Raw genomic sequence first — 114,256 nt, forward strand, 5'->3', positions numbered from 1 at the left:
CGTTACATGGGTGCATGTAACGGCGTGTTGGGACCCCTCGATGACTCTGTCGGGGCAAAGAGAAAGGGCCGGCACCCGAATGGCCGGCCCTTCATCTAAACCCCGAGTCAGGGCGACAACCCGAATATCGCCCTGACTCGCCCCCAAAACACTCGCCCGCTTACCCTAGTCGGCGAGTGATTGGCGGTGTAACTCACGAGGAGAGACACCTAGCAATAACTATATTGACGCTACTCACAGAAATTGCAAAGTCGTCATTTTGGAGGACACATGGGGGACATTTCTCCGTCGGTCTTCGGAATCCTCCGCGAGATCGCGGGTGTGCCACAAATGGGGGGTGCCCCAATCGGGGTACACAAGACTCTTGCGCGAAAGGCCGAAGCTCACGCAGGCGCCAAGCCGGCTCAAACCGAGAACGACCGCCACGCGCCCTCGCCGGGCTGCAGCGGGGTGCGCAGCGACCGCTGACTGCGGGCCCAGGCATCCTGAGCTCCGGCCACGTCGTCCTCCCGCGCCGCCGCCTGCTGCTCGGCGGCCGCGGCCGTGAGAACCGCCGTGACCGCAGCGACCTCCTCCGGAGTCACGTTCGCGGTGACGAACCGGATCTGCTCGGGCTCGAGAGTCGTCACAGGGGGATGTTCCCGTGCTTCTTCGGCGGCATCGACGCGCGCTTGGTGCGGAGCGCCCGCAGTGCCTTGACGACGGAGACACGCGTCGCGGCGGGTTCGATCACGCCGTCGAGCTCGCCGCGCTCGGCGGCGAGGAACGGGCTGGCCACGTTGTAGGTGTACTCGTTCGCGAGCTTCGTGCGCACGGCGGCCACGTCTTCACCGGCCTCCTCCGCGCGCTTGATCTCGCCGCGGTAGAGGATGTTCACCGCGCCCTGACCGCCCATGACGGCGATCTCGGCGGTCGGCCAGGCCAGGTTGATGTCGGCGCCGAGCTGCTTGGAGCCCATCACGATGTATGCGCCGCCGTATGCCTTGCGGGTGATGATCGTGACGAGCGGCACCGTGGCCTCCGCGTACGCGTAGAGGAGCTTGGCGCCACGGCGGATGACACCCGTCCACTCCTGATCGGTGCCCGGCAGGTAACCCGGAACGTCGACCAGCGTCAGGATGGGGATGCTGAAGGCGTCGCAGAAGCGCACGAACCGGGAGGCCTTCTCTCCCGCGTCGATGTTCAGCGTTCCCGCCATGGCGCTCGGCTGGTTGGCGACGATGCCGACCGACCTGCCTTCGACCCTGGCGAAGCCGATGACGATGTTGGGCGCGAACAGCGGCTGGATCTCGAGGAACTCACCGTCGTCCACGATCCCTTCGATGATCGTCTTGACGTCGTACGGCTGGTTGGGGGAGTCGGGGATGAGCGTGTTGAGCTTGCGGTCCGCATCCGTGACCTCCAGCTCGGGCTCCGACTCGAACACCGGCAGCTCGGCCAGGTTGTTCTGGGGCAGGTAGCTGAGAAGGGCCCGCGCGTAGTCGAGCGCGTCTTCTTCGTCGCTCGCGAGGTAGTGGGAGACGCCGGAGATCTTGTTGTGGGTGAGCGCTCCGCCGAGCTCCTCGAACCCCACGTCTTCGCCCGTGACGGTCTTGATCACGTCGGGGCCGGTCACGAACATGTGGCTGGACTTGTCGACCATGATGACGAAGTCGGTGAGCGCCGGGGAGTACACCGCGCCGCCTGCGGCCGGGCCCATGACGATGGAGATCTGCGGGATGACCCCGGATGCGGCCGTGTTGCGACGGAAGATCTCGCCGTACTTGCCGAGCGCGACCACGCCCTCCTGGATGCGGGCGCCGCCGGAGTCGAGGATGCCGATCATCGGCACGCCGGTCTTCAGCGCGTGATCCATGACCTTGATGATCTTCTCGCCGGCGACCTCGCCGAGGGAGCCGCCGAAGATGGTGAAGTCCTGGCTGAAGACGGCGACGTTGCGGCCGTGGATGGTGCCGACGCCGGTGACGACGGCGTCACCGTAAGGGCGCTTGTTCTCCATGCCGAACGCGTGGGTGCGGTGGCGCACGAACTCGTCGAACTCGACGAACGACCCGTTGTCGAGCAGCAGGTCGATGCGCTCGCGGGCGGTGAGCTTGCCCTTCGCGTGCTGCTTCTCGATCGCCGCCTGCCCGCTGGCTGTGACGGCCTCGTGGAACCTCTCTTTGAGGTCGGCCAGTTTTCCGGCGGTGGTGTGCGGGTCGGGGGACTGGCGGGGTTCTGTGTCGGTCACGCGTTTCACTCTACCGGCCACCTGTTGGGGCGCGGCGTTGATGATTCCCTACAAAAACGGGCGTCCGCGCTGGCAGACTGTGGCACATGGACTTCCGTCGCAGCCGAACCATCGTGCCCGTGCTCGAACACCTCGAGGAGGCGGGCTCGACGAACGATGTGCTGGTGGGGCGGGCATCCGATCTGCCCGACCTCTCGGTGGTGGTCACGGGCAATCAGACGGGCGGACGCGGACGCCTCGGCCGCGTGTGGGTGTCGCCTCCCGGCAAGGCCCTCGCGATCTCGATCCTGATCAAGCCGATAGGCCTGCCGCCGCAGAGCTTCGGCTGGTTCCCGCTGCTCGCCGGGCTGGCGATGAGCCGCGCGGTGGCGCAGTTCGTGCCGGGACGGGTCGCCGTCAAGTGGCCGAACGACGTGCACATCGACGGCGCGAAGGTGAGCGGCACGCTCGCCGAGCTGCTCCCCGACCTCTCGGGCATCGTGATCGGCGCCGGCCTGAACCTCACGCTCACGCGCGACGAGCTGCCGACCGAGACGTCGACGTCGCTGCTCGTGGCCGGCGCGGCCGACATCGACCCGGATGCGGTGCTCGCGGCATACCTCACGGCCTTCACCACTCTCTATCGTGAGTTCATCACCGCCGGGGGAGACCCGGTCGCCAGCACGATCCACGACGCGGTGGTGGAAGGCTGCGAAACGGTCGGGCGGTCGGTGCGGGTCGAGCTGCCCGACGGCGACGATCTGCTCGGCACCGCGATCGGCATCGACGACGACGGCCGGCTGATCGTGCGCTCGGATGTGGGGATCACGGCTGTCGCGGCCGGAGACGTCACACACCTGCGGTATTAATAGGGCATGAGCAACACGCCTGAGGGAGCGCCGGCCCAGCCTCCCGAGAGAGTCGTGGCGCGCCTGCGCCCGAACGCTCGCGCTTTGTTCTGGCCGAGCGTCTTTCTGATCGCGACCTGCGGCGCCCTCGGCTATTTCGCCGGAAGCGTGGACGAGGTGTGGGAGCGCGTGCTGGTCTGGTCGGCCGCCGCTGCGAGCGTTCTGCTGCTCTTCCTGCTGCCGCTCGCGTCGTGGCTGAGCAAGCGGTACACGATCACCTCCCGCCGCATCGTGCTGCGCCACGGGTTCTTCGTGCGGGTGCGCCAGGAACTACTGCACAGCCGCGGCTACGACGTCTCCGTCAAACGCAACTGGCTGCAGAGCGCTTTCCGGTCGGGGGATGTGCGCATCAACTCGGGCCTGGAGCGACCGGTCGTCTTGAAGGACGTGCCGAAGGCGGACGACGTGCAGCGCGCCCTGAACGATCTGATGGAGCACTCGCAGACGATCGTCGCCGTGCGCCGTCAGCAGTCGGAGTCAGTCTCCGATGAGACCACGGTCTGGGGCTCCCGCTAGAGCGACGGCCCGGGCACGGTGAGCGCGCTTCGGCGAGAAGACCCACCAGCGGTAGAACGCGAAGCGGAAGAGGGTTCCGAGCAGCAGCCCGATCACGTTGTTCGCGATGTTGTCGGCGAGCAGCGAGGTGAACCCGAACACGTAGTGGGAGAGCCACACGCAGAACAGGGGGATGCCCATGCCGGCCAGGCTGACGACGAAGAATTCGACCCCTTCGCGGGCGGCCTTCTTCTGACGCGACGACGAGAAAGCCCAGTAGCGGTTTCCGACCCAGTTGGTTCCGATCGCGACCACCGTCGCGATGATCGTCGAGTAGATGGTCGCGTGGGGCACGCCGGAGAAGACGGTCAGCATCAGACCGTTGAACACCGCGAGGTTGACCACGAATCCCACCGCGCCGACCGCCCCGAACTTCACGAGCTGCGGCAGGAGCCGCGCCTTGTGAGCTGCTGGGGTGTGTGTAGTCATGCGTCCAACCGGGTGGGATACGGGAAGATAGAGAGTGCGCACGCGAGCATACGCGCCCGCACGAGGGAGAGTCTGGGAGTTGACCCAGCACCGTTGAAGGATATCGAGGAGAGACTGTCGATGGCGAAGAACACTGTCGGAGTGATCGGCGGGGGCCAGCTGGCGAGGATGATGATCCCTCCGGCGATCGAGCTCGGTGTCGACATCCGCGTGCTCGAGGAGGCGCCCGGGATGAGCGCCGAGATCGCGGCGACCGGCGTCGGCGACTACCGCGACCTGGAGACGGTGCTCGCCTTCGCCGAGACGGTCGACGTCGTCACGTTCGACCACGAGCACGTGCCGCCCGCCATTCTGCGTGAGCTCGTCTCGCGCGGCATCCCCGTGCATCCCGGGCCCGACGCCCTGCTGTACGCGCAGGACAAGCTGCAGATGCGCGCGAAGCTGAGCGAGCTCGGGCTTCCCGTTCCCGCGTGGGCGGCCGTGGAGACCGCGGATGAGCTCGGCGCCTTCCTCGCCGACCACGGCGGGCGTGCCGTGGTCAAGACCGCACGCGGCGGCTACGACGGCAAGGGCGTGCGCGTGGTCTCCGACGCTGCGGGGGCCGACGACTGGTTCCTCGCGCTCGCCGAAGACGGCCGCGGCGGGGCGCTGCTCGTCGAGGAGCTCGTCTCGTTCCGGCGCGAGCTGGCCCAGCTGGTGGCCCGGCGTCCATCGGGCGAGACCGCCGTCTGGCCCGTGGTCGAGACCATTCAGCGTGACGGGGTCTGCGCCGAGGTGATCGCGCCCGCGCCGCAATCGGAAGGGCGGATAGCCGACGTCGCCGCCGACATCGCGCGCACGGTCGCGACCGAGCTCGGGGTGACCGGCGTGCTCGCGGTCGAGATGTTCGAGACGACCGACGGCAGGGTTCTGATCAACGAGCTCGCGATGCGCCCGCACAACAGCGGGCATTGGTCGATCGAGGGAGCCGTCACGAGCCAGTTCGAGCAGCACCTGCGCGCGGTGCTCGACCTCCCCCTGGGTTCGACGGAGGTGCGGAACGACTGGTCGGTGATGGTCAACATCCTCGGCGGCCCGGCGGAGGGCACGCTGCAGGACAGGTACCCGGCGGCGCTCGCCGCGCATCCGGCAGCCAAGGTGCACGGCTACGGCAAAGAACCGCGGCCAGGGCGCAAGGTCGGCCATGTGACCGTCTGCAGCGACGATCTCGGCGACGCGGTCTTCTCCGCTCGGAGTGCCGCCGCGTTTTTCGAAGGCTGAGCCCTAGCATTGACGGCATGTCCGTCACGTCCACGAACCCCCGAGTCGCCGTCGTCATGGGCTCGGATTCCGACTGGTCGGTGATGCAAGATGCGTCGCAGGTTCTGACCGAGTTCGGTGTCGACCACGAGGTCGAGGTGGTCTCCGCGCACCGAACTCCGGAGAAGATGATCGCCTACGGCCAGAGCGCTGCAGGCCGGGGGATCGGTGTCATCATCGCCGGTGCCGGTGGTGCGGCGCACCTGCCCGGTATGCTCGCGTCGGTCACGACCCTGCCGGTGATCGGCGTTCCGGTTCCGCTGGCCAGGCTCGACGGGCTCGACTCGCTGCTGTCGATCGTGCAGATGCCCGGCGGCATCCCGGTGGCCACCGTGTCGATCGGCGGAGCGAAGAACGCGGGGCTGCTCGCGGTGCGCATCCTGTCCACGGCGGACGCGTCGCTCGCGACCGCGCTCGCCGACTATGCCGCCGACCTCGAGCGCACGGTCGAGCAGAAGAACAGGGCGCTCAAAGACCGCCTATGACAGTCGCGAGCCCTCTCCGCTTTCCGGACACCGCATCCGCGCCGACGATGACGAAGCGCGGCTGGTGGCTGGTCGTCATGAACATCCTGCTGCCCGGCTCCGCCCAGGTGCTCGCGGGCAACCGCAAGCTGGGCCGGGTCGGCATCGTCGCCACGCTTGTGCTCTGGCTGCTCGCCATCCTCACGCTCCTGACCTACCTGATCTGGCCGAGCACCGTTTACACGCTCTTCACGCAGACGTTCAGCCTGTTGGTGGTGCAGATCCTGCTGGTCGCCTACGCCGCCCTCTGGGTGGTGCTGACGCTCGACACGCTGCGCCTGGTGCGGCTGGTCAAGGCGGCGCCGAACGCCCGGGCCTGGATCGCAGCCTTCTCCGTCGTGGTGCTGATCGGCCTGACCTGCACGGCCGGGTACGCCTCCGTCGTGGCGGGTTCGGCGCGCGGCGCCCTCGGCGACATCTTCTCCTCCGGCCCCTCGCAGCCTCCTGTCGACGGCCACTACAACATCATGCTGCTGGGCGGCGACGCGGGGCCCGACCGGGAGGGGCTGCGACCAGACAGCATGTCGGTCGTCAGCATCGACGCCGAGACCGGCCAGGCGGTGACGATCGGCCTGCCCCGCGACCTCAACCCGGTGCCATTTCCGACGGACTCGCCCCTGCACTCCCTGTACCCCGACGGCTACGGCTACGAAGACCGCTGCGATGTCGACGTGTGTCAGCTGAACTCGATCTACACCGAGGTCTCCCTCTACAAGCCGGAACTGTATCCCCAGGCCGAGAAGCAGCACAGCGACCCGGGCATCGAGTCGATGCGGGATGCGCTGGAAGGGGCGACCGGGCTCAAGATCCAGTACTACGTGCTCATCGACATGCAGGGCTTCGCCGATCTGATCGACTCGCTCGGCGGAGTCGACGTCACGGTATCGGAGAAGCTGCCGATCGGCGGAGACGAGAACCTCAACGGCGTCATCGACTGGATCGAACCCGGCAAACAGCACCTCAACGGCTACTACGCCCAGTGGTACGCGCGCTCCCGGCACGGTACGAGCGACTACGACCGCATGGCGAGGCAGCGGCAGTTGCAGGATGCGATCCTCAAGCAGGTCAATCCGGTGAATGTCGTCAGCAAGTTCCAGGGCATCGCCGACGCCGGAACACAGGTGGTCAAGACCGACATCCCGCAGTCGATGCTCGGCTATTTCGTCGACCTGGGGATGAAGACCCGCAAACTCCCGGTGAAGCAGCTGGAGCTCGTTCCGCCCACGATCGACCCCGCGAATCCGGACTACTCGCAGATCCACCAGCTGGTTCAAGAGGCCCTCGCTCCGGCCACGCCGACGCCCACTTCTTCGAAATAGCACACAGGTGACCCCTGAACGGGTCACAGGTTTCGTGGATGCGCAAGGGGTACCGTCTTACCCCTATGTCGAGTACTGGTGTGAATATGAATGCGAAAACGAGTGGGCGGCTGGCCGCCCTCGACGGAGTGCGAGGGCTTGCCGCGCTAATCGTTCTCGCCCACCACTCGCTGTACACGAACGCCGCGTTCCCGGGAACACCCGGGGCCGTGAGCGTGCCCCAGGGCAGCCCGATGTGGTGGATCAGCTACACTCCGCTGAAGCTGGCGTCGGCCGGCTGGGAGTCGGTGATCGTCTTCTTCGTGCTGAGCGGTCTCGTCGTGACCCTGCCGGTCGTGCGGAAGCGTGGATTCGACTGGGTCGCCTACTTCCCGCGCCGTGCGGTGCGCCTCATGGTCCCCGTGATCGCCTCTGTGCTGCTGGCCGCCGTGTTCGTCATGGCCATCCCGCAGAAGAGCACTCAGGCCGACGGAACGTGGCTGAGTGACTCGTCGACCCCCAACTTCAGCTGGGAGTACATCGTCAAGGCCTGGGATCTGCTGGGTGGCGACGGCCAGATCAACAACCCCCTGTGGTCTCTTCGCTGGGAGCTGATCTTCTCACTCGCGCTGCCGGTCTTCGTGATCGCGGCGCTGGCCGTGCGCAAGTGGTGGCTCGGCGGTCTCGCGGCGGCGGTCGCCCTCACCTGGCTCGGCGTGCGCACCGACTCGGGTGCGCTCAGCTACCTGCCCGCCTTCTTCGTGGGCGCGGTGCTCGCCGTGCGGCTCGAAGCCGTGCGCAACTTCGCCGACCGGGTCAACGCCCGCCGGTGGCGCCACCCGTTCTGGTTCGTGATGGCCTTCGGCGGTGCGACGCTGATGATCGCGCCGTGGCTGTTCGGCCCCGGCATCGCGGACGCCAAAGAGCTGGGGTTCGCGCTGAAGGGCCTGGCGCCGTTCGGCGCAGCCGCGATCGTCGTGGCGGCCATCGGATGGGCGCCGTTCCGCGCGCTCTTCGAGTCGAAGCCGCTCCAGTTCGCCGGCACGATCTCGTTCAGCCTCTACCTGGTGCACGTGCCGATCATCATCTTCTTCACCTACCTCTTCGCCGGTCAGGTGTGGTGGATGCCGTTGCTGTTCGCCGTGCCGGCCGCCATCCTCGTTTCGATCGGGTTCACCTGGCTGGTGGAGAAGCGCAGCCACGGGTGGTCGCGCGCCATCGGCGCCTGGGCCTCCGATCGCTACCGCGCCTCGTTCGGCCGGGAGCAGGAGTCCGAGCGCGCCGAGACCGCGGCCGACACGGCGGCCGTCGCCGCGCAGGGTCGCCGCTGACGCGGGTGCGTGCGTCGGCTCAGAGGTCGGCGTGCAACTGCCAGACGCGCTCGGCGGAGTCGCGCCAGCTGAACGCGCGGGCCCTGTCGGTGGAGAGGATGCCGAGTCGCGCACGCAGCTCGTCGTCGTCGAGCACGCGGCCGATGGCGGCGGCGAGCCTCTCTGAGTAGAGGTCGTCTTCGGCGGGGCTCGACGGTCGCTCCACGAGCAGGCTCGCGCCGGCCGCGACCTCGACCAGGGCGGGGTCGTCCGAGTGGATGACCGGGGTGCCGAACTTGAAGGCTTCGACGATCGGAAGACCGAAGCCCTCCGCAAGGCTTGGGAAGACGAACACGGTGGCGCGATCGAGAGCGACCGCGAGATCGGCATCGTCGAGCTGTCCGAGCGGGCGGACCCTGTCTTCGGGAAGGCCCGCGGCCGCGGCCACTCCGGTGGCCGAGCCGTCGCCGAAGCGGTCCGGCCCCGCAATGAGGAGGGGCAGGTCGTGCACCTCGGGTCGCGCCATGGCCCGAATGAGCGGGGCGACACCCTTGCGCGGCATGATCGAGCCGAGGGTGAAGGCATACGCCGGGGGAAGCCCCAGCCGTTCGGCGCGCCCGTCGGCGTCGGCCGGCAGCCGCAGCGTCGTCGCCGACGCGCCGCCGATCACCCGGATGCGGTCGCCGAAGTCGATGTGCTCGGCCAGCTGGTCGGCGACGGCGTGGGTGGGCACGACCACCGCATCCGCGAATTTCCGTGCGCGCTTCGCCATGGCCTTCTGCCACAGCACGCTGGTCGTCGGCAGCGAATCCGGATGGGTCCACGCCAGGGCGTCGTGGATGGTGACGGTCACCTGCTCCCCGCCCTCGCCGCGCGAGTGCTTGCGCAGGGGAGCCAGGAGGCCCGGCGCGTGGACCATCCCGCGGGCGCCGGGGAGGGCGAGGCCCGACTGCCAGGCGACAGTGAGTTCGCGTCTGGCCAGGGGAAGCCTGTCGAATCCTGCGATACCGGGCAGGCGAGCGGTCAGGTCGTCGAGGGTCTCGGGGGAGACGTTCGACACGATGCCTTCGACGTCGCAGCCCGGCGGGGCCGTCGCGATGATCTGACGCGTCAGCTCTTCCGCGTACCGGCGCGCACCCCCGGCGACATCGCCGATGACGTCGTCAACGACGACTCTCAGGGTTGTCATGCTGCTCCAACACTCCGTGACGGGCCGCGTCGGCCAGTGCTTGCTTCCAGTCCCGCATCGGCGGGAGCCCGGCGGCCTGCCAGGCAGAGTGACCGAGAACCGAGTACGACGGACGAGGCGCGGGCCGCACGAACTTCGTGCTGTCGGTCGGTGTGACCCTATCAGGGTTCAAACCGGCCTCGCTGAAGACCGCCTTGGCGAACTCGTACCAGGTGGCTTCGCCCGAATTCGTGCCGTGATACACGCCGGCGGGCGCGTCGGCGTCGAGCATGGCGACGATGCGCCCCGCGAGATCTCCCGTCCAGGTCGGCTGCCCGCGCTGGTCGTCGACCACGCTCACGGTCTCATGGCTGCCGGCGAGCTTCACCATCGTCTTGGCGAAGTTCGGGCCGTCGGCTCCGTAGAGCCACGCGGTGCGCACGATGTACGTTCCGTCGGGATGCGCTTCGAGCGCCAGCTCCTCGCCGGCGGCCTTCGTGCGGCCGTAGGCGTTGATCGGGTCGCGGGGCGCGTTCTCGGGGTACGGCTCCGTTCCCACGCCGTCGAACACGTAGTCCGTCGAAATCGTGACCAGCTTCGCCCCGTGCTGCTGCGCCGCGACGGCGAGGTTCTGCGTCCCCGTCGCGTTCACCGCGTACGCCTCGTCCTCGTGGGTCTCCGAGTCGTCCACCTTCGTGTACGCGGACGCGTTGATGACCACGTCATGGCCGGCCACGGCGGCGAGCACCGCATCCCTGTCCGTCACGTCGAGGTCGGCGCGGCGCAGGGCTGTGACCTCGCGACCGTGCAGCGCCCGCTGCAGGTCCTGGCCGAGCATGCCGGCGGCTCCGGTGATCAGGTAGCGCGTCATCGTGCGGCTCAGTTGTCCAGGGCGGCGCGCGCCTTCAGCGGCTCCCACCACGAGCGGTTGTCGCGGTACCACTGCACGACGTCGGCCAGGCCCTGCTCGAACGGAACGAGCGGCTGATAGCCGAGCTCCGACTCGATCTTGGAGATGTCGACCGAGTAGCGCAGGTCGTGGCCGAGCCGATCGGCGACGCGATCGACGTACGACCAGTCTTTGCCCGTGGCGTCGAGCAGCAGCTGCGTGAGCTCCTTGTTCGTGAGCTCGGTGCCGCCGCCGATGTTGTAGATCTCGCCGGCGCGCCCGTTCACCAGCACCATCGCGATGCCGCGGGTGTGGTCGTCGACGTGCAGCCAGTCGCGGATGTTGTTGCCCTCGCCGTACAGCGGAACGTGCTTGTCGTCGATGAGGTTCGTGACGAACAGCGGGATGACCTTCTCAGGGAAGTGGTACGGGCCGTAGTTGTTCGAGCAGCGCGTGATCGACAGGTTCAGGCCGTGCGTGCGGAAGTAGCTGCGCGCCAGCAGATCGCTGCCGGCCTTCGACGCCGAGTACGGCGAGTTGGGCTCGAGCGGGCGGTCTTCTGCCCACGATCCTTCCGCGATCGACCCGTAGACCTCGTCGGTGGAGACGTGTACGAAACGCTGGAGGTTGTTGCGCAGAGCCGCGTCGAGCAGCTGCTGGGTGCCCAGCACGTTCGTCTCGACGAAGATGGAGGCGTCACGCACGGAGCGATCGACGTGGGACTCTGCGGCGAAGTGCACGACCGCGTCCACCGACGGGAACAGCTCGTCGAGCAGGCCGCCGTTGCGGATGTCGCCCTTGATGAACGTGTAGCGGGGCGAGTCGGCGACGGGCGCCAGATTCTCGAGGTTGCCCGAGTACGTCAGCGCGTCGAGCACGACGACCTCAGCGCCCTCGAGCCCGGGGTATGCGTCTTCCAGCGTGCGCCGGACGAAGTTCGAGCCGATGAAACCGGCTCCGCCGGTGACGAGAATTTTCATAGAAAGGTAGACCTGCCTCGTGGGTTTCTGGTTGCCGGGGAGATTCTACCGGGTGGCCTCCTGAGAGGGTTCGCAGTCCTCCTCCGAATGCTTGCATTCCTGCAACGAGCTGTGATTGGTTGGCAGGATGGGGAACACGGGGGAGCGCACCGGAGCGCGCAAGAATTTCATCGGACTGATCGTCACCGGCCTGGTCGTCGCGGGACTGCTGACGCCGCAGGTGGCGCTGGCCGACACGTCGGATCAGACCGCGCAGCGGGCGCAGGAGTACTACGCGGCGCGAACGGCAGCGGCGCAGCGCGACGGACTCGAGCATGTCGACAAGTCGGAGGCGACGCCGAAGCTCACCGCGCAGGCGCAGTCGGTCACCGCGACCGGCTCTGTCGACAAAAGCCTCTTCGCTGCCGGCAACCTGATGAGCGACGCGGTCTTCTTCAACGGTTCGGCGATGACGGCGACGGACGTGCAGTCTTTCTTGAACACGCAGGTGGGCACGTGCAACCCGGAGCACAAGCCCAACGTGCAGCCCTGTCTGAAGAGTTACACCACGGCATCCGCCGCTCGCCCGTCCGACGAGATGTGCGACGGCTATGCGGCGCTCGGCTCCGAGACCGCCGCCCAGATCATCGCCAAGGTCGGCGCCTCGTGCGGCATCAACCAGGGCGTGCTCATCGCGCTGCTGCAGAAGGAGCAGGGCCTCGTCACCGACGACTGGCCGTCGGCGACGCAATACCAGTTCGCGACCGGCTATGCCTGCCCCGACGATCCCGACGTCGGCTGCGATCCCGACACCGCAGGCTTCTTCGCCCAGGTGTACGGCGCCGCCTGGCAGTTCAAGCGCTATGGCAACCCGACCGGAACGGACGACTACTTCACCTGGTATCCGGTCGGCCGGGTGAGCAACATCGCGTACTCGTCCACCCCTTCGCTGAACTGCGGCACCGCGCCGATCGCGATCTGGAACAAGGCGACGGCCGCGCTCTACTATTACACTCCGTACACCCCGAACCAGGCGGCACTCGACAACTTCTTCGGCACGGGCGACAAGTGCTCGGAGTACGGCAACCGCAACTTCTGGGGGTCGTACACGCAGTGGTTCGGCAACCCCAACGCCGGTACGGTTCCCGCCGTGAGCCGGGAGGCCGGCGTCGACCGGTACTCGACGGCGGTTGCAGCCTCTCAGTCGGCGTACCCGAGCCCGGGCACCGGAGTGGCGGCCGCATACATCGCGAACGGCCTCGGCTTCGCGGATGCGCTGGCCGCGGCGCCCGCTGCGGGCGGTGGCGGGGCGGCCGCGCCGGGTGGCGGCACGGAGGGGCGGCAGGGTCCGTTGCTTCTGGTGCAGCAGAACGGTATCCCGGCCCCGACGCTGGCCGAGCTAAAGCGGGTCAAGCCGAAGACGATCTATGTGGCAGGCGGCGCCGGAGTCGTGAGCGATGCCGTGCTGGCGCAACTCGCGAAGCTCGCGCCGAAGGGCGCGGTTCGCCTGAGCGGCATCGACCGCTACGCCACCGCGCGGGCGGTGGCCCTCGCCTCGTTCGGTACGACCGCCAGCACGGCCTACATCGCGACGGGCCTCGACTATCCGGATGCCCTGTCCGCCGGAGCGGCCGCCGGCGCCCAGGGCATGCCTGTGCTGCTGGTGAACGGCACGCAGAGCGCGCCCGACGCAGCCACCCTGCAAGCGCTCGCCGACATGCACATCACCACGATCAAGCTGGTGGGCGGCACGGGTGTGGTCTCCGCAGGGATCGCGTCGGGGCTCGTCGCCGCGCACTTCTCCGTCTCCCGGCTCAGCGCCATCGACCGTTACGGAACGAGCAACGCCGTGAACCAGGACGCCTTTCCGACGGCACCGCCGAAGACCTACTTCGCCACGGCCTTCGGCTTCCCGGATGCGCTCGCCGGGGCGGCCGCCGCCGGTCACCTCAAATCGCCGCTCTATGTGAGCCGTCCGGCTTGTGTCTCGGCCGACGCGGCGGTCGGTGCGCTGCGCTCGCAGTCGATCGCCCTGCTGGGCGGACCGCTGGTGCTCGGGCAGGATGTCGGCAAGCTCAGCGTCTGCCGATAGACTTTGCTGATGCAAATCCGTGAACTCGCCATCCCCGACGCGTATGAGATCACACCCAAGCAGCACGCGGACGACCGCGGTGTGTTCTTGGAGTGGTACCGCTTCGACCGGCTCGAGGAGACGGTCGGTCACAGCCTCAACCTGCGGCAGGGCAACACCTCCGTGTCGAAGCGTGGCTCGGTGCGCGGCATCCACTTCGCCGACATCCCGCCGAGCCAGGCCAAGTACGTCACGGCGCCTTTCGGTGCGGTGCTCGACTTCGTGATCGACATCCGGGTGGGCTCGCCGACCTACGGACAGTGGGACAGCGTGCTGCTCGACGACGTCGACCGCCGCGCCATCTACGTGGCGGAAGGCCTCGGCCACTGCTTCGTCGCGCTCACGGACAACGCGACTGTCAGCTATCTCGTGACCGACGTCTACAACCCGACGGCCGAGCACGGGATCAACCCGCTCGACGCCGACATCGCCCTCGTCTTCCCCGTCGAAGCGGGAGACCTGCTGCTGTCGCCGAAGGACACGGATGCTCCGGGTCTGGCCGAGGCGGCCGCATCCGGGCTCCTGCCCACCTGGGAGACCGCACGCGCGTTCTACGCGACGCTCGACAACGGAGGAAAGTAGCACCCATGCGCGGAATCATCCTGGCCGGCGGCTCCGGCACGCGGCTCTGGCCCATCACCAAGGGCATCTCGAAGCAGCTGATGCCGATCTACGACAAGCCGATGATCTACTACCCCCTGTCGACGCTGATGATGGCGGGCATCCGCGAGATCCTCATCATCACGACGCCGGAGTACAACGAGCAGTTCCAGGCGCTTCTCGGCGACGGGTCGGAGCTCGGCATCCGGCTCGAATACGCGTCGCAGCCGTCGCCCGACGGCCTCGCCCAGGCGTTCATCATCGGGGAGGAGTTCATCGGCGACGAGTCGGTGGCCCTGGTGCTCGGCGACAACATCTTCCACGGCGCCGGCCTCGGGTCGTCGTTGCGCGACCACAACGACATCGACGGCGCGCTGATCTTCGCTTACCACGTGAGCAATCCGACCGCCTACGGTGTGGTCGACTTCGACGACGACTTCAAGGCGGTCTCGATCGAGGAGAAGCCCACCGTTCCGAAGAGCAACTACGCGGTTCCCGGGCTCTACTTCTACGACAACTCCGTCGTCGAGATCGCGAAGACCATCGAGCCGAGCGCTCGCGGCGAACTCGAGATCTCGACGGTGAACGAGCGCTACCTCGACGCTGGTCGTCTGCAGGTGCAGGTGCTCGACCGCGGAACGGCCTGGCTCGACACCGGCACATTCGAGTCGATGATGCAGGCGTCCGAGTACGTGCGCGTGATCGAAGATAGGCAGGGCTTCAAGGTCGGCTGCATCGAGGAGATCGCCTGGCGCGCCGGCTGGATCGACGACGCTCAGCTCGCGAAGCTGGCCAAGCCGCTCGTCAAGAGCGGGTACGGCACCTACATGGCGGCGCTGCTCGACGGGTAGCCCGACGGCTCGGCCGGCACGACGGCCGGCCTCGAGGCTCAGCGCGAGCGCTGGGCTTTGGCGATCAGATAGCGGGAGCGCACGGCCAGCCCCGCCCGCAGCGTCCAGCGCAGCGGCGCCAGCACCGGCCCCGCGTACTTCTTGCTGAGGTAGCGGTATGCGCTGTCATGGTGCACCTGGATCATGCGCGCCGACTCGGTGGTCGTGGAGTGGGCGCCGGTGTGGATGACCTCGGCGCTCGGCACGTACACCGACTTGTAACCGTGCTTGCCGAGCCGGTAGCCGAGGTCCACGTCCTCGAAGTACATGAAGAAGCCTTCGTCGAAGCCACCGAGGGCGTCGAACGCCTCGCGGGAGACCATCACGAACGAACCGGAGAGCCAGCCGACGACGCGCTCGCGCCCCGACCCCTCCTGGTCTTCGCGGTAGGAGCGCGTCCAGGGGTTCGACGGCCAGATGCCGCTGAACACCGCGTGGCCGACGCCGGTGCGCAGCGACGGGAGCTTGCGGGCGGAGGGATACACCGTTCCGTCTTCGTTGAGCACCCGCGGGCCGACGGCGCCCGCCTCGGGCAACCGTTCGAACGCGCGAACGAGTTCGGTCACGGCGCCCGGCTCGATCATGACGTCGGGGTTCGAGACCAGCACGTAGCGGATGCGCTCCGGCATCGCGCGCACGGCCGCGTTGACCGCACCGCCGTAGCCGAGGTTCTCACCCAGCTCGAGGAGCTGCGCGTCGTGCTCCTGGGCGAACTGCCGCGTCTGCTCGATGTCGCGCGAGCCGTTGTCGGCGACGATCACCGTCAGGCTCGCATCCTCTCCCGCGCGCAGCGAAGAGAGGAAAGGGCCGAGGTGCGAGCTCGAGTTGTATGCGACCGTGGCGACCGCGACCGACTCGAGAGAGGAGGGAGACATCGAACACAAGCATAAGGTGCCCGGATGGGGACGCCGGATGCGGGCGGCCGCCTGAGGGCCGCCCGCATCCGGAAGTCGCCCATCCGGAGTCGCCGCTCGTCAGCTGCCGACCGAGCGCCGCTTGTTGTAGACGTCGAACGCGACGGCGGCGAGCAGCACGAGGCCCTTGATCAGCAGCTGGTAGTCGCTGTCGACGCCGAGAATGGACATGCCGTTGTTCAGCACGCCGATGATCAGGCCACCGATGATGGCGCCGGGCACGGTGCCGATACCGCCGGTCACCGCTGCGCCGCCGATGAACACCGCCGAGATGGCGTCGAGCTCGAATCCGTTGCCGGCGCTCGGACTCGCCAGGTTCAGGCCCGCCGTGAACACCAGGCCGGCGATGGCCGAGATGACGCCCATGTTCACGAACAGCAGGAACGTGACGCGCTTCGTCTTGACCCCCGAGAGCTGGGCCGCGGCGAGGTTGCCGCCGATGGCGTAGATGTGACGCCCGAAGACCGACCTGCTCATGATCGCGGTGTACCCGACGACGAGCACGCCGAGGATGAGCAGCACGATCGGGGTGCCGTTGTAGCTCGCGAGCAGCAGCGTCACGATGAGCACGAGCAGTACCAGGAAGACGACCTTCACCACGAACCACCAGATGGGCTCGTCTTCGAGCTCGTATTTGCGGCGCACGAGTCGCTGACGAACTGCGCTCGCCACGATGGCGACGGCCGCGAGGAGCCCGAGGATCAGGGTGAGCGGCTCATAGCCCGAGGTTCCGAAGGTGGGCAGGAAGCCGGAGCCGATCGCGCGGAACTCCTTCGGGAAGAAGGAGATCTGCTGGTTGCCCAGAGCGATCTGGGCCGCGCCACGGAAGACGAGCATTCCGGCCAGCGTCACGATGAACGCAGGGATGCCGAAGTACGCGATCCAGAAGCCCTGCCACGCGCCCACGATGGCGCCGAGCACGAGACAGAGGATCACAGCGAGCGGCCACGGGATGTGCCACGACGAGATCATGACTCCCGCCATCGCGCCGATGAAGGCGACGACACTTCCGACCGACAGGTCGATGTGCCCGGCGATGATCACCATGACCATGCCGACCGCGAGAATCAGGATGTAGCTGTTCTGCACGATCAGGTTCGACACGTTGATGGGCGCGAGTGTGATCCCGGCCGTCGTGATCTGGAAGAAGACGACGATCACGATGAGCGCGATGAAGAGACCGATCTGCCGCAGCTGACCGGTCAGATAGGTGAGGGCGTTCGTGAGAGCTTTCATGCTGTTGTCTTCTCGCGTTCCTGGGTCATGAATTGCATGAGGTATTCGGCGGTTGCCTTCTCGCGAGGCACATCCGCGGTGATGCGGCCCTCGCTCAGCGTGTAGATGCGGTCGCAGATGCCGAGGAGTTCCGGCAGCTCGGAGGAGATCACGATGATGCCTTTGCCCGAGTCGGCCAGGCGCTGGATGATCGTGTAGATCTCGTACTTCGCTCCGACGTCGATGCCGCGTGTCGGTTCATCGAGGATGAGCACCTCGGGGTCGGCGTACATCCACTTGGAGAGCACGACCTTCTGCTGGTTGCCGCCGGAGAGCTTGCCTGCGACCGCCAGCACGCTCGGCGTCTTGATGTTCATGCTCTTGCGGTACCCCTCGGCGACGGCGCGCTCTTTGAGGTCGTTGACCATCTTGAACCAGTCGGTGAGCTTGTCGAGGGCGGCGATCGAGATGTTCCGCTGGATGTTGTCGATGAGGTTGAGGCCGTAGCGTTTGCGGTCCTCGGTCGAGTACGCGATGCCGTTCGCGATGGCTTTCGAGACCGTGCTCACCGAGATGGGCTCGCCGCGCTTGTAGACCTGACCGCTGATGTTGACGCCGTAGCTGCGCCCGAAGATGCTCATCGCGAGCTCGGTGCGGCCGGCGCCCATGAGACCTGCGATACCCACGATCTCGCCTGCCCGCACCGAGAGGTTCGCGCCGTCGACGACTTTGCGGGTGCGGTCGAGCGGGTGGTGCACCGTCCAGTCCTCGACCCGCAGCAGCTCTTCGCCGATGTGCGGCACGTGGTCGGGGAAGCGGCTCGCGACATCCCGGCCCACCATGCCCTTGATGATGCGGTCTTCGCTCGCGCCTTCGCCGCGCATCTCGAGCGTCTCGATCGTCTTGCCGTCGCGGATGATCGTCACCCGGTCGGCGATCGCTTTGATCTCGTTGAGCTTGTGGCTGATGATGATCGACGTGATGCCGTGCGTCTGCAGCTGACGGATGAGCTCGAGCAGGTGCGCCGAGTCGTCGTCGTTCAGTGCCGCGGTCGGTTCGTCGAGGATGAGGATGCGCACCTCCTTCGAGAGCGCCTTGGCGATCTCGACGAGTTGCTGCTTGCCGACCCCGATGTCTTTGATCTTGGTGATCGGGTTGTCGTTCAGCCCCACTCGCTTCAGGAGCTTGCCCGCTTCGAGGTTCGTCTCGTTCCAATCGATGAACCCGCCGCGCTGACGCTCGTTGCCGAGGTAGATGTTCTCGGCGATCGAGAGGTAGGGGGAGAGGGCGAGCTCCTGATGGATGATCACGATGCCGGCCGATTCGGAGTCGTTGATCGAACGGAACTCCACCGGTTCGTCGTCGAGCAGGATCTCGCCCTCGAACGTGCCGTGCGGGTAGACGCCGGAGAGCACTTTCATGAGCGTCGACTTGCCGGCGCCGTTCTCGCCGCAGATGGCGTGGACGGAGCCCGCCTCGATCGAGATCGAGACATCCTGCAGCGCTTTGACGCCGGGGAAGGTCTTCGAGATGTTGCGCATCTCGAGGATCGGTTTTGACATGGATGTTCCTTGCTTCGTCACGGAGGGTGGGCGCGGCCGGTGACCGCGCCCACCCTGGTACGGGCGGCGGGCCCTACTTGAGGTCGGATTCCTTGTAGTAGCCGCTGTCGACGAGCACTTCCTGGTAGTTGTCCTTGGTGACGACGACCGGCTGGAAGAGGAAGCTCGGCACGACCTTGGTCTTGTTGTCGTAGCTCTTCGTGTCGTTCACCTCGGGCTTCTTGCCGGTGAGGATGTCGTTCGCCATCTTCGCCGCCTCGTTGGCCAGCTTGCGGGTGTCTTTGTAGATCGTCGAGTACTGGGTTCCCGCGATGATCTGCTTGACGCTCGCCACCTCGGCGTCCTGCCCGGTGATGATGGGCAGCTGCTTTCCACCGGAGCCGTAGCCGGCGCCTTCGAGCGCGCTCAGGATGCCGTCGGAGAGACCGTCATAGGGGGAGAGGACGCCCTGCACGGCTTCGCCGCCGGAGTACGACTTGGCGACGAGGTCCTGCATGCGCGCCTTGGCGGTGGCCGGGTCCCAACGGAGGATGGCGACCTGGTTGAACGCGGTCTGGCCGCTCTTGACGACGAGGGTTCCGTCGGCGATGTACGGCTTCAGCGTGTCCATCGCTCCGTTGAAGAAGAACGTGGCGTTGTTGTCGTCGGGGCTTCCGGCGAACAGCTCGATGTTGAACGGGCCCTTCTTGCCGGTCTTCTTGCCGTCCGCATCCAGAACCCCGAGGCCGGTGAGCAGCGAGTTCGCCTGGAAGACGCCGACCTTGAAGTTGTCGAACGACACGTAGTAGTCGACGTTCTTGTCACCGGTGAGCAGGCGGTCGTAGGAGATCACCTTGATGCCGGCCTTCGCCGCTGCGTCGAGCTGGTCCGTCAGCGAGCCGCCGTCGATCGAGGCGATGATGAGCACCTTCGCGCCCTTGGTGATCATCGTGTTGATCTGCTGCACCTGGGTGGGGATGTCGTTGTTGGCGTACTCGAGGTCGACCTTGTATCCGTTCTTCTCGAGGTCGGCCTTGACCGCGTTGCCGTCGGCGATCCATCGCTCGGAGACCTTGGTGGGCATCGCCACGCCGACCAGCGCCCCCTTGTTGTCCGACGAGCCCGCCGACGATCCCGTGCCGGGGCGGCCGCCTGAGCAGGCCGCCAGCAGAACTGCCACGCCGATGGCGACAGCTCCTATCGCAATTCTCTTGAGCTTCACTGTGATTCCTTTCGAGCGGTGAGGTGGTCCGCGCGCCGATATCGCGCGGCTTCCAGCCGACCTGGAACGGTCATCCGGTGCTCGGGATGGGCGTCAGCGGAGTCGTGGAGCGAATCGCCTCCTCGCGAATCGTCGTCCAACATGGTGCGACTCCCTCGTCGTCCGCTAGGTTGTATCCCGAATATGTGACCGGTCCCAGAACGGTAGAAACTTATGCCTCAATGGAGCGGTCCGTCAAGCACTGAAAACAAAATGACTCGGAAGGCGCTGCCGCGGGCGGCGTCCTAAGATCAGCACAGGACCGTGCGCGCGGGCATCGCCGCCCACCGCCGACGACCCGGAGACCACATGACGGAGAACATCGAAGACGGGGCTCCGCGGCGTCTCTCCATCCGCGACATCGCCCGTCTGGCGGGAGTGTCACGCCAGACGGTCTCCCGCGTGCTGAACGGCGAGCGGTACATCAAGCCCTCCACCGAAGCGCAGGTGCGCAAGGTCATCGACGACCTCGGCTGGCGCCCGAACAGCGCGGCCAGAGCGCTCGCGACCTCCCGGTTCAAGGCGATCGGGTTGCTCGTGTCTGCGCGCTCGCACTACGGGCCGTTCAGCGCGGCGGCCGCCGTCGACGAGGCGGCGCGGGCCCGGGGGTACACGATCATCTCGGCCACGCTGGCGCACGAAGACGAGGCGAGTCTCGCCGACGCGCTCGACGCCTTCCTCGCGCAGGGCGTCGACGGCGTCGTCGTCATCGCGCCCCAGCAGCGGGCGCACGAAGCGCTGGAGCGCGTCTCCATCGGGGTGCCCTCCATCAGCCTCCAGTGGCGGGACGGACCCGGAGACCGCGCCGTCGCCTTCGATCAGCGGGGCGGCGCACGGCGGGCGACCAGACACCTGATCGAGCTCGGGCACACGCGCATCCTCCACGTCGCGGGGCCTCAGGACTGGAACGAGGCGGAGGAGCGGATGCGCGGCTTCCTCGAAGAGCTGTCGGCGTGGGACATCTCGGCCACGGCCCCGGCGCTCGGCGACTGGACCGTCGACCAGGGCTACGACCTCGGGCTGAAGCTGCTGCCGTACCGCGAGTTCTCCGCGGTGTTCGCCTCGAACGACCAGATGGCGCTCGGCATCATGCACGCGGCCGCCGACCTGGGGCTGTCTGTGCCGCACGACCTCAGCGTGGTCGGCTTCGACGACATCCCCGAGGCCAAGCATCTCAATCCGCCGCTCACGACGGTGCGGCAGGACTTCGCGCAGCTCGGCGCGAGCGCTCTCGACCTGCTCCTGGCCGAGATCGAAGGGGGTCTCCCGCCCGAACCGGTCGAGTTCTCGACTCCGCAGCTCATCGTGCGCGACAGCACTGCCCCGTACTCGGGGCCCTGACCCGGCCGCGCCGCACCGGGTCAGGAGCCCTCGGGGAACGCACATTGGGCGATTGCTAGACTTACACGCTGTCCGGCCACGGTGCCGGACACCCGGCCACTGACTAGGGGAGACGATTGAGCGCGTTCGGCAGAGGGTACAGAGTGCTACGTGAGCAGGGGCCCCGAGCACTCTTCGCCAAGACGACGAGGCTCGCGCTGCGGCCGTTCCGCATCCTCCGCGATGAAGGACCGCGCGCGCTCAGCGCACGAGTGCTTCGCAAAGCGCACACCCGTCTCACCGTGAACACGCCCATGATGCTGGTCGCCGCCGACGACGCCGAGGCCGTGGACTGGACGGAGCCCGCTCCCCAGCTCGCCGACCCCATCGTCGTGAAGGAGGGGCCGGTCGACATCGCGTGGATCATGTCGCCCCCCGGCAAAGAGTCGGGCGGGCACCAGAACCTCTTCCGGTTCATCGACTTCGCCGAGCAGGCCGGTCACCGCTGCACGATCTACCTCTACACCTCGAGCGAGGGCCAGGTCAGCATCCCCGAGGTCAAGGCGATGCTGTCGTCGACGGATGCGTACCCGCACCTCTCCGCCGACATCCGCATGTTCGACCGCGACAAGGGCGTGCACCGCGAGACCCAGGCGCTCTTCGCCACCGGCTGGGAGACCGCGTATCCCGCGTACCTCGACAGCAGCCTCGCCCGCCGCTTCTACTTCGTGCAGGACTTCGAGTCGTCGTTCTACCCGCTCGGCAGCGAGTCCCTGCTGGCTGAGAACACCTACAAGTTCGGCTTCCACGGCATCACGGCCGGCGGGTGGCTGTCGCACAAGCTCAGCACCGAGTACGGCATGAAGACCGACCACTTCGACTTCGCGGTCGACAAGTCGCGGTACAACGTGACGAACACCGGCCGCCGCTCCGAGATCTTCTTCTACGCCCGCCCGGTGACCCCGCGCCGCGCGTTCGAGCTCGGGCTGCTTTCGCTGGCCGAGTTCGCCAAGCAGAAGCCCGACATCACGATCAACCTCGCCGGCTGGGACGTGTCGAACTGGAACATCCCGTTCGAGCACAACAACCTTGCCAGTCTCGAGATCTCCGAGTTGAACAGCGTCTACAACCGCTGTGCGGCCGGCCTCGTGATGTCCCTGTCGAACATGTCGCTGCTTCCCCTCGAACTGATGTCGAGCGGCGTGGCCCCCGTTGTCAACGACGGGCCGAACAACCGCATGGTCTCCGACAACCCGTTCATCGAGTATGTGCCGGTGTCGCCCCGCGCCATCGCCCGGCGGCTCGTCGAGGTGGTCGAGCGCGAAGACGCCCCCGAGCGCGCCGTCGCGATGTCGGAGTCGGTGTCGAAGATCGACTGGAAAGACTCCGGCGACCAGTTCGTCGCCGCGTTCGAAAGAGCGATGCGTGGCTAAGGCGGTCGTGATCGGAGCCAACGGGTTCATCGGCTCCCATCTCGTCGACGGCCTCGCTTCCGCGGGCCACGAGGTGCGCGCGTTCGATCGGTACAGCTCCCGGCGCCCGACCTTCCGCACGACAGACGCCGAGGTGCGTGTCGGCGAGTTCCTCAGCCGGTCCGACATCGAGAGCGCCGTGCGCGGGCAAGACCACGTTTTCCACTTCCTGTCGACGACGACACCGGCGACCGCGGAGTCCGACCCGACCCTCGACATCCGCACAAACCTCGCACAGACCGTCGAGCTCCTCGAGTCCTGCGTCGCCGCTGGGGTCGGGCACGTGTACTTCGCCTCCACCGGCGGTGCGATCTACGGGCAACAGGGCAAGGGCGAGTACGCGGAAGACGACCGCACGCTGCCCATCTCTCCCTACGCCATCGGCAAGCTCGCCATCGAGCGCTACCTCGGCTATTTCAAGGCCACCCACGGCCTCGACTCGACGATCTTCCGCATCTCGAACCCGTACGGGACCCGTCAGCACCCGAACAAGAAGCAGGGGCTCATCCCGATCGCCCTGCGGCAGATCATCACGGGGAAACCCGTCATGCAGTTCGGCGACGGCTCGATGGTGCGCGACTACGTGTACGTCGAAGACCTGGTCGACATGATCGTTCCGATGACCGGGCGCGACACCGCTCACGACCTCTACAATCTCGGCAGCGGCGCCGGGCATTCGGTGGCCGAGGTGCTCGACTCCCTGCGGCGGGTCACCGGCATCGATTTCGCCGTCGAAGAGCGCCCCACCCCTCCCACGTTCGTGGACAGGGTCGTGCTCGACACGAGCCGCTACCGCGGGGAGTTCGGCAGCCAGCCGCTGACGTCGCTCGACGACGGCATCCGCAAGACGTTCGAAGAGATGAAAGAAGAGACCGGTGCCTGAAACGCCCGCGCCCGAATCGCCCGTGGCGACCGTCGCCATCCTCACCTACAACGGCGAGAAGTACATCGACCGCATTCTGAGGAAGCTGCGCAAGCAGGACTTCGACCGCCCGTTCGAGGTGCTCGTCATCGACTCCGGGTCGACCGACGCGACGCTCGACATCGTGAAGAAGTACCCGGAGGTGCGTCTGCACACCATTCCGAACGAGGAATTCGGTCACGGGCGCACCCGCAACCTGGCCGCTCAGCTGGCCAACGGCGAGTTCCTTGCCTTCCTGACGCACGATGCCGTTCCGAGCACGAAGCACTGGCTGGCCGAGCTGCTCGACCCGTTCGAGCGCTTTCCGCAGGTCGTCGCCGTTCTCGGCAAGCAGGTCGCGCGTCCGAGGGCTTTCCCGTTGCAGCGCTACGAGATCTACGGGATGTTCCGCAACCTCGGCCCCGACTTCGGCACGACGCTCTTCTACCGCACCCCGGAGCTGGCGCAGAAGCCGGCCGTGGTGGATGCGATGTCGTACTACTCCGACGTGAACTCGGCCGTGCGCCGCGACTTCCTGCTGAACGTCATCCCGTACCGCGACGTGCGGTACGCGGAAGACCAGATGTTCGGCCGCGACGTGATCGAGGAGGGATACGTGAAGGCGTACTCCCCGCGCGGCTCCGTCGAGCACTCCAACGACCTCACGTTCCAGGAGTACGGACACCGGATCTTCGACGAGACCGTCGGCCTGCGCCAGAACGGACACGACATCCCGAAGATCAGCCGCTTCGCCGTGGTGAAGTACGGCCTGCACGGGTCGCTCGGCGACGCGCTGCGCATCGTGCGCGACAGGGCGTACAGCCCGCAGCGCAAGCTCTACTGGCTCGTCGTGAACCCGCTGTACCACCTCAAGAAGTGGAGCAGCTACCGGGCGTCGACACTGGTCGACCTCGACGACCACGGTGCCATCAAGGCCGGCTCGCTCGAACACAAGCGCAAGCTGCACCACGAGTCGCGCTCGAAGACCGAAGCGTCCGCTGGAGGCAGCGCCTCCTGAGCGGCCGGGCGGGTCAGCTGCCGGTGCGCACCGTGACGTCGGCGCTCACCGACGGCGTCAGGCGCAGGACGCCGTTGCCGTAGTCGTCGCCGGGGATGTCGAACGTTCCCGCCGGAGTGGCCAGGTCGAAGTTCTTGCCTGCCTTGTTGCCGAGCCCGATGTTGATGAGGTACTTGCCCGGGCCGAGGCGCACATCCGGGATCTCGAAGACGAGCTCGTGCCGCCCGCGGGTGTTCGGCAGGGCGGGGCCGTCGAACGTGGTCATGTTGTAGAGGCGCATGCCGAGCGGCGTCTCGATCGAGAATCCGACACCCCAGCCGGGCGTCGGTTCGTTGATATCGACTCCGAGGCGAGCGGTGAGGCGAGCGGTGTCGCCCCGCATCTCGGTCTCCACGTCGAACGAGCCGATCTCGTACGCCAGCTTGCGCCGCGTGCCGTCGGGGTTCTTGAGGAGAGCCCTGCGCTCGTCTTCATAGCCGTCGCGCAGGATGCGGATGCCCTCGCCGGGGTCTCCGTCGTGCTGCACGCTGCCGCCGTCGAGCACCACCACGCGGTCGCACAGCGAGCCCACCTGCTCGGCCGAGTGGCTGACCAGGATGATCGTGCGGCCCTCGTTCTGGAACTCCGCGATCTTCTCCATGCACTTGCGCTGGAACGGCTCGTCGCCGACGGCGAGAACTTCGTCGACGAGGAGCAGATCGGGATCGACGTGCACCGCGACCGCGAAGGCCAGACGCACGTACATGCCCGAGCTGTAGAACTTCACCTGGGTGTCGATGAAGTTGGCGATGCCGGAGAAGTCGACGATCTCGTCGAAGTACTTGTCGGTCTCCTTGCGGGAGAGCCCGAGGATGGCGGCGTTCAGGTAGACGTTGTCGCGGCCGGTGAGGTCGGGGTGGAAACCGGCTCCGAGCTCGAGCAGGGCCGCCATCCTGCCGCGCCGGTGCACCGAGCCCGACGACGGCTGGATGATTCCGCCGATGACCTTGAGCAGGGTGGACTTGCCCGAGCCGTTGTGGCCGACCAGGCCGACCGTGCTGCCGGCTTCGATGTCGAGGTCGATGTCGCGGAGCGCCCAGAAGTCGTCCCGGTGCTTGCGCGAGGCGCCGAAGTTGACGATCCGCTCTTTGAACGACTTGTCCTTGTGCAGCAGGAAGCGTTTCGAGACGCCGTTGACGCTGGCGATGATGGGGGCGGCCATGGATCAGAGCTCCTGAGCGAAGTTGCCCTGGAGGCGAGCGAACGCACGCTGCGCGAGCCAGAGGAGGACGAGGCTGATGGCGAGGGTGATGACCAGTCGCAGGCCGAGTCCGGGGGGCCAGACCTGGGCCATCGGGCCCGTGGAGGTGTCGCCGGCGGCCCAGAGAGCGCGCTGCATGCCCAGAATGGCGGTCGTGACCGGATTGGCCAGATAGAGCTGTTCGAGCCAGTTGCCGTGCAGCAGCTTGTGCAGGTAGGTGTACGAGTACACGACGGGGGAGGCCCAGAACAGGATGACCAGGGCGATCTCGACGATGTGCTGCACGTCGCGCAGATACACGTTGACGGCGGAGAGGAAGAGCCCGATCGCCGTCGAGAAGACGACGAGGGTGACGACCGCGAGCGGGGCCAGCAGCACCTGCGCGCTCCAGTCGAACGGCGACGACGACAGGAAGATGATCGCGAGCGTCAACACGACGAGCTGCACGAGGAAGTTGAACAGCGCCCCGCCGATGGAGCTGAGCGGGAAGATCTCCCGCGGAAGGTACACCTTCTTGACCAGTCCGGCGTTGGCGAGGATCGAGGTCGTGCTGCTCTGCACGATCTCGGCGAACAGACCCCACATCGTGAGGCCGATGAAGACGAAGATCGCGAAGTCGGGAGTGCCTCGCGCGGCGCCGAGGATCTGCCCGATGGCGAAGAAGTAGATGAGCAGTTGGGCGAGCGGCCGGAACAGGCTCCACACCACGCCCAGGCTGCTGTCTTTGTAGCGCGCCTTCAGCTCACGGCGCACCAACAGCCCGAGCAGTTCGCGGTGTGCCCAGATATCGGCGAATGATCCTAACGTGCCCCGGAAAAGGCCGGAACGCTGGCCGACGGCCTCCAGCGGCTGGCTCTCGATGAGCGCTGCGCGCGTCTGCGCCGCAGTTGTAGTCATAGTTTTCCTCGGGCGGACGGATGCCGGCGGCCGCAGCCGGGTGCTGAGTGAAACCAGCCGGAGTCCATTGGACATGTTAACCCAGGCTTCCTGGACGTACGCGCCGTGCTGACCCCGTTCTGGGGGGTCCGCCCGCGCACGATTCCCCCCACGACCCGCACGGGTGCCGATAGCCTGGAACGGCCCGCGGCGTACATCCGCGCACTTCTCCAACCAGGAAGCCTTCATTTTGAGACTCCCGCGCCAGAACCGTCTCGCCGCATTCGCGGTGTTCGTGAGCGCCGTCGCGCTCGCCGGCGGACTGACAGCCTGCACCGCAGACAGCCCGGTTCCGAGCTCGTCGACCACCCAGCCCGTGCCCTCCAAACCGGCGCAGACCCCTAGTGATGTGCCGACAGAGGGTTCTACCATCGAACCAGTGCTCGTCGTTGCGAGCGTCGATGTGGACGGAAAGCACGTGTCGGCATCCGGGTACATCCAGGGTGTCGTGGAAGACGGCGGCTCGTGCGTCTTCTCCTATGAGCGAGAGGGAAAGACGGTGACAGCACAGCAGCAGGGCACCGCAGACAGGATGACGACGTCGTGCGGTCTCGTGCAGTCGCCGATCGAAGACTTCGTGCGAGGCAGCTGGACGCTGACCCTCTCCTACGAGTCGAAGGGCGAGAAGTACACGTCTCAGCCCGCCACCGTGGAGATCCCGTGAAACGCAGAGTCGTCTTCCTTCCCGCCCTGGCGATCGTCTCGCTCGTCGCCGGGCTGCTCGGCGTCTTCTCGACGACCGCATCCCAGCCCGCGGCCGCAGCGGCGGTCGGCTCGCAGTTCGACGCGGGCAACATCATCAGCGACGCGCTCTTCTTCAACGGCTCGGCGATGTCGGCGAGCGACGTGCAGGCGACGCTCTCCGCCAAGGTCCCCTCGTGCCGGGCGGGATACACCTGCCTCAAGGACTACCGCCAGACCACAGCGACGAGGGCCGCGGTCGCCGGCCGTTGCGACACGTACACCGGTGCGGCGAACGAGCTCGCCTCCACGATCATCGCCAAGGTCGGCGCCGTGTGCGGCATCAGCCAGAAGGCCATCATCGTGCTCCTCGAGAAGGAGCAGAGCCTCGTCACCGACACCTATCCCGGCAGCGGACAGTATCGTTCGGCCACCGGATACGGCTGCCCGGATACAGCCGCCTGCGACTCGCAGTACTACGGCTTCTTCAACCAGGTCTACAACGCCGCCCTGCAGTTCAAGCGCTACGCGGCCAGCCCCACCAGCTGGAACCACGTCGCCGGCCGGGTGAACGCCATCCGGTACAGCCCCAACGCCAGCTGCGGCTCGTCGAACGTCTACATCCAGAACCAGGCGACGGCCGGTCTCTACAACTACACGCCGTACCAGCCGAACGCTGCGGCGCTCGCCAACCTGTACGGAACGGGCGACGGCTGCAGCGCATACGGCAACCGCAACTTCTGGCGCATCTACACCGACTGGTTCGGTTCGACCACGGCGGCGACCAGCCTGCTCCGCACGACGGGCAACGCCACGGTCTACATCGTCTCGGGCGCGAACAAGTACCCGGTGACGAGCCAGGGCATGCTGAACACGTTCGCGCCACTCGGCCAGGTGGGCTACGTGTCGCAGTCCTACCTCGACGGCTACGCGACCATGCAGCCCGCCGGCCGCGTGCTGCGCTCGCCGAACGGCACGATCTACTTCACGGATGCGAGCATCAAGCTCCCGTTCGGCTCGTGCGGTCTCGTCGTCGACTACGGCGGCAAGTGCGACACCAGCGGCTTCGTGCAGCTCACCGACGACCAGCTCTCCGGATTCGCGAACGGCCCGGCCATGGGTCCCATCCTCGGCACGACGACGGGCTCGCGGTACTACGTCACCTCGGGCACGAAGCGCGAGATCCTCGACAACACGTCGCAGGCCGCCGCCGGCCTGCCGAGCGGGTTCAACGTGCTCACCGAAGACGCCGTGTCCGCACTGCCGTACGCGGCTCCGATCGTGCGGGATGCGGTCTTCGCCACGCAGCGCGGAACCTCGAACTACAGCTACCTCGGCAACAGAGCCGCCTACCCGGTGGACGCGGGCGCCCTCGCCGGCGCCGGGCTCCCGGGTTCGTCGGTCGGCTCCCTCAGCGCGAACAGCATCGCGATCATCCCGAAGGGTTCGGCGTTCACGGGCATCGTGCAGGTGCCCGGATCGGCGACCAAGTACGTGCTCGCCGATGGCGGGAGCTACGTCTGGAACACCGGATCGACGGCGGCGCTGCCGGCCGTGTCGGTGCCGCAGGGGTTCCTGACGGCCTACCCGTCGAAGGGCACGATCGTGGCCGGTTCGATGATCAAGACCCCGACCTCGGCGACCGTCTACATCGTGATGGCCGACAAGCTGCTCCCGGTGGGCGCGTGGGAGTCGCTCGTCGCTCTGGCCGGCGGCAAGACCCCCGTCATCTCGACGGTGCCGGATTCGCTGGTCGCCGCCATCCCGAAGGGCCCGGTGGCGCTCACAAGCAACACACTCGTGCTGTCGACGAACAGCGCGACCGTCTACCTGGTGAACGGCGTGACCAACAAGATCGCCCTGTCGAACTTCGCGTTCGCGAACGAGGCGGGCATCACCGGATACAGCTTCACGACGCAGGCGAGACTCGACGCCTATCCGACATCGACGACGCTCCTCGGCTTCGGGCTGACCTGCGGCACGACGGACTACGTCAGCGCGGGCGGAAGCGTGCACAAGCTCGACCCGAGCCTGAAGGCGCTCTACCCGTTCACCTTCGTGCCGCTCGACAGCTACACGTGTCAGTTGCTGAAGGTCGGCGCACCGGCGACCAAGTTCATCCGCACCGCCGACGGTTCGATCTACTGGCTCGACGGCGGCAAGAAGCGACCGATCAGCTCGATGCAGCGTTTCCAGGAGCTGAGCCAGGGCGCGACGTACCTCAACGTGCACGCCCTGTTCGGCTCGGCCATCCCCACCGGTCCGGCGGCCTGACCGCGGCTCCCGGCGGACGACCGGCGGCCAGCGCTTAGGATTGACTCGCTTTGGTTCGCACATCAGCGGGAGTAATGAATAGATGAAGATCGCGGTAGTCGCCCTGGGGAAGATCGGTCTTCCTCTCGCCGTTCAGTTCGCGTCCAAGGGCCACGAGGTGGTCGGCGTCGACGTCAACGCCGCGGTGGTCGACCTGGTGAACGCGAGCACCCCGCCCTTCCCTGGGGAGGCCGGGCTTGCCGAAGGGCTCGCCGACGTCGTCGCATCCGGAGCGCTCCGCGCCACGACCGACTACGCAGCTGCCGTGCCCGGCGCGGACGCGGTCGTGATCGTCGTCCCCCTCTTCGTCGACAAGGAAGCCCGCCCCGACTTCGCCTGGATGGACGCGGCCACCGAGTCCGTCGGCAAGCACCTCACCCGTGGAACCCTGGTCTCGTACGAGACGACGCTGCCCGTCGGCACGACGCGCGAACGGTGGGTCCCGCGGCTGGAACAGGAGTCAGGCCTCGTCGAGGGCACCGACTTCGACGTCGTGTTCTCGCCCGAGCGCGTGCTCTCCGGCCGCATCTTCGCCGACCTGCGCAAGTATCCGAAGCTGATCGGCGGCCTTCGCGAGTCCGGGGCGCGTCGCGCCCAGGAGTTCTACGAGGCCGTGCTCGACTTCGATGAGCGCAGCGACCTCGCGCGCCCGAACGGCGTCTGGGACCTGGGCTCCGCCGAGGCCGCCGAGTTCGCGAAACTCGCCGAGACCACCTACCGCGACGTCAACATCGGCCTCGCCAACCAGTTCGCCCGCTACGCGGAGCGCGCCGGCATCGACGTCTACCGGGTCATCGAGGCCTCGAACTCGCAGCCGTACAGCCACATCCACCGGCCGGGCATCGCGGTCGGCGGCCACTGCATCCCGGTCTACCCGCGTCTCTACCTGTGGAATGACCCCGAGGCGACGATCGTGCGCGCGGCGCGCGAGGCGAACGCCGGGATGCCAGCGCACGCGGCGAGCATGCTCGAAGGGGCATACGGCGATCTCAGCGGCGTGCGAGTCGCGGTTCTGGGCGCCGCTTACCGTGGCGGGGTGAAGGAGACGGCGTTCTCCGGCGTGTTCCCGCTCGTCGAGGCACTTCAGGCGCGGGGAGCCGTGCCCCTCGTGCACGACCCGCTCTACTCCGACGACGAGCTCCGAGCCCTCGGTTTCGAGCCGTACGCCCTGGGCGAGCCCGTCGGCGCCGCCGTCGTGCAGACCGACCACGCCGAGTACCGCGACCTGACCCCCGAGCGCCTGCCCGGAGTGAAGGCGTTCATCGACGGTCGTCGCGTCAGTTCGGCAGACGTGTGGCCGGGCGTCGTGTACCGCGTGATCGGTGTGGCCGTCCGATGATCGGAGTGGCAGCCGGATGATCGGCCTGACCAAGCGGATCGGTCGATCGACGTGGATGACCGGTCTCCTCGTTTTCGTGGGGCTCATGCTGATGTCCGGCACCTGGGCCGTCACGACACCTTTGTCCGCGAGCCCGGATGAGCCCTCCCACATCATCAAAGCGGCCGCAGTCGTGCGCGGTGAACTGATCGGAACACCGACCGAGCGCTCCGGCCGCACCGACGTCACGGTGCCCGACGGCATCGCGAGAGTGTGGAAGTTCACCTGTACAGCGTTCAGCAACACCACGCCGGCGGGGTGCATGGGGGCGATCGAGGGAGGTTCGGCGAAGGAGGTCACCGCGGAGACCTCCGCCGGGCTCTACAACCCGATCTACTACGCGCTGGTCGGTTGGCCCACGCTCATCACGAGCCACTCGTTCGCCGCAGTGTTCTCGATGCGCCTGCTCACAGGGCTCATCTGCTCGGCGCTCTTGGCCATCGCGTTCTCCGCACTCTTCCTGCTCCGCCGGTCGGCGGTGACCGGTTTCGCCGCCCTCGCCGTCGTCACGCCGATGACGCTGTTCCTCAGCGGCTCCGTCAACCCGAACGCGATCGAGATCGCGTCGGGCACGGCTCTGCTGGCCCTCCTCCTCCTCCTGGTGCGCGGACCTGCGCTGCCTCGGCCCGGCTGGGCACTCGCTCTGGTCGCCGTCAGCGGCGTGCTCCTGGCGAACACCCGGGGGCTGTCGCCGCTCTGGATGGTGCTGATCGCGGTCATCGCACTGGTCGCGGCCGCTCCGGGGCGGGTTCGCGAGCTGTTCCGCCGTCCTTCCGCCTGGGTCGCTCTCGTCGTGCTCGCGCTCGGCGGCGGCTTCGCGACAGTCTGGATTCTCGCCACGAACACCCTGGCCAGCATGGGGCATTACGGTGGCGCCGGCGACAGTCCGACACTGGCCTTCGCGACCATGCTCCTCGACAAGACGTTCGACAACGGCCTGATCGGCCTCTTCGGCTGGGTGGACACGGCCGCACCAGGCTATGCGTACTGGGTCTGGTCGTTCCTGTCGCTCGCCACAGTGCTGGCTGCGGTCATCGTCGCTCGCGGGCGCCTTCTTGCTGCCGTGCTGATCGCGGTCGGAGGCTTCCTCTTCATCCCTGCAGCGGTGCAGGCGGCGTCGGTTCAAAGCTCCGGGTACATCTGGCAGGGCCGCTATTCCCTCATCGCGTACGCGGCGGTCATGGTGGTCTCCGCGGTCGCGATCGTGCTGTCCGACACGTCACGCATCCGGGTGCCCCGAGCCTTGATCATGCGGGGCGTGATCATCGTGGGCGCGCTCGTGGCGATCGGCCAGACCTACTCCATCATGTGGGTGCTGCGACGGTATGCGGTGGGCATCCACGGCTCCTGGTCCGGCTTCCTCAAACACCCGCAGTGGCACGCGCCCGGCTCGAACGTTCTCTGGATCGTGGCCGGGTTGATCGGCGCGATCGTCGTCTCCTACGCGTGGGTCGCGCGATCGTCGTCGGAACCGCTCACTCGAACGGAAGCAGGTTCGGAGTCGACGGACTCGCCTGGATATCCAGCTGAAGCGCGCTGATCAGCATCTGAGAACCGAGGATCAGCGGGAGAGCCGCCAGCATGACCGTCGCGGCGGTCGCCACGGCGGAGGCGGCGATCTGGAAGCACACCCACACCGCGACGCCGAGCCCTGCGACGAACAGGATGAGCCCCAGGAAGAGCAGCAGCGCGATCGGCGAGAACGACCAGAGCACGTAGCGGTACCAGATGCGACGCCAGAACCCGCGGGTGAGCAGGGCGAGCAGCTCGGGGACCACCTTCGACAAACGGATGCTCGACACCTCATCGCCGTAGACCGCCGGGATCGGGACGTCTGTGGCCGGCACCTGCAGGATGTTGAGATGGATCAGGAGGTCGTTCTCGAAGCTGTAGCGCTTCGAGACGTTGTCGAGAGGAACACGTTTCAGCACCTCGGCCCGGATGGCGGTGTAGCCGTTCTGAGGGTCGAAGAGGTTCCAGTACCCTGACGCCAGCTTGGTCATGAACGAGAGCACGATGTTGCCGAAGACGCGGTGCCCGGGCATGCCTTGGAAGGACTCGGGGGAGAAGAACCGGTTGGCCTTCGCGAACCCGTAGCCCTCCTTCGTGACCGCGTCGAGCAGCGGCGGGAGGTAGTCGGGGTTCATCTGCGCGTCGCCGGCCATGATGACGTTCACGTCGGCGCCGAGCTCGAGCGCAGTGCGATGACCTGTGATGATCGCGCCGCCGACGCCCTGGTTGACCTCGTGGCGAACAAGCGTGACGCGAGGGTCGCCGACGCTGCGCACCACGTCGCTCGTCGCGTCGGGGCTGTGGTCGTCGACGATCACGATGTGGTCGACGATGTCGGGCATCGTGGTGATGACCGTTGCGATCATCGCCTCTTCTTTGTAAGCGGGCACGACCGCGGCGATGCGGGCTCCGTTGTACACGGTCAGGTCCTTTCGGTGGACGGCGACTCTGGCTGCGATACAGGTGGCCGCGGGTCGGCGAACACCCAGTATCGGTAGGCGAAGTAGTTCCAGACGGTGGTCACGACGGTGGCGACGACCTTGCCGCCGGCCCAACCGAGCACAGACGAGTTCACGAGGGAGACGATCACGATCGTGGCGACCGTGTTGAATGCGACCAGCAGCGTGTAGCGCACCACCGCGCGGCCGTGCGGAGCAGTCGACCCGAAGGAGAACATCCGCTGGATCGTGTAGGTGAAGGCGAAGCTCAGCAGGAACGACACTCCGCTCGCAAGCCACACCGGCCAGAGGAGCACGTTGTGCAGCAGGGCGAGGAGACCGAAGTCGACGAGAAAGCTGAGGCCACCGGCGATCAGGTAGCGCACGCCGGAGTGGGAGAAGAGCTTTCTCAACGGCGAGGGCGACGTGTCAGTCATTCCTGAGCGCCGCTCCCGGTTCGATGGTGCGGTCGGCTGACGAATCGCGGGCGCACCACAGCGCGAAGAACACGGCGGCGGCGAATGCGGCCGAGCCGATCAGCCACACGAGCATGGGCGACACCGGTCCGCCCCACCACCACTGCGCGCCCGAGTTCAGGTTGATGTCGGTCACCTGCAGACCCGTGACGTAACGGCGGATGGTCACGTGCAGCGCCGCAGCGCCCGCCATCCCGAGCGCCACCGTCGCCACGACGATCTGCACCCTCGTGAACGAGATGCGGCGCCCGACCTCGATGAGGGCGATGCCGGCGAACATCAGCAGCAGTGGGAGCACGTAGCGCGGCTGCACTTCCTGGCCGACGGTTGCGCTGCCCTTGAACAGCACCCAGGCCGGCACGGCGAACATCATGACGAGAGCGAACGCGAGGGCGATCAGCTTGCGCCACGACGCCGAGCGCAGACCCGCGAAGGCGAACGCTCCGAAGACGCCGACGGCGGCCACCGACACCAGCGCAGGCATCGGGATGTCGAGCCAGCCGATCGGCCACGTTCCCAGGCTGCCGGCCCAGAGCTGGGGGAGTTCGAGCACGTAGTCCCACAGGTATTGGGCGGTGGTCATTCCGGCCACGGCCTCGTGGCTGCCGGAGAGGCCGGAGGAGCCGACCGACTGGTTGGCGCCGAAGTAGAACAGCGCGGCGACGATTACGAGCGCGGCGGGGAGGATCGCCTTCAGCCAGAACACGCGGGCGCGGCGTACCGCGAGGATGCAGGCGACGGCGAGGCCGAGGATCGCGTAGATGGCGGAGTCGGCACGAGCGCCGGCACCCATGATCGTGAACACGACGGTGAGGATGCCGAGCCCGATCGCTCGTTTTCCGCTGCTCTCGAACCAGCCGAGCGCGGCCAGCCACAGCGAGCCGCCGGCGATGATCGCCCAGGAGCTCGGGTTGTTCGACGACAGCAACGAGAGGCCGAGGGGCACGACACCGATCGTCCACATCCAGAGCAGGGTGCGCCGCCGGCTCGGGTTGAGGAACAGGTAGAGCAGCGAGGTGAGGCCCACGAACAGCACGGCGTTGACGATGCGCATGACGATGGCGGAGACCGCGTACTGGCTGCTCGCGAACACGCCCATCACGGTGTAGAAGACCGGAGGATACGTGCCCGCGAAGTTGCCGCGCTCCGTCGGGATGAGCGCCGTCGGCGCCTGATCGGGGTCGACGTCGCACTTCACCAGTTGCGTCGGATACTCGCTGTTGCAGAGCACCTGGGCGACGCCCTTCGGCAGTGCCCGTTCCTCCGGATGCCCGGGAACCGCTTCGCAGAGACCCGGCCTGTCGCCCAGGGCGCACCAGGCGCTCGCCAGGTGGTAGTCGTCGTCAGGACTCGAACCGACGGGGGTCGCAACAGCCCAGGTGATCAACGCGATGAGCGCGAAGACCGGGACGAGGAAGATCAGGTTGCGTCGACGGCGACCGGACTGATCCGTTCGGGAGTTCTGCACTCCGAAAGCTTACCTGCCGGCACCTGAGCGGCCTCGCGACTGGTCGCACGCGATCGCCTTCAGCGCCCCGGCCGACTCGGGTCTCCGTGACCCTCGTCGAGAGCGATGTGTTCTGACCCCGCCATTTTTCACAGGGCGAGCGGCCTGCGGCCGACTTCGCGGAGGCTCCATCTCGTCGCCGGGGTCGCCGACACAGAGGACGCAGCTGTGTCACCCCTCCCGATTCAACTCAGCGGCGACCGGACCGATCCGTTCGAGGGTTCTGCCGGGCCGCGGTTTTGCTGCGAAGATGGAAGGGTGCCCGCAACCGAACTCGCACCAGACGATGTGCGGGATGTCGCCGCCGACCTGGTCCGTGTACAGCGCGCCGCCTACCTCGTCGAAGCGGCCCTGATCGGCGACGACCGTATCCCCGCTCTCCACGAAACCGAGGACGACCTCGTTGCGGCGAGACTGCACTGGCTCCTGCACATGGAGAACGGCGAGATCGTCGGCGCACTCGGGTACACGGTCGACGGTGGCGTCGCAGACATTGACCGCCTGGTTGTCGATCCTGCCTATCACCGGCGCGGTATCGGGGCCAGACTCGTGCGAAGCGCACTGACGGTGGCACCCCGGCTGTCGTGTCCACGGGCCGGGACAACGCTCCCGCGAGGCGGCTGTACGAAGGCGCCGGCTTCACGCACCGGGAAGACCGCGACGTGCTCCCCGGCCTCACGGTCAGCGACTACACCTTCGAGAAGACTCCGTAGCTCGATCCTCAAACGGACACCTTTTAGAAGCGCATCAGGGTCGCCACCCGCTCCCGGTGTCTGTCTATACAGCGGAGGCCTATACAGCGGAGGCCGATTTCCGCCAGCACACCCTCCCGCGGCCTAGTTCACTCACAAGGGAAGCGAAACACGCAACCAACGACCGACTCGGGGTCGGTCTGGTCGGCCGGCGACGCCATGGTGGTCGTCACGTTCACAACGGCACTGTCCCGTGGTGACGCGCCGACGTCCTTGAAAGGATCGTCTTACCGGACGGCCCAGCGACAGGCTTCAGCCTCGTTCGCGACCCGGCAGAGGTGCGCCGGCGAGGAAGGCGTCGTACTCGGCGCGCACGTCGTCGTCGACGACTGGGGTCTGGTGACGGTAGCGGGAATCCGTTCTGTCCCTTTTCGGTCCGGAGAGCCAGTAACCCTCGTTGGTTTCCACGTCGTAGAAGTTGGCATCGAAGTTGGCGTAGGCGGTTCCCGTTACTCGCCGCAGGGTGCGTCCGTGAAAATCTGCGGTGCGCCACGTCTTGGTGAAGGTCACTCTGCCGATCCAACAAGGCCCGGCATCGGTGTCGTATCCAGTCTTCAGCTGGACGAACATGATGCGTTCAGGCATGCGTGGATTGTAGAACACTCGACACCTCAGCTTTTGGCCGACGACTAGAACTGCCCGTTGGGCGACCGTCTTCGGGGCAGCGCTGGGGCATCCGCTTCTCGCTGGGACGATGGAATGGTGCATACCGAACTGGATTCGATCAACTTCCGACCGGCCGACCTCACCGGACCTGACAACGACGCTGTAAGTCGCCTCGTTGAGGCGTACTTGAGGCAGACCGAAAGCGAGAAGGTCTTGTATCTGGGCGAAACGCATGTTGGAGCAGCTCTTCCCGGGCGCTGTCGGGCTGAAGTCAACGATCCTGCGCGCGCGTACGAAAACGCTGTCGTCTACGTCGCGGAGTTGAATCCTCGAACTACTCGATCGCTACGGCGTCGGGTGGATCAAACGCCAGAACGATAACCCGGGCCCAATCTTGTACGAGGATGAAGTTCAGGTCGTCGTAGTCCCGTTCTCGTAAGCGGATCGATCAGCGTGCGCCTCAGGCGTGGAAGAGAGCGAGGACCTTTGCGTCGGTGTCGAGGATCTCAACGATCGCGACGAAGCTCGCAGTTTCGCGGTCGCACTCCGTCGCGGTCACCGATGGGCCAAGAGTCAGGTGGGGGCGATATCCGTCTCGCCAGTACGCCGGTTCTTCAGCGGCGAAACCGGGGAGGGATTCGAGGTGATCGGCAACGCGGCTGTGCACGCTGACCGCCTGTTTCGATTCCACTAGCCGGACTCGCACATCGTGGTTCGGTCCGAACAGTGCGTGTTCACCGAAGCGCACGCTCAGCGGTTCCGCTGCCGGGGCTGCTTCGGCCACGACCTCGGTTATCTGGTCAGCGGCCGCGGCAGCGGTGAAGTTCGAGGCAAGCGTGACGTGCCCTGGCCATGCGTGGCGACTGATAGTGGTGCCGATGTCGAGCGGATTGAACAGTGCGACGACGGCATAGCTCTTCATGAGCCGACCCTATGCCAACGGCGGGGGTCCGTAAGCGGATCGGCTTGCGGGCAGCGGGGATGACAAATAGCGCTGTCAGAACATGGTCACTTATCGCTGCGATTCACACGTAGCTGGACTACTGGTGATCTCCGCAGTCGTGGTCGTTCTTCGTGAGGCTCGGGGTCGGTGCCCTAGCTGTCCGATCACGCGGTAGCGACCAGAAGTTCGCGTCGCAAGGTCGCGTCGTGGACCTACTACTTAGAGCAACAGCTCGGCGACGGCGTCGGGTGCCTCGCGCATTGCATCGTGGGCGGTAGGAAGTTCGCTGACGCGCCACGAAGGGTCGGCTTCGAGGCGGTCGCGGAGACCGGTGAACGGTGTGCCCTCCCATCCCGAGCAGTAGATGAACTCGCGGTGGGGCACCCGGGCGTGCGCTCCCGTGAGTCTGACGGACTGCACGAGCGAGGCGAACGGATGCGGCCGGCGGCGCGGATCCCGGCCGGGCCGGTCGGGTGGCAGCACGGCGAAGCCGGTCTCCGAAGCCCCCGCCACGAACGCCTGCCGGTAGGCCTCGGTGGTCGACGACCAGCACGATTCGCCGTCGAGGGGAACGTAGGCGTCGAGATGTACCAAGCGGGACACCCGGCCGCGGGCCCGGTCGGCGGCGGCAGCGATCACCATCCCGCCGTAGCTGTGGCCGACCAGTGTCGCATCGGTGATGCGCGCGCGATCGAGGAGCGCCAAGACGTCGTCGGCGTGGGTGTCGAGGTTTGCGCTCGCGACCGTCGCATCGTCGTCATCGGTCCGCAGCCCGGTCAGGGTCAGAGCATGAACCGCGTGACCGGCACGCTCCAGCAACGGCACGACGGACTCGAAGGCCCAGGCGCCGTGCCAGGCGCCCGGAACGAGGATGAATGTCTGCATGGAAGTTTCTCCTTTGTTCACGCTCCAGAACAGCAGGTCGACCAGGTGGCGCGCCACCGGTAAACTGCCACACCATGATGGTTCGCCGCCAAGCCGCAACGGCCGTGCCCACCGCGTCGCACATCTGGCCGTCCGGCGGCCGACACCAGTGGGCATCCGGTGGCGTGAGTGAACCGCAAGCGCATGCCCGCGGGCACCTGGTCTACGCGGCCACGGGCGTTTTGGCGGTTCACACCGATCGCGGAACCTCGGTCGTACCCGCGAATCGGGTTGCCTGGACTCCCGGCGGGTTCACGCACCAGCACGAAGCGCATGGCGACACCGATATGCGGATCGTCTTCGTGACGGCCTCCCTGGCACGGCACCTGCCGCCTCGGCCCGCCGTGTTCCTCGCCTCCGGGATAGCGCGCGAGATCCTGCTCGCCGTCACCGGCCCCGGCAGCGACCGCTACGACCGCGCTGCGCCGGACGGCAGCACCGCCGCGGGCTCGCGCCTGCTTCGGGTGCTCGTCGACGAGCTCCGGGAGTCGCAGGAGGAGCCGCTGCACCTGCCGGAGCCAGCGGACGACAGGCTGCGGTCGATCGCGCGGATGCTGACGGAAGAGCCGTCAGGAAACGCGTCGCTCGCCGAGCTCGGCCGAGCCGTCGGCGCCAGCTCCCGCACCCTCAGCCGGCTGTTGCACCGCGAGCTCGGCATGACGTTCTACGAGTGGCGCACCCAGCTGCGCGTCTACCGTGCGCTCGTGCTGCTGGCCGACGGCTACGACACCACCCAGACCGCGCACGCCTGCGGGTGGGCGAATCCCAGCAGCTTCATCGAGGCCTTCGCCGCCATCATCGGCACGACACCGGGTCGCTATCGGGCCACGCGCGCGGACGGACCCCGCGGTCGCGGATGACAGAATGTGGGGGTGGACTCCGCACTCAAGACCCCCCGTGTCACGCACGTCAACGACTGCGCGTTCGTCGGGAGGGCGCTCGTGGATGCCGCGGCGCGCAGCGGATTGACCTGGGGGTACCTGCCGCCTGAGAAGGTACGCCCGTCGGCCGGGTTCGGCGGGGGAGCGGGCCGGCTCGCCGAGATCCCCTACGTTCTGCGTCATGCTCGCGCCGCCGCGACCAGCGACGTGCTGCACGTGCACTACGCGACGACCGTTCCGTTGTTCCAGAAGCCGTACATCCCGAAGCGTCCCTACCTGTTGCACCTGCACGGCACGGACATCCGTCGCCAGTGGAAGGCGCCCGAGACCCACGACCTCGTGCAGCGGGCGATCGACGGCGCGAGCGCCGTGTACTACACGAACCTCGACACGGTCGATGAAGCGACCAAGGCCCGCCCCGACGCGCGATACATGCCGGCGTTCGTGGAGCCCGAGCGGCTTCCTGCCTGGCGCGCTGCCACCGGCACCGGGCCGCAGACCGTGCTGTTCGTCTCCCGCTGGGACGACACGAAGGGCGTCGAGACCCAACTCGAACTGGCGGGCGCTCTGCGAGCTGCGCTGCCCGCCGAGGTGCGTCTCGTCGGCCTCGACTGGGGTCCGGGTGCCGCGGAGGCCGCCGCGCGCGGCGTCGAACTCGTGCCGCGACGTCCGCACGCCGGATTCCTCGATCTCGTGGCCGGCGCCGACGTCGCCATCGGACAGGCCGCGGGCATCATCGCTGTGAGTGAACTCGAGGCCATGGCGATCGGCCCGGTCGTGCTCTGTCCCGTCACCGAGTTGCAGGACGGCGGCGACCCGCCGCCGGTGCTGACCGGCACCGTGCCCGAGGTCGTCGAGCAGACCGTTGCGACCCTTGCCGACCCGATCGGAGCCTCCACGGCACTGGATGCGCGAAGCTGGGTTCTGAACAAGCACACGCCCGACCGATGGGTGCCCGTGCTCGAAGCGGCCTACCGCCAGGCCGCAGCCGACTGAAAGCAGAAAGCCGCATGTCCCACCGCCCGTCGCTGCTGATCCTGTCGTTCTCGCCCATCCGGTCCGATCCGCGGGTGCTCAAGCAGGTGAAGCTCTTCAGCGACCTCTACGACGTCACGACCTGCGGGTACGGGGATGCGCCGGACGGCGTGGTCGATCACGTCGAGATCCCGCGTGAAGCGCGTGGGTGGGTCGACGACAAGGTCGCGGTCGCCACACGTCGCTACCGGCGTGCGTACTGGAACACACAGGCGGTCGCCGACGCCCGGCCCAAGCTGACCGGCCGTCGGTTCGACGGCATCCTCGCCAACGACCTCAACGCCGTTCCGCTCGCTCTGGAGTTGAAGCCACGTTTCGGCGTGCACGGCGACCTGCACGAGTTCGCGCCGAAGGAGAAGGACGACGATCTGCGCTGGCGCCTGACCGTCGCGCCGTACACCCGGTGGCTGTGCCGCACCTACCTCAAGCAGTTGGCCTCGGTCACGACGGTGGCGCGCGGCATCGCCGACCAGTACGAGGCGGATTACGGGGTGAAGGTGGGCGTCGTCACGAACGCCGCTCCCTATTCCGAGCGCGAGCCCGCCCCCGTGCACTCACCCATCCGCCTGATCCATTCGGCGGCCGGTCAGCGCTATCGCAAGCTGGAGAACTTCATCGAACTGATGAAGGATGCGCCCGCGAACGTCACGCTCGACATGATCGTCATGCCGAACGAACCGGACTACGTCGCCGAGCTGAAGGCGCAGGGTGCAGGCGTGGCAGGGCTCACCTTCCGCGATCCCGTGCCGTACGACAGACTCGTCGACACACTCGCCGAGTACGACGTGTCGATGACCTTTCTGCCGCCGACCAACTTCAACCTCGCACACGCACTGCCGAACAAGTTCTTCGAGGCGGTGCAGGCACGACTCGGCCTCATCATCGGGCCGTCGCCCGAGATGGTCGCGATTCTCGAGCAGTACGGGCTCGGCGAGGTCGTGCCGGACTTCTCGGTCGAGTCGCTCCGCAGCGTGATCGCCCGGCTGACCCCGGAGTCGGTCGCGGCCTGGAAGGCGGCCGCTCACGCCGCCGCACGCGACCTCTCGTCGGAGGCTCAGCAGAAGGGCTGGGAAGACGCGATCGCCGCCCTGTTCGCGGAGTTCGTGCCCGGGGACTGAGCGGCGCCGATCCCGCTGCTAGAGCAGCGCGGACGCGGCCATGAAGCGGAGGGGGCCTTCGACGGCGAACAGGCCGCGAAGGTCTCTGGTGACAAGCGTCGAAGGAAGCCCGAAGCGTCGCCTCGCGCGAGCAAGCTCGCCGATGTGTGCGGCGTCGGCGTCGGTTCTCGCCATCGCGTCGATCGTTCGGCGATCGGCGATCGAAAGGGGGCGTTCGAATGCGGGCGCAACGGAGCGCAAGCGCTCGATGACACGCACGATGGTGGAGTGATCGTCGTCGTCGAACGCCCCGGCGTCGATTCGAGCAAGCGTGGCGGCGAAGATGTGGATGCGCACGAGCTTCACGGCGAGCGCCGCTCGCGAAGTCAGGGGCAGCGCGAGGTACCACGGATCGCCGATCAGCTGCTCGATGAACGCGAACTCGGTGTGAAGCGCCCTCGGGGTGGTGCTGACCCGGGTCGCCGCGTCCGCACCGACGACGTACCTCGGCGTCGAGGCGGCATAGCGAAGACCTTCGCCCTCGAACCAGAGGCGTGCGGAGAAGCTCTGGTCCTCGCCGGTCGGCAGGCCGGCGGGGAATCGCAGAGTAAGCCTGTCGATCGCTGCGCGGCTCATCAGACCGAGAGGGGCGGTGCGATAAGCCAGTCTGTCGCGCACGGCATCCAGGTCTCCCCGATGGAACTTTCTGACCGGTGGCGTGCGCACCGGCGATCCGCTCGCATGCACTTGAGGTGCGATGACCGCATCGGCGGTCCGCCCGGAGGTGAACTCGAGCCACGCTGCAAGCGCGCCCGGCTCCAGTCGGTCGTCTGATCCCATGATCGAGACGTACCCCGCCGTGGCTGCTTCGATGCCGGCGTTGAAGGGTCCTGCCGCACTTGCGATGCCGTCCTCCAGGTGGAGGAACCGAAGCCCGGGTCCCTCGAAGGCGGTCAGCTGCCGGCTGATCGATTCGACGGGCAGATTGTGGCACACGACGGTTATCCGGAGGCCGTCGCCAGCCCGAAGGCCCGATCGCGTCAGTGATGCCACAGCCCGCGCGATGGGACGCGACGGGTCATGGACCGCGATGACCGCGTCGACGATCGGATCATTCCTCATCGATCGGCCGAACGTCCGCGTCGACCGGTCACGTCGTCATAGATGCTGTCGAACTGCGCCCCGACCGTGGCGAGACTGAATCTGTCGCGGATCGGGTCGGCCAACGTGTGCGGATCGCGTGCGGCGAATCGCGCCTCGGCGGCGAGTACACCGCGACCGTACGCCTCCGGCGAGTTCTCACGCACGATGACCGAGTTCGACTCGTCGACATAATCGTCGTATCCGCCGACGAGAGGCACGACAACGGCACGTCCCGTGGAGAGCGCTTCGGCCGCGGAGGTGAAGAAGTTCTCTTGTGCGGTCGGAAGAAAGAAGAGATCTGCTTTCGCGATCGCCGCGAAGACCTCGCGCGGCGGCAGGTTTCCAACCAGCGTGAGGGCCCCTCCAACGCCCAATTCGGCCGCCAGCTCCTTTGCTGCGGCTGCGAGTTCGCCACCTCCGACCCACGTCAAATGCACCGGCCGCGAGTTGGCTTGCAACCACCGGAGCGTCTCGACGGCCATGAGCGGTTGCTTGCGGGGGATGAGCGCGCCAACGGCGACGAGTTCCAAACGTTCACCGAACCGGGCAGGAGTGATCGGAGCGGTGTTCTCCACGACGCAAGGAACCACGCTGGCGGCTCCGGGTCTGCCGAATCGCGCGAGCACTGCCGTCAGTTGGCTGGTCACCCCGGTCAGACGATGAGGGAGGCGCAGAACGTGGCGGAGCCAGGCGAGTCGGGGCCACAGCCCTCCCACGCTCGCAGGATTGCTGACGCCGTTCCAGTGCTCGGTGTGCACCCAAGGGCGGCGGCTGAACGCGTGGGCCGGGGCTGCTACGAGGGCCGACGAGAACGCCATGGTGTGCATCACGTCGGCAGAGCGTGCCGCCCGCCGGATCTCGCGCCAGGCGCGCAGCATCCCCACCGGGTGCCGAGGAGAGAACGGCAGCCGTCGAACGCGCACACCCTGGTAAATCTCGTTCGACGGGCTCGCCGCACCCGACAGCGACAGGTGGATGACACGCACGTCGTGCTTCAGCGCGATCGCGCGAACGTGCTCCAGGTTGAACGGGGCCTCACCCGGGCGTTCATCGCTCGGGAACCAGGTGGTGACGACGAGGATCCGCACGTCGCTACCCCGTCATCCCGGCCAGGGCGGCCTGCTCGGCGAAGGCGGGAACGGTCTTCACCAGTTCGTCGAACGTGCCGCTCGCGGTGATTCTGCCGTCAGCCATGAAGTAGATGCGGTCGGCGTGACGGATGGTCGAGAGCCGGTGAGCCACGAGGATCACGGTGACCTTGCCGTGCAGTTCGCGGATGGCCTTCGCGACGGCCGCCTCGGTCGCCGTGTCGAGCGCGCTCGTCGCCTCGTCCATCACCAGCACGAACGGGTCGACGTAGAGGGCGCGGGCGATCCCGAGCCGCTGCCGCTGGCCTCCCGACAGTGCAAGGCCGCGCTCGCCGATGACGCCGTCGAGTCCGCCGTCGCGTCCGGCGATGACATCCCAGAGTTGTGCCTGCTCCAGGGCGGTCTTCGCGCGGTCGGGGTCGACGTCGTTCGACCAGGTCAGGGCGACGTTCTGGCCGACGGTGCCATCGAACAGCGAGACGTCCTGAGGAACGTAGCCGACCCGGGAATGCCACGCCGACGCCACATGACGGAGCGGTGTGCCGTCGATCGCGATCGAGCCGGTGGTGGGGTCGACGAGGCCGAGGATCAGGTCGACCAGCGTCGACTTGCCCGCGCCCGACGAGCCGACGAAGGCGACGGTGGAGCCGAAGGGGATGGAGAGCGAGACATCGCTCAACGCATCCGGAGCGCCGGGCGAGTATGCGAACGACACGTTCTCGAGATCGAGCGTGGTCGGATGCTCGGGCAGGTGTCCCGTGTCGAGGCCGCCCTTCGCCTCCTCGTTCTGCTTCTCCATGAGCTTGATGTCGGCGATGACGTTCTGCGCGTGCGGCAGGTTCGCCGTCGTGGTGCCGATGACCGCCTGGAACCGCGTGATCGACGGCGCCATCCTGAACCCGGCCAGGCTGAAGATCGAGACCGCGGTGATCGCCGCGGTCAGGCCGCCTCCTGTGATGAATCCAACGGCACCGACGAGCACGATTCCGCCGATGACGGCCGATTCGAGGATGTACCGGGGCACCAGGCTGAGGAACTGGATATTGGCTCGCGCCTGCGAGGTCTTCACTCGATTCGCGTGAACCACCGCCGCCACTTCGGCCGACTTGTTGCGCAGGGTGACCTCTTTGAGCGCACCGATCATCTCGGTGAGCAGGCGGGACACGGTGTACGAGTAGTCGCGGTTCACCCGGCCGGCGACCTGCGATCTCCGCGAGACCCAGAAGTAGAGCGCCAGCCCGACGAGGCCGAGATAGATCACCGCCGTCAGCGCGATGACCGGCTGCGCGACCACGAGCACGAGGAACACGACGATGAACGTCGTGGCCTCACCGATGAGGGATGCGGCGGGCAGCAGCACGCCGGCGATCGTGTTGGCGATGCCCCAGTCGGCGAGACGCACCACATCCGCCGAGTTGCGTTTGAGCCGTTCGACCCACGGAGCGGCCAGGTAGGCGTTCAGCAGCCGGTCGCCGATGCCGAGCTCGAACGCCGCGAACCGGCGCGTCGCGAAGTACTGGATGAGCGAGGCGAGAACGCCCTTCACGATCACGATCACGCAGACGAGCACGAGGATCCACACCAGGCCGGTCGTGTCGATCGTGCCGAGCACCGGAACCGTCAGCGAGCTGCCCGACAGCAGCGGAGTGATCACGACGGCGAGGAGTCCGAGCGAGACGGCGTCGAGGATGGCGAGGAGCCCGACGAACCACGAATAGAACCTGAGGTAGCGCTGCCCTGCCTTCGGCAGCAGCGGAATGAGCTCGCGCAGGGTGCGCCAGAGGGCCTTCACAGCTCGGGCCGCGCGTGCCGCATCGACTCGGGCACACCGGAGAGGGGGATCATCATGGCTCGTCTCTGCACCCGCCGACCGCCGGGTGTCGCGGCCCAGTTTACAGAACGCGTCCCGAGCGTCGGCCGGGCACCGCGCAGGAACTCAGGTGGCCACGCGCGTGATCGATTAGGGTTGCGGGGTGCGTGTTTTGAGTGTGGTGGGCGCTCGCCCCCAGTTCGTCAAGTTGGCTCCGATCGCCGCCGCGATGGCGGGTAGAGCGGAGCACATCGTCGTCCACACCGGCCAGCACTACGACGAGCTGATGTCCGACGTGTTCTTCCGTGACCTCGGCATGCCGCAGCCGGACGTCAACCTCGCGATCGGCTCTGGTGCGCACGGCAAGCAGACGGGTGCGATGCTCGCCGAGCTCGAGCCGGTCATCGAGCGCTACCAGCCCGACTGGGTGCTGGTCTACGGCGACACCAACTCCACGCTCGCCGCCGCCGTCGCGTCGGTCAAGCTCCACGTGCCGCTCGCGCACCTGGAGGCCGGTCTGCGCTCGTTCAACCGTCGCATGCCCGAGGAGCACAACCGGGTTCTGACCGATCACGCCGCCGACCTGCTGCTGGCGCCGACCGAGGTCGCGATGCAGCACCTCGCGCACGAGGGTCTCGCCGACCGCAGTGTTCTCGTCGGCGACGTGATGACCGACGTGCTCTACTCCGTGAGGGATTCCGTCGTGGCTCGCGGCGCGGTGACCGACCCCGGCGCCGGCTACATCGCGACCATCCACCGCCCTGACAACACCGACGATCCTGAGCGGCTGGCCGCGATCGTGGATGCGCTCGCGGGCCTCGACCGGCCGGTGCGCCTGCTGGCGCATCCTCGTCTGGTGGCCGCTGCGGAGGCCGCACGCGTCGACCTTCAGCGTGGAGCGATCGAGCTCGCGGCGCCGCTCGCCTACCCGGATCTCGTCGCCGCCGTGATGGGGAGCGCCGGGGTCGTGACCGATTCCGGCGGTCTCCAGAAGGAGGCCTTCCTGTTGAGAGTGCCGACCACGACCGTGCGTCCGGAGACGGAATGGGTCGAAACCGTGGAGCTCGGCTGGAACGTTCTCGTCGGTTCCGATCTCGCCGCCTTGCCGGCCGCCGTGCAGCGGCCGAGGCCGCCCGAGACCGACGCTGCTCCGTACGGCGACGGTCACGCCGCGGGGCGCGTGGTGGATGTTCTCGCGCAGCGAGCGGCGAACCGGGGCTGAGCGCCGGATACCGCTAGTCGGCAACGAGCAGACGCTGGGCGGCGAGGCGACCCGAAGCGGCCAGCGAGGTGTTGGCTTTCGCCCAGTCGACTCGGCCATCCCGAAGCCGTCGGGTTTCGCCGGCCTGTTCAGCGTCAGCGGCGGCGAGCATCGCTTCGGCGATCGCCGTGGGCTCGAAGTCGCTTCGCCAGCCGAGGCCGTTGTCGGAGACCAGTTTCGCGCCCGCTCCGATACCGGCGAACACCACCGGGGTGCCGCACGCGGCGGCCGCGTAGGTCTTCGTCGGCTTGGCGAAGTCGTAGCCGACCCCGGGTTTGATGCTGGCGAGCGCGGCGGTCGCGCCGCGGATCCACTCGGCCGTCTCGGCGGGCGGGATCACACCCCCGAGGTGCACGTGATCCGTCAGCCCGAGCCGTTCGGCCGCTTCACGAATGTGCGGCTCCTCGACGCCCTGGCCGAAGTAGCGGATCGAGGCCGTCGGATGCGTCTGCCGCACGATCGCGAGCGCCTCGACGAAGATCGCCGGCCCCTGCCACTCCGACATCGCGCCGGTGTAGACGTAGGTGGGCTGTGACAGCTCGGCACGGGGACCGTCCGGCGTGAACACGTCCATGTCGACGCCGTTGCCGACGGTCGCCACGGCCGACGGATCGACGCCGAAGGCGACGACCTTCTGCGCGACTTCGTCGGAGACCGCGATGACGGTCGCGGCGTTGCGCATCACGAAGCCCTCGACCGCTCGCATGATGCCGACCAGAAATCGCGGTGCGCCGAGAGCGATGAGGCCATCCGTCCACACGTCGGCGGCGTAGTAGGCGTACGGCCGCCGCCGCAGCCAGCTCGTCACCGCGACGACGGCGCCGGTGGTCGGCGGGGGTTCGGAGACGACGAGATCACCGCCGGTGAAGAGCAGGCGGAAGAAGAGAGGGATGTCGAAACTGAGGTACTGCACATACCCGCGCACGTTGCCTCCGCGGTCGCGGAGAACCGGGAAGCGGGAGATCGTGACGCCCGCATCCGGGGCCGGGATGGCCGTTCCGCGGGGCGGCACCGATGTCACCACGCGCACCTTCACGCCCTCCGCGGCGAGGCCCCTGGCCAGAGCGCGCAGACGGAACGCGGCGGCTCCGACCTCGGGCGCGTAGAGGCGAGAGGCGATGATCACCCGCCTCATGCGCTGGCTCACGCCGAGATCGTGATGGTCGAGGCGCTTCTGGCCGACTCGAGCACCGCCTCCGCGACCCGAACGTTCTCGAGCCCTTCGCGCATGGTGACGACGACAGCCGCGGGCGGGGTGACGCCGAGGATCGCATCCCGGAACGCCTCGTGCTCCGACCTGAGCGGCTCGCGCTTGGTGATCGCGTAGCGCACCATGGTGCCTTCGGAGACTCCGCGGAAAGCCATCACGGAGTCCCACTCGGTGCGCACGGTGCCGTTCTCGAAGAACGTGAGGTCACCGCTGACCGTGTCGGCGACGAGGGCGCCGCGTTCGCCGGTCACGATGGTGACGCGCTCCTTCATGGGCGACAGCCAGTTGACAAGGTGGTTGGTGATCACGCCGTTCTGCAGGCGAGCCGTGAACGACACCATGTCTTCGAACTCGCGGCCGCTGCGCAGGGTGGTCTGCGCCGACACCGTCGCGAACCGGCTCTGGGCGAGCCAGGAGGTCAGGTCGATGTCGTGCGTGCCGAGGTCTTTGACGACGCCGACGTCGGCGATGCGTGACGGGAAAGGCCCCTGCCTCCGCGTGGCGATCTGGTAGACCTCGCCGAGGTCTCCGCTCTCCAAGCGTGCCCGGAGGCTGAGCAGAGCGGGGTTGAACCGCTCGATGTGACCGACGGCCCCGACCAGGCCCCGTGACTCGAACGCCTCCACCACTCGGGTGGCCGAGTCGACGTCGCCCGAGATGGGCTTCTCGACGAGCGCGTGCACACCGGCTTCGGCGAGGCGCAGGGCGATGGCCTCGTGCATCGCGGTGGGAACGGCCACCACGGCAGCGTCGATGCCCAGCGCGATCAGCGCGTCGACATCGGGTGAGACCGCGAGCTTGCCGGCGACGCCGTGCGGGTCGCCGAGGGCATCCGCCACTCCGGCGAGCGTGATGCCCTCCGTCTCACGGATGACGCGCGCGTGATGACGCCCCATCATGCCGAGACCGACGAGTCCTACGCGCAGCTCGGCCATCAGGCACCCGCTCCCGCGAGGGCGTTCACAGCGGCGACGATGCGGTCGAGGTCGGCCGGGGAGAGCGACGGGTGCACCGGGAGCGAGAGCACCTCGCGCGCGGCCCGCTCGGTTTCGGGGAGGTCTTCGGTGCGGGCGAACGACGGCAGCCGGTGGTTGGGGATGGGGTAGTACACCCCGCTGCCGATGGCGTACTCCTCGCGTAGGGCGGTCGCGAACCCGTCCCGGTCTTCCGGCACCCGGATCGTGTACTGGTGGTACACGTGCGTCGCGTTCCCGGCGACGGCGGGGATGCCGACGCCGCGGAGGTTCGCGTCGAAGAACGCGGCGTTCTCCTGGCGCTGCTTCGTCCAGCGGCCGACCTTGGTCAGCTGAACCCGGCCGATGGCGGCGTGGAGGTTGGTCATGCGGGCATTGAAGCCGACGATCTCGTTCTCATACTGCTTCGCCATGCCCTGGTTGCGCAGCAGGCGGAGCCGGCGCGCGATCTCTTCGTCGCCGGTGGTCACCATCCCGCCCTCGCCGGAGGTCATGTTCTTCGTCGGGTACAGGCTGAACATCGCGAAGTCGCCGAAGGAGCCGACGGGGCGGCCGTCGAGCTGCGCGCCGTGGGCCTGGGCCGCATCCTCGAACAGGCGCAGACCGCGTCGGGTCGCCAGCTCGCCGAGAGCGGCCAGGTCGGCGGGATGCCCGTAGAGGTGCACGGGCATGATCCCGACGGTGCGCTCGGTCAGCACGGACTCGACCGCGCGGGCGTCGAGAGCGTAGGTGACCGGGTCGATGTCGGCGAAGACCGGGGTCGCGCCGGTGAGGGCGACCGAGTTGGCCGTGGCAGCGAAGGTGAACGACGGCACGACGACCTCGTCGCCGGGGCCGACGCCCGCGGCCAGCAGCCCGAGGTGGAGCCCGGATGTTCCGGAGTTCACCGCCACGGCGTGACGGCCGTCGACGAGCTGCGCGGAGAACTCGTTCTCGAACGCGGCGACCTCTTCGCCCTGGGCGAGCATGCCCGAGACGAGCACGGCGTCGACCGCCGCACGCTCGTCGTCCCCGATGATCGGTTTCGCCGCCGGGATGAAAGCTCCGGTCTCTGTCATTGGTTCACCTCGGTGAGTTCGTCGTTTGTTTCTCGGTACTGCTCGCCGGTGCTGGGGCACACCCAGAGATCGCCCTCACGTTCGAGGGGCACCCCGGCCTTGCCGACCCACCGGATGCGCCGCGCCGGAACACCGGCGACGAGCGCGAAGTCGGGAACGTCTTTGGTGACGACGGCGCCTGCGGCGACCGTCGCCCAGCGACCGATCGTCACCGGGGCGACGCACACGGCGCGGGCGCCGATGGAGGCTCCGTCGCCGATCGTCACTCCGACAGGCGTCCAGTCGTGGGCGCTCTTCAGCTCGCCGTCGGGCGTGATCGCGCGCGGATACGTGTCGTTCGTCAGCACGACGGCCGGGCCGATGAACACACCGGTGCCGAGCACCGCCGGCTCGTAGACGAGGGCGTAGTTCTGCACCTTGCAGTTGTCGCCCATCCGAACGCCCGTTCCGATGTATGCGCCGCGCCCGACGATGCAGTTCTCACCGAGCACGGCCTCCTCGCGCACCTGCGCGAGATGCCAGATCTTGGAGCCGTCGCCGATCGAAGCATCGGACGAGACATCGGCACCAGGTGCAACGAAAGCCAACGCCGTATCGTCCTTTCGAGAAGCGGATGCGCCTGTATCGAACCGCAGAGCGCGCAACGAAACTATCACGGGCCCGGCGGGCTCCCCTGGGAGAGGCTGTCGTCCAGCCGGCACCGATGCGGCGGAGCTAGTATGGATCAGCAATTCCGTATTTCTTTCGCGCGCCAGAGCGCGTGCCGATCTGGAGGCGACCGATTTCCGCTGCCGAGAGCAAGACCTGGCTCGTGATCCCGCTTTTCAACGAGGCGCCGGTCATCCGTGCCGTGGTGGAAGACGCTCGCAAGGTCTTCCCGAACGTGGTCTGCGTCGACGACGGCTCCACCGACGGGTCGGCCGACGAGGCTCGTGCCGCCGGGGCGGTCGTGGTGAAGCATCCGATCAACCTCGGCCAGGGCGCGTCGCTGCGCACGGGGCTCGACTGGGCTCTCACCGACCCCGGTGCGGAGTATTTCGTGACGTTCGACGCCGACGGCCAGCACCAGGTCTCGGATGCGGTCGTCATGGTGAACATCCTGCAAGACCAGCCTGTCGACGTCGTCGTGGGGTCGCGCTTCCTCGACGGTCGCACGACGGTGTCACCGCTGAAACGTCTCGTGCTGAAGACCGCGGTCGCGTTCGAGCGGCGCAGCACCGGAGTGCATCTGACCGACGCGCACAACGGCTTGCGCGCGTTCAACCGCCGTGCCGCGTCGTCGATCGCGATCACCCAGAACAGAATGGCTCACGCGTCGGAGATCGTGTCGGAGATCTCCCGCAACGACCTGCGCTGGGTGGAGGCGCCGGTGCACGTCGTGTACACCGACTATTCGAAGGCCAAGGGCCAGTCGGTCTGGAACTCGGTCAACATCCTCAGCGATCTGTTCGTGAAGTAGGAGCAGCACCATGGACGCCGGTCAAACCGTGATCAAGATCATCCTCGTCGTCGTGCTCGCCGCCTTCGCCGTCTTCCTCATGATCCCCGGTCGCGGGCAACGTCACGTCGCCATCCGCCGCCTGGTGATGCTCGTGCTTCTCGCTCTGGTCGTGCTGGCCGTGATCTTCCCCTCGGCCGTCACGTCGGTCGCCCATCTCGTCGGGGTCGGCCGAGGTGCCGATCTCCTGCTCTACGGTCTGATCGTCGTGTTCGCGGGCAACTCGATCCTGGTGCAGCGCAGGCACCGCAACACCGAGCGGGAGATCACGATCCTGGCCCGGCAGCTGGCCATCCTGCAGGCGCCCACCCCCGAACAGGCCGAAGCCGAGCGCCCGGCCCCCACGGCAGATGGGGCGGATGCGGAGCCGTCAGACGCGCAGACGGAGTCCAAGGGCGTCTCGTAGACTTCGGCCCATGCGAGTTCTCGTCACCGGCGGCGCCGGCTATATCGGCGCGCACGTCGTCCGCCTGCTCCAAGAGCGTGGCGACGACGTCGTGATCGCCGACGATCTGGTCACCGGGGATGTTCGCCGCGTGCCCGGAGTCGAGGTGCTCACGGTCGACCTCGCCTCGCTCGACGCGATCGACGTCTTGTCCGCCGGCCTCCGCGAGCAGCGCATCGACGCGGTGCTCCATTTCGCCGCCCGAAAACAGGTCGGTGAGTCGGTCGAGCGTCCGGCCTGGTACTACCAGCAGAACGTGGGCGGGCTCGCGAACCTGCTCATCGCCATGGAGAACGCGGGCGTCGCACGCCTGGTCTTCTCCTCGTCCGCCGCCGTGTACGGGTCTGCGAGCGGGGCCGCCATCACCGAAGACGCGCAGACGGTGCCGGTCAATCCGTACGGGGGCACGAAGCTCGTCGGAGAACAGCTCGTGGCGGATGCCGGCCGGGCGTTCGGTCTGTCCGCCGTGAGCCTGCGCTACTTCAACGTGGCGGGCACCGGCGCGATCGAGCTCGCCGACCGCGCGCGCCTCAACCTCGTGCCGATGGTCTTCGAGCGCATCGACCAGGGTCTGCCTCCGCTGATCTTCGGCGACGACTACGACACCCCCGACGGCACCTGCGTGCGGGACTACGTGCACGTGCTCGACGTGGCCGAGGCCCACCTCGCCGCCATCGACCACACGGTCGGCGGGCGTGGCGACCACGAGGTGTTCAACATCGGAACGGGGGAGGGGACGAGCGTTCGCCAGATGGTCGACGCCATCCTCGAGCTCGCGGGCTCCTCGCTCGAGCCCGAGGTCGTCGAACGCCGGGCCGGAGACGCCGCCGTCGTCGTCGCCTCGGCGTCGAAGATCGAGGCCGAGCTGGGCTGGCGTGCGGCGCACGGGCTCGACGAGATCGTCGGGTCGGCGTGGCGGGCGCATGTCGCGGCCAGGGTCGACGGCCGAATGCCCTAGCGTGATGCCCGTGCCCGCATCCGATACGCCGGCGAAGGTTCCCGGGCGGTTCGCCCGAAAGTTCTGGATCCCGTTCGCCTTTCTCGCCGCTCTCTCGACCCTCTGGGCTCTGGCGAGCCCGCTGTTCTCCATCCCGGATGAGAACGCTCACGCCGCCAAAGCGATCGCGCAGGTGCGCGGTCAGGTCATCGGGTCGGTCGAATCCGGGGCGAAGTACCTGGTCGTCGACCTCCCGCCGGGGTACCACTACAACCACTCGACGATGTGCTTCCTGTTCAAGCCGGAGTCGTCGGCTCACTGCGCGGTGCACTTCGGCGACGGCTCGGGCTCGGCGACGTTCGACACCTGGGTCGGCGCATACAACCCGATCTACTACTACCTCGTCGGCTGGCCGAGCCTGCTGACCGACAACGGGGAGGTCGGCGTCTACGCGATGAGGATTGCCAGCGCACTGCTCGGAGCGCTGCTTCTGGCCTGGGGTTTCCAGGCGGCGCTGTCGTCGCGCCGCACCCGCTGGCTCCCGCTCGGTCTGATGCTGGTCGCGGGCCCGATGGTGCTGTATCTCACCGGCTCCGTGAACCCGAACGGCGTCGAGATCGCGGCGGCGGCGGCCCTGTGGGCAAGCCTCCTCCGCCTGCTGGAGCGACACGATCCCGCGTCGACCGATGTCGGTCTCTCGCGCGGATACCTGTGGACGATCGTGACGATCTCCGGCATCCTTCTGGCCAATGCCCGGTCGGTCGGCCCGCTCTGGCTCGTCATCGTGGTCGCCGCTTGTCTCGCCGTCTCGGGGCTGCGCAGCGCTCGCGCGTTCTTCACCCGTCCGGCCAATTACATCTGGATCGGTGTGATCGCCGCCGGCACGCTCTTCTCCGGCATCTGGACCCTCGCGACCGGCGGCGCGGCCGGCCAGGCGGGCGTGGCTGACGCGCCACTCGTCGGGGCGAGCGCCTTCTCCGGGGTCACGGCGATGCTGAAGCTCACACCCGGCTTTCTCGAGCAGAGCCTCGGCGTGTTCGGCTGGCTCGACACCCCTCTGCCCTGGATGCTGTACGCCGTCGTCGTGATCGCCATCGGCGTTCTGCTGATCCTCGCACTGACCGGCGCCGGCCGCCGGGCGACGATCGTAATCGCCTGCGCGATCGTGGGGGCCCTGATCATCCCGGCTCTCGTGCAGGGCGTCACCGTCTCGCGCACCGGGCTGATCTGGCAGGGCAGGTACGGGCTCTTCCTCTACCTGGCGGTGCCGCTGCTCGCGGCCTGGATGCTGTCCCGGCCCGAAGGCTCCCGGCTCGATTTCGTGTCGAGCCGCATCACCGCGATCGGTCTGGGGCTCTGCTCGCTCTTCGGCTTCTCGGCCTTCCTCTACGCCCTCCGGCGCTACACGACGGGATTCGAGCATCCGTTCAACACGATGCTGCACCCCGCCTGGCAGCCGCCTCTTGGGTGGCAGACGCTGACCGTCGTCTACGCCCTGGTGACGGTGGGCTTCGCGGTGTGGCTCGGGCTCCAGGGCGTCGACCGACGTGACCGTGCGCAGACGGTGGAGCAGGAGCAGCGGCCTGAGCTCGTCGCGGACTCCGTCGGTGCGTGACATGCGCATCGCCATCGTCTACGACTGCCTGTACCCCCTGAACACCGGCGGAGGCGAGCGGGTCTACCGCCGCATGGCCGAACTGCTCGTCGATCGCGGTCACTCGGTCGACTACCTCACGCGCGACCAATGGGGCGACGCGGATGCGCCCGCAGCGCCGTTCACGGTCGTTCCGGTCTGGTCGGGCGAGATCTACGACGCGGAGGGGGGACGCCGCGCGGCTGCGGCGGCGGGCTTCGCGCTCGCCGTGTTCCGCGAGCTCCGCCGCCGTCGCGGCGAGTACGACCTCGTGATCGTGAGCGCGCTCCCGGTGCTCAACGTCTTCGCCGCCCGGGCCGCGACGATCGGCACCCGCACGCGACTGCTGAGCGACTGGCTCGAGGTTTGGACCTGGCGCAAGTGGCGGGAGTACTCCGGGGCGCTCGTCGGTACGATCGCCTCGGTTCTGCAGTGGTTCGCGCTCCGGCTCACGGCGGGCGCCACGGTCAACAGCTCGTTCACCCGCGACCGGGTGAGGCGCTACCGTCGCAGGCTGCGACCCATCGTGCTCGGCCTGCTCGATCTCGCGGGGGAGCCCCGCCGCCCGAGCGCGGTCGCCTCCCGGCCGGGGCTTGTGCTCTTCGCCGGCCGGCACATCCCCGACAAGCAGCTCACTGCGCTGCCGGCCGCGATAGCGGTCGCGCACGACGCCGACCCGGCGGTGCGAGCCGTCGTCGTCGGTTCGGGGCCCGAGACGGAGGCTCTCCGTCGCGCCGTCGCCGAACACGGGGTCGGCGAGCTGTTCGACATCCGGGGCCGTGTCGACGATGACGAGCTCGAGCGGCTGTTCGCCGAGGCCGCGGTGCTGGTGAACCCCTCGCGCCGGGAAGGGTTCGGCCTCGTCGTCGCGGAGGCCGCGGCCGTCGGCACCCCGAGTGTCGTCGTCGCCGGCGATGACAATGCCGCTGTCGATCTGATCGTGGAGGGCGTGAACGGGTTCGTCGCCGCCGACGCCGGCCCGCAGGCGCTCGGCGGCGCCATCGCCCGGGCCGTGGCGGGCGGCCAGCAGCTCAGAACGTCGACGGCGGAGTGGTTCGTGTCGGCGAGCCGGTCGCAGAACCTGTCGCGCTCGGTCGACGAGATCCTCGAGCGTTACGGTTCGAGCGCCCGCTGAAAGCTCGCGGCGGTGAGCCGCGCGGTCGTCGCCCAAGAGAGCTCGGCGGCGCGGGCGAGCCCGGCGGCCGACCGACGCTGCTGCTCGGCCGGATCGGCCAGCAGGCTCCGGATGCGCGCGGCGAGACCGTCCGCATCTCGCGGATCGACGTAGGTGGCGGCGCCCCCGCCGACCTCGTGCAGCACCGGGATGTCGGAGCAGATCACGGGGCAGCCGCGAGACATCGCCTCGAGCACGGGCAGCCCGAAGCCCTCGAAGAGGGTGGGGATGACGACCGCGGTCGCCTCGGCGTACAGGCGTTCCACCTCGGCGTCGTCGACCCAGCCGAGCAGCGTGGTCGTCGCCCCGATGCCGAGCGAGTCGACGAGAGGGCGAAGTGGGTCGTCGCCGTGGGATCCCGTGATGACCAGCCGGGGCCGTTCGCCGGCTGGAATCCGGGCGACCGCCGTGAGCAGCGTCTCGAAGTTCTTGTGGGGCATCCGGTTGCCGAGGCTGAGGATGAGATCGGCCGCTCGCCCGGTGGCGTTCGACGGCGCTGTGCCGGGGCGTCCCGCGAGAGGCACGACGTCGATGCGGTCGTCGGCGATCCGCAGAACCTTCCGCAGGTCGTCGGCCGACTGACGGCTGACGGTGATCACGCGTTTCGCGTGGCGCGCGGCGCGGGAGATCAGGCCGCGCAGCACAGGGGAGTACGGGCCGGGCACCCACTCGGGATGCACGAAGGGCAGCAGGTCGTGCACCGTGAGGACAACGGGCACGCGTGACCGCACCGGGCCGATGTTCGCGGGCGCGTGGATGAGGTCTGCTCCGGCGTGCCGGGCGGCGGCCGGAACCGTGGTCAGCTCGCCCCGGGCCCACGAGACACGGTTGTCCCCGGTGATCGGGGCGGAGACGAGCTCGCCGGGGAACCAGCCGAGGTCGAGCTCCTGCGCCTCGCGCGGTACCAGCCCGACGTAGTCGAAACCGCCGCCCGCCGTGCCGAGCTCTCGGTACAGGTTGCGCGCGTAGGACTCCATGCCGCCCTTGGTGCCCGTGTAGAAGAGCAGGTCGACGAGCACGCGCGGCACGGCCGTCACGCCTTCCGCGCGCGGGCGGTCTTGCGTCGCCGCGCGACCTCGTAGAGAGCGGCCTGCAGCAGTTCGCCGAGGAGCAGCACCGCGAAGATCCAGCCGAGTTGCTGCGTCGCGACGACGGCCGCGGCCGCGGCGAACGTGATCGCTGCCACGACGCCGCGCAGGATCGTCAGCAGTTTGGCTTCGCCCATCCGGCGCAGCGAAGCGAACGGGATGGTCGTGGCGAGGGATGCGGCGCGCCACAGGCAGGCGATGAGCAGCGGGAGCGCCGTCGCCTGCAGGGTCCAGCTCTCGGCGAAGATGTAGCCGAAGACCCCGAGGAACTCGCACACGAAGATCACCACGACCGCACCCGTCACTGCGGCGGCGGACACGACGATGTCGAGGGTCGAATGCTGTTTGAGCAGACGCAGCCGCATGAAGTTCAGGGGGATGGCGAGCACGCCGGAGACGGTCGAGATGGAGGTGAAGAGCACCGACTGCAGCGGCCCGAGAAACGCGAGGATCATGCCGTTCAGCAGCGGGTAGACGCTTCCGGTGATCGCGACATCGGTCACGACCCAGCCGAGCACGTGCGGCTCGGGGGCGCTCGCCTTGTGCTGAACGGGAAGCGAACGGATGAGCGTTGCCACGAAGATCCCGGCCACCAGGGGGATGAGCGCCCACTTCAGCCCGGCGAAACCCGCGAGCACGCCGGCCAGCGCTCCGACGCCGACGGCGATCGCCGCACCGATCTCGCGTGCGTCGAGCCGTTCGGCCACCGACACCCCGCGGCCGACCTCCAGAGAGGCGAGCAGCACGGGAAGGGCGACGCAGAGCACGACGGCGTTCTCGAACTGCACCGCGACGGCGATGGCCGCGAGCAGGGAGAGCCCGGCGAGCCAGAGCGGAAAGGTCACCCGGCGCTCGGTCGCCGCCGAGCTCAGCCGCGACTCGACGACGACGGCGAAGGTCAGTTGCCCGACGAACGTCGCGACCATGACCATCACGGCGATGCTGCCCTGTTCGGCGAGCGAGAAGATGCGCGACGAGATCGAGATCGTCGCCGCGGGGATCACAGCGAGGGAGACGCCGCCGACGAGGGTGATCAGCGACATCGCCGCCTGCTGGAGGCGCAGCTCGGGGGGAAGCTCGGTCGTCATGCTCAGGCCCGCCTGTCTCCGACGCGCAGCCGCAACGACCGCACGAATCCGATGCCGGTGTCGATGCCGGGGATGCGGCGCGGTCGCGCTGCCGCGGCGGCGCCGGCCTTCCAGCCGGCGAGACGGCCGCTCGTCGACGCCAGGTCGCGGCTGAGCACCAGATCGCCGGCGCACACGATCGCCTCGGTGAGCAGCGCGCGCGCTGCGTGGCGGGTGCGCAGCACGCCGTACGCCCGCAGCAGGTATCCGCGGCCGAAGCCCGCACGGCGCCGCTGCTGGGCCGAGCCCCGGCCGGAGGTCGCGCCGCCGAGGTGAACGCCGCGCGACTCCGAAACGGCGATGGCCCCCCAGCCGCCGGCGCTCAGCCGCAGGGCCAGATCGAGCTCTTCGCCGTACATCTGGATGCCCTCGTCGAGGTTCCCGACCTCGTCGAGCGCCGTGCGCCGATAGGCGGCCACCGCGCCGTACGGCCCGAGGAGCACCGGCGCCGGTGTTCCGTCTTCGACCGCATCCGGCGTCGCGCCGTTGTACCGCACGAAGCCTGCGACGGTGACGTCGGCGCAGATGCCGAACGCGTCGACCCTGCCGTCGGGTTTCAGGAGGAGAGGGGATGCGCTGCCGAGCGTCGCGTCCGCCAGGAGCGGCGCGATGAGAAGCTCGAGCATGTCCGCTTCGGCTTCGACGTCGTTGTTGACGAGCACGACGATCTCGCCGCTCCCTGCCTCGATCCCCCGGTTGCAGGCGCCCGCGAAGCCCAGGTTCTTCTCGAGCGCGATGACGGTCACCTCAGGGTAGCCGGCGCGAAGCCGGGTCACGGTGTCGTCGGGCCCCGCGTCGTCGACGACGATGACGCGGTGGGGAACGGTCTGCTCGGCCAGCCGGGCGAGACAGCGTTCGGTGAGATGCCAGTTGCCGTAAACGGGGACGACGACGTCGATTGTCGTCCCGCCCGCGTTCGTCACCCGTCAACTATCGCAGAAACGGCAGGAGGTCCGAACGCATCGGCTCCGTACGGATATGATCGGCTTCATTCATCCCGACTGAACAAGGACTCATCCACCTCCATGACGACCGTGCAGGCGATAGAACTCTCGATCCTGATGCCGTGCCTGAACGAGGCGGAGACCCTCGCAGTCTGCATCGACAAGGCACAGGCGTATCTGCAGCGAAGCGGGATCGCGGGCGAAGTGGTGATCGCCGACAACGGCAGCACCGACGGCTCGCAGGAGATCGCGGTCGCGCACGGCGCGCGCGTCGTCGACGTCTCCGAGAAGGGCTACGGCGCTGCGCTGCTCGGCGGCATCGCCGCGGCGCAGGGAACGTACGTCATCATGGGCGACGCCGACGACAGCTACGACTTCTCGAATCTCGACCCTTTCGTCGAACGGCTGCGCGCCGGCGACGACCTGGTCATGGGCAACCGGTTTCTGGGCGGCATCGAGCCCGGCGCCATGCCGCCGCTGCACAAGTACCTCGGAAACCCGGTGCTGTCGACCATCGGCAAGATCTTCTTCCGTTCGCCGATCTCGGACTTCCACTGCGGTCTGCGCGGCTTCAACCGCGAGGCCATCAACCGCCTTCACCTGCAGACGACCGGCATGGAGTTCGCCAGCGAGATGGTGGTGAAGGCGTCGCTCGGCGGCAGCAAGGTGAGCGAGGTGCCGACCACGCTCAGCGTCGACGGCCGTTCCCGGCCGCCGCACCTGCGCAGCTGGCGTGACGGCTGGCGCCACCTGCGATTCCTGCTGATCTTCAGTCCGCGCTGGCTCTTCCTCGTGCCGGGCTCCGTCGCGTTCATCCTCGGCATCCTGGGCGCGTTCTTCCTGAGCCTCGGACCGCTGGTGATCGGCGACGTCGGCTTCGACATCTCCAGCCAGGTCTACCTCGCCGCCCTCGCGGTGGTCGGCTATCAGGCGGTGCTGTTCGCCATCCTGAGCAAGATCTACGCCCAGCACGAAGGCTTCCGAATACCTCGCAGCCGCAACTTCGATCGCTTGGAGCGGCGGATTAGCCTGGAGTCGAGCGCCATCGCCGGCGTGATCATCTTCCTGCTCGGCCTCGCGATCGCCGTCGTCCAGTTCTCCATGTGGGCGTCGTCGGGATACGGCGCGCTCAATGCCGCTGACACCATCCGCGCAGCTGTCCCCGCGTCGCTCCTGATGATCCTCGGAGCCCAGACGATCATGGCCGGCATGTTCCTCGGAGTGCTCTCGGTGGTCTTGAAGCGCAAATGAGCGATGCACCACCGCGAGTGAGCGTCGCGCTCTGCACCTACGAGGGCGCGCGCTTCGTTCGGCAGCAGGTCGAGAGCATCCTCGGCCAGAGCCCGAGACCCGCCCAGCTGATCGTGTCGGACGACGGATCCCGCGACGACACCGTGGCGATCGTGCGCGAGGTGACCACGGCCCTCCCCGACGCTCCCGAGACGGTGGTGCTCGTCAGCGAGACGCCGCTCGGCGTCACGAAGAACTTCGAGCGCGCCGTCTCCGCCGCGAGCGGCGACCTCATCGCCCTCAGCGACCAGGACGACGTCTGGCACGAAGGACGCCTCGCATCGATCGCGGCCCGGTTCGCCGCCGACCCTGCCCTGCTGCTACTGCACACGGATGCCGACCTCGTCGACTCCGCGGGCGAACCGCTGGGCCGAACCTTGTTCGAATCGCTCGAGATCACGGCGGAGGAGTTCGCCGCCGAGCAGTCGGGACGCGCCTTCGACGCGTTCGTGCGCCGCAACCTCGCGACCGGTGCGACCGTCGTGTTCCGGCGGGAGCTGCTGGACGCGGCGCTGCCGTTCCCCGACGGCTGGGTGCACGACGAGTGGCTCGCTGCCGTCGCCGCCGCGACCGGTCGCGTCGAGGTGCTGCGCGAGGCGACCATCGACTACCGGCAGCACGACTCCAACCAGATCGGCGTCGCGAAGCCGAGCATCGCGAGCAAGGTCAAGCGCGTGCTCGAGCCGCGCGGCACCCGCAACCAGGTTCTCGCGAGCCGCTTCGCCACGCTGGCCGACAGGCTTGCCGGGCTCGGTTCGGCGGTGCCCGCCGAGATTCTCGCCGCAGCGCGCGGCAAGGCGGAGTTCGAGGCCGAACGCGCCGCTCTTCCCGCCGGCAGGCTCCGCAGGGCCGCCGGGGTGCGGCGACTCGCCGCGAGCGGTCGCTACGAGCGGTTCGCCAGTCGTGGTCGTGCCGACATCATCCGGGACCTTCTGCAACCGGCTTGACCTCGTGGTGCGGCAGGCGCACCCGCCAGCTCATCCCTTGCGATGCTTTGACCGCGCAGATCACGAGCAGCAGCCAGCCCGACTCGGTGAGGATGGAACTCTCGAAGACACTGGTGACGAGCAGCGACACCAGCACGAGCGGCGCCCAGGCGTAGACGACGCTGCGCTTGTTCGAGGCCAGCAGCCAGGAGCGGCCGAACGCCAGCGCGACGAGCGCGACGAACAGGATGAGGCCGATGATGCCCACCTGCAGATACAGGTCGAGGTAGGCGTTCAGGCCGTCGGAGTGGTAGACCCCGGTCGCCGCCTGGATGGCGCTGAACGGGTAGAGATCGTTGGGCCAGCTTCCGACCCAGCCCCAGCCGGCCGTTTGGTTGATCGGGATGAGCTCCCAAATCTGGATCCACAGCCGGTACCGCACCTGGAAGTCGGACCGGGCGTTCAGCAGGTCGATGACGCGCGTGCGGTACACGTAGGCGGCGACGAGGGCGACGACCGTCAGCAGGGCGAGCCCCCACTGGTAGTACCGCCGGTGGATCTGCTTCACCTGCCGGATGCCGTAGAGGGCGAGGGTCGCGAGCCCGACGACCACCGAGACGGCGGCGATCACGGGGGAGTGGGCGAGCAGGATGCAGAGCGCGGCGAGCGTGATCGATGCCGCGGCCAGCGGCGGCCGCACCGACCGTGTGCGGAGCTCCACGAGAAACGTGACGAACGCGATCAGCGCCACGATGCTCAGCTGGTTGCGGCTGCCGAAGAGCCCCTGGATGGGGCCGCCGAGCGCGATGTTGCCCTGGATGCCGAGGAACTTGATGGGCAGATCGAGCAGCAGGCCGCTCACCACCTCCAGCCCGAGTGACACCGTCAGCAGGAAGCGGAGCACGTCGCCCACCACGCGCACGATCTGGATCGCATCCCTCACCAGGGCGATGTAGACGGCGAGGAAGGCGAAACTCAACTGGTAGACGATGCCGCCGATCGTCGCCCACTGGTAGTCACTCCAGAGGACGCTGATCGTGCACCAGCCCACGAAGGCGATGATGGTGATCGGCAGCAGGCCGTGCCATTCGATGAGGTGGCGCTGGGCGATGAACGACAGCGCGGCGAGCACGACGAGAACGGCGAGTGCACCGATGAGGCCGGGCCAGCCGATGACCGCACGGATGGTGTGGGTCGAGAAGCCGACGCCGACCGCGATGAGGGAGAGCACCGAGTTGAACCGGGCGGATCCCAGGAATTCGGTCACCGCGACCGGAACGAGGGGTCGTCGTGTCGCGGCCATGCAGTAATCCTAGGGCGACGCCTGCTTGGTCTTCACAGAGAACACGGCGAGCAGGGTGAACCCCGCCTCGATGAGCAGCCGGCTCTCAGCGAAGCTCTGCGCGATGAACGCCGCCAGCACCAGCAGCGGGAACAGCGTGAGCGCGGTGAACGGCGCGACATCGGAGACGCCGTGCCTCGGCCGGTCGACGGCGAAGAACCACGTGCGCCGGAACGTGGTGAGCACGAGCAGGATGAACACGACGAGTCCCACGATGCCCACCTGGAGCCAGACGTCGAGCCAGGCGTTGTGGGCCTGCAGATACTGCACCTTGTTGCGCACGGCGAGGCCGTCGAACGGGTACACCCACGGCGCCCAGTAGCTCACCCAGCCCCAGCCGAAGGCCGGGCGCTGCTGCGCGAGCTCGATCACCTTGTGCCAGATGTCGAGCCGGCCGGTGAGATCTTCGCTCTTTCCGAAGATCGCGGGGATGCGGCTGGCGAACACCGTCACCAGCACGCCGACGACCACCACGAGGCCTGCGCCGGTCAGGTAGAGGGGAAGCCGGCGGTCGGGCCGCGCGCGCCTCGCCCACAGAGCGAACCCGAGCACGGCGACCATGAACACACCGGCGAGGATGACCGTCGAGGAGCGGGTCAGAGCGAGCGCGAGCACCGCGATGACGAGCCAGGCGATGCCGGCGCCGCGTCGCACCGACCGGTCCGCGAGCTGAACTCCGAAGACGGCGAGGGCGAGCAGGGCGACCATCGCCAGCAGGTTGCTGTTGCCGAGGATGCCCTGGATCTGACCGCCGTGGAAGAGCAGGTCGCGGCTCCAGTAGAAGGCCTGAGGGATCTTGCCGTCGGCCGGCATCGTGAACATCGGGAACAAGGGGATGATCGGCCGGCGCACGAACAGCGACACGATCAGCTCGAACGCGAACGAGAGCCCGAGGATCCACCGGAAAGCGTGGCTCAGAGCGCGCAGAAGCTGCGGCCAATCGAGGCAGAGCGCCAGGAACAGGGCGCCGGTTCCGGTGGCGATCGTCGAGAGCACGCCGAGCGCGCTCGCACCCGGGTAGGCCGACCAGGCGATCGACAGCACGATCAGCACAACGAAGAGCGCGAGCATCCGGGGAGTGCGTCGCCAGTTGAACGCCGGTCGCAGCCGCCACACGAGCACGCCACTGGCCACGGCCAATCCGAAGACGAGCACCAGGTACCCGGGCCAGCTGATCAGGTTGCGCCAGAAGTCTCCCGCGAACAGCGTGAAGAAGAGCAGTGTTCCGAACGCCACGAGCCCCGAACCCTCGGCGGCGGCACGGATGCGGGTGCGCTGCGGCTGCGCGGCTGGGGCTGACGTCACCGCATCAGCATAGGACGTGCGGGCTGAGCGCTCAGGCGTTCGGCGTCGCGATGAACGCCGTTCCCGAACCGCTCACTGTCAGCTCGCCTTCGTCCGGCGTGACGAACACCGACTGCCCTCGCTCCAGCTCCAGGTTGCCGGACGCTCCGGTCAGGGTGATGTCGCCGTCGGTGCACAGCACGATGGCGGCGCCAGGGAGCGCCACGCTCGCCGTTCCGACCTCGCCGCCGACGACGACGTGGTCGAGCTGGAAATCGGGCACATCCGGGCGGAAGACCTCCACCCCCGGCGCCGGATGCTCGGCCGTCATCGGCGCGGCGTCGATGGGCGAGAAGTCGAGAACGCTCACCAGCTCGGGCACGTCGATGCGCTTGGGCGTGAGACCTCCGCGCAGCACGTTGTCCGACGCGGCCATCAGCTCGATGCCGAGTCCGCGCAGGTATGCGTGGATGTTGCCAGCGGGCAGGTAGAGCACCTGCCCGGGAGTCAGGGTGACGCGGTTGAGGAGCAGCGCGAGCACGATCCCCGGGTCGCCGGGGAAAGCCGCATCCAGCATCCGCACGGTGTCTGCTGCGACGGCCAGGTCGTCGCCGGCCGGGTCGGGTTCGAGCGCGTCGGCGGCCCGGCCGACGGCCGAGACGAGTCGTTCCACCTGCGCGTCGCCCCCCAGCAGCCACTCGGTCGCCGTGCGCAGCACCGTCGACGGCTCGCCGGAGAGGGTGTCCGCGAACGCGGAGATCGTGGCGCGGTCGTCGTCGCCGGCCACCGCGGCCAGGCGACGGAACACCGACTCGCTCGCCGGAACATCCCGGAAGCCGCAGAGGGCGTCGAACATGTCGCTCAGAGCGAAGATCAACTCGGGCTTGTGCGCTGCGTCCTTGTAGTTGCGATCCGGCGAGTCGAGGGGGATGCCCGCCGCGTTCTCGTGGGCGAAACCGGCCTGAGCCTGAGCGGTCGAGGGATGCGCCTGCAGCGAGAGCGGCCCGGCCGCGGCCAGCACCTTGAGCAGGTAGGGCAGCTGCGTGGCGTCGCCGAGCGCCACGCCCGGCTCGGCGGCGATCCACTCGGCGAGGTCGTGAGCGCCGTCCGTCTTGGTGGGATCGAGGATCACCGACGGCGAGCCGGCGTGCGCACCGAGCCACAGCTCGGCCTCGGGATGGCCGGTCGGCTGACGGCCGAGCAGTTCGGCGATGGCGGTCGTCGACCCCCAGGCGTAATCGCGGGGGGTATTGCCGATGCGCACAAACATGAGTCGTGGTCCCTTCAGAATCCTTAGACCAAACTACCAACCGCTTTGAACGACCAGGCACGGCTGCCTAGGCTGTCGCTGGTCATCGCGGACAGCACCCGCACCACCCCATCACGCACTGGAGCAGACATGGCATTCGAGACCCTCGCGAGCGACTTCTACGGCTACGAGAACCTCCTGACCGACCGTGAGAAGTCGTTCATCGCCGATCTGCGCGCCCACCTCGAATCCGAGGTGAAGCCCCTGGTCAACGAGTACTGGGAGAAGGCGGAGTTCCCGCACCAGATCCGCGAGGGACTCCACGCCACCGGCGTGATCGGCCTCGGCTTCCCCGAGACGGCCGCGTTCGAGAACTCGGCGGTGTTCCGTGGCTGGGTGGCCCTGGAGCTTGCGCGCGTCGACGCCTCCGTCAGCACGTACTCGGGAGTGCAGAACGGCCTCGCCCTGGGGGCGATCGGGGTCACCGGTTCGGCCGAGCAGCGCGCGGAATGGCTGCCCAAGCTGGCGTCGGGCGAGGTGCTCGGCGCTTTCGGGCTCACCGAACCGCTCTCGGGCTCCGACTCGGCCCGCGGGCTGCGGACGATCGCGACGCGTGACGGCGACGACTGGGTGCTGAACGGCTCGAAGCGCTGGATCGGCAACGCGACGTTCAGCGACATCACCATCATCTGGGCGAAGAGCGCCGAGGACGGCCAGGTCAAGGGATTCATCGTTCCGACCTCGACGCCCGGATACACGGCGACCAAGATCGAGGGCAAGCAGTCGCTGCGCATGGTGCAGAACGCCGACATCACGCTCGAGAACGTGGTCGTTCCCGAGTCGCTGCGCCTGCAGAACGCCAACTCGTTCAAAGACACCGCCGCCGTGCTCCGGCTGACCCGCGCGGAGGTCGCCTGGGCCGCAGTCGGAGTGGCGATCGGCGCATACGAAGCGGCCGTCGCGTACTCGAAGGAGCGCATCCAGTTCGGCAAGCCGCTCGGCGCCCACCAGCTCATCCAAGACCTGCTCGTCAAGTCGCTCGGCAACATCACCGCCTCGATCGGATTGTGCACCAGGGTCTCCGAGATGCTCGACAGCGGTGAGCAGCACGACGAGCACTCGGCTCTCGCCAAGGCGTTCACGACCTCCCGGATGCGCGAGACGGTCGCCTGGTGCCGCGAGATCCTCGGCGGCAACGGCATCGTGATCGATTACGACGTCGCCCGCTTCTTCGCCGACGCCGAGGCGCTCTACTCCTACGAGGGCACCCGCGAGATGAACACGCTCATCGTCGGCCGCTCGATCACCGGGCACGCCGCGTTCGCCTAGGCACCGGTCGGCACACCGATCAGCACACGCCCGCGCGCAGCCGATAGGGTTGCCGAGGCCGGCATCGAGCCGGCGCTCAGGCAACGGAGGTGCGTCACGTGGCGTGGTTGGTGACCGGAGGGGCCGGATACATCGGTTCGCATGTCGTTCGGGCTTTCCTGGCCGACGGAATCGATGTGGTCGTCGTCGACGACCTGTCGAGCGGGCATGAGGAGTTCGTTCCCGACGGCGTGCCCTTCTACCGTGGCACCGTGCTCGACGGCGCCCTGCTCGAGCGGGTGTTCCGTGAGCATCCGGTGACCGGTGTCGTGCACGTCGCGGGCTTCAAGTACGCCGGGGTCTCGGTGCAGCGGCCACTGCACACCTACGAACAGAACGTGACCGCGACCGCGACGCTGCTCGCCGCGATGCAGGAGGCCGGCATCGACGCGATGGTCTTCTCGTCGTCGGCAGCGGTCTACGGCACGCCGGATGTCGACCTCGTCACCGAGAAGACCCCCAAGAACCCGCAGTCGCCGTACGGCGAGTCGAAGCTGATCGGCGAGTGGCTGCTGAGCGACCAGGCCGTCGCCGCCGGGCTGCGCCACACGTCGCTGCGCTACTTCAACGTGGTCGGCTCGGGAGACCCCGCGCTCCGCGACACCAGTCCTCACAACCTCTTCCCGCTCGTGTTCGACGCGCTCGTCGACGGTCGCAGCCCGCGCATCAACGGCGACGACTACCCGACGCCCGACGGCACCTGCGTGCGCGACTACATCCACGTCGCCGATCTGGCGGTCTCGCACGTCGCGGCGGCCAAGCGACTGGATGCGGGCGAGCCCGTGGAGCCCGTCTACAACCTGGGCAGCGGCGACGGCGTCTCCGTGGGGCAGATCATGGCGACCGTCGCCGAAGTCACGGGAATCCGATTCACCCCAGAAGTGGGGCCGCGGCGCCCGGGGGATCCTGCGAGGATCGTTGCGTCGGGCGACCTCGCCGCCCGCGATCTCGACTGGAGAATGCGCCACACCCTGGACGATATGGTGCGCAGCGCCTGGGAAGCGCGGCAGAACGCCTCTTAGGAGGCCACCGCGACGGGCCATCGGCCCGGGCGTGTCGGGATTGTTGTACGCCCTCGGCGCGTCGCGAAGTCTCGACTCGGGGTTAAGGCTTTACGATTCGCGACTTGACGTGAGCGAATGACAACGGTGTAATTATCACAACACGTTGTCTTACGTGGTTTGCAGTTTAAAGGGTGGGAGACCGATATGACAGTTCCTGAATATCGTTCTGGGGTACCCGACGATTGGTTCATCGATCCGGTCAAGCTGGGGGTTCCGGGCGTACGCGCGAATGTCGACGACGACAATCCGCTCGCCTGGCAGTCCGACTCGCTGTGTGCGCAGACCGACCCGGAGGCGTTCTTCCCCGAGAAGGGCGGCTCGACCCGCGACGCGAAGCGCATCTGCGGTTCGTGCGAGGTCCGGTCGCAGTGCCTCGAGTACGCACTGGCCAACGACGAGCGTTTCGGCATCTGGGGCGGCCTCTCCGAGCGCGAGCGCCGCAAGCTCCGCAAGCGCGCGGGCTAGATCACTCGACGGGTGAGTCCCTGGGCGCGATTATGCGCCGCGCCCAAGGGACTGACGCTCATCCGCCGATGCCCAACTTAGGCTGACTCCGATGTTTCCGAGAGTCACCGCCATCGTCGTCGCCCACAGTGGCGGCCCCCGTCTTCAGCGCACTCTCGACGCGCTCGCGGCACAGACCCGCCAACCGGATGTCGTGATCGCGGTCGATTGCGCATCCACCGACGACGCAGCACAGCTGCTCGCAGCGTTCCAGCCCACCCAGCTGCTCTCCGTGCCCGAGAAAGTGCCCTTCGGCGCCGCCGTCGCCACCGGCGTGCGGGTGACGGCACCGCCGACGTCCGACCACGAGTGGCTCTGGCTCCTCGCCCAGGACACGGCTCCCGAACCCGAGGCCCTCGAGACGCTGCTCGGCGCCGTCGAGGTGTCGCCGTCGGTTGCGGCTGCCGGGCCGAAGCTCGTCGACTGGGACGACCCGACCTTCATCCGCGAGTTCGGAGAGGCGATGACGCCGTTCGGCGCCGCCGTTCCGCTCGTCGAGAACGAGATGGACCAGGCGCAGCATGACGGACTGAGCGACGTGCTCGCCGTCTCTTCCGCCGGACTGATCGTGCGCCAGACCCTGTGGGACAAGCTCGGCGGGTTCGACCCGGGGCTCCCGACGGCCGACGACGGCCTCGACTTCAGCACGCGCGTTCGGCTCGCCGGATTCCGCGTCGTTCTCGTCGCCCAGGCGCGGGTCGCGGTCGGCGGCGACGGCGTCGCCGGGCCCAACCTGTCGCGCAAATGGCGGGTCCGCCGTCGTCTCGCGAAGGAGCGCCGTGCCGCCCAGCTGCACCGACGCATGGTCTACGCACCCGCCGCCGCCGTGCCGTTCCATTGGCTGAGCCTGGTTCCGCTCGCGATCGCCCGCTCGATCGGGCGCATCGTGCGCAAGGAGCCCGGCGCCGTCGGGGGAGAACTGGCGGCGGCCTTCCTGGTCGCGTTCTCCGGCATCCGCGTGAGCACTGCGCGGCGGGTGCTGAACCAGAACAAGACCGTCGGCTGGGCCGCGGTCGCGCCGTTGCGCATCCCGTTCGCTGAAGTTCGTCGCGCGCGCGCCCTGAAACGCGAAGCGGCGCTCGTCGGCCAGCAGGGAGAGCGGCAGGAACTCGACTTCTTCGGCACCGGTGGCGGCTGGACGGTGCTCGCCGCCCTGGTGATCGGTGTCGCCATCTTCTTCCCCCTCTTCGGCAGCGGTGCGCTCGGCGGTGGCGGTCTCCTCCCGCTCGGCGACTCGGTCGGCCAGCTCTGGGCCGACCTCGGCTACGGCTGGCGGGATGTCGGGCTCGGCTTCGTCGGCGCCGCCGACCCGTTCTCCGCCGTTCTGGCCGTGCTCGGCACGATCACCTTCTGGCAGCCGTCGTTCTCGCTCGTGGTGCTCTACTTCGCCGCCATCCCGCTGGCGGCGCTCGGCGCCTGGCTCGCCGCCGCGCGGCTCACCAACCGCACACTGCTGCGGGTCTTCGCCGGGCTCGTCTACGCCATCGCCCCCACGCTGCTCGTGGCCATGCAAGACGCGCGTCCCGCTGCCGTGCTCGCGCACATCCTGCTGCCCTGGCTGTTCTTCGCCGGCCTCGCCGCACGCCGTTCCTGGGCGGCCAGCGCCGCCACCGCACTGATCGCCGCCGCCACCGTGGCGTGCGCCCCGGTGCTCATCCCCGCCCTGCTGGTGGCCTGGATCGCGGCGATCGCGTTCGCCGGACGGCGCGCGGCCCGCATCGTGTTCATCCCTTTGCCTGCCGTCGTGCTGTTCGCGCCCCTGGTGTGGGAGCAGATCACTCGGGGGGCGTGGCTCGCGATCTTCGCCGACCCCGGCGTTGCTTTGAACGCTCAGCAGACGCCCGCCTGGCAGCTCGCCCTCGGCTTTTCCGACGGCACGCTCGGCGGCTGGCACACGCTCGGCGACGCCTTGGGAATGCCCATCCCGACCGCGGCACCGAACATCATCGTTCCGATCCTGCTCGCGCCGCTCGGGGTGCTCGCCATCCTCGCCCTGTTCCTGCGCGGTTCCAACCGTGCGATCGTGGCACTGCTCGTCGCCCTCGTCGGCTTCCTGACCGCCGTCGCAGCGCTGCACGTTCAGGTCGCCTTCGCGGGCTCGACAGTCGTGCCGATCTGGCCAGGAACGGCCCTCAGCCTCTACTGGCTCGGGATCGTGGGGGCGGCGGTCATCGCCCTCTCCGCCGTCGGCCGCGCGGCCGCGTACCCGGCCTGGGTCGCGCTGGTGGCACTGGCTCTGGCCGCGGTGCCCTCGGCGATCTCCCTGTACGACGGCAGGTCGGCCGTCGAGGAGACGAACGGCCGCACGATGCCGGCCGTGGTGACGGCGAAGGCGTCGACGGAGCCCCGGGTCGGAACCCTTCGGATCACGCCCCAGCCGGATGGCGGGATCGCCGCTGAGCTGGTGCGCGGGTCGGGGCAGACGCTCGAGACCCAGAGCACCCTGAGTTCGACCGACCGCCATCTGAGTCCCCGGGAGAAGGAGCTCGCGTCTTTGGCGGGCAACCTCGCCTCCCGCAGCGGTTTCGATGCGACGAGCCGGATGCGCGAGCTCGGTGTCGACTTCGTGCTGCTCGCTCCCGCCCAGGTCGCGCTCGACGACGCGAGGCCGACGCCGCCTGCCGAGGTGACGACGACGCGCGCCTCGACGGCTCTCGACGCGAACTCGCTGCTCGTTCCCGTCGGATCGACCGCGAACGGCCAGCTCTGGGCGTTCGACCGCGGCACCGACGCTGTGGCGCCCGCCGCGCAGATCCCCGCCGGAGCCGGCGGATTCTGGCGAGTGCTCATCCTCGTGATCCAGGCTCTCGTCATCGGTGTCACGCTCCTGATGTCGATCCCCACGGTGCGCTCGGCCGACAGGGTCGCCGAGCTGAACTCGCGCCGCCCCGATCGCAGGAAGCGCGACAACGACGATGTCGCGGTGACGCCCGACGACGAGCCCGAGCCGGACGACGAAGCCGGGGAGTCGATTCACGACGAGACCGTGCCCGACTACGACGGCGAGCCGGAGGACGAGGCCGCGGTCGAATCGACCGAGGAGGCGCCGGAGGCAGTGCCGGAGCCGGTACCCGAGCCCGAGCCGGTACCCGAGCCCGAGCCGGTACCCGAGCCCGAACCCGAGCCCGAACGTGAGCCCGAGCCCCAGCCCGATCCCGAGCCCGAACGCGACGCGACCACGCCCCGCGCCGACGTCGTGCACCCGACGCCGACCACGCTCGAGGAAGGTCTCGACGAGACGATCATCCGGCCGCGTCGTGCACCGGAAGGAGATACCCGTGGCTGACAAACGAGGAATCGCCCGGGTGAGCATCCGGCTCGTCAGCGGCGTCATCGGCGTCGGTGTCGCCGGAGTGGTCGTCGCCGGCGCCACCATCCTGCCGATCCCGTCGGTCCAGGCACCGGTTCCGGTCTCCACCGTGAAGCCGGTGCCGGCGGATCAGCAACGGGTCTGCCCCGGGCCGCTGCTCGCGCTGGCCGCCGATGCCGGTGCCGCCACCGCGGCGACGGCGTTCGGCAGCCCGGAGACAGCCGACGGAACCGACGGACCATCCGCTGAGACGCGGCGCATCACGCCGGACTCCGATGCGGCCGACCCTGACGAGGCGCCGACGGTGCTCACGGTCGCGACGCCGTCCTCCGCCTCCGAGCCGCCGCTCATCGCCGGGTCCCAGATCCAGGATGCGGCGACGGACGACCTGGCCGGGCTCGCTGCGGCATCCTGCGGCGAAGCGCTGGCAGACAGCTGGCTCGTCGCGGGATCGACCTCGCTCGGCCAGACGAGCCTGATCATGCTTTCGAACCCGACCACCGTGCAGGCGACCGTGTCGCTGTCGATCTTCGCCGAGACCGGCCGGGTCGACGCGCCCGGCGCGACCGGCATCGTCGTCCCCCCGGGCGGCCAGAAGGTGGTCCCGCTCGCCGGGCTCGCGCCCAGTGTCGCGGCCCCGGTGGTGCACGTGCAGAGCACCGGCGGCCAGGTTCTCGCCTCGCTGCAGCAGAGCTACGAGCAGGGCATCGAGCCGCGCGGAGTCGAACTCAGCGGTGCGACGTCATCGCCGTCGCGCCAGCAGATCATCTCGGGGATGCGCATCTCCACGCTGGCGGCCGTGACCGCGGCTCAAAGCGGCGAGGGGTACGGCGCCGACCTGCCCGCGGTGCGCGTGTTCGTGCCGGGCGCCGACGACGCGGACATCACGGTCGGGGCCGTCGGCGAGAACGGCACGGCGGCGGGCAACTCGTACGCTGCCACGGTGAAGGCCGGCGTGGTGACCGAGATCCCGCTCGACGGACTGAAAGACGGCAACTACACCGTCACGGTGAACTCGAGCGTGCCGGTGGTGGCGTCGGCCCGCACGTCCGTGAGCGCGGGCAAGGCCAAGGATTTCGCCTGGTTCGTCGCCTCGCAGCCGATGGCCGACACCTTCCTCGCAGCGGTGCCGACCGGGCCGACTCCCATCCTCCATTTCGCCAACCGCGCGGAGAAGGATCAGAAGGTCACGATCACGCCCGCGAGCGGCAAGGCGACCACGCTGGTCGTGCCCGCCGAGGGAGCGGCGAACGCGACCGTGACGGCCGGGATGGTCGAGGTCACCGGCGCCGACGGCCTGGTCGTGAGCACGAGCTACTCGGCCGGCGGCAAGATCTCGTCGTTCGCGCTGAACCCGCCAGGACCGCTCGCCTCACCGCTCGTGGTCTACCCGCGCTGACTTAGAAGTGGCGGAAGCGCTCCGGCGCGAGATCCCACGGGTCTTTTCCGAGCAGTTCGGCGACCGCACGGAACACGCAACCCTCCACGTACATCCGGCGATGCAGTTCGTCGTTGCGGTGCAACTTGGACAGTCGCTGGATGGGCACGCGGTACAGCACGATGCGCCGGCGAGCGTGGTCGACCTGCCAGCGGTCGACACCGTCGTCGCCCCGCACCCCGATCGGCGTCGCCGCGACCTCGAAGTGGACGTTCGCCAGCTCGCTCGGCCAAATGCCTTTGAGGTAGTCGGCCGTCGAGGCGACCGTCATGTCGAACGAGTCGATGCGGTTGTGCAACATCGGCAGATGCGGCCCGGTCACCGGTCCGCGGGCGCCGCGGCCGTGTCTGCTCCGCCAGCGCGAGGTCGCAGGCGGTTCACTGCTGGTGCGGCGGTTGCGGGGCATGTCGTCATCCTACGTCGCCGTCGCTCGGGTATCCTGAGGCCGATGCTGAGCCGACCGTGTTCCCGCGTGGCGTGCCCGCGGGATGCCGTGGCCACGCTCACCTACGTCTATTCCGACTCGATGGTCGTGCTCGGGCCGCTCAGCCTCAGCCACGAGCCGCACTCGTACGATCTGTGCGCCATCCACGCCGAGCGCCTGTCTGCGCCGCAGGGCTGGCAGGTCGTGCGTCACCAGGTCTTCGGTGAAGTAGGTTATGGGGCGTGAGCAACTCCTCTGACCTCGACCAGATCCGTGCATCCCTCGACAAGGTCGTCAAGACTTACGACGTTCGCGGGCTCGTCGGCGAGAACCTGACCGAAGAGATCGTCGCGGCCATCGGTGCCGCGTTCGTCGACGAGGTCGGAGCGGCCGGCAAAGACGTCGTGGTCGGCCACGACATGCGCGACTCGTCGCCCACCTTCGCCGCAGCGTTCGCCCGCGGTGCGCAGGCCCGGGGCGGTAACGTGGTCTCCATCGGTCTCTGCTCGACCGACGAGTCGTACTACGCCTCCGGCGCGATGCAGGCGGATGCCGCCATGTTCACCGCGAGCCACAACCCCGCGACCTACAACGGCATCAAGATGTCGCGTGCCGGCGCCCAGGGCCTCAGCCTCGACACCGGCCTCGCCGCCGTCCGCGACCGCGCGGCCGTGTACCTCCACGACGGCATCGACGCCGCCGCCGAGACGGGCGGCTACCGTGAGCAGGACGTGCTGGCCGACTACGCGGCCTACCTGCGTTCCCTCGTCGACCTGTCCGCCATCCGGCCGATCACGATCGTCGTCGACGCAGGCAACGGGATGGGCGGGCTGACGGTTCCCGCCGTGCTCGGCGAGGCGGCCGGACTGCCGGCTCTCCCGATCACGATCATCCCCCTGTACTTCGAGCTCGACGGAACGTTCCCGAATCACGAGGCCAACCCGCTCGACCCGAAGAACATCGTCGACCTGCAGCGTGCGGTCGTCGAGCACGGCGCCGACCTCGGCCTCGCCTTCGACGGCGACGCCGACCGGTGCTTCGTGGTCGACGAACAGGGCGGTGCGGTCACGCCGTCGGCCGTCGCGGCGATCGTCGCGCTGCGGGAGATCGCCAGTGCCAAGGCGAGCGACCCGGATGCCGAGATCACGATCATCCACAACCTGATCACCTCCAACATCGTGCCGGAGACCATCGAAGCCGCCGGCGCCGTTCCGCTGCGCACGAGGGTCGGTCACTCGCTGATCAAAGACGCCATGCGCGAGTCGGGAGCGGTGTTCGGCGGCGAGCACTCGGCCCACTACTACTTCCGCGACTTCTGGAGCGCCGACAACGGGATGCTGGCAGCGATGCACCTTCTCGCCGAGTTCGGCACCCAGGAGCGCCCGCTGTCCGCGCTCTCGGCGGAGTTCACGCCGTATCCGATGTCGGGCGAGATCAACTCGACGGTCGCTGACGTGCCGGCGGCGTTCACGCGCATCGTCGAGGCCTTCTCAGGACGAGCCGAGTTCGACGAGCTCGACGGTCTCACGGTGACCGGCGTCGTGGCCGGCGACGAGCCGTTCTGGTGGTTCTCGGTGCGGTCGTCCAACACCGAGCCGCTACTGCGGTTGAACGTCGAGGCGGGGGACAGGCCCACCATGGAGCGCATCCGCGACGAGGTGCTGGCCCTGATTCTCGGCTGAGCCGCCGTAACGGGCCGCCGAGCCGGGCCGCCGGATGCAAGAATGGGTCAATGGCCTCACCCACCGTCGCTGACATCTCGACCGCTCTTCCCTTCAAAGTCGCCGATCTGACCCTCGCCGAAGCCGGCAGGCACCAGATCCGTCTGGCCGAGAACGAGATGCCCGGTCTCATGGCCCTCCGCGAGGAGTTCGGCGAAGCCAAGCCGCTCGCCGGTGCGCGCATCGCGGGCTCCCTCCACATGACCGTTCAGACCGCGGTGCTGATCGAGACGCTCGTCGCACTCGGCGCCCAGGTGCGCTGGGCGAGCTGCAACATCTTCTCCACGCAGGACGACGCCGCTGCGGCGATCGCCGTGGGCCCCGACGGAACGCCCGAGGCTCCGGCCGGCGTTCCCGTGTTCGCTTGGAAAGGCGAGACGCTCGAGCAGTACTGGTGGTGCACGCAGCAGATCTTCGACTGGTCGGGCGAAGCGGCTCAGGCCGGCGCCGACTGGACAGGGCCGAACCTCATCCTCGACGACGGCGGCGACGCGACGCTGCTCGTGCACCGGGGCCGCGATGCCGAGCTCGCCGGCGCCGTTCCGGCCGACGCCGAGGGTGACAGCCACGAATATCGGGTGATCCTCGCTGCACTGCGCGCATCCCTCGCCGAGTCCCGCGACCGCTGGACCCGGGTCGCCGACGGCATCATCGGCGTGACCGAGGAGACCACGACAGGCGTGCACCGCCTCTACGAGCTCTTCCGTGACGGCGACCTCCTCTTTCCGGCGATCAACGTCAACGACTCGGTCACCAAGAGCAAGTTCGACAACAAGTACGGCATCCGGCACTCGCTGCCCGACGGCCTCAACCGCGCGACGGATGTGCTCATCGGCGGCAAGGTCGTGTTCGTCGCAGGCTACGGCGACGTCGGCAAGGGCGCCGCAGAGGCCCTGCGCGGTCAGGGCGCCCGGGTGATCGTGAGCGAGGTCGACCCGATCAACGCGCTCCAGGCGGCGATGGACGGCTACCAGGTCGCGCGCATCGAATCGGTCGTCGATCAGGTCGACATCTTCGTCACGGGCACCGGCAACCTCAATGTGATCACCGTCGAGCACATCCTCGGCATGAAGCACCAGGCGATCGTGGCCAACGTCGGCCACTTCGACAACGAGATCGACATGGCGGGGCTCGAGACGCTCGCCGGCGCCGTCAAGGTCGAGATCAAGCCGCAGGTGCACGAGTGGCGGCTCCCGAACGGACGCAGCGTTCTGGTGCTCTCCGAGGGACGCCTGATGAACCTCGGCAACGCCACCGGTCACCCCAGCTTCGTCATGAGCAACTCGTTCACCAACCAGGTGCTCGCGCAGCTGGAGCTCTACGTGTCGCCGGAGAAGTACCCGGTCGGCGTCTATGTGCTGCCGAAGCACCTCGACGAGAAGGTCGCCCGTCTCCACCTCGACGCGCTCGGGGTCGAACTCACCACACTCACCGACGAGCAGGCCGCCTACATCGGCGTGCCCGTGGAAGGCCCTTACAAGGTCGACCACTACCGGTACTGATGACGCTCGCGTTCGCAGACGAGGAGCTTGCGGGCGGCCTGGTGCTGCGCGTGCTGCGGGAGTCGGATGCTCCGGAGCTGGCGGCCGCCTACGCGCGGAACCGCGGGCATCTGGCCCAGTGGGACCCGACCCGCGACGAGGAGTTCTACACCGAGGCGGGCCAGGCGCGGCGCATCCGTGAGCAGCTGGCGTTGCGCGAACTCGACACCGCCCTTCCGCTCGCGCTCGCCGAGGGTGACTCGATCGCCGGACTCGTCACCCTGTCGTCGATCGTTCGAGGCGCTTTCCAGAACGGGATGCTGGGCTACTGGCTCGACCGCGATCACACCGGCCGCGGGCTCATGTCGAGCGCGATCACGGCCGTGATCGAAGCGGCGCGCGACGACTACGGGCTGCACCGCATCCAGGCGGCGACGCTGCTGCACAACCACGCGTCGCAGACCGTGCTCGTCCGCAGCGGATTCGAGCGCATCGGGGTCGCGCCGAACTACCTGAAGATCGCCGGCCGCTGGCAAGACCACGTGCTCTTCCAGCGCATCCTGCACGACTAGGGTCAGGGTAGTTCGGCGTACGCCCGCACAGGGAACGTTCCGAACCCCTCGAACGCCGGCGGCGCCGCGCTGAACCGGGCGCCCTGAGCCGGGAGTTCTCCGAGGTCGGTGAGGTGCTCGACGACGTGCACGCCTGCCGCCAGCAACGCGCTGTGCGCGGGTCGCTCGCCGCCCGATTCGGTGTCGTCGATGTTGAGCGAGTCGATGCCCACGAGCGTGACGCCGGCCGCCACGAGATGAAGGGCGCCCTCCTCGGTGAGGTACGGGGCTCCGGTCGCGTAGGCCGGGGTGCCGAAATGCTTGTCCCAGCCGGTGTGCAGCAGCACGGCGGAACCCGCCAGGGTGCGATCGTAGAAGACCGAGGCCGGGATGCCGCGCGACACCGCATCCGTGAGATGGAACACCTCGGCGCGAAGCCCGACGAGCGTGGCCAGGTCGAGGGAGGCGAGGTCGCCACCGTCCGGGTAGCGGTGATACGGGCTGTCGAGATACGTGCCGGTGTTGCCGATCATGGTGACGATGTCCATGGCGAACTCGGTGCCCGGAGCGTACTTGTCTCGCGACGCCTCGCGGGTCAGGTGTGGCGTGACGGTCGGCGCCGGCAGACCCGGATAGGTGATCAGCCCGGCCCGGATGCGGTGGCTGAGGTCGACGATGCGGCCCTCGATTCGACCCTCGGCGCCGGCGCCGGCGGAGGCGGGGGTGGGCTGTTGCGCAGAGCTCGGCACCCCTCGGCTGCCCCGGTGCTGTTCCTCGACCACTTCGACGTTGCTGAGGCGCACCTCGCCGACGAGCGCGAGTCCGAGATGCTGCACGAACAGCCGGGCCAGCTCATTCTCGTCGATGTCCGGGCTGGGCAGGTCGAGCCGGAAGCCCTGCGCCTGCAGGCCGCCACCGTTCGCGAACTCGATCTCGGCGTCGAATGTGGCGCGATAGTCGGGCATGGGTGTCCTCTCGTCTCGCCTCGGGGGCGGGTCAGCGGTCGGGGAAAGAGTGGGGGAGCCCGGCGAGCGTCGGGGCCAGGCGGGTGAGGCGCTGCTGTTCGAGGGCGAGCGCCGCCGCATCCCTCTCCCGGCGCATGACCGAGACGGCGAGGAGGAACGTCTCGGCGCTCACGGGAGGCAGCGGCGAGACGAACGCCGATGCTTCGTGGGCGAGCTCCGCACTGAGGCCTGCGCGTGCTGCGGGAGTGAGCTGCCCGGCCTGGCGCACATACTGCGAGATGCGCCGCGACAGGCGGTCGGGCAGCTTTGCGACGTCGGCTGTCGCGGCCCAGAGCGCCAGCTCGGGTGGCATCGCGTAGAGGAGGGGCGTCACCTTGGGAACCCGTTCCAACTGGCTGTACGTTCCCGCCAGCAGGTCTCCGAGGCGCTTCGAACGGGAGTTGAGAAGGCCCGCGAGAGCAGCGATGCCGCCGAGGGTCATGTAGATCTCGATCACACCGACGAGCGAACGGATGAGGGCGTGCCGGAACCCGATGGCGCCGCCGTCGTCGCGAACGACCCGGGCACCGACGACCAGCCGTCCCACCGAGCGGCCACGGCTGGCGAGCTCGACGGTCAGCGGGAGCACGACCATCCCGAACACCAGGATGAGAACGATGAGCGCGCGCCCGATGGCGGCGTCGAGGCCGCCGCCTGTCGCGATGAGCAGCAGCACGGCGCCCAGCATGACCAGCATCGAGATCAGCCAGTCGATGGCCGCCCCGGCCGCCCGGAGGATGTAGCTCACCGGTCTCACATCGAGGGCGACGGCCTCGCCCGTGACGAGCTCACGCTCGACGGGCGTATCGAAAGGGGGCGCGGCCGGTGCCATGGCTATCATCTAAGCAGATGGATCTCGACGCATACACGGCCGCACATCGCGACGACTGGGACAAGCTCTCCCGGCTCGCTCGACAGCGCCGTCTCGACGGTCGCGAGGCCGACGAGCTGATCTACCTGTACCAGTCGGGCGCGACAGATCTGTCGGTCATCAAGACCCAAGCAGGCTCCACGGCGACTGGCGACAGGCTGTCGGTCGCCCTCGCCTCGGCGCGGCTGCGGTTCACCGGCGCCGGAGCGAACCTCTTCTCGCAGCTGCCCCGCTTCTTCGTGCTGCAGCTCCCCGCCGCCCTCTATCGCATCCGCTGGCTCGTGCTCGCGGTCGCCGTCGCAACCGTCATCGTCGCGACCCTGTACGCGATCTGGATAGCGGGCAACCCGGATGTGCTGGCCAACCTCGGCGCCGATGCGCAGCTCCGCCGGTACGTCGAGCACGACTTCATCGACTACTACTCGAACAACCCCGCGGCGTCGTTCTCCGGGCAGGTGTGGACGAACAACGCCTGGATCGCCGCCCAGTGCATCGCCTTCGGCATCACCGGCGTGTACGTGCCCTACGTTCTGCTGCAGAATGCGATCGGCGTCGGCACCGCGGCGGGCGTCATGTTCGCCTACGGCCGCGGCGACGTGATGTTCTCGTACATCCTCCCGCACGGCCTCCTCGAGCTCACCAGCGTGTTCGTCGCGGCGGCGGCCGGGCTGCGCATCTTCTGGGCGTGGATAGCGCCGGGCGCCCGAACGCGCGCCCAGGCGCTCGCCGAAGACGGCCGCGCTCTCTTCACCGTGGCCATCGGCTGCGCGATCACGCTGTTCGTCTCGGGCATCATCGAAGGCTTCGTCACCCCGTCGTCTCTTCCCGTCTGGGCGAAGATCGCGATCGGCGTCGTCGCGCTCGGCGCCTTCCTCGCCTACATGCTCGTCCTCGGTCGCCGAGCCGTGCGCGCGGGCGAGACCGGCGACCTGACCGAATACGAGGCCGGTTCCCGTCGCGTCGTCGCCGGCTGACCCTGTCGGCGTGCCCTGCGGGCGTGCCGGCGCACCCAGGGGTCCCGACACGCCGCCAAGGACGTGCGCCCCGGCGTCGAGGGGTCCCGACACGCCGTCTGGCGCATCCCTGACACGGCGCGTTGGGACCCCTCGATTGCTTGCTGTCTCTGAGCTCACCCCGGCTAGCCGTCGCGTCGCGCCGGCCATCGCATCCAGCGCCTGGCGCTCCTCGCCGCGAGGGGTCCCGACATGCCGTCAAAGGACGCGCGCCCCGGCACCCAGGGGTCCCGACACGCCGTCTGGCGCATCCCTGACACGGCGTGTTGGGACCCCTCGTTCGCTGGTTGGGGCGAGGGGCGAGGGGCGAGCGGCGCGCGGCGAGGGGCGAGCGGCGAGCGGCGCGCGGCGACTAGAGCCGGCCGGCGGCCTTCAGCGCGAGGTACCGGTCGCTGAGCGCGGGCGGAAGGTCGGCGGGGGAGCCCGTCACCACATCCGCCCCCGACCGCTGGATCGCGGACGTGACGCGAGCCACATCGAGCAGCGCGCGCTCGGCGGCGGCGGCGCGATAGACGCTCTCGCGGTCGGTGCGTTCCGCGGTCGCGCGCAGCGTCTCCGGGTCGGTGACCGACGCGACGACGACCGTGTGGCGTTTCGTCAGCTGGGGGAGCACGGAGAGCAACCCTCGGGATGCGCCCGGCGCCTCGATCGAGGTCAGCAGCACCACGAGCGACCGCTGCGAGGTGATGGCCGCGAGCTGGGAGGGCACGGCGCTCCAGTCCATCTCGATGAGCGCGGGCTCGATGCCCGCCATGACGTCGACCATCCGGGAGAGCAGTTCGGGTCCGCTGGCGCCCTGCACGCGGCCTCGCACGGCCCGGTCGTAGGCGAGCAGGTCCACCCGGTCTCCGGCACGGCTGGCCAGGGCGCCGAGTAGCAGGGCCGATTCGAAGGCCGTGTCGATGCGCGGCTCGTCGTCGATCCTCGCGGCGGAGGTGCGCGCCGTGTCGATAACGATGATCACGCGGCGGTCGCGCTCGGGCCGCCAGGTGCGCACCATCACGCGCGCGCCGCGTCCGCCGTTGGGGTCGTGGCGGCGGGCGGTGGCGCGCCAGTCGATCGAGCGCACGTCGTCGCCGCGAACGTACTCGCGCAGCGAGTCGAACTCCGTGCCCTGCCCGCGCAGCATGACGCTGGTCATCCCGTCGAGCTCCCGCAGCCGTGCGAGTCTCGACGGCAGGTGCTTGCGCGAAGTGAACGGCGGCAGCACCCGGATGCGCCCCGGCGCCTCGAGCGTCGCCTGCCGGGCCCCCAGGTGCAGCGGCCCCCAGGCCCGCACCGTCACCTCGGCGACGTGCCTCTCACCGCGGCGCCAGGGCGTCAGGGTCGACACCACCCGTCGCCGCTCGCGCGACGGCACGACGATGGGCGTGCGCGACCGGTCGATGCCGGCCGAGGGCTCCCACGCATCCCGGAGCGTTCCGCGAATCGTGCGCCGCCCCGTGTTCGTGACGTACAGCTCGCTCGCGGCGTCGGCTCCCAGCCGGACGCGTGCCGGAAGCCGCCGCTCCAGCACGACGCGGCGAGGGGATGCGGCGAGCACCAGGTCGAGCGCCACGAGCACCAGACAGAGCAGAACCCACCCGCCCAACGCGAGGTAGGCGGTGCCCGTCTGAGCGCCGAGGGCGACGACGGGGACGACGCCGAGCGCGAGCAGGGCGACGAAACGTCCGGACAGGGTCATGGTCGTTAGATCGGAACCTGGACCTGCTGCACGATCGACCGCAGGATCGCATCGACGCCGACGCCTTCGAGCTCGGCCTCCGGGCGCAGCTGCACGCGGTGGCGCCAGACCGGCAGGAGCATCGCCTGAACGTGGTCGGGGGTGATCGACTCGTAGCCCGACAGCCAGGCCCACGCCTTCGCGGCGGCGAGCAGCGCGGTGGTCCCGCGGGGGCTGACGCCCAGTTTCACCGACGGGCTCGACCGCGTGGCCCGGGCGAGGTCGACGATGTAGGCGAGCACATCCCCCGTGGCTCCGACGGCGGCGGCCGCAGAGCGCGCGGCCTCCAGGTCGGCCGCGCTGAGCACCGGTGTCACGCCCGCGCCGGCCAGGTCCCGAGGATTGAAGCCGTCGGCGTGACGCCGCAGCACCTCCACCTCGGAGTCCCGCTCCGGCACCTCGAGCGTGAGCTTCAGCAGGAAGCGGTCGAGCTGGGCCTCCGGCAGCGCGTACGTTCCCTCGTACTCGATCGGGTTCTGCGTCGCCGCGACGATGAACGGGTCGGGCAGCAGCCGGCTCACGCCGTCCACGCTCACCTGGCGCTCCTCCATGGCCTCCAGCAGCGCCGACTGCGTCTTCGGAGGCGTGCGGTTGATCTCGTCGGCGAGCAGGATGTTCGTGAACACCGGCCCTTCGCGGAATTCGAATCCGCCGGTCTGGCTGTCGTAGACCAGCGATCCGGTGACGTCGCCCGGCATCAGGTCGGGGGTGAACTGGATGCGCTTGGTGTCGAGGCTGAGCGCCTGGCTGAGGGAGCGCACGAGAAGGGTCTTGGCGACTCCTGGCACGCCTTCGAGGAGCACGTGGCCGCGCGCGAGCAGCGCGATGATCAGCCCGGAGACAGCGCCGTCCTGGCCGACCACGGCCTTTCCGACCTCGGCACGCACGCGGCTGAGAGCGTGCCGCAGTGCTGTCGAGTCTGTGGCCTGGGTGGTGGTGCCGTCTGTCATGCGTCCATTCTTCCGGTCGGTCCGCCCGGTGCGGGGGAGACTGCTGCTGCGGCGGCTCGTTCGAGCTCCGCGATGGTGTCGGAGAGGTCGATCAGTTCGCGGTCGGTGTGCGGGATGCTGTCGATCAGCACCGAGCGCAGAACGTTCCTGTCGCGCCCGGTGAGGGCGGCGATCGCATCCGAGATCTCGGTCGCCGTCGCCGTCTGGGGGAGCCCGGCGACGGTCGCGAGCCGCGCGATGGCGCCGATGCGCAGCGCATCCGCCGCTCTCAGCCTGGCCGACGATCTCTGGTACAGACGGGCGCGCCCCTCGCGGGTCTCACCGGCGCGCACGACGACCGGCAGGTTCTCGACCACGAGCGGGCCGAACCGCCGTCCTCGCCAGAACGCCGCCGCGATGAACACCAGCACGAGCAGGATCATCACGGGCGTGACCCAGCCGGGCGTGAGCTCTGAGAGCGCGGGCGGCCCGGATGCGGGGCGGTCGGCGAGCCCGGGCAGGTACCAGACGAGCGTGCGGTGTTCGCCCAGGAGATTGAGCGCCAGAGCCGCATTGCCGCTGCGGTCGATCGTGTCGTTCATGAGCAGCGTGGCCGAGCCCAGCACCGAGACGCGCGTCCAGCCGGTCGTCGTCTGAACCAGGGAGAACTGCCCGTTGCCGCTGCGGAAACACCCCGTCGCGTCGCCCGAGGTGATGCGGAAGGTTCCCGACAGACTGGCGCCCGCGGTGTTGTCGGTCGGAGTCGGATCGATCCGCTTCGCGGCGACCGCCGCTGGAAGCGAACAGGCGGCGGAGATCTCGCCGGTGCCTCCGGGCCGGCCGGCTGCGGCGATGCCCGGTGCGAGCTGCTGCAGCGCGTCGTCGTCGGGTTCGACGACGACGACGCTGCCCGCCGCATCCGACACCTCTTGATAACCGGCCCTGTCGAGGTTGCCGTCGGGGTCGTAGACCAGCACGGTGGCGTCGCCGCTCGCTGTGGCGCGCACCTCGGCCAGCGAGGTCGCGGTCGACACGGTCACACCCTGCTGCCGCAGCACCTCGACGAGAGCGCGCGACCCGACGGGGCCGGCGTTCGAGGCGTCGAGAGGCACGCCGACGCCCGCTCCCGTTCGGGAGAAGGCGATGCCGATCAGGGCGATCACCACGGCGATGACGGCCAGCACGATCCAGGGGATGCTGCGCCGGGTCGCCTGGCGCACGCCCGGTGTGAGAGCCGGGGCGTCGGCGGGCTCTCGCGCCCGTTCGGGCGCGTGCGACACGGTCGAGGTCACAGGGCGGCCGCTCCCACCGGCGTCAGGTCGACCCGTGCCGACTGCAGGCTTGTGTCGAGCGCCACGAGCTGCTGGTACTGGGATTCGGTGCCCGGCCGGTCGAGGTAGCGCACCCCGTCGAACACCCGGGCGGCGTCGAGCAGCCGCTCCCGCTCCGGCGGAACCGCCGCGGCGGCGAGCAGCGCGAACTCCCGGGCGGTCGTGCCGGGAGAGATCGTCACGACGGTTCGCTCATCGAGCCCCTGGGCGAGCGCCCGGAACGACTCCTCGATCGCGAGCACCCAGTTCTGCGAGCGGGCGGCCGCGGCGGCCGACGCACGCAGCTCCGCCGCCGTGCGCAGGTCATCGGCACCGAACACGGAACGCCGCGCGCTCGCCGTCCGACGGTTGAGCCGAGGGCGTCCGAAGATGAAGAAGGCGGCGACGATGAGGCCGGCGATGATGAGCACCACGACGATGAGCAGCACCGGCCCTGCGTCTCCGCTCGGCCCCTGGAACAGGGAGCCGATCCAGTCGGACACCGCCTTCGACGCGATATCGAACCAGGTCGGTTTCGCGGCCTGGTACTCGGGTTTGGCGAGTTCGCGCTCGATCAGCTCCTTGGCCTCGGGCGAGCTCGGATCGACCGGGATGTCGGCGACGAGCATCCCGCTGACGGCACCGATCATGCGGAGGGCGGCGGGGGCGGAGGCGGGTAGCCGCCAGGTGGGGGCTGGTAGCCGCCGGGCGGCGGGTACGAGGCGTAGCCGGGCGCCGGGCGAGGCGGCGCCCGGTAGGGGTCGGGCACATCCGTGCGCCCGAGCTGGCGGGCCTCGACGAAGCGCACGAGCTCCAGATCGAGTCCCTCCTTGCGCATTCTGAGGTCGATGTAGAGCAGTGCGACCGCCGAGGTCTGCACGACGGACAGGATCGCCCCCACGATGGCGCCGACGATGCTCGCCAGCACGTTCACGCTGAACTGGCTCACGAGGATCTGAGTGATCTCGGATGCGTTGGGATCGGTCATCGAGGTCGGCGCGAAGATGCCGCCGATGAGGCCGCCTACGATGCCGAACGGGATCGAGATGATCTGGGAGACGGCCGCGACGATCAGCCAGATGAGGGCGATCACACCGAAGGTCTTCCAGAAGTACCCGCCGGTCAGGCTCCACGATCGGGCCACCGCCGCACGAAGCCCCAGGCGTTCGAGCACGATGGCGCTCGGCACCATGGCGAGCTTGGTGTTGATCCAGACCGCGAGCGCGACGAGGCCCAGGCCGCCGAGCACCAGAACCAGGATTCCGCCGACGATCCCGGCAGGACCGCCGAGGGCGAACAGCACCACGGCGATCAGCACGACGAGCGCGGCGACGACCATCCAGCCGAGGGTGAGCAAGAAGGTCCAGCCGATCAGCGCACCGATGCGGCCCCTGACCAGACGCCAGAGCGCACGGAATGTCAGCTTCTCGCCGACCGTGCCGCGCGCGACCTCGCCCACCACGACCCCTTGCAGCAGCGCCTGCGAGACGGCGGAGACGACGACCGAGAGGAGGCCGAGCACGATCGAGCCGCCGATCGCGCCGGCGGTGAGTGCCGCCCGGTCGTCGCTCTCGGCGTTCGCCAGCCGGGTGAGCAGCAACGCGGCGCCGCCGAAGACCAGCAGCGAGACGACGATCGAGGGGATTGTCTGGATGAGCAGGGCTGCGCCGACGGTGATCTTCGGGTTGCGTCGCAAGACCTGGAAAGGCGCGCCGATCAGCGTGCCGAAGCTGAGCGGACGCAGCGGGATGAGCCCCGGCTTCGGCGGGGGAGTCCAGCCGGGCTGCTGCCCGTAGCCGTACCCCGGCTGCTGCCCGTAGCCGGGTTGCGGCCCGTAGCCCGGGTGCGCCTGCGGCTGCTGCTGCGGCATCGCGGCCGGCTGGGCGGGCTGCCCGGGCGGTGTCGGCCCCGGTGTCTGCCAGTTCTGCTCGTCGGTCACGCCGTGCTCCTCACTCCCCGCGCGCGGTGCGTAGTCCCCACCCATGCTGGCACATCCGGGACGCCGCCACTGCTCGCCCACGGCGCACTTTTCGCTTGCATTCACGGCTCCCGCAGGTGTCTCCACTACTCTTATGCAAGGCATCCGCGTCTCATAGCGCGGTCTCTTGTTGGAATCGGGGATATGAACAGTCGAATCCTGGTGGTCGACGATGACACCGCCCTCGCTGAGATGATCGGCATCGTGCTGCGTACCGAAGGCTTCGACCCGGTCTTCTGCGAAGACGGTTCCCTCGCCGTCGAGACGTTCCGGTCTGCGAAGCCCGACCTGGTGCTGCTCGACCTCATGCTGCCGGGAATCGACGGCATCGAGGTGTGCAGCCGCATCCGGGCCGAATCGGGTACGCCCGTCATCATGCTCACCGCCAAGTCCGACACCGCAGACGTCGTCAAAGGCCTCGAGTCGGGCGCCGACGACTACATGGTCAAGCCGTTCAACCCGAAAGAGCTGGTGGCGAGGATCCGCACGCGGCTTCGCCCCGCATCCTCGACGCCGGCGGTCGAGCAGCTGCGCATCGGAGACCTTCTCGTCGATGTCGCCGGCCACGAGGTGAAGCGTGGGGATTCGCGCATCAACCTGACACCGCTGGAGTTCGACCTGCTGCTCGCGCTCGCGTCGAAACCGCAGCAGGTCTTCACCCGCGAGATGCTGCTCGAACAGGTCTGGGGCTACCACTACAAGGCCGACACCCGTCTGGTGAACGTGCACGTGCAGCGGCTCCGCGCCAAGGTCGAGCAAGACCCGGACAACCCCAAGATCGTCATGACCGTGCGCGGGGTCGGTTACCGCGCAGGCGTCGTCACCTAGCGCGACAGAGAAATCGGGCGATGCGGTACCGGTGGTTGGACGGGCAGTGGTGGCGGCAGGTGCCGTCGGTGCTCGCGCGCCTCTGGCGCACCTCCTTGCAGGTGCGCACGGTGACGATCACCCTTCTGCTGACCGGCGCCGCCATCCTCGTGACGGGCGTGTACATGTCGCTCAGCATCAGCAACGACCTCTACCAGTCGAGACTCGATCAGTCTCTCGGCGACTCGAGCCGGGCGACGACCGCCGCTCAGAACGCGATGAACGCCGCCGACGTGTCGTCGGGCGACTCGGGCAAGAACCTCCTGAACTCGGCGCTCACCATCGTGCAGACGTCGACCTCCAGCCGCCTGGTCGCGGCGTATCGGGTGCCCGGTCAGGACACGACCGTTCCCGCCCCCTCCGACAGGTTCAGCCCGGGCCTCGACGTCGTCATCTCCGACGAGCTGCGCGAACAGGTGCAGAAGGGCGGAACGAAGCAGTTCTACCAGTCCGTCGCGTTGCCGGGCGCCGACGGGTCGGACGACCCCGGCATCGTCGTCGGCACACAACTGACCCTGCCCAGCTACGGCCGCTACGAGCTCTACATCGGCTACAACCTCCGCGACGCCGAAGACACGCTCGTCTTCGTGCAGGGAACGCTCGCGCTCGCCGGGATAGCCCTCATCCTGCTCATCGGCGCCATCACCTGGGTGATCGTGCGGTTCGTCGTGCAGCCCATCCGGGTTGCGGCCGAGACGAGCGAGCGCCTGGCCTCGGGCGATCTCGCGGTGCGCATCCCCGAGAAGGGCGAAGACGTGTTCGCCTCGCTCGCCCGCTCCTTCAACGGGATGGCCGACAGCCTGCAGAGCCAGATCAATCAGCTCGCGTCGCTGTCGCAGCTGCAGCAACGATTCGTGTCGGATGTGTCGCACGAGTTGCGCACCCCGCTCACGACGATCCGCCTCGCGGGCGACGTGATCTACGACCAGCGGGAGAACTTTCCGCCGGCCACCGAACGCACGGCCGAGCTCCTGCACACCCAGATCGAGCGATTCGACAGACTGCTCTCCGACCTCCTCGAGATCAGCCGCTACGACGCCGGTTCGGTGGCGCTGGAACCCGAGCCGACGAACCTCGTGCGGCTCGCCGACGACACCGTCGACGAGATGCGCACCCTCGCCGACCAGAACGGCTCGGAGCTGCGTCTGGAAGCGCCCGGCGGGTACTTCGACGTCGGGATGGACCCTCGTCGCATCCGCCGCATCGTGCGCAACCTGCTGGGCAACGCGATCGAGCACGGCGAGGGCAGGCCCGTCATCGTCACCGTCGACAGCAACGAGAGCGCGGTCGCCCTCAGCGTTCGCGATTACGGGCTGGGGATGAGCCAGCAAGACGTCAATCACGTCTTCGACCGCTTCTGGCGTGCCGACCCGTCGCGCAAACGAACCATCGGCGGCACCGGGCTCGGCCTTGCGATCTCGCTCGAAGACGCGACGCTGCACTCGGGCTGGCTGCAGGTCTGGTCGGCGCCCGGCGCCGGCTCGTGCTTCCGGCTGACGCTCCCACGCGTCGCGGGCAAGGAGATCACCTCGTCGCCTGTGCCGTTGCCACCGCTGGATGCCGGGGTCGCCGGTCCTGCGCTGGCGACCGGAAAGGAGACGCACGCGTGAGCCGGTGCATCCGACAGCTCCTCCTTGCCGGCGTCGCCGCCGTGATGGTGGCGGGGCTCGCTGCCTGCGCGAGCATCCCCGCCTCCGGGCCGGTGCGCCAGGGTGCCCCGATCGCGCAGGTCACCGACCCGCTCGACCTCGACTTCAACCCGTCGCCGCCCGAGAAGGGCGCGTCGCAGCAGCGCATCGTGCAGGGTTTCATCGACGCGGCGTCGAGCCCCAAGAACGGTTTCGCCATCGCCCGCGAGTACCTCACCCCGGCCATGTCGGCGAGCTGGAATCCGGATGAGTCGGTGACGGTCGACGAGGGCCGCGATCGCGTCTTCGAGAGCGAAGGCTCGCAGTGGACGCTGCAGGTCGCCCCCGTCGCCGATGTCGACAGCGGAGGGGCATACCACCCCGTCTCCTCGACGGCCCCGGTCACCCTGCGCTACGAACTGCGCAAAGAGAACGGGGAATGGCGCATCTCGGTCGCGCCCAACGGGGTCGTGATCGACGAGCCCACGTTCCGCGCGGTCTACACGCAGCAGACGCTCTACTTCTTCAGCCACGACTACGCCTATCTGGTGCCGGATGCTCGCTGGTTCCCCGCCCGCGTCGCGAGCGCGGCGACACGGGTCACGAAGGCGGTGCTGACCGGACCGTCCAAGTGGCTGGCCGGCGCCGTGGCCACGGCGTTCCCCGAGGGCACGCAATTGGCCGTGCCCGCCGTCACCACGCAGGACGGCGCCGCCCGGGTCGACCTCAGCTCTGAAGTCGGGCAGGCGGACGCCCTGCAGCTTCAGCGCATGCAGTTGCAGCTCGAAGCGAGCCTCGGCACGCTCGCCCAGGCCGTGCAGCTCTCGATCGAGGGGAGCGTGCAGCAGGTCGCTCCTCTGAGCGGCGGGAACACGCCCATGCAGGATCCTCCCGTCGATTCGCATCCCATCGTCTACCGCTCGGGCGAGTTCGGCCTGTTGAGCGGATCGACCGTCACCGAGTTGAGCGGCCTGAGCGACAAGATCGTCGCGCTGAAGCCGGCGGCCGTCGCGCTGAACGCCGCGCGTGACCAGGCCGCCGTGCTCGCCGAGGGCGGCGCCGTCTACCTGGTGCGCCGAACGGCCGACGCGGCGAGGGTCGACGCCAGGAGCGGCCTGATCGCGCCGGCCATCGACAACGACGGGTGGCTCTGGTCGGTGCCGTCGGCGTCGCCGGGCGCCCTGGAGGTCTTCGGCCCGGACGGCGCGCCGCGGGCGGTGAAGACGAACTGGCCGGCCGCCACCCAGATCGTGACCTTCGCCGTCTCGCGCGACGGAGCGCGGCTCGTCGCCGTGCTGAAGACCGGCTCCACCTATTCGCTCGTCGCGGTCGGTGTGACGCGCGGCGAGAACGGTCAGCCGACCGCGCTGAGCGAACCGATCGACCTGGCCTTGGGCGCGGGCACGCCGCGCTCGGTGACGTGGACGGGAGAGCTCGGCGTCGCCGTTCTGAGCTCGACGACGGGAGACGCGACAGCCATCGCGGAGCAGCCGATCGGCGGCATGCTCAGCACGACGGCCGGCCCGGGGGCGGGCAGAACCATCGTCGGTGCCGGTGGTCTCTCCCGGTATCTCGTGCTCACGTCGGCCGGGTCGCTGCAGGCGCCCACCGGAACAGGGTGGCAGGCACAGACCGACAAGGTCGGCGCGGTCGCGGTTCAGCTGGGTCAGCCGTAGCGGCGTTTTTCGGGGCCTTCGTCGGGCCGGACTCCTCCACAACGAGACCTCGGAGCTTGCCGTCCACAGATCGGCGTGACGACGCCCGCCACGGTCGCTTCCGTCCGAGGCTTGACCCATGAACACATCCCGATCCCGGGCGCGCGTCCCCGATAGCAGCACCATCGCGTGGTCGGTGCGCGAAGCGGTGCTCGACGCCATCGCGGTGCTGTCGCCCGTCACCTGCAGCGGATGCGGCGCGCCCGACCGCGCGCTGTGCCGAACCTGCTTGACCGAGCTGACACCACGACCGACCCGCATCCAAGACCTGGCGTCGGGTCCGCCGGTCTGGGCGGCGCTCGACTACTCGGGAGTGGTTCGTTCGGTGATCCTCGCGTACAAAGACCACGGGAGAACGGATGCGACACGCGCGCTCGCGCAGGCTCTTCGCGCCGCCGTCGCAGCCGCGGTCTCGGGCTGCGACCCTCGCGAGCGCGCCGGCGGCCTGGTGCTCGTCACCATCCCGTCGACCCGCGCCGCCTTCCGGCGCCGGGGCTATCACCCCACCGCCGCTGCGCTCCGTCGCGCCGGGCTCGCGCCGGCGCGGTCGATGGCATCGCTGCGCCTGGTGCGCGCGGTGTCGGATCAGGCGGGGCTGACCGCGGCGGGGCGGGCGGACAACCGGAGAGGGTCGTTCGAGGCGGCGCCGCGGCTGCGGGGCCGGGCGTGCCTGATCGTCGACGACATCGTCACCTCGGGGGCCACCGTCCGCGAGGCCGCCCGCGCGATCGAGGCGGTCGGCGGGGTGGTGATCGGGGCCGCCGCCATCGCCCACACCGAGCTCCGGCGAGCTCGCAGGGAGAGCCTGGCGAGTACACAGGGAGTGCAGGGTGGATCAGGAGACATTGCCGGTTCCCAACCGACCACGACGGCACTACGGTAGTCGAAAAGGCGTGGATGACCCGCCCTTCGGGATCCGGGCGAGTGACACGTCAGATCAGGGAGGTCGCAATGGACATCAACATCATCGGACGAAACCTGGACATCACTGATCGCTTCCGTGAATACGCCACCGAGAAGGCCGCGAAGGTCTCTCATCTCGCAGAACGGGCCATCTCGTTCGAGATCAAAGTGAGCCGTCACAGCGAGAAGCTCGGCGCCGCATCCGGAAACGATCGCGTGGAACTCACGCTCGTCGGCCCCGGCGCGGTCGTGCGTGCGGAGGCGACAGGTGCGGACAAGTACTCGGCCTTCGACGTGGCGATCGCGAAACTCCTCGAACGCGTGCGTCGAGCGAAAGACCGCAGAAAGGTCCACCGCGGGCAGCACCGTCCCACGTCACTGCGTGAGGCGAGCACCGACGGGTTCAGCGCAGTCGGGATCGCGGCCGCACCGGTCGCCGTGCTCGACCAGGTTCGCACGGGGAGCATCCCCGTGGTGTCCGATGAGGCCGAGGCGGCCGCCGACACGGAAGACGACTACTCACCTGTCGTGATCCGCAAGAAGGTCTTCGCCACGGTGCCGATGACCGTCGACGACGCGCTCTACTACATGGAGCTCGTCGGCCACGACTTCTACCTCTTCATCGACCACGAGACCGAGCGCCCCAGCGTCGTCTACCGCCGCAAAGGCTGGGACTACGGGGTGATCTCACTCGACGGCGACGCCGACGAGCTGCAGGAGGTCGCGACCGCCAGTCGCAAGCTCGACGCCTGACGCAAGGCGCCCACGAACGCGTCGATGGACGTCACCCAGGCGGTGACGTCCATCGGCGTCCTCTCTCAGGAAAGCACTTGCTCAACCCACTAGCATTGGGGGAGTTTCTACCCGGGCGAACTTCGCCTCAACAGACCAAGTGGAGTGCATAGGTGGCCTCAGTACTGGAAAGGGTTCTCCGCGTCGGCGAGGGCCGTACCCTCCGTCGGCTGGAGGCTTACGCCAAAGCCGTGAACGCGCTTGAAGACGACTTCAGCGAACTCACCGACGAAGAACTCATGCACGAGACGGTCGAGCTTCGCGAACGCTACAGCAACGGCGAATCGCTCGACGACCTGCTTCCCGAGGCGTTCGCCGCCGTGCGTGAGGCGGCCAAGCGCACCCTCGGCATGCGGCACTTCGATGTGCAGATCATGGGCGGCGCGGCGCTTCACCTCGGCAACATCGCTGAGATGAAGACCGGTGAGGGCAAGACCCTGGTCGCCACGACGGCGGCATACCTGAACGCGATCGCCAGCCGAGGCGTGCACGTCATCACGGTCAACGACTACCTGGCGAGCTACCAGTCCGAGCTCATGGGGCGCGTCTTCCGCGCTCTGGGGATGAGCACCGGCGTCATCCTGTCGGGCCAGACGCCCGAAGAGCGGCGCGAGCAGTACGCGGCCGACATCACGTACGGAACGAACAACGAGTTCGGCTTCGACTACCTCCGCGACAACATGGCGTGGCAGGCGAGCGACATGGTGCAGCGCGGCCACTTCTATGCGATCGTCGATGAGGTCGACTCGATCCTCATCGACGAGGCGCGCACCCCGCTGATCATCTCCGGGCCGTCCTCAGGCGAGGCGAACCGGTGGTTCAACGAGTTCGCGAGTCTCGCGAAGCGCCTGGAGCCCGACGTGGACTTCGAGGTGGACGAGAAGAAGCGCACTGTCGGTGTGCTGGAGCCCGGTATCGAGAAGGTCGAGGACTACCTCGGCATCGACAACCTGTACGAGTCGGCGAACACGCCCCTGATCTCGTTCCTCAACAACGCGATCAAAGCGAACGCGCTGTTCAAGCGCGACAAAGACTACGTCGTGATGAACGGCGAGGTGCTCATCGTCGACGAGCACACGGGCCGCATCCTGATGGGCCGCCGCTACAACGAGGGAATCCACCAGGCGATCGAGGCGAAAGAGGGTGTCGAGGTCAAGGCCGAGAACCAGACTCTCGCCACCGTGACCCTGCAGAACTACTTCCGCCTCTACAAGAAGCTGTCCGGCATGACGGGTACGGCCGAGACCGAGGCCGCCGAGTTCATGAGCACGTACAAGCTCGGCGTCGTCCCCATCCCGACGAACAAGCCGATGCAGCGCAAAGACCAGCCCGACCTCGTCTACAAGAACGAGCAGGCCAAGTTCGACCAGGTGGTCGAAGACATCGTGAAGCGTCATGAGAAGGGCCAGCCCGTTCTCGTCGGCACGACGAGCGTCGAGAAGAGCGAGTACTTGTCGCGGCTCCTCGCCAAGAAGGGCGTTCGGCACGAGGTGCTGAACGCCAAGAACCACGCGCGTGAAGCGGCGATCGTGGCTCAGGCAGGCCGACTGGGCTCCGTGACCGTCGCCACCAACATGGCCGGCCGCGGAACAGACGTCATGCTCGGCGGCAACGCCGAGTTCCTCGCCGTCGCCGAGATGAACTCTCGCGGGCTGTCGCCGATCGACACCCCCGAGGAGTACGAAGCTGCGTGGGAAGAGGTCTTCACCGATGTGAAGGCCAAGGTGCAGGAAGAAGCCGAGAAGGTCGTCGCCGCTGGCGGTCTCTACGTGCTCGGAACCGAGCGCCACGAGTCCCGCCGTATCGACAACCAGTTGCGCGGACGTTCCGGCCGTCAGGGCGACCCCGGCGAGAGCCGGTTCTACCTGTCGCTCACCGACGACCTCATGCGTCTCTTCAACGCCGGCGCAGCCGAGAGCCTGATGGGCCGCGGCAACGTTCCCGACGATCTGGCCATCGAGTCCAAGGTCGTCAGCCGCGCCATCCGCAGCGCGCAGTCGCAGGTGGAGGCGCGCAACGCCGAGATCCGTAAGAACGTGCTGAAATACGACGACGTGCTGAACCGCCAGCGCGAGGCCATCTACAGCGACCGTAGGCACATCCTCGAGGGTGACGACCTCCACGAGCGCGCACAGCAGTTCCTCACCGCTGTGATCGACGACATCCTCGACGCTCACACGGGCGACGGCAACGGCGATGACTGGGACTTCGACGCCCTGTGGAGCGAGCTCAAGACCCTCTACCCGGTGGGCGTGACGATCGACGAGGTCATCACCGAGGCCGGAAACAAGGGCAAAATCAACCGCGACTTCATGCGCCGCGAGATTCTCTCCGACGCCCGGATCGCGTACAAGAACCGCGAAGAGTCACTCGGCGCACCCGCGATGCGCGAGCTGGAGCGTCGCGTCGTTCTCTCGGTGATCGACCGCCGCTGGCGCGATCACCTCTACGAGATGGACTACCTGAAAGACGGCATCGGCCTGCGTGCCATGGCGCAGCGCGACCCGCTGGTCGAGTACCAGCGCGAGGGCTACGCGATGTTCCAGCAGATGATGGGTTCCATCCGCGAAGAGACGGTCGGCTTCCTGTTCAACCTGGAGGTCGAGGTCAACCAGGGCGCCGGCGAGGTCGAAGCTCCGAGCGTGGCGGCGAAGGGACTGGGTCGCGGCGAAGGCGAAGCGGCACTCAGCTACTCCGCGCCGAGCGATGCCGGTGGCGTCGAGGTGCGCAACCAGCGCGGACAGCTGGAGCAGGCGGCGACGGCTCGTGCGCAGCGCGCGGCTCAGCAGCAGGCGGCCCCGAGCGAGCCGCCCGCGCAGGGTGCGACGCAGCGTGGAGCTTTCGGTCAGAAGATCGGCGACGCCGATCAGCCCGCGCCGACCAACCGCGCCGACCGTCGCGCTCAGGGCAAGAAGCGCTGACCGACACCCGAACGATGCGAGCTGGGGCTGCCTTACGGCTGCCCCAGCTCGCTTGTCGGGATGCCTCTGCTGCACCCTCCGCGACCGTCACAACACGGTGATCGCGGTTGCGCGCCAGCGCGCCTCCGAGCTCTCGAGACGGATCGCGACCGCGCGGGAGCGGGCCGGCTGGTGAACCATGACCACGGCCTCGACGACGCCGTCGACCGGCTCGGTCACCCGCGGCTCGCTGATTGTCAGGCGTGGCCGCTGAGCGACTGCGCCGGTGATCGCGCGAGAACGGGCCGCGATCGTGACGCGGCGCAGCAGATTCAGATGCACTTCGTCACTCACCCACCGCGAGAGTTGATCGAGCTGCCGCACGCCGGCGAGGATCTCGATGACGCACCGAGCGAGGTTGACCAGGAGCGGCACTGGGGAGCCGGGTTCACCGTGCGGGGCGGTTCGAGCGTCGAGGTCGATCACAGCGGCGCTCTCTGCTCGCGATGGCTCGCTCGTCGCCGGCCGGAGCTTCGGCGGCGTGACGTGGCGCCAGCGGCGCTGACTGGACGGCCTGGTCGCGATCGTCGTCTCGGAGTCGCGGACGTCGAATTCGAGCGCTGTGCTCATTGATCTTCCCCTCGGTGCTGCGCCGTCTGGGACGGCGGGTGGTGCGGCTTCGACCGGGAGGAACCTTCCCCGTTCCTGTCGGACGTCGCATGGTTGTCACTCAATCAGCGGAGCCGGAGGGAGTCCAGGGCACCAACGCCGTGTGGATAACTTCCGTCATCGTTTTCCGTCTTGCCTAGACTGGTTCCGTGTCGACGCTCAGTGATCTCGTGCTTGCCCAGGGCCGCTCTTCGGAGGCCGATGTCGAATGGCTGCACGGTCTGGTCGGCGACTGGCAGCTCCTGGCCGATCTGGCGTTCGCCGACATCGTGCTCTGGGTGCCGACCGACGACGGCAGCTTCGTCGCTGTGGCTCACGCGCGCCCGTCGAGCGCGGCGACCCTCTTCTACCGGGATTTCGTGGGCCAGCGCATCAAGGCGGAGTGGCGTCAGCAGGTCACCGAGGCCTACGAGACGAAGCAGATCATCGACACGTCGGCTCCCGACTGGTTCGAGGAGACCCCGACCAGGGTGCGCGCCGTTCCGGTCATCCGTCGGCTCAATGTGCACTCGCCCGACACGGCGGAACTGCCCGTCGCCGTCATCACCCGGCACACGAACCTCAGCGAGACCCGCACCCCGGGGCGTCAGGAGCTGACCTTCAACGACTGCGCCAACGACCTGTTCAACATGATCGCGTCGGGCGACTTCCCCGATCTGGGAGCGCCGACCGGGCCGCGCCGGGGCGCTCCGCGCGCATCCGATGGCCTCATCCGTCTCGACGTCGACGGTTTCACGACCTTCGCGAGCCCGAACGCGCTGTCGGCGTTCAACCGGATGGGGTTCACCGAGGAGCTCGAAGGGGAGTCTCTGGCGACGGTGACGACGCGTCTGCTCAGCGGCCGGATGACGGTGGATGAGTCACTGCCGCTGGTCGTGACCGGTCGCGCTCCCTGGCGCACCGACATCGAGGCTCGCGGCGTGACGGTGTCGTTGCGCGCGATCCCGATCCGCAACCGCGGTGAGCGGGTGGGCGCGATCGTGCTCTGTCGCGACGTGAGCGAGCTGCGTCACCAGGAGCGGGAGCTCATCACGAAAGACGCGACGATCCGCGAGATCCACCACCGCGTCAAGAACAACCTGCAGACGGTCGCGTCCCTGCTGCGCATCCAGGCACGGCGGACGCACTCCGAGGAGGCGCGGGAGGCCCTCAGCCAGGCGATGCGCCGCGTCGCGGCGATCGCTGTCGTGCACGACACGCTGTCGACGGGTCTCGCCCAGATCGTCGACTTCGACGACGTCTTCGACAGGGTGCTGCTTCTCGTGGCCGAGGTCGCGTCGAGTCACAACACGACGGTGCACCCCAAATCATCCGGCAGCTTCGGATCTCTGCCGAGCGAGTATGCGACACCGCTGGCTCTGGCGCTGACGGAACTCGTGACCAACGCCGTCGAGCACGGGCTCGCAGGGCGGGAGGGGCAGGTGGAGATCATCGCCGACAGGTCGGAGGAGTCCCTCACCGTCAAGGTCGTCGACAACGGCTCCGGGCTGCCCGAGGGCAAGGTGGGCAGCGGCCTCGGAACGCAGATCGTCCGCACGCTCATTCAGGGCGAGCTCGGCGGAACGATCGACTGGCACACCATGATGGGCCAGGGCACAGAGGTGACGATCGAGATCCCGCTGCGCTATCTCACCAAGTCCTGACCAAAGAAGAATCCGAGGTCACCCTGCGCCCCCTCGTGAGCTAGGTGTGGAGGGGGCTGCAGAGGCCTCGGATGCGCAAGCGCGGCGACTAGGGGGCGCCGCGGCCGGAAGGCTCCGCGCTAGGAAGCGCGGCGGGCGCGAGCGGCGCGACGCTTGAGGGCGCGACGCTCGTCTTCGGAGAGACCGCCCCAGACGCCTGAGTCCTGACCGGTCTCGAGTGCGTACTGCAGGCAGATCTCGGTGACGGTGCACCGGGCGCACACGGCCTTCGCCTTGTCGATCTGGTCGACGGCGGGCCCGGTGTTCCCGACGGGGAAGAAAAGTTCCGGGTCCGCTGTGAGGCAGGCAGCTTTATCGCGCCAGTCCATGGGGGTGCTCCTTAATTGCTGTGTGCATGGCCGATCGGCCTAGAATGCGTGGTAAGCAGTCGAGCTACAGGGTTCATTGATCCGTGGGGATAGACCTGCCCACGACCCTGTGAGCGCTAACTCGACCTCAAATATGCTCCCATAGCCCTTAACATGAATCAATAGTTTTGTATGGGATAACGCTGTGAACACGAGTCGGAAACCCATGAATGATATAGTTCCGGCGCCCGAGAGGCGCTCATCCAGCCGGCCACCGCTCCTGATCGCACTCGCCGTCGTGCTGTTTCTCGAGAGCGCACTGGTCGTCTCCTTGACCGTGTGGCTGCTGATCGACCTGCTGACGGTGACGCCCCAGTCGTTCGCCAGCGCCATCGCGATCTTCGTGCTCGTCGCCATCGCGGCGGCCTGGGTGGTCGGCACTTCGATCGCCGTGCTGCGAGGACAGAGCTGGTCGCGGGCTTCCGCGGTGACCATCCAGATTCTGCAGATCGCCATCGCCGTCGGCAGTTTTCAGGGCATCTTCGCTCGTCCGGATCTCGGTTGGGCGCTGCTGGTGCCCGCGGTCGTCGGGGTGATCCTGGCTCTGTCTCCGCAGGTCATCCGCGCAACCACGCGCAACACGACGCAACACGACTAGGCGTTCTCGGGAACAAGTTTCAGACTCAGAACGTTATGCCCGACATCGTGTCTGAAATCTCTCCCGTCGCCCCCGCGCCCTCCGCCCCTCTTGCGTCCCCGCAGACCATCGAAGCCGCCCGCGCCGGCTATGACGCCTGGCGCCAGTGGCGCCTCGCATCGGTGGCCGGGCCCACCGGCAACCTGAGCCTCGTCGAGACGCGCTGGCTGGCGCCCGATGACGCAACCACGGTCGCCGACGCGCTCGTCGGCCAGCCGTCCACGGTGACCGCGACCGAGCTGTCGCGCACCGATCTCGAGACCGGCGCACCTCAGCGCGGACTGCGGTTGTGGGATGCGGACTCGCCGGCGATCCGCGCGTTCGACACGGTGACCGCTTTCCCGTTCGACCCCGACTGGGTCATCCAGGCCCGGTTCACTCCCGTGGCGTCCGACCGCACTGTGCCCTTCGAGCACATCCGGGACAACGGCGGCACGCGCGACCTGGTCGTGCCCGGCGACATCACCTTCAGCCGCGACGGAGTCGATTACACGCTGAGCGCGTTCGACGACGACGGCACCCTTCTGCTGGTCTTCGGCGACTCGACCAACGGGCACTCCGGCCCCGACGGCACATACGCCTCCGGGCGTTTCCTCTTCGTGACCCGCGACGGAGACGACGTCGTGCTCGACTTCAACCGCGCCTTCGTGCCCCCGTGCGGCTTCTCAGACCAGTACAACTGTCCGCTGCCGCCGCGCAACAACCGGTGCGACCTGCCCGTCGAGGCGGGAGAGAAGGTCGTCGTCTTCCGGTCCGACGCCTCGGGCCCCTCCGGTCACTGACCAGCTGCACCACAAACCCCCACACAGCACACCCAGGAGAACTCTGTTGAGAAAAACCCCGCTCATCGCCGTGCTCGCCACGGTCGTCGCGACCACGCTGGCTCTGGCCGGCTGCTCCGGCGGATCCTCGTCGAGCGGATCGGGCGCTGACGCGTCGATCGCCGTCGGATCGCTCTACGAACCGCAGAACCTCGACAACACCGGTGGTGGCGGCCAGGGCGTCGTGGAAGCGCTGAACGGCAACGTCTACGAAGGCCTGTTCAAGCTCACCGACGATGGCAAGGTCGAGCCGCTGCTCGCGACCGACTACAAGGCCAGTGACGACGGGCTCACCTACACGTTCACGCTGCGCGACGGCGTCAAATTCCACTCCGGCAAGCCTCTGACGAGCGCCGCGGTCAAGTCGAGCATCGAACGGGTCACCGCGCCCGACTCGCAGTCGGCCCGCAAGTCGCAGCTCGACGTGATCTCGAAGATCGACACCCCTGACGACAAGACGGTGGTCATCACTCTGAAGAGCCGATCGATCTCGCTGCCGTACAACCTGAGCTACGTGTGGATCCTCGGCCCTGGCACGTCGAACTACAAGACCGCGGAAGACGGCACCGGCCCCTACAAGCTCGGCACCTGGAAGCGCGGAAGCTCGCTCAGCCTCGAGCGCTGGAGCGGCTACTGGGGCACGAAGGCGAAGAACAAAGAGGTCGTGTTCGACTACTTCACCGACGCCACCGCCCTGTCGAACGCCCTTCTGACCAACCAGGTCGACATCGTGACGAGCATCCAGAGCCCGGATGCGCTGACCCAGTTCGACGGCAACGGCGACTACAAGATCAGCAACGGCAAGTCGACAACGAAGGAGCTTCTCGCCTTCAACGACAAGGTCGCTCCGTTCGACAAGGCCGAGGTTCGCAAGGCGGTCTACTCGGCGATCGACACGAAGAAGCTGCTGCAGTCGATCTGGGGCAAGTACGGAACGCTCATCGGTTCCATGGTTCCGCCGAGCGACCCCTGGTACGAAGACCTCACCAAGGTGAACCCGTACGACGTCGCCCTGGCCAAGAAGGAGCTCGCCGCGTCCGGCCTGCCGAACGGTTTCACGTTCACGCTCGACACTCCGACGTACGACCCGCACCCGGCTGTCGCCGAGTTCTTGAAGAGCGAGCTCGCCAAGGTGGGCATCACCGTGAACATCAACTCGATCTCGGCCGACGAGTGGTACTCGAAGGTGTTCAAAGACCACGACTTCCAGGCGACGCTGCAGGAGCACGTGAACGACCGCGACGTGGTCTGGTACGGCAACCCCGATTTCTACTGGGGCTACGATAACCCGCAGGTCGCGACGTGGGTGAACGAGGCCGAGCAGGCTTCGAGCACCGACGAGCAGACGGCGAAGCTGAAGCTGGTCAACGAACAGATCGCGAAGGATGCGGCCAGCGCCTGGCTCTACCTCTACCCGCAGATCGTCGTCGCATCGCGCTCGGTGAGCGGATACCCGGTGAACGGGCTGAACTCGCAGTTCTTCGTCTACGACATCACGAAGAAGTAGTCCACAGGGCGCACTTCTCCACAGTGTGTTCGGGGGGCCGCTCGACGGCTCCCCGAACACCTACGCTTAACAGATCATGACCAAGTACATCCTGCGCCGCACCGCGTTCCTGGTGGTGTCGCTCGTGCTGGCCATGATCGTGCTCTTCCTCCTGCTCCGGGTGCTCCCGGGCGACCCGTCCAACGCGCTCCTCTCGATCAACGCCACTCCCGAGCAGATCGCGGCGGCGCAGAAGCAGGTCGGCAGCGACCAACCGCTCCTGGCGCAATTCGCCTCCTGGTTCGGCGGCATGCTGAGGTTCGACCTCGGCGAGTCGTTCATCACGTCGCTGCCTGTCGGTCCTGAGATCGCATCGCGGCTGGCCGTGACCATCCCGCTCACCCTGCTGTCCTTCGCGCTCGCCCTCGTGCTGGCGCTCGTGATCGGCTTCGTGGCCGCGTGGAAGGCCGGCACCTGGTACGGCATCGCTCTGTCGGCCATCTCGCAGCTCGGAATAGCCGTTCCCGTGTTCTGGGTGGGCATCCTGCTCGTGAGCGCGTTCTCGATCAACCTGCGCTGGTTCCCATCGGGTGGCTTTCCGCGCGACGACTGGGCAGACCCCGCGGCCGCCCTCACGTCTCTCGCCCTCCCGGTGATCACGGTGGCCATCGTGATGAGCGCATCCATAGCCCGGTATGTGCGCAGCGCGACGCTGGATGTGATCGGCAGCGACTACCTGCGCAACTCGCGGGCCCTCGGGTCGAGCTTCGGCCAGGCGATGTGGCGGCACGGGCTGCGCAACGGAGCGGTTCCCGTGATCTCGATCCTCGGCATCGAACTGGCGACGACCTTCCTCGGCGCTGTGGTCGTCGAGAGCGTCTTCACCCTTCCCGGCCTCGGCAGCATGCTCTTGCGCGGAATCTCGCAGCACGACTATCCGAACATCCAGGGCATCCTGTTCGTCAGCACTCTCGCGGTGCTGCTCATCGGGTTCGCGGCCGACATCCTGCAACGCGTCATCGATCCGCGCCTGCGGCACAGCATCTCGGGCAACCGATGAGCGCGATCGTGGACCAGGCCGCCGGCCACGCCGGCCCGCCGCAGCCAGACGGTCGCGCCGCGGCTCCGCGCGCCCGTCGACGTCGCTCGGCGACACTCACGATCGGGCTGATCCTCGTCGGCATCATCGTCGTGATAGCCGTCGTGTCGTTCTTCTGGCTGCCCTTCGCACCGAGCGACATCTCCGGCGGCAGGCTGGAGCAGCCGGGAGCGACGCACTGGCTCGGCACCGACAAACTGGGGCGCGACCTCACCACCCAGCTGATGACCGGCGCAAGAATCGCGCTGGCGGTCGGCATCGGTTCTGTCGCGATCGGCGCCGTCATCGGCATCACTCTGGGGCTGCTCGCCGCGTTCGCCTCGGCCTGGCTCGACGACACCATCTCCGCTGCCCTCGACATCCTCATCGCGTTCCCGACGCTGCTGCTCGCGATGCTCGTCGTCGCAGCGCAGGGAGCATCGCTCGGCACGGCCATCCTCGCGATCGGCCTCGCCATGTCCGCCGTCGTCGCCCGCCTCACGCGCGTGCTCGCCAAGCGCGTGCTCTCCCAGCAGTACGTGACGGCCGCCCGCACCTCGGGCACCGGTTGGCTCGGTGTGATCGGCCGGCACATCCTCCCCAACATCTGGCCCACCCTCAGCGTGAACCTCGCCCTGCAGTTCGGCGTGGCAGTGCTGGCGGAGGCGAGCCTGTCGTATCTCGGTCTCGGCGCACCGCCGCCCAACGCATCGTGGGGCAGGCTCCTTCAAGAGGCACAGGGCACGGTCGCGGTGGCTCCCGTCGGAGCCATCGCGCCGGGCGTCGCCCTCGTCGTGCTCGTCATCGGTGTGAACCTCGTTGCCGACGGGCTTCGGGATGTGGCCGACCCCACCCGCCGGGGGTCACGATGAACGCCGCTGAGACGACCACAACCGACACCGTGACCCCGGGCTCCGCACCCGTGCTCGACGTGCGCGGCCTGAGCGTCGCGTCGGGTGACGGAACGCGACTCGTGCGCGACGTGTCGTTCCAGGTCGCGCCGGGGGAGCGGCTCGGCCTGATCGGTGAATCGGGCTCCGGCAAGTCGCTCACTTCGTTCGTCGTCACCGGCCTGCTGCCGTCGGGCCTGGTCGCGACGGGGAGCGCCGTGCTGGACGGCGTCGAAGTGATCGGCGCGCGCGAACGCGATCTCGTCGATCTCCGGGGCCGCGTGGCCTCGGTGGTCTTCCAAGAGCCGCTCACCGCCCTCGACCCCTTGATGCGCCTCGGCAAGCAGGTCGCCGAACCGTTGCGCAGGCACCTCGGCCTGCGCGGAGCGGCCCTGCGCGAAGCGGTGCTTCAAGCGCTCGCAGAGGTGCGATTGCCCGACCCGGAGCGCATCGCACGCGCCTACCCGCACGAGATCTCGGGCGGGCAGCGTCAGCGCGTCGCCATCGCCGCCGCTCTCGCCTGCCGGCCGAGACTTCTGATCGCAGACGAGCCGACGACCGCTCTCGACGTGACCGTTCAGGCCGAGGTTCTCGCCCTGCTCGACTCCCTGGTCGTTGAGCGGGGGATGGCGCTCGTGTTCGTTAGTCACGACCTCGCGGTTGTTTCCAAGATGACCGATCGCGCCATCGTGCTCCGTGATGGGCGCGTCGTCGAGCGCGGAACGATGGCGCAGTTGCTCAGCGTGCCCTCCGACCCGTACACGGTCGAACTCGTCCGGAGCGCCCGCGAGCTCGACGCGGCTCTGGAGGTGTCGTGATGGCCGTGCTCGAACTGCGTGACGCAGGCTTCACCTACCGTCGCAGCGCGAAACCCGCGCTGGAGAACGTGTCGTTCGCGATCGAGGCCGGTCGCAGTGTCGGTCTGGTCGGCGAGTCGGGCGCGGGCAAGACCACGGTGCTCTCCCTCCTGCTCGGGCTGACCGCCCCGACGAGCGGTGCGATGCTCTTCGACGGGGTGCCGCTCGACCGCCGCGACCGCAGGCGCATGCGCGAGTTCCGCCGCAGCGTTCAGACGGTGTTCCAAGACCCGTATTCGTCGCTCGACCCTCGGCAGAACGTCGATCGCATCGTCGGCGAACCGCTCCGCTCGCTCGGGGTGGCCTCAGGCGCGGCAGCGGCGCAGCGCGTCGCCGAGGCCCTCCAGTCCGTCGGTCTTCCCGCCGACGCAGCCCGCCGGTATCCGCACGAATTCTCCGGCGGGCAGCGCCAGCGCATCGCGATCGCGCGCGCCGTCGTGGCGCGCCCGCGCATCCTTCTCGCCGACGAGCCGGTCAGCGCGCTCGATGTGACCACCCGCATCCAGATCATCGAGCTTCTCGCCCGACTCGGAGAGCGCGAGGGGATGACCGTGGTGATGGTGTCGCACGACCTCGGTGTGGTCGCGGCGCTGTGCGAGCAGACCGTCGTGCTGCGAGGCGGCCGAGTCGTGGAGCAGGGGGACACGCGCGCCGTTCTGGGGTCTCCCGCCGATCCTTACACCCGCACGTTGCTCGACTCGGTTCCGCGGCTTCCCGCGGAGCGCTAGCGACGACAGCCGGCGTCGGGTCCGGTCGCCGCGCGCACGTACGAAGCCGCGCCACGGTGATTCGCGTGGCGCGGCGACCGAAGTTCGTGTGGGCTAACCGCGCGGCCAAACGGGCAGCACGTCGCGCTTCCAGGTGGCGTTCGTCACGCCCGCCCAGGCCGTGTATAGGGCTGCCGCGGCCGTTGCGATGCCGAGCCAGCCGCCCACCCGGGTGAAGCCGACGAGGGTGGTGAAGTCGCCGATCGTGAGAGCGGCGAACGTGAGGGTGAGGAGAACGAAGACGGTGAGCGTGGCGCCGTTGGTCTTCGCCGCGGCGACGGTGAGGAGCGCCGTGAGCACCAGCCAGACGACCAGGAACGTTCCGACGCCGGCCGCACCTGCCTTCTGTGCGACTTCAGGGTTCGTCTGCAGCCACCAGAAGGCCAGCCAGAACGCGCCGAACGACGAGAAGGCGGTGGCGCCGAAAGTGTTGCCGCGGGCGAACTCCCACATGCCTGCCGCAGCCTGGGTGAGCCCGCCGAAGAACAGGGCCATACCGATGACGGCGGCTCCGGCCTCTGGCACGATGCCGGCGTTCGCGAGACTCAGTATGAGGGTGGTGAGCCCGAAGGCGCTGAGCCCGAGCGGTGCGGGGTCGGCAAGGTTGGTGGATGTGCTCAACGTGTACTCCTTCATCGGTACTGCGACTTCGTCGTCGCAGTACCGACTTTAGGATGAGTCATCCAAAATTGTAAATGTTTGTATTTCTGCCGGTTCAGGCGTCGAGGCCGAGCTTCTTGCGCAGGCTCGCCACGTGGCCGGTCGCTTTGACGTTGTAGAGCGGCAGACGGATGCTCCCATCGGGATCGATCACGAACGTCGAGCGGATGACACCGGTGACCGTCTTGCCGTAGAGTTTCTTCTCGCCGTAAGCGCCGTATGCCTTGTGAACGGCCAGATCTTCATCGGACAGCAGTGGGAAGTTGAGGTGCTCCTGCTCCTGGAACTGCTTGTTCTTGGCCGGCGCGTCTTTGGAGATGCCGATCACCTGGTATCCGGCCGCAGCGAGCGAATTGAGGTTGTCGCGAAAGTCGCAGGCCTCTTTTGTGCAGCCCGGCGTCATGGCAGCCGGGTAGAAGTACACGATCACTTTCTTGCCGGCGAAGTCGCCGAGCGAGACGTCGGTTCCGTCTTGATCGGTCAGCGTGAACGCGGGGGAGGCGGTGCCGGCTTCGAGCTTGATGTCATCCATTTCCCCATTCTCTCAGCGACGCTCGCCCGAACCGCCACCGGATCCCGGAGCCGTCGCGAACGTCGCGAGCAGCCGCTGCAACGAGTCGAGTCGCACGCGGCCCATCTCGCCGAGCCTGCCGCTCTCGACCGCCTCCACGATCGCGCAGTCGGGGGCATCGGGCAGGTGCGTGCATCCGCGCGGGCAGTCCTCCGAGAGCTCGGCGAGGTCGGTGAACGATTTGAGGATGCTGTCGGTGTCGATGTGCCCGAGGCCGAACGACCGCACGCCCGGGGTGTCGATGACCCAGCCGCGGCCTTCGCCGTTCTCGACCCGCAGCGACACGGTCGACGACGATGTGTGCCGCCCGCGGCCGGTCACGACGTTGACGTGCCCTGTCGCGCGCTTGGCGCCCGGCACGATCTCGTTGACGAGCGTCGACTTGCCGACGCCCGAGTGGCCGACGACCACCGTGTCGTGGCCGACCAGGGCGCTCTTGATCTCATCGACCGGGATGTGGTCTTCGCGACTCGTGAAGACCGGGAGGTCGAGCCCGGCGAAGTTCTGGAGGAAGGGCGAAGGGTCCGCCAGGTCGATCTTCGTCACGCACAGCATCGGACTGATCCCGGCGTCGTAGGCGGCGACCAGATAGCGGTCGACCAGGCGGGTGCGGGGTTCGGGATTCGCGGCCGCGACGACGATGAGCATCTGGTCGGCGTTCGCGACGATGACGCGTTCGACCTCGTCGGTGTCGTCGGCGCTCCTGCGCAGCAGGGTCGTGCGCGGTTCGATGCGGACGATGCGCGAGAGGGTGCCGTCGTCTCCGGACGTGTCGCCGACGACCGCGACCCTGTCGCCGGTGACGATCGCGTGCTTGCGCAGTTCGCTGGCGCGGGTCGACGTCACCTGGTGCTCTGTGGGGGTGTTCTCGTCGAGGAGCACAGTGTAGCGACCTCGATCGACGCCGAGCACCCTGGCTATCCGTGCGTCCGCGTGCTCGGGACGCTGCTTGCTGCGCGGGCGGTTGCCCTTGGGGTTGGGACGGGATCGTATGCTCGACTCGTCGTATGCGTCGAGCACATCCTCATCGTCGTCTTCGTCCGCCCACCACGACATCTATGCGGTGCCTTCCTCGACCATCCGCTGCCACAGCTCGGTGAACTGCGGCAGGGTTTTGGCGGTCGTGGCGACATTCTCGATCTCCACGCCGGGAACTGCGAGGCCGATGATCGCGCCGGCGGTCGCCATCCTGTGGTCCTCATAACTGCGCCACACGCTGCCGTGAAGGGGCTTCGGCTCGATGCGGAGCCCGTCGGGCAGCTCGGTCACCGCGCCGCCCAGGCCGTTGATCTCGGCGGCGAGGGCCGCCAGGCGATCGGTCTCGTGGTGGCGGATGTGGCCGATCCCGGTGATCTCGCTCGGACCGTCGGCCAGAGCGGCGATCGCGACGATGGCGGGTGCGAGCTCGCCACCGGTGCTGAGGTCGACGGTGATGCCGCGGACGGAGTCGCCCCCGGTGACGGTGAGGCGATCACCGTCACGCGTGACGGTGGCTCCGAAGAGCGGAAGCAGGTCGGCGAGGTCGTCGCCCACCTGCGTCGTTGCGGCGGGCCAGCCTGAGATCGTGATGGAGCCGCCAGTGACGACGGCAGCGGCAAGGAAGGGAGCCGCGTTCGAGAGGTCCGGCTCGATGTCGACGTCTACCGCGCGGATCGAGCCGGGCGCGACGATCCAGTGGCCGACCTCCGGCGACTCGACGACGACGCCGCGTGCTGCGAGGCTCGCGATGGTCATCTCGATGTGGGGGAGGCTCGGCAGACGCTCGCCCGAGTGGGTGAGGTCGAGGCCGTTCTCGAAGCGGGGCGCCGACAGCAGCAGCGCGCTCACGAACTGGCTCGACGACGAGGCGTCGATCGAGATCGCCCCTCCGGCGACACGGCCCGTGCCGTGCACCGTGAAGGGCAGGGAGCCGCGGCCGTCGTCGTTGATGTCGACGCCGAGGTCGCGCAGCGAGGAGATGATGGACCGCATCGGCCGCCCGCGGGCTGAATCATCGGCGTCGAACATCGTCGGGCCGAGCGCGAGGCCGGCGACCGGGGGGACGAACCGCATCACCGTTCCGGCCTGGCCGCAATCGATGGTGGTGCTTCCGAAGAGTTCCTCCGGCGGCGTCACGAGCAGGTCTGCGCCGAACTCCCCGCTGCCCGGCTTCTCCTCGATGCCGACGCCGAGGGAGCGAAGCGCCGCCACCATGTTGGTGGTGTCGCGCGAGTGCAGAGGGGCGCGCAGCAGCGACGGACCGTCGGCAAGCGCCGCGAGCACGAGTTCACGGGCCGTCAGCGACTTCGACCCCGGAAGGGAGACGGATGCGGTCAGCGCGCCGGAGGCGACGGGCGCGGGCCACAGGGTGGTCGGCTCGTCGTGCGTGTTGTCGCCGTAAGGATCGAACTCGGGCGCGGAATATTTCGAGATGAGCATTGTTGTCAAGATTATCCGCGTTTGAGACCGAAGGAAGGACCGTCGTGGCATCCACAGCTGTTCTGGACTCTCCCAGTGCCGGCGCACTGGCAGAACTAGACTGGCCGGTGATGACCACCACCGACGACACCTCTCCCGACGAATCAGTCGCTCAGCAAGACGAGACGACTGCGCTCGGTTCGCTCTTCGAAGAGCAGGCCCTCCAGTACATGGATCAGCTGTACGCGGCCGCACTTCGCATGACCAGAAATCCCGCCGACGCGCAAGATCTGGTGCAGGAGACGTTCGTGAAGGCCTACGCGGCGTTCCGCCAGTTCCAGCAGGGCACCAACCTGAAGGCCTGGCTGTACCGCATCCTCACCAACACGTTCATCAACACGTATCGCAAGAAGCAGCGCGAGCCGTACCAGGGGGCGATCGACGAACTCGAAGACTGGCAGCTCGGTGGCGCCGAGTCGTTCACGTCGTCGACCACCCGGTCGGCCGAGGCCGAAGCGATCGACCACCTGCCCGACAGCGCCGTCAAAGACGCGCTGCAGGCCATCCCCGAGGATTTCCGGATGGCCGTCTATTTCGCCGACGTCGAAGGATTCTCCTACCAGGAGATCGCCGACATCATGAAAACCCCGATCGGCACCGTGATGAGCCGCCTCCACCGCGGCCGTCGCATGCTGCGGGAACTTCTCACCGACTACGCGCACGAACGAGGGCTCTCCGCCGTCCGAGCCCCCGCCGTGCAAACCTCCAGGAGCAAGAAATGACCGACTGCGGCTGCGAGAAAGCCAAGCAAGATCTCGAGGAGTACCTTCGCAACGAGCTCTGCAGCGAAGACGCTACAGACATCCGCGAACACCTCGCCTCGTGCGACGGATGCGCCGACGAGGCGCACCTGAGCGTCGTGCTCACCGAGGTGGTGCAGCGCGCCTGCAAGGAGACCGCTCCGGAGACGCTGCGCACCGAGGTGCTGCTGCGCATCCGTTCGATCCAGGCCACCCACTAGGCATGAGGGCCGCCGTCGCGGCCTAACGCACCTGGTGCAGGAGGAACATGCCGCCGAGCGGGTCGTTCGCCTGCGCGAAGCGGCCGAACTCGCTGACCCAAGGGTCGCGGATGACCGTACCGCCCAGCTCGACCGCCCGGGCGCACGCGGTGTCGGCGTCTTCCACACCGAAGTAGATCGTCCAGTGCGACGGAACACCGTCGGGGAGCGTCTTGTCGGCGTCGAAGACGCCGCCGGCGGGTGAACCCTCCGGACCGAACGTCGAGTAGCGGAAGTCCGCCGTGTCGCCGAGCACCTGGGTCGACCAGCCGAAGACGGTCGTGTAGAAGTCGAGTTGGGCTAGGAAGTCGCGAGCATACAGTTCGTGCCAGGCCGGCGCTCCGACCTCCGCGACCGCCTCGAAGCCGCGGAAACCCTCCGGCTCCCAGATGCCGATCGCTGCACCGCCCGGGTCGGCGAGCACCGCCATCGAGCCGCGATCACCGACGGTCATCGTGGGTGCAGACACCTGGGCGTGCGAGTCGACGGCAGTGCGCTCGGTGTTCGCGGCGTCCTCGACGAGGAGATAGGTCGTCCAGGTGTCCCGCTGCATGTCGCCCATGGCCGACCCCATGCCCGCCACCGCTCGGCCGTTGGAGCGCATCGTGACGTAGCCGCCGTACTCGGGCGGCGCGACATCCGCCGTCCAGCCGAACAGCGACGTGTAGAACTCGCGAGACACGTCGAGGTCGCTGCTCGCGTAGTCGACCCAGCAGGGCTCGCCGAGGCGGTGGTTCGTCAGTGCGGTCATGCCCGCAGCCTACGACGGCGGACAGAACGTGAGAAGGGCCCCCACCACACGGTCGGGGCCCTTCTCACAGATGACGCGACTACAGCGACAGCGCGCGCTGGATGAGAACGCTCTGCTCCTGCGCGTGACGCTTGGCCGAACCGGCGGCGGGGGAGGCCGACGCGGGGCGGGAGATCACGCCGAGCGGGCGCGGCCCGAGCTTGGAGGTCTCCAGCACCATGAACGGCCACGCGCCCTGGTTCTCGGGCTCGTCCTGCACCCACACGAGTTCCGCGTTGGGGTACGAGTCGACCGTCGCCTTCAGCTCGTCGGCGGGCAGCGGGTAGAACTGCTCGACGCGAACGAGGGCGATCTCCGGGTTCGGGTTCTTCTCGAGCTCGTTCAGCAGGTCGTAATAGAGCTTGCCGGCCATGAGCAGCACCCGCTTCACCGCACCGCGGTCCTGGATGCGGGCGTCGTCGATCACCGGCTCGAACCGGCCGCTCGTGAACTCGTCGATCGAGCTGGACGCACCGCGCAGCCGCAGCATCGCCTTCGGGGTGAAAACGACCAGCGGGCGGCGCGGCCGCGCGTAAGCCTGGCGACGCAGCAGGTGGAAGTACGAGGCCGGAGTCGACGGACGTGCGACGGTCATGTTGTTCTCGGCACACATCTGCAGGTAGCGCTCGATGCGGGCGCTCGAGTGGTCGGGCCCCTGCCCCTCGTAGCCGTGCGGAAGGAGCAGCACGACGGAAGAGCGCTGGCCCCATTTCTGCTCGGCCGACGACACGAACTCGTCGACGATGATCTGGGCGCCGTTGGCGAAGTCGCCGAACTGTGCCTCCCAGAGCACGAGAGCATCCGCTCGCTCGACGGAGTAGCCGTACTCGAAGCCCATGGCCGCGTACTCGCTGAGCAGCGAGTCGTAGATCCAGAACTTGGCCTGGTTCTCGCTGAGGTTCGCCAGCGGCAGCCATTCCTGACCGTTCGCGCGGTCGTGGAGCACCGCGTGACGCTGCACGAAGGTGCCGCGGCGGGTGTCCTGTCCGGCCATGCGCACCGGGGTTCCCTCGAGCAGCACGGAACCCAGGGCCAGCAGCTCGCCGAAGCCCCAGTCGATGCCGCCGTTGCGGCTCATCTCGAAACGCTTGTTCAGCAGCTGCTGCAGCTTCGGGTGAACGGTGAAACCGGCGGGCGGGTTGTTGAAGGCGTCGCCGATGAGCTGGATGACCTGCTCGCTCACACCGGTGGTCTCCGGCTCGCCCGCACCCTCGTTCTGCTGAGCGGTGGGGAGCTCGAGGTCGGCGACCGTCTCGACGTCGCCGGTCACGACCGGAACGGAGTTGGTCTGCGCCGCGTGCGTCTCCATGAACGCGCGCTCCAGGCGGTCCTGGAAGTCGCGGTGCGCCTGCTCGAACTCTTCCTGCGTGATGTCACCGCGGCCGACGAGGGCCTCGGTGTACAGCCGGCGCACGGAGCGCTTGGCCTCGATCAGGTTGTACATGAGCGGCTGCGTCATCGAGGGGTCGTCGCCCTCGTTGTGACCGCGGCGGCGGTAGCAGACGAGGTCGATGACCACGTCGCGCTTGAACTCCTGGCGGTACTCGAACGCGAGCTGCGCGACGCGCACGACCGACTCGGGGTCGTCGCCGTTCACGTGGAAGATCGGGGCCTGGATGGTCTTGGCGACATCCGTCGAGTACACCGAGGAGCGGGACTCGCTCGGCGAGGTGGTGAAGCCGACCTGGTTGTTGATGTTGACGTGGATGGTGCCGCCGGTGCGGTATCCGCGCAGCTGAGACATCTGGAGGGTCTCGACGACCACGCCCTGGCCCGCCATGGCCGCGTCGCCGTGGATCAGGATGGGCAGCGTCAGGAACGTCATCGGCGGGCGCCTGTCTTGCTTGGCGCGCACGATGCCCTCCGTGACGCCGTCGTTGGCTTCGAGGTGCGAGGGGTTGGCCGCCAGATAGACGGGGATCTCTTCGCCGTTCGCGCCCTTGAAGGTGCCCTCGGTGCCGAGGTGGTACTTGACGTCGCCGGAGCCCTGAACCGTGCGAGGGTCTTGCGTTCCCTCGAACTCGCGGAAGATCTGACCGTAGGTCTTGCCGGCGATGTTGGTCAGCACGTTCAGGCGGCCGCGGTGGGCCATGCCGATGGCGACCTCGTCGAGTTCGGCCTCTGCCGCCCCCTGAAGGATGGTGTCGAGCAGTGCGATGGTCGACTCGCCGCCCTCGAGGCTGAAGCGCTTCTGACCGACGTACTTGGTCTGCAGGAAGGTCTCGAACGCCTCGGCCTCGTTGAGCTTGCCGAGGATGCGGAGCTGCTCGTCGTGCGAAGGCTTCTCGTAGCCGCGCTCCAGCTTGTCTTGGAACCACTTGCGCTGGGCAGGGTCCTGGATGTGCATGTACTCGACGCCGATCGTGCGGCAGTACGAGTCGCGGAGCACGCCGAGGATGTCGCGCAGCTTCATCTGGCGCTTGTCGCCGCCGAACTGACCGGTGACGAACTCGCGATCGAGGTCCCAGAAGGTCAGGCCGTGGCTCGCGATGTCGAGGTCGGGGTGTGACCGCTGCTTGTACTCAAGTGGGTCGATGTCGGCCATCAGGTGGCCGCGCACGCGGAACGCGTTGATGAGCTCCTGCACGCGGGCAGTCTTGTCGACGGCGCTCGCCAGGTCGACGCTGATGTCGGGGGCCCAGTGGATCGGGTCGTAGGGGATGCGCAGCGCCGCGAAGATGTCTTCATAGAAGTTGCGCTTGCCGATGAGCATCTCGTGCACGATCTTCAGGTATTCACCCGATCCCGCGCCCTGGATGACGCGGTGGTCGTACGTGCTCGTGAGCGTGATGGTCTTGCCGATCGCGAGGCCGGCGAGCGTCTTCTCGCTCGAGCCCTGGAACTCGGCCGGGTAGTCGAGGGCGCCGGCGCCGATGATGCAGCCCTGGCCCTTCATGAGGCGGGGAACGGAGTGCTCGGTGCCGATGCCGCCCGGGTTCGTGAGGGAGAGCGTCGTGCCGGCGAAGTCGGCGGCGGTCAGTTTGTTCGAGCGGGCCTTGCCGACGAGCTCCTCATAGGCGGCGAGGTACTCGCCGAACCCCATGGTGTCGGCGCGCTTGATGCTCGGCACGAGCAGCGCACGGGTGCCGTCGGGCTTGGGGATGTCGATGGCGATGCCGAGATTGACGTGCGCCGGAGCCACGACCGACGGCTTGCCGTCGACCTCGTCGTAGTAGACGTTCTGGCTCGGGAACTCCTTGAGGGCCTGGATGAGCGCCCAGCCGATGAGGTGGGTGAACGACACCTTGCCGCCGCGTGCGCGCTTCAGGTGGTTGTTGATGACGATGCGGTTGTCGATCATCAGCTTGGCGGGGATGGTGCGAACGCTCGTGGCGGTCGGCACGGTGAGGCTCGCATCCATGTTGGTCGCGAGGCTCTTCGACATTCCGCGAAGCGGGGTCACCTTGTCTTGCGGCTCCTCGGTGGAGCCGTCGCCCGAGGGCACGACGCTGCTGGGCGCGGTGACGGGCGCGTCTGCGGGAACCGGCTGCGGCTTCGGCGCGATGGAGGTGGTGCGTGCCACGGGCTGCGTGCCGATCGTCGAAACCGGCGCGGTGACCGGCCGGGACTCCTCCGCCGGTGCGGAGGCGCCGGGCTCGGCCGGCGACGGGACGGTGGGCTCGGTCGGCGCCGGCGGGTTGGGTTCGGTGGGCGAGGGGACGGTGGGCTCCGACGGGGTGGGGGCCGGGGTCTCATCCGGGGTCGGGATCGATGCCTGAGCGTCGTCTTTGACGGTCGGCTGGTAGCTCTCGAGAATCGGCCACCATGACTTGTCGACCGAGTTCTTGTCGACGATGAACTGCTCGTACAGTTCGTCGACGAGCCACTCGTTGGCTCCGAATTCGCCCGACGATCCGTCGTCGGTACCCACACCGGTCAATTGGCTCGACACAGCCGATCGCCCACTCTCTCCATTGATTTCGACTTGATCGGGCGGCTCGTGACCGCCCGCTACCATCCAGTGTTCAAGCCTAATCCCATCGGGCGCCGGGTGCGGGCGATCGGCTCGGAGGGATACCGTTATTCCCATGCAGTTCTATGGAACGACCCCGCGCCACGACCTCACATACTCCGACGTGTTCCTCGTTCCGTCGCGATCGTCGGTGACGAGCCGCCTCGACGTGTCGCTCGCACCCGAAGACGGCACCGGCGCGACCATCCCGATCGTGTCGGCGAACATGAACTCGGTGACCGGAAAGCGGCTGGCGGCAACCCTGGCCCGCCGGGGCGGACTCGGCGTTCTCCCCCAAGACATGCACCTCCAAGACCTCGACGACGCGATCCGCTGGGTGAAGGCACAGCCGGTGGCGTTCGACACCCCGTACGCGCTCGACCCGGAGCAGACGGTCGGGGATGCGCTGCGCCGCGTTCCAGCCGTCGAGGGCCAGGGAATCGTCATCCACGACGCCGACGGGCGCTACCTCGGCGCTCTCGCCGCGAGCCAGCTCGGCTCCGCCCTTCCCGACGCGCGCCTGGGCGACCTGCTGCACGGCGCGCTCACCTCGCTCGACGCCGAAG

The 114,256-nt window shown here is 68.1% G+C and carries 104 protein-coding genes (1 of these 104 only partly in view); 56 read left to right on the forward strand and 48 right to left on the reverse strand.

Going from position 1 to position 114,256, the window contains the following annotated elements:
• Positions 1-404 precede the first annotated feature (404 nt).
• Positions 405-629: an acyl-CoA carboxylase epsilon subunit gene (locus tag ACFVWR_RS03450; RefSeq protein WP_387208004.1), complete on the reverse strand. Its 225-nt coding sequence runs from the start codon at positions 627-629 to the stop codon at positions 405-407.
• Entirely contained in the window at positions 626-2,239 is a 1,614-nt protein-coding gene (locus tag ACFVWR_RS03455) for an acyl-CoA carboxylase subunit beta (RefSeq protein ID WP_387208006.1), read from the reverse strand. Before ACFVWR_RS03455 ends, ACFVWR_RS03450 begins: the two co-directional genes overlap by 4 nt.
• A gap of 77 nt (positions 2,240-2,316) precedes the next feature.
• Here ACFVWR_RS03455 and ACFVWR_RS03460 point away from each other — a divergent pair, with 77 nt between their 5' ends.
• The gene (locus tag ACFVWR_RS03460) at positions 2,317-3,078 is read left to right on the forward strand and encodes a biotin--[acetyl-CoA-carboxylase] ligase (protein ID WP_387208008.1); all 762 of its coding nucleotides are present in this window, start codon (positions 2,317-2,319) and stop codon (positions 3,076-3,078) included.
• A 6-nt stretch (positions 3,079-3,084) separates the two neighbouring features.
• Positions 3,085-3,633, forward strand: coding sequence for a PH domain-containing protein (locus tag ACFVWR_RS03465; RefSeq protein ID WP_387208010.1), 549 nt, complete (start codon positions 3,085-3,087; stop codon positions 3,631-3,633).
• Here the strand turns inward: ACFVWR_RS03465 and ACFVWR_RS03470 are convergent.
• Positions 3,595-4,101, reverse strand: coding sequence for a GtrA family protein (locus ACFVWR_RS03470; RefSeq protein ID WP_387208012.1), 507 nt, complete (start codon positions 4,099-4,101; stop codon positions 3,595-3,597). The two genes, ACFVWR_RS03465 and ACFVWR_RS03470, sit on opposite strands and share 39 nt — an antisense overlap.
• Before the next feature lie 120 nt (positions 4,102-4,221).
• Between ACFVWR_RS03470 and ACFVWR_RS03475 the strand changes: the two genes are divergently transcribed.
• The 4 genes from ACFVWR_RS03475 (at position 4,222) to ACFVWR_RS03490 (ending at position 8,553) form a co-directional block, all read left to right on the forward strand.
• Positions 4,222-5,361 carry a 5-(carboxyamino)imidazole ribonucleotide synthase gene (locus ACFVWR_RS03475; protein ID WP_387208014.1) on the forward strand — a complete coding sequence of 380 codons (1,140 nt, stop codon included), beginning with the start codon at positions 4,222-4,224 and terminating at the stop codon, positions 5,359-5,361.
• Between the two features lie 17 nt (positions 5,362-5,378).
• Positions 5,379-5,885 carry a 5-(carboxyamino)imidazole ribonucleotide mutase gene (gene purE, locus ACFVWR_RS03480; protein ID WP_387208016.1) on the forward strand — a complete coding sequence of 169 codons (507 nt, stop codon included), beginning with the start codon at positions 5,379-5,381 and terminating at the stop codon, positions 5,883-5,885.
• Positions 5,882-7,243: an LCP family protein gene (locus ACFVWR_RS03485; protein ID WP_387208018.1), complete on the forward strand. Its 1,362-nt coding sequence runs from the start codon at positions 5,882-5,884 to the stop codon at positions 7,241-7,243. Before purE ends, ACFVWR_RS03485 begins: the two co-directional genes overlap by 4 nt.
• An 86-nt stretch (positions 7,244-7,329) precedes the next feature.
• Positions 7,330-8,553 carry an acyltransferase family protein gene (locus ACFVWR_RS03490; RefSeq protein WP_387208020.1) on the forward strand — a complete coding sequence of 408 codons (1,224 nt, stop codon included), beginning with the start codon at positions 7,330-7,332 and terminating at the stop codon, positions 8,551-8,553.
• A gap of 19 nt (positions 8,554-8,572) precedes the next feature.
• Here ACFVWR_RS03490 and ACFVWR_RS03495 read toward each other — a convergent pair whose 3' ends face one another.
• Genes ACFVWR_RS03495 through rfbB form a run of 3 tightly spaced genes read right to left on the reverse strand, consistent with a single transcriptional unit; the run spans position 8,573 to position 11,569 of the window.
• The gene (locus ACFVWR_RS03495) at positions 8,573-9,721 is read right to left on the reverse strand and encodes a glycosyltransferase family 4 protein (RefSeq protein ID WP_387208022.1); all 1,149 of its coding nucleotides are present in this window, start codon (positions 9,719-9,721) and stop codon (positions 8,573-8,575) included.
• Positions 9,696-10,571 (reverse strand): dTDP-4-dehydrorhamnose reductase, encoded by an 876-nt coding sequence (rfbD, locus tag ACFVWR_RS03500; RefSeq protein ID WP_387208024.1) that lies wholly within the window; start codon positions 10,569-10,571, stop codon positions 9,696-9,698. The genes ACFVWR_RS03495 and rfbD overlap by 26 nt, the downstream gene beginning before the upstream one ends.
• A gap of 8 nt (positions 10,572-10,579) precedes the next feature.
• Positions 10,580-11,569, reverse strand: a complete 990-nt coding sequence (gene rfbB / locus ACFVWR_RS03505) for a dTDP-glucose 4,6-dehydratase (RefSeq protein WP_387208026.1) — start codon at positions 11,567-11,569, stop codon at positions 10,580-10,582.
• Positions 11,570-11,696: 127 nt separating this feature from the next.
• On the opposite strand from rfbB, the gene ACFVWR_RS03510 reads away from it, so the two are divergent.
• The 3 genes from ACFVWR_RS03510 to rfbA are packed head-to-tail and all read left to right on the forward strand — an operon-like array spanning position 11,697 to position 15,130.
• Complete coding sequence (locus ACFVWR_RS03510) at positions 11,697-13,640, forward strand: cell wall-binding repeat-containing protein (RefSeq protein WP_387208028.1); 1,944 nt, start codon at positions 11,697-11,699, stop codon at positions 13,638-13,640.
• A gap of 9 nt (positions 13,641-13,649) precedes the next feature.
• A complete protein-coding gene (locus tag ACFVWR_RS03515) occupies positions 13,650-14,261 on the forward strand; it encodes a dTDP-4-dehydrorhamnose 3,5-epimerase family protein (protein ID WP_387208030.1) in 612 nt (203 codons plus the stop codon).
• A gap of 5 nt (positions 14,262-14,266) precedes the next feature.
• Complete coding sequence (gene rfbA, locus ACFVWR_RS03520; RefSeq protein WP_387208032.1) at positions 14,267-15,130, forward strand: glucose-1-phosphate thymidylyltransferase RfbA; 864 nt, start codon at positions 14,267-14,269, stop codon at positions 15,128-15,130.
• Positions 15,131-15,168: 38 nt separating this feature from the next.
• On the opposite strand, the gene ACFVWR_RS03525 is transcribed toward rfbA, so the two are convergent.
• The 4 genes from ACFVWR_RS03525 to chvE form a co-directional block, all read right to left on the reverse strand.
• The gene (locus ACFVWR_RS03525) at positions 15,169-16,044 is read right to left on the reverse strand and encodes a glycosyltransferase family 2 protein (protein ID WP_387208034.1); all 876 of its coding nucleotides are present in this window, start codon (positions 16,042-16,044) and stop codon (positions 15,169-15,171) included.
• 99 nt (positions 16,045-16,143) lie between these two features.
• A complete protein-coding gene (mmsB, locus tag ACFVWR_RS03530; protein WP_387208036.1) occupies positions 16,144-17,319 on the reverse strand; it encodes a multiple monosaccharide ABC transporter permease in 1,176 nt (391 codons plus the stop codon).
• Positions 17,316-18,860, reverse strand: coding sequence for a multiple monosaccharide ABC transporter ATP-binding protein (gene mmsA, locus ACFVWR_RS03535; RefSeq protein ID WP_387208038.1), 1,545 nt, complete (start codon positions 18,858-18,860; stop codon positions 17,316-17,318). The genes mmsB and mmsA overlap by 4 nt, the downstream gene beginning before the upstream one ends.
• A gap of 73 nt (positions 18,861-18,933) precedes the next feature.
• On the reverse strand, positions 18,934-20,061 hold the full coding sequence (gene chvE, locus ACFVWR_RS03540; protein WP_387208040.1) for a multiple monosaccharide ABC transporter substrate-binding protein: 1,128 nt from the start codon (positions 20,059-20,061) through the stop codon (positions 18,934-18,936).
• Positions 20,062-20,409: 348 nt separating this feature from the next.
• Between chvE and ACFVWR_RS03545 the strand changes: the two genes are divergently transcribed.
• The 4 genes from ACFVWR_RS03545 to ACFVWR_RS03560 all read left to right on the forward strand — a co-directional run bounded on the left by ACFVWR_RS03545 (position 20,410) and on the right by ACFVWR_RS03560 (position 24,811).
• On the forward strand, positions 20,410-21,441 hold the full coding sequence (locus tag ACFVWR_RS03545; protein WP_387208042.1) for a LacI family DNA-binding transcriptional regulator: 1,032 nt from the start codon (positions 20,410-20,412) through the stop codon (positions 21,439-21,441).
• A 143-nt stretch (positions 21,442-21,584) separates the two neighbouring features.
• Positions 21,585-22,853, forward strand: coding sequence for a glycosyltransferase family 1 protein (locus ACFVWR_RS03550; RefSeq protein WP_387208044.1), 1,269 nt, complete (start codon positions 21,585-21,587; stop codon positions 22,851-22,853).
• On the forward strand, positions 22,846-23,775 hold the full coding sequence (locus ACFVWR_RS03555) for an NAD-dependent epimerase/dehydratase family protein (RefSeq protein ID WP_387208046.1): 930 nt from the start codon (positions 22,846-22,848) through the stop codon (positions 23,773-23,775). Before ACFVWR_RS03550 ends, ACFVWR_RS03555 begins: the two co-directional genes overlap by 8 nt.
• Entirely contained in the window at positions 23,768-24,811 is a 1,044-nt protein-coding gene (locus ACFVWR_RS03560; protein ID WP_387208048.1) for a glycosyltransferase family 2 protein, read from the forward strand. Before ACFVWR_RS03555 ends, ACFVWR_RS03560 begins: the two co-directional genes overlap by 8 nt.
• Positions 24,812-24,824: 13 nt before the next feature.
• On the opposite strand, the gene ACFVWR_RS03565 is transcribed toward ACFVWR_RS03560, so the two are convergent.
• Together ACFVWR_RS03565 and ACFVWR_RS03570 are read right to left on the reverse strand one after the other, a co-directional pair.
• A complete protein-coding gene (locus ACFVWR_RS03565; protein ID WP_387208050.1) occupies positions 24,825-26,012 on the reverse strand; it encodes an ABC transporter ATP-binding protein in 1,188 nt (395 codons plus the stop codon).
• 3 nt (positions 26,013-26,015) lie between these two features.
• Complete coding sequence (locus tag ACFVWR_RS03570; protein ID WP_387208052.1) at positions 26,016-26,948, reverse strand: ABC transporter permease; 933 nt, start codon at positions 26,946-26,948, stop codon at positions 26,016-26,018.
• A 229-nt stretch (positions 26,949-27,177) separates the two neighbouring features.
• On the opposite strand from ACFVWR_RS03570, the gene ACFVWR_RS03575 reads away from it, so the two are divergent.
• From ACFVWR_RS03575 to ACFVWR_RS03590, 4 genes are all read left to right on the forward strand, one after another.
• Entirely contained in the window at positions 27,178-27,651 is a 474-nt protein-coding gene (locus ACFVWR_RS03575) for a hypothetical protein (protein ID WP_387208054.1), read from the forward strand.
• Positions 27,648-29,942: a hypothetical protein gene (locus tag ACFVWR_RS03580; protein WP_387208056.1), complete on the forward strand. Its 2,295-nt coding sequence runs from the start codon at positions 27,648-27,650 to the stop codon at positions 29,940-29,942. Before ACFVWR_RS03575 ends, ACFVWR_RS03580 begins: the two co-directional genes overlap by 4 nt.
• An 82-nt stretch (positions 29,943-30,024) precedes the next feature.
• Positions 30,025-31,320, forward strand: a complete 1,296-nt coding sequence (locus tag ACFVWR_RS03585) for a nucleotide sugar dehydrogenase (RefSeq protein ID WP_387208058.1) — start codon at positions 30,025-30,027, stop codon at positions 31,318-31,320.
• Between the two features lie 16 nt (positions 31,321-31,336).
• Positions 31,337-32,899 carry a DUF2142 domain-containing protein gene (locus ACFVWR_RS03590; protein WP_387208060.1) on the forward strand — a complete coding sequence of 521 codons (1,563 nt, stop codon included), beginning with the start codon at positions 31,337-31,339 and terminating at the stop codon, positions 32,897-32,899.
• Here ACFVWR_RS03590 and ACFVWR_RS03595 read toward each other — a convergent pair.
• The 4 genes from ACFVWR_RS03595 to ACFVWR_RS03610 form a co-directional block, all read right to left on the reverse strand.
• Positions 32,835-33,791: a glycosyltransferase family 2 protein gene (locus ACFVWR_RS03595; RefSeq protein WP_387208062.1), complete on the reverse strand. Its 957-nt coding sequence runs from the start codon at positions 33,789-33,791 to the stop codon at positions 32,835-32,837. The two genes, ACFVWR_RS03590 and ACFVWR_RS03595, sit on opposite strands and share 65 nt — an antisense overlap.
• Before the next feature lie 2 nt (positions 33,792-33,793).
• Positions 33,794-34,246 (reverse strand): GtrA family protein, encoded by a 453-nt coding sequence (locus ACFVWR_RS03600; RefSeq protein ID WP_387208064.1) that lies wholly within the window; start codon positions 34,244-34,246, stop codon positions 33,794-33,796.
• On the reverse strand, positions 34,239-35,753 hold the full coding sequence (locus tag ACFVWR_RS03605) for a DUF2142 domain-containing protein (RefSeq protein WP_387208066.1): 1,515 nt from the start codon (positions 35,751-35,753) through the stop codon (positions 34,239-34,241). Before ACFVWR_RS03605 ends, ACFVWR_RS03600 begins: the two co-directional genes overlap by 8 nt.
• Before the next feature lie 210 nt (positions 35,754-35,963).
• Complete coding sequence (locus ACFVWR_RS03610) at positions 35,964-36,317, reverse strand: hypothetical protein (RefSeq protein WP_387208329.1); 354 nt, start codon at positions 36,315-36,317, stop codon at positions 35,964-35,966.
• Here ACFVWR_RS03610 and ACFVWR_RS03615 point away from each other — a divergent pair.
• Entirely contained in the window at positions 36,225-36,632 is a 408-nt protein-coding gene (locus ACFVWR_RS03615) for a GNAT family N-acetyltransferase (protein ID WP_387208314.1), read from the forward strand. The genes ACFVWR_RS03610 and ACFVWR_RS03615 overlap by 93 nt on opposite strands.
• A gap of 164 nt (positions 36,633-36,796) precedes the next feature.
• On the opposite strand, the gene ACFVWR_RS03620 is transcribed toward ACFVWR_RS03615, so the two are convergent.
• The 3 genes from ACFVWR_RS03620 to ACFVWR_RS03630 all read right to left on the reverse strand — a co-directional run bounded on the left by ACFVWR_RS03620 (position 36,797) and on the right by ACFVWR_RS03630 (position 38,978).
• Complete coding sequence (locus ACFVWR_RS03620; RefSeq protein WP_387208068.1) at positions 36,797-37,129, reverse strand: hypothetical protein; 333 nt, start codon at positions 37,127-37,129, stop codon at positions 36,797-36,799.
• Between the two features lie 481 nt (positions 37,130-37,610).
• Positions 37,611-38,072, reverse strand: a complete 462-nt coding sequence (locus tag ACFVWR_RS03625; protein ID WP_387208070.1) for a 2'-5' RNA ligase family protein — start codon at positions 38,070-38,072, stop codon at positions 37,611-37,613.
• 240 nt (positions 38,073-38,312) lie between these two features.
• Positions 38,313-38,978 (reverse strand): alpha/beta fold hydrolase, encoded by a 666-nt coding sequence (locus ACFVWR_RS03630; protein WP_387208072.1) that lies wholly within the window; start codon positions 38,976-38,978, stop codon positions 38,313-38,315.
• 74 nt (positions 38,979-39,052) lie between these two features.
• Here ACFVWR_RS03630 and ACFVWR_RS03635 point away from each other — a divergent pair, with 74 nt between their 5' ends.
• From ACFVWR_RS03635 to ACFVWR_RS03645, 3 genes are read left to right on the forward strand one after another with little or no spacing between them, the layout of a single operon-like run.
• On the forward strand, positions 39,053-39,877 hold the full coding sequence (locus tag ACFVWR_RS03635; RefSeq protein ID WP_387208074.1) for a helix-turn-helix domain-containing protein: 825 nt from the start codon (positions 39,053-39,055) through the stop codon (positions 39,875-39,877).
• Between the two features lie 12 nt (positions 39,878-39,889).
• A complete protein-coding gene (locus ACFVWR_RS03640; RefSeq protein ID WP_387208076.1) occupies positions 39,890-40,894 on the forward strand; it encodes a hypothetical protein in 1,005 nt (334 codons plus the stop codon).
• Positions 40,895-40,908: 14 nt separating this feature from the next.
• Positions 40,909-42,051 (forward strand): glycosyltransferase family 1 protein, encoded by a 1,143-nt coding sequence (locus ACFVWR_RS03645; RefSeq protein ID WP_387208078.1) that lies wholly within the window; start codon positions 40,909-40,911, stop codon positions 42,049-42,051.
• An 18-nt stretch (positions 42,052-42,069) separates the two neighbouring features.
• On the opposite strand, the gene ACFVWR_RS03650 is transcribed toward ACFVWR_RS03645, so the two are convergent.
• From ACFVWR_RS03650 to ACFVWR_RS03660, 3 genes are read right to left on the reverse strand one after another with little or no spacing between them, the layout of a single operon-like run.
• Entirely contained in the window at positions 42,070-43,152 is a 1,083-nt protein-coding gene (locus ACFVWR_RS03650) for a glycosyltransferase family 2 protein (RefSeq protein ID WP_387208080.1), read from the reverse strand.
• Positions 43,149-44,261 carry a glycosyltransferase gene (locus tag ACFVWR_RS03655; RefSeq protein ID WP_387208082.1) on the reverse strand — a complete coding sequence of 371 codons (1,113 nt, stop codon included), beginning with the start codon at positions 44,259-44,261 and terminating at the stop codon, positions 43,149-43,151. Before ACFVWR_RS03655 ends, ACFVWR_RS03650 begins: the two co-directional genes overlap by 4 nt.
• Before the next feature lie 4 nt (positions 44,262-44,265).
• Positions 44,266-46,053 carry an ABC transporter ATP-binding protein gene (locus ACFVWR_RS03660; RefSeq protein ID WP_387208084.1) on the reverse strand — a complete coding sequence of 596 codons (1,788 nt, stop codon included), beginning with the start codon at positions 46,051-46,053 and terminating at the stop codon, positions 44,266-44,268.
• A 181-nt stretch (positions 46,054-46,234) separates the two neighbouring features.
• Here ACFVWR_RS03660 and wecB point away from each other — a divergent pair, with 181 nt between their 5' ends.
• Positions 46,235-47,293 carry a non-hydrolyzing UDP-N-acetylglucosamine 2-epimerase gene (wecB, locus tag ACFVWR_RS03665; protein ID WP_387208086.1) on the forward strand — a complete coding sequence of 353 codons (1,059 nt, stop codon included), beginning with the start codon at positions 46,235-46,237 and terminating at the stop codon, positions 47,291-47,293.
• A gap of 13 nt (positions 47,294-47,306) precedes the next feature.
• Here wecB and ACFVWR_RS03670 read toward each other — a convergent pair whose 3' ends face one another.
• From ACFVWR_RS03670 to ACFVWR_RS03685, 4 genes are read right to left on the reverse strand one after another with little or no spacing between them, the layout of a single operon-like run.
• Positions 47,307-48,479: a glycosyltransferase gene (locus tag ACFVWR_RS03670; RefSeq protein ID WP_387208088.1), complete on the reverse strand. Its 1,173-nt coding sequence runs from the start codon at positions 48,477-48,479 to the stop codon at positions 47,307-47,309.
• Positions 48,476-49,477, reverse strand: a complete 1,002-nt coding sequence (locus ACFVWR_RS03675) for a Gfo/Idh/MocA family oxidoreductase (RefSeq protein ID WP_387208090.1) — start codon at positions 49,475-49,477, stop codon at positions 48,476-48,478. The genes ACFVWR_RS03670 and ACFVWR_RS03675 overlap by 4 nt, the downstream gene beginning before the upstream one ends.
• Entirely contained in the window at positions 49,477-50,574 is a 1,098-nt protein-coding gene (locus tag ACFVWR_RS03680; protein WP_387208092.1) for a DegT/DnrJ/EryC1/StrS family aminotransferase, read from the reverse strand. The genes ACFVWR_RS03675 and ACFVWR_RS03680 overlap by 1 nt, the downstream gene beginning before the upstream one ends.
• Positions 50,571-51,161 carry an acyltransferase gene (locus ACFVWR_RS03685; RefSeq protein ID WP_387208094.1) on the reverse strand — a complete coding sequence of 197 codons (591 nt, stop codon included), beginning with the start codon at positions 51,159-51,161 and terminating at the stop codon, positions 50,571-50,573. The genes ACFVWR_RS03680 and ACFVWR_RS03685 overlap by 4 nt, the downstream gene beginning before the upstream one ends.
• Before the next feature lie 224 nt (positions 51,162-51,385).
• Here ACFVWR_RS03685 and ACFVWR_RS03690 point away from each other — a divergent pair, with 224 nt between their 5' ends.
• From ACFVWR_RS03690 to ACFVWR_RS03710, 5 genes are read left to right on the forward strand one after another with little or no spacing between them, the layout of a single operon-like run.
• On the forward strand, positions 51,386-52,033 hold the full coding sequence (locus ACFVWR_RS03690) for a glycosyltransferase family 2 protein (protein ID WP_387208096.1): 648 nt from the start codon (positions 51,386-51,388) through the stop codon (positions 52,031-52,033).
• Between the two features lie 10 nt (positions 52,034-52,043).
• Positions 52,044-52,478 carry a DUF2304 domain-containing protein gene (locus tag ACFVWR_RS03695; RefSeq protein WP_387208098.1) on the forward strand — a complete coding sequence of 145 codons (435 nt, stop codon included), beginning with the start codon at positions 52,044-52,046 and terminating at the stop codon, positions 52,476-52,478.
• A gap of 10 nt (positions 52,479-52,488) precedes the next feature.
• Positions 52,489-53,475 (forward strand): UDP-glucose 4-epimerase GalE, encoded by a 987-nt coding sequence (gene galE, locus ACFVWR_RS03700; RefSeq protein ID WP_387208100.1) that lies wholly within the window; start codon positions 52,489-52,491, stop codon positions 53,473-53,475.
• Positions 53,476-53,485: 10 nt separating this feature from the next.
• Positions 53,486-55,069: a DUF2142 domain-containing protein gene (locus tag ACFVWR_RS03705; protein ID WP_387208102.1), complete on the forward strand. Its 1,584-nt coding sequence runs from the start codon at positions 53,486-53,488 to the stop codon at positions 55,067-55,069.
• A gap of 1 nt (position 55,070) precedes the next feature.
• Positions 55,071-56,222: a glycosyltransferase family 4 protein gene (locus ACFVWR_RS03710; protein WP_387208104.1), complete on the forward strand. Its 1,152-nt coding sequence runs from the start codon at positions 55,071-55,073 to the stop codon at positions 56,220-56,222.
• Here the strand turns inward: ACFVWR_RS03710 and ACFVWR_RS03715 are convergent.
• Genes ACFVWR_RS03715 through ACFVWR_RS03725 form a run of 3 tightly spaced genes read right to left on the reverse strand, consistent with a single transcriptional unit; the run spans position 56,201 to position 59,399 of the window.
• A complete protein-coding gene (locus ACFVWR_RS03715) occupies positions 56,201-57,289 on the reverse strand; it encodes a glycosyltransferase family 4 protein (RefSeq protein ID WP_387208106.1) in 1,089 nt (362 codons plus the stop codon). The genes ACFVWR_RS03710 and ACFVWR_RS03715 overlap by 22 nt on opposite strands.
• A 5-nt stretch (positions 57,290-57,294) precedes the next feature.
• Entirely contained in the window at positions 57,295-58,437 is a 1,143-nt protein-coding gene (locus ACFVWR_RS03720; protein WP_387208108.1) for a hypothetical protein, read from the reverse strand.
• Positions 58,438-58,439: 2 nt separating this feature from the next.
• Positions 58,440-59,399 (reverse strand): glycosyltransferase family 2 protein, encoded by a 960-nt coding sequence (locus ACFVWR_RS03725; RefSeq protein WP_387208110.1) that lies wholly within the window; start codon positions 59,397-59,399, stop codon positions 58,440-58,442.
• 102 nt (positions 59,400-59,501) lie between these two features.
• Between ACFVWR_RS03725 and ACFVWR_RS03730 the strand changes: the two genes are divergently transcribed.
• Together ACFVWR_RS03730 and ACFVWR_RS03735 are read left to right on the forward strand one after the other, a co-directional pair.
• Positions 59,502-60,671 (forward strand): glycosyltransferase family 2 protein, encoded by a 1,170-nt coding sequence (locus ACFVWR_RS03730; protein WP_387208112.1) that lies wholly within the window; start codon positions 59,502-59,504, stop codon positions 60,669-60,671.
• Positions 60,668-61,657 (forward strand): glycosyltransferase family 2 protein, encoded by a 990-nt coding sequence (locus tag ACFVWR_RS03735; RefSeq protein ID WP_387208114.1) that lies wholly within the window; start codon positions 60,668-60,670, stop codon positions 61,655-61,657. The genes ACFVWR_RS03730 and ACFVWR_RS03735 overlap by 4 nt, the downstream gene beginning before the upstream one ends.
• On the opposite strand, the gene ACFVWR_RS03740 is transcribed toward ACFVWR_RS03735, so the two are convergent.
• The 3 genes from ACFVWR_RS03740 to manA are packed head-to-tail and all read right to left on the reverse strand — an operon-like array spanning position 61,629 to position 65,532.
• Entirely contained in the window at positions 61,629-62,939 is a 1,311-nt protein-coding gene (locus ACFVWR_RS03740; protein WP_387208116.1) for an O-antigen ligase family protein, read from the reverse strand. The genes ACFVWR_RS03735 and ACFVWR_RS03740 overlap by 29 nt on opposite strands.
• Positions 62,940-62,948: 9 nt before the next feature.
• Positions 62,949-64,283, reverse strand: a complete 1,335-nt coding sequence (locus tag ACFVWR_RS03745; protein ID WP_387208118.1) for an O-antigen ligase family protein — start codon at positions 64,281-64,283, stop codon at positions 62,949-62,951.
• Between the two features lie 31 nt (positions 64,284-64,314).
• Positions 64,315-65,532, reverse strand: coding sequence for a mannose-6-phosphate isomerase, class I (gene manA / locus ACFVWR_RS03750; RefSeq protein WP_387208120.1), 1,218 nt, complete (start codon positions 65,530-65,532; stop codon positions 64,315-64,317).
• Between the two features lie 129 nt (positions 65,533-65,661).
• Between manA and ACFVWR_RS03755 the strand changes: the two genes are divergently transcribed.
• From ACFVWR_RS03755 to ACFVWR_RS03775, 5 genes are all read left to right on the forward strand, one after another.
• Positions 65,662-66,840 (forward strand): acyl-CoA dehydrogenase family protein, encoded by a 1,179-nt coding sequence (locus ACFVWR_RS03755; protein WP_387208122.1) that lies wholly within the window; start codon positions 65,662-65,664, stop codon positions 66,838-66,840.
• A gap of 98 nt (positions 66,841-66,938) precedes the next feature.
• Complete coding sequence (gene galE / locus ACFVWR_RS03760) at positions 66,939-67,901, forward strand: UDP-glucose 4-epimerase GalE (RefSeq protein ID WP_387208124.1); 963 nt, start codon at positions 66,939-66,941, stop codon at positions 67,899-67,901.
• Positions 67,902-68,087: 186 nt separating this feature from the next.
• The gene (locus tag ACFVWR_RS03765) at positions 68,088-68,408 is read left to right on the forward strand and encodes a WhiB family transcriptional regulator (RefSeq protein ID WP_271176267.1); all 321 of its coding nucleotides are present in this window, start codon (positions 68,088-68,090) and stop codon (positions 68,406-68,408) included.
• Positions 68,409-68,499: 91 nt separating this feature from the next.
• Positions 68,500-71,733, forward strand: coding sequence for a glycosyltransferase family 2 protein (locus tag ACFVWR_RS03770; protein ID WP_387208126.1), 3,234 nt, complete (start codon positions 68,500-68,502; stop codon positions 71,731-71,733).
• Positions 71,726-73,156 carry a DUF5719 family protein gene (locus tag ACFVWR_RS03775; RefSeq protein WP_387208128.1) on the forward strand — a complete coding sequence of 477 codons (1,431 nt, stop codon included), beginning with the start codon at positions 71,726-71,728 and terminating at the stop codon, positions 73,154-73,156. The genes ACFVWR_RS03770 and ACFVWR_RS03775 overlap by 8 nt, the downstream gene beginning before the upstream one ends.
• Position 73,157: 1 nt before the next feature.
• On the opposite strand, the gene ACFVWR_RS03780 is transcribed toward ACFVWR_RS03775, so the two are convergent.
• Complete coding sequence (locus tag ACFVWR_RS03780) at positions 73,158-73,601, reverse strand: metallopeptidase family protein (RefSeq protein WP_387208130.1); 444 nt, start codon at positions 73,599-73,601, stop codon at positions 73,158-73,160.
• A 42-nt stretch (positions 73,602-73,643) separates the two neighbouring features.
• Between ACFVWR_RS03780 and ACFVWR_RS03785 the strand changes: the two genes are divergently transcribed.
• From ACFVWR_RS03785 to ACFVWR_RS03800, 4 genes are read left to right on the forward strand one after another with little or no spacing between them, the layout of a single operon-like run.
• On the forward strand, positions 73,644-73,865 hold the full coding sequence (locus tag ACFVWR_RS03785; RefSeq protein ID WP_387208132.1) for a DUF3499 family protein: 222 nt from the start codon (positions 73,644-73,646) through the stop codon (positions 73,863-73,865).
• Entirely contained in the window at positions 73,862-75,301 is a 1,440-nt protein-coding gene (locus tag ACFVWR_RS03790; protein WP_387208134.1) for a phosphomannomutase/phosphoglucomutase, read from the forward strand. Before ACFVWR_RS03785 ends, ACFVWR_RS03790 begins: the two co-directional genes overlap by 4 nt.
• Positions 75,302-75,351: 50 nt before the next feature.
• Positions 75,352-76,842: an adenosylhomocysteinase gene (gene ahcY, locus ACFVWR_RS03795; protein ID WP_387208136.1), complete on the forward strand. Its 1,491-nt coding sequence runs from the start codon at positions 75,352-75,354 to the stop codon at positions 76,840-76,842.
• Entirely contained in the window at positions 76,842-77,393 is a 552-nt protein-coding gene (locus ACFVWR_RS03800; RefSeq protein WP_387208138.1) for a GNAT family N-acetyltransferase, read from the forward strand. Before ahcY ends, ACFVWR_RS03800 begins: the two co-directional genes overlap by 1 nt.
• A 2-nt stretch (positions 77,394-77,395) precedes the next feature.
• Here ACFVWR_RS03800 and ACFVWR_RS03805 read toward each other — a convergent pair whose 3' ends face one another.
• Both ACFVWR_RS03805 and ACFVWR_RS03810 read right to left on the reverse strand, forming a co-directional pair.
• Positions 77,396-78,337, reverse strand: a complete 942-nt coding sequence (locus ACFVWR_RS03805) for a cyclase family protein (RefSeq protein WP_387208140.1) — start codon at positions 78,335-78,337, stop codon at positions 77,396-77,398.
• Between the two features lie 31 nt (positions 78,338-78,368).
• On the reverse strand, positions 78,369-79,208 hold the full coding sequence (locus ACFVWR_RS03810; RefSeq protein ID WP_387208142.1) for an RDD family protein: 840 nt from the start codon (positions 79,206-79,208) through the stop codon (positions 78,369-78,371).
• A gap of 17 nt (positions 79,209-79,225) precedes the next feature.
• On the opposite strand from ACFVWR_RS03810, the gene ACFVWR_RS03815 reads away from it, so the two are divergent.
• On the forward strand, positions 79,226-80,221 hold the full coding sequence (locus ACFVWR_RS03815) for a stage II sporulation protein M (protein WP_387208144.1): 996 nt from the start codon (positions 79,226-79,228) through the stop codon (positions 80,219-80,221).
• Positions 80,222-80,612: 391 nt separating this feature from the next.
• Here the strand turns inward: ACFVWR_RS03815 and ACFVWR_RS03820 are convergent, their stop codons facing one another.
• Genes ACFVWR_RS03820 through ACFVWR_RS03840 form a run of 5 tightly spaced genes read right to left on the reverse strand, consistent with a single transcriptional unit; the run spans position 80,613 to position 86,161 of the window.
• A complete protein-coding gene (locus ACFVWR_RS03820) occupies positions 80,613-81,944 on the reverse strand; it encodes a DUF58 domain-containing protein (RefSeq protein ID WP_387208146.1) in 1,332 nt (443 codons plus the stop codon).
• Positions 81,945-81,949: 5 nt separating this feature from the next.
• Complete coding sequence (locus ACFVWR_RS03825) at positions 81,950-82,933, reverse strand: AAA family ATPase (protein ID WP_387208148.1); 984 nt, start codon at positions 82,931-82,933, stop codon at positions 81,950-81,952.
• Complete coding sequence (locus ACFVWR_RS03830; protein ID WP_387208150.1) at positions 82,930-84,204, reverse strand: DUF4350 domain-containing protein; 1,275 nt, start codon at positions 84,202-84,204, stop codon at positions 82,930-82,932. Before ACFVWR_RS03830 ends, ACFVWR_RS03825 begins: the two co-directional genes overlap by 4 nt.
• Positions 84,201-84,872 carry a DUF4129 domain-containing protein gene (locus ACFVWR_RS03835; protein ID WP_387208152.1) on the reverse strand — a complete coding sequence of 224 codons (672 nt, stop codon included), beginning with the start codon at positions 84,870-84,872 and terminating at the stop codon, positions 84,201-84,203. The genes ACFVWR_RS03830 and ACFVWR_RS03835 overlap by 4 nt, the downstream gene beginning before the upstream one ends.
• Positions 84,869-86,161: a hypothetical protein gene (locus ACFVWR_RS03840; RefSeq protein WP_387208154.1), complete on the reverse strand. Its 1,293-nt coding sequence runs from the start codon at positions 86,159-86,161 to the stop codon at positions 84,869-84,871. Before ACFVWR_RS03840 ends, ACFVWR_RS03835 begins: the two co-directional genes overlap by 4 nt.
• Before the next feature lie 183 nt (positions 86,162-86,344).
• Between ACFVWR_RS03840 and mtrA the strand changes: the two genes are divergently transcribed.
• The 6 genes from mtrA to secA all read left to right on the forward strand — a co-directional run bounded on the left by mtrA (position 86,345) and on the right by secA (position 95,026).
• Complete coding sequence (gene mtrA / locus ACFVWR_RS03845) at positions 86,345-87,028, forward strand: MtrAB system response regulator MtrA (RefSeq protein ID WP_387208156.1); 684 nt, start codon at positions 86,345-86,347, stop codon at positions 87,026-87,028.
• A 20-nt stretch (positions 87,029-87,048) separates the two neighbouring features.
• Entirely contained in the window at positions 87,049-88,677 is a 1,629-nt protein-coding gene (mtrB, locus tag ACFVWR_RS03850) for an MtrAB system histidine kinase MtrB (protein WP_387208160.1), read from the forward strand.
• Positions 88,674-90,371: a GerMN domain-containing protein gene (locus ACFVWR_RS03855; RefSeq protein WP_387208163.1), complete on the forward strand. Its 1,698-nt coding sequence runs from the start codon at positions 88,674-88,676 to the stop codon at positions 90,369-90,371. Before mtrB ends, ACFVWR_RS03855 begins: the two co-directional genes overlap by 4 nt.
• Before the next feature lie 118 nt (positions 90,372-90,489).
• Positions 90,490-91,293 carry a ComF family protein gene (locus tag ACFVWR_RS03860; RefSeq protein ID WP_387208165.1) on the forward strand — a complete coding sequence of 268 codons (804 nt, stop codon included), beginning with the start codon at positions 90,490-90,492 and terminating at the stop codon, positions 91,291-91,293.
• A gap of 68 nt (positions 91,294-91,361) precedes the next feature.
• Positions 91,362-92,066: a ribosome hibernation-promoting factor, HPF/YfiA family gene (hpf, locus tag ACFVWR_RS03865; protein WP_387208167.1), complete on the forward strand. Its 705-nt coding sequence runs from the start codon at positions 91,362-91,364 to the stop codon at positions 92,064-92,066.
• 152 nt (positions 92,067-92,218) lie between these two features.
• The gene (secA, locus tag ACFVWR_RS03870) at positions 92,219-95,026 is read left to right on the forward strand and encodes a preprotein translocase subunit SecA (protein ID WP_387208170.1); all 2,808 of its coding nucleotides are present in this window, start codon (positions 92,219-92,221) and stop codon (positions 95,024-95,026) included.
• A gap of 87 nt (positions 95,027-95,113) precedes the next feature.
• Here the strand turns inward: secA and ACFVWR_RS03875 are convergent, their stop codons facing one another.
• Positions 95,114-95,635, reverse strand: coding sequence for an Rv3235 family protein (locus ACFVWR_RS03875; RefSeq protein WP_387208172.1), 522 nt, complete (start codon positions 95,633-95,635; stop codon positions 95,114-95,116).
• 188 nt (positions 95,636-95,823) lie between these two features.
• Here ACFVWR_RS03875 and ACFVWR_RS03880 point away from each other — a divergent pair, with 188 nt between their 5' ends.
• Positions 95,824-97,317 (forward strand): sensor histidine kinase, encoded by a 1,494-nt coding sequence (locus ACFVWR_RS03880; RefSeq protein WP_387208174.1) that lies wholly within the window; start codon positions 95,824-95,826, stop codon positions 97,315-97,317.
• Between the two features lie 119 nt (positions 97,318-97,436).
• On the opposite strand, the gene ACFVWR_RS03885 is transcribed toward ACFVWR_RS03880, so the two are convergent.
• Positions 97,437-97,685: a WhiB family transcriptional regulator gene (locus tag ACFVWR_RS03885; protein ID WP_018190103.1), complete on the reverse strand. Its 249-nt coding sequence runs from the start codon at positions 97,683-97,685 to the stop codon at positions 97,437-97,439.
• Positions 97,686-97,890: 205 nt separating this feature from the next.
• On the opposite strand from ACFVWR_RS03885, the gene ACFVWR_RS03890 reads away from it, so the two are divergent.
• The 7 genes from ACFVWR_RS03890 to ACFVWR_RS03920 all read left to right on the forward strand — a co-directional run bounded on the left by ACFVWR_RS03890 (position 97,891) and on the right by ACFVWR_RS03920 (position 104,221).
• Positions 97,891-98,322, forward strand: a complete 432-nt coding sequence (locus ACFVWR_RS03890; protein WP_387208176.1) for a hypothetical protein — start codon at positions 97,891-97,893, stop codon at positions 98,320-98,322.
• A 47-nt stretch (positions 98,323-98,369) separates the two neighbouring features.
• Positions 98,370-99,143 (forward strand): DUF1684 domain-containing protein, encoded by a 774-nt coding sequence (locus tag ACFVWR_RS03895; protein WP_387208178.1) that lies wholly within the window; start codon positions 98,370-98,372, stop codon positions 99,141-99,143.
• A 46-nt stretch (positions 99,144-99,189) separates the two neighbouring features.
• Positions 99,190-100,689 (forward strand): ABC transporter substrate-binding protein, encoded by a 1,500-nt coding sequence (locus ACFVWR_RS03900; RefSeq protein WP_387208180.1) that lies wholly within the window; start codon positions 99,190-99,192, stop codon positions 100,687-100,689.
• 76 nt (positions 100,690-100,765) lie between these two features.
• The gene (locus ACFVWR_RS03905; protein WP_387208182.1) at positions 100,766-101,728 is read left to right on the forward strand and encodes an ABC transporter permease; all 963 of its coding nucleotides are present in this window, start codon (positions 100,766-100,768) and stop codon (positions 101,726-101,728) included.
• Entirely contained in the window at positions 101,725-102,618 is an 894-nt protein-coding gene (locus tag ACFVWR_RS03910; protein WP_387208185.1) for an ABC transporter permease, read from the forward strand. The genes ACFVWR_RS03905 and ACFVWR_RS03910 overlap by 4 nt, the downstream gene beginning before the upstream one ends.
• Entirely contained in the window at positions 102,615-103,454 is an 840-nt protein-coding gene (locus tag ACFVWR_RS03915; protein WP_387208187.1) for an ATP-binding cassette domain-containing protein, read from the forward strand. Before ACFVWR_RS03910 ends, ACFVWR_RS03915 begins: the two co-directional genes overlap by 4 nt.
• A complete protein-coding gene (locus ACFVWR_RS03920; RefSeq protein WP_387208190.1) occupies positions 103,454-104,221 on the forward strand; it encodes an ABC transporter ATP-binding protein in 768 nt (255 codons plus the stop codon). Before ACFVWR_RS03915 ends, ACFVWR_RS03920 begins: the two co-directional genes overlap by 1 nt.
• A gap of 93 nt (positions 104,222-104,314) precedes the next feature.
• On the opposite strand, the gene ACFVWR_RS03925 is transcribed toward ACFVWR_RS03920, so the two are convergent.
• The 4 genes from ACFVWR_RS03925 to aroA all read right to left on the reverse strand — a co-directional run bounded on the left by ACFVWR_RS03925 (position 104,315) and on the right by aroA (position 107,909).
• A complete protein-coding gene (locus ACFVWR_RS03925; protein WP_387208193.1) occupies positions 104,315-104,881 on the reverse strand; it encodes an acetate uptake transporter in 567 nt (188 codons plus the stop codon).
• 94 nt (positions 104,882-104,975) lie between these two features.
• Complete coding sequence (bcp, locus tag ACFVWR_RS03930) at positions 104,976-105,452, reverse strand: thioredoxin-dependent thiol peroxidase (RefSeq protein WP_387208195.1); 477 nt, start codon at positions 105,450-105,452, stop codon at positions 104,976-104,978.
• A 12-nt stretch (positions 105,453-105,464) separates the two neighbouring features.
• Positions 105,465-106,547 (reverse strand): ribosome small subunit-dependent GTPase A, encoded by a 1,083-nt coding sequence (rsgA, locus tag ACFVWR_RS03935; protein ID WP_387208198.1) that lies wholly within the window; start codon positions 106,545-106,547, stop codon positions 105,465-105,467.
• Positions 106,548-107,909, reverse strand: coding sequence for a 3-phosphoshikimate 1-carboxyvinyltransferase (gene aroA / locus ACFVWR_RS03940; protein WP_387208201.1), 1,362 nt, complete (start codon positions 107,907-107,909; stop codon positions 106,548-106,550). It lies immediately after the preceding gene.
• 110 nt (positions 107,910-108,019) lie between these two features.
• Between aroA and ACFVWR_RS03945 the strand changes: the two genes are divergently transcribed.
• Both ACFVWR_RS03945 and ACFVWR_RS03950 read left to right on the forward strand, forming a co-directional pair.
• Positions 108,020-108,670 (forward strand): sigma-70 family RNA polymerase sigma factor, encoded by a 651-nt coding sequence (locus ACFVWR_RS03945; protein ID WP_387208203.1) that lies wholly within the window; start codon positions 108,020-108,022, stop codon positions 108,668-108,670.
• Positions 108,667-108,909, forward strand: coding sequence for a zf-HC2 domain-containing protein (locus ACFVWR_RS03950; protein WP_387208205.1), 243 nt, complete (start codon positions 108,667-108,669; stop codon positions 108,907-108,909). The genes ACFVWR_RS03945 and ACFVWR_RS03950 overlap by 4 nt, the downstream gene beginning before the upstream one ends.
• A gap of 22 nt (positions 108,910-108,931) precedes the next feature.
• Here the strand turns inward: ACFVWR_RS03950 and ACFVWR_RS03955 are convergent, their stop codons facing one another.
• A complete protein-coding gene (locus ACFVWR_RS03955; RefSeq protein ID WP_387208207.1) occupies positions 108,932-109,699 on the reverse strand; it encodes a VOC family protein in 768 nt (255 codons plus the stop codon).
• A 79-nt stretch (positions 109,700-109,778) separates the two neighbouring features.
• Positions 109,779-113,630 (reverse strand): multifunctional oxoglutarate decarboxylase/oxoglutarate dehydrogenase thiamine pyrophosphate-binding subunit/dihydrolipoyllysine-residue succinyltransferase subunit, encoded by a 3,852-nt coding sequence (locus tag ACFVWR_RS03960; RefSeq protein WP_387208209.1) that lies wholly within the window; start codon positions 113,628-113,630, stop codon positions 109,779-109,781.
• A gap of 136 nt (positions 113,631-113,766) precedes the next feature.
• On the opposite strand from ACFVWR_RS03960, the gene ACFVWR_RS03965 reads away from it, so the two are divergent.
• Positions 113,767-114,256 carry the start of a GuaB1 family IMP dehydrogenase-related protein gene (locus ACFVWR_RS03965; protein WP_387208211.1) on the forward strand. It continues 950 nt past the right edge of the window, so only the first 490 of its 1,440 coding nucleotides appear in the window; it begins with the start codon at positions 113,767-113,769; the stop codon falls past the right edge of the window.

The sequence above is a fragment of the Leifsonia sp. NPDC058292 genome, from assembly GCF_042880955.1.
Taxonomy (GTDB): Bacteria; Actinomycetota; Actinomycetes; order Actinomycetales; family Microbacteriaceae; genus Leifsonia.

Bases quoted from the DNA above. Each gene is read 5' to 3' on its own strand.
- ACFVWR_RS03460 (WP_387208008.1), top strand. From the start codon at position 2,317: ATGGACTTCCGTCGCAGCCGAACCATCGTGCCCGTGCTCGAACACCTC.
- ACFVWR_RS03465 (WP_387208010.1), top strand. From the start codon at position 3,085: ATGAGCAACACGCCTGAGGGAGCGCCGGCCCAGCCTCCCGAGAGAGTC.
- ACFVWR_RS03470 (WP_387208012.1), bottom strand. From the start codon at position 4,101: ATGACTACACACACCCCAGCAGCTCACAAGGCGCGGCTCCTGCCGCAG.
- ACFVWR_RS03475 (WP_387208014.1), top strand. From the start codon at position 4,222: ATGGCGAAGAACACTGTCGGAGTGATCGGCGGGGGCCAGCTGGCGAGG.
- purE (WP_387208016.1), top strand. From the start codon at position 5,379: ATGTCCGTCACGTCCACGAACCCCCGAGTCGCCGTCGTCATGGGCTCG.
- ACFVWR_RS03485 (WP_387208018.1), top strand. From the start codon at position 5,882: ATGACAGTCGCGAGCCCTCTCCGCTTTCCGGACACCGCATCCGCGCCG.
- ACFVWR_RS03490 (WP_387208020.1), top strand. From the start codon at position 7,330: ATGAATGCGAAAACGAGTGGGCGGCTGGCCGCCCTCGACGGAGTGCGA.
- ACFVWR_RS03495 (WP_387208022.1), bottom strand. From the start codon at position 9,721: ATGACAACCCTGAGAGTCGTCGTTGACGACGTCATCGGCGATGTCGCC.
- rfbD (WP_387208024.1), bottom strand. From the start codon at position 10,571: ATGACGCGCTACCTGATCACCGGAGCCGCCGGCATGCTCGGCCAGGAC.
- rfbB (WP_387208026.1), bottom strand. From the start codon at position 11,569: ATGAAAATTCTCGTCACCGGCGGAGCCGGTTTCATCGGCTCGAACTTC.
- ACFVWR_RS03510 (WP_387208028.1), top strand. From the start codon at position 11,697: ATGGGGAACACGGGGGAGCGCACCGGAGCGCGCAAGAATTTCATCGGA.
- ACFVWR_RS03515 (WP_387208030.1), top strand. From the start codon at position 13,650: ATGCAAATCCGTGAACTCGCCATCCCCGACGCGTATGAGATCACACCC.
- rfbA (WP_387208032.1), top strand. From the start codon at position 14,267: ATGCGCGGAATCATCCTGGCCGGCGGCTCCGGCACGCGGCTCTGGCCC.
- ACFVWR_RS03525 (WP_387208034.1), bottom strand. From the start codon at position 16,044: ATGTCTCCCTCCTCTCTCGAGTCGGTCGCGGTCGCCACGGTCGCATAC.
- mmsB (WP_387208036.1), bottom strand. From the start codon at position 17,319: ATGAAAGCTCTCACGAACGCCCTCACCTATCTGACCGGTCAGCTGCGG.
- mmsA (WP_387208038.1), bottom strand. From the start codon at position 18,860: ATGTCAAAACCGATCCTCGAGATGCGCAACATCTCGAAGACCTTCCCC.
- ACFVWR_RS03545 (WP_387208042.1), top strand. From the start codon at position 20,410: ATGACGGAGAACATCGAAGACGGGGCTCCGCGGCGTCTCTCCATCCGC.
- ACFVWR_RS03565 (WP_387208050.1), bottom strand. From the start codon at position 26,012: ATGGCCGCCCCCATCATCGCCAGCGTCAACGGCGTCTCGAAACGCTTC.
- ACFVWR_RS03570 (WP_387208052.1), bottom strand. From the start codon at position 26,948: ATGACTACAACTGCGGCGCAGACGCGCGCAGCGCTCATCGAGAGCCAG.
- ACFVWR_RS03585 (WP_387208058.1), top strand. From the start codon at position 30,025: ATGAAGATCGCGGTAGTCGCCCTGGGGAAGATCGGTCTTCCTCTCGCC.
- ACFVWR_RS03590 (WP_387208060.1), top strand. From the start codon at position 31,337: ATGATCGGCCTGACCAAGCGGATCGGTCGATCGACGTGGATGACCGGT.
- ACFVWR_RS03600 (WP_387208064.1), bottom strand. From the start codon at position 34,246: ATGACTGACACGTCGCCCTCGCCGTTGAGAAAGCTCTTCTCCCACTCC.
- ACFVWR_RS03615 (WP_387208314.1), top strand. From the start codon at position 36,225: ATGGAGAACGGCGAGATCGTCGGCGCACTCGGGTACACGGTCGACGGT.
- ACFVWR_RS03620 (WP_387208068.1), bottom strand. From the start codon at position 37,129: ATGCCTGAACGCATCATGTTCGTCCAGCTGAAGACTGGATACGACACC.
- ACFVWR_RS03625 (WP_387208070.1), bottom strand. From the start codon at position 38,072: ATGAAGAGCTATGCCGTCGTCGCACTGTTCAATCCGCTCGACATCGGC.
- ACFVWR_RS03630 (WP_387208072.1), bottom strand. From the start codon at position 38,978: ATGCAGACATTCATCCTCGTTCCGGGCGCCTGGCACGGCGCCTGGGCC.
- ACFVWR_RS03635 (WP_387208074.1), top strand. From the start codon at position 39,053: ATGATGGTTCGCCGCCAAGCCGCAACGGCCGTGCCCACCGCGTCGCAC.
- ACFVWR_RS03645 (WP_387208078.1), top strand. From the start codon at position 40,909: ATGTCCCACCGCCCGTCGCTGCTGATCCTGTCGTTCTCGCCCATCCGG.
- ACFVWR_RS03650 (WP_387208080.1), bottom strand. From the start codon at position 43,152: ATGAGGAATGATCCGATCGTCGACGCGGTCATCGCGGTCCATGACCCG.
- ACFVWR_RS03675 (WP_387208090.1), bottom strand. From the start codon at position 49,477: ATGGCCGAGCTGCGCGTAGGACTCGTCGGTCTCGGCATGATGGGGCGT.
- ACFVWR_RS03680 (WP_387208092.1), bottom strand. From the start codon at position 50,574: ATGACAGAGACCGGAGCTTTCATCCCGGCGGCGAAACCGATCATCGGG.
- ACFVWR_RS03695 (WP_387208098.1), top strand. From the start codon at position 52,044: ATGGACGCCGGTCAAACCGTGATCAAGATCATCCTCGTCGTCGTGCTC.
- galE (WP_387208100.1), top strand. From the start codon at position 52,489: ATGCGAGTTCTCGTCACCGGCGGCGCCGGCTATATCGGCGCGCACGTC.
- ACFVWR_RS03710 (WP_387208104.1), top strand. From the start codon at position 55,071: ATGCGCATCGCCATCGTCTACGACTGCCTGTACCCCCTGAACACCGGC.
- ACFVWR_RS03720 (WP_387208108.1), bottom strand. From the start codon at position 58,437: ATGACGACCGAGCTTCCCCCCGAGCTGCGCCTCCAGCAGGCGGCGATG.
- ACFVWR_RS03730 (WP_387208112.1), top strand. From the start codon at position 59,502: ATGACGACCGTGCAGGCGATAGAACTCTCGATCCTGATGCCGTGCCTG.
- ACFVWR_RS03735 (WP_387208114.1), top strand. From the start codon at position 60,668: ATGAGCGATGCACCACCGCGAGTGAGCGTCGCGCTCTGCACCTACGAG.
- ACFVWR_RS03740 (WP_387208116.1), bottom strand. From the start codon at position 62,939: ATGGCCGCGACACGACGACCCCTCGTTCCGGTCGCGGTGACCGAATTC.
- manA (WP_387208120.1), bottom strand. From the start codon at position 65,532: ATGTTTGTGCGCATCGGCAATACCCCCCGCGATTACGCCTGGGGGTCG.
- ACFVWR_RS03755 (WP_387208122.1), top strand. From the start codon at position 65,662: ATGGCATTCGAGACCCTCGCGAGCGACTTCTACGGCTACGAGAACCTC.
- ACFVWR_RS03765 (WP_271176267.1), top strand. From the start codon at position 68,088: ATGACAGTTCCTGAATATCGTTCTGGGGTACCCGACGATTGGTTCATC.
- ACFVWR_RS03770 (WP_387208126.1), top strand. From the start codon at position 68,500: ATGTTTCCGAGAGTCACCGCCATCGTCGTCGCCCACAGTGGCGGCCCC.
- ACFVWR_RS03780 (WP_387208130.1), bottom strand. From the start codon at position 73,601: ATGCCCCGCAACCGCCGCACCAGCAGTGAACCGCCTGCGACCTCGCGC.
- ACFVWR_RS03785 (WP_387208132.1), top strand. From the start codon at position 73,644: ATGCTGAGCCGACCGTGTTCCCGCGTGGCGTGCCCGCGGGATGCCGTG.
- ahcY (WP_387208136.1), top strand. From the start codon at position 75,352: ATGGCCTCACCCACCGTCGCTGACATCTCGACCGCTCTTCCCTTCAAA.
- ACFVWR_RS03800 (WP_387208138.1), top strand. From the start codon at position 76,842: ATGACGCTCGCGTTCGCAGACGAGGAGCTTGCGGGCGGCCTGGTGCTG.
- ACFVWR_RS03805 (WP_387208140.1), bottom strand. From the start codon at position 78,337: ATGCCCGACTATCGCGCCACATTCGACGCCGAGATCGAGTTCGCGAAC.
- ACFVWR_RS03810 (WP_387208142.1), bottom strand. From the start codon at position 79,208: ATGGCACCGGCCGCGCCCCCTTTCGATACGCCCGTCGAGCGTGAGCTC.
- ACFVWR_RS03815 (WP_387208144.1), top strand. From the start codon at position 79,226: ATGGATCTCGACGCATACACGGCCGCACATCGCGACGACTGGGACAAG.
- ACFVWR_RS03820 (WP_387208146.1), bottom strand. From the start codon at position 81,944: ATGACCCTGTCCGGACGTTTCGTCGCCCTGCTCGCGCTCGGCGTCGTC.
- ACFVWR_RS03825 (WP_387208148.1), bottom strand. From the start codon at position 82,933: ATGACAGACGGCACCACCACCCAGGCCACAGACTCGACAGCACTGCGG.
- ACFVWR_RS03835 (WP_387208152.1), bottom strand. From the start codon at position 84,872: ATGATCGGTGCCGTCAGCGGGATGCTCGTCGCCGACATCCCGGTCGAT.
- mtrA (WP_387208156.1), top strand. From the start codon at position 86,345: ATGAACAGTCGAATCCTGGTGGTCGACGATGACACCGCCCTCGCTGAG.
- mtrB (WP_387208160.1), top strand. From the start codon at position 87,049: ATGCGGTACCGGTGGTTGGACGGGCAGTGGTGGCGGCAGGTGCCGTCG.
- ACFVWR_RS03860 (WP_387208165.1), top strand. From the start codon at position 90,490: ATGAACACATCCCGATCCCGGGCGCGCGTCCCCGATAGCAGCACCATC.
- hpf (WP_387208167.1), top strand. From the start codon at position 91,362: ATGGACATCAACATCATCGGACGAAACCTGGACATCACTGATCGCTTC.
- ACFVWR_RS03875 (WP_387208172.1), bottom strand. From the start codon at position 95,635: ATGAGCACAGCGCTCGAATTCGACGTCCGCGACTCCGAGACGACGATC.
- ACFVWR_RS03885 (WP_018190103.1), bottom strand. From the start codon at position 97,685: ATGGACTGGCGCGATAAAGCTGCCTGCCTCACAGCGGACCCGGAACTT.
- ACFVWR_RS03890 (WP_387208176.1), top strand. From the start codon at position 97,891: ATGAATGATATAGTTCCGGCGCCCGAGAGGCGCTCATCCAGCCGGCCA.
- ACFVWR_RS03905 (WP_387208182.1), top strand. From the start codon at position 100,766: ATGACCAAGTACATCCTGCGCCGCACCGCGTTCCTGGTGGTGTCGCTC.
- ACFVWR_RS03910 (WP_387208185.1), top strand. From the start codon at position 101,725: ATGAGCGCGATCGTGGACCAGGCCGCCGGCCACGCCGGCCCGCCGCAG.
- ACFVWR_RS03915 (WP_387208187.1), top strand. From the start codon at position 102,615: ATGAACGCCGCTGAGACGACCACAACCGACACCGTGACCCCGGGCTCC.
- ACFVWR_RS03920 (WP_387208190.1), top strand. From the start codon at position 103,454: ATGGCCGTGCTCGAACTGCGTGACGCAGGCTTCACCTACCGTCGCAGC.
- bcp (WP_387208195.1), bottom strand. From the start codon at position 105,452: ATGGATGACATCAAGCTCGAAGCCGGCACCGCCTCCCCCGCGTTCACG.
- rsgA (WP_387208198.1), bottom strand. From the start codon at position 106,547: ATGTCGTGGTGGGCGGACGAAGACGACGATGAGGATGTGCTCGACGCA.
- aroA (WP_387208201.1), bottom strand. From the start codon at position 107,909: ATGCTCATCTCGAAATATTCCGCGCCCGAGTTCGATCCTTACGGCGAC.
- ACFVWR_RS03945 (WP_387208203.1), top strand. From the start codon at position 108,020: ATGACCACCACCGACGACACCTCTCCCGACGAATCAGTCGCTCAGCAA.
- ACFVWR_RS03950 (WP_387208205.1), top strand. From the start codon at position 108,667: ATGACCGACTGCGGCTGCGAGAAAGCCAAGCAAGATCTCGAGGAGTAC.
- ACFVWR_RS03955 (WP_387208207.1), bottom strand. From the start codon at position 109,699: ATGACCGCACTGACGAACCACCGCCTCGGCGAGCCCTGCTGGGTCGAC.